The following is a 115,343-nucleotide window of genomic DNA, read 5'->3' as shown; positions in this document are numbered from 1 at the left end:
TTACCAAAGAAGTTTCTGAACAACTGAAAGAAGAGAACCTCAATTTCACGATCAAAGGACGGGCAAAAGCCATCAGCTCCATCTATCGTAAAATGCAGAAGCAGAACGTCACCTTTGAGGAAGTTTATGATAATTATGCGATCCGTATTATATATAAATCTGATCCACGAAATGAGAAATTTCTGGCTTGGAAAATCTATTCTATCGTAACAGATCTTTACCAAAGTAATCCTTCTCGAATGCGTGACTGGATCTCACAACCGAGATCTACAGGTTATGAAAGCCTTCACCTTACCGTGATGGGTCCTGATAAAAAATGGATAGAAGTGCAGATCCGTTCTGAAAGGATGAACGAGATCGCAGAAAAAGGCGTCGCAGCACATTACAAATACAAGGAAGGATACCGCAAAAACAACGATGACCAAAGATTTGAGAATTGGGTGTCAGAGATCCGAGATGTACTGGAACAACAGCAAAACCTGAGTACATCTGAGCTTCTTGACAATATCAAATTAAATCTTTACTCCAAAGAAGTCTTTGTCTTCACGCCAAAAGGTGAGATCAAGATTCTTCCTACAGGCGCAACTGCCCTGGACTTTGCCTTCTCCGTCCATTCAGACCTTGGGACCAAATGTCTTGGTGCGAAGATCAACGGAAAACTGGTTCCCATCAGCTACATACTTCAAAATGGAGATCAGATCGATATTCTGTCTTCCCAGAATCAGAAACCTAAGCCAGATTGGCTGGATTTTGTGGTAACTTCCAAAGCCAAATCAAAGATTAAGAATATCCTTAATTCTGAAAAAAACATAAACACAGCCGAGGGAAAAGAAATTCTTCAGAGAAAAATGCGCCACGCAAAACTGAATTTCTCAGACGAGGAGATCAATGGTTTACAGAAATCACTCAATCTAAAAACCTCTCAGGATCTTTTTCTTGGTTTCCAGAACGGGACTTTCGACATTGGCGACATTAAACGATATGCAGACGGCAAAAGCATTCTCAGCAATTTGTTCCAACGCTTCAGAAAAACCTCTAATAAAGAAGATTTCATAGACAAAGCAGACTCCAATCTGGATATGATTGTCTTCGGGAAAGATGAGGAAAAACTGAATTACTCTTTTGCAAAATGCTGCACGGTCATTCCGGGAGATAAAATCTTTGGATTCATTACCATTTCTGACGGGATCAAAATCCACAGCGAAAGCTGTCCCAACGCTATCAACCTGAGAGCCAATTATGACTACCGGGTTTTGCAGGCCAAATGGGTCAATGCCGAGAGCTTTAAAAACAGGGTGAAAATAGAGATCGAAGGCCTGGACAGAATCGGGATGATCAATGACATTACGGCGGTCATCAGCGGATCTATGAATATGGATATGAAGAGTATGAGCATCTCCTCCAACGATGGTATCTTCACCGGCAATATCAATCTTGAAGTGAAGAACAAAAGCCAGCTGGAAGAGACCTTCAAACAGCTGAAAAGCATCAATGGTGTCTCCAAAGTAAAACGTTTATAAGAATTGAATATCTACTCCCGTGAAACGTAAAAACCCCCTTCTAAAACTATGGAGAGGGGGCTTTTTTTAATCTCTTTTGGTGGCGTTTTTCTTTTCTCTTTTAGCTTCTTTTTTTTCCTTTGGAGTTTTAAGAGCTTCTTTTTTCGTCGTTTTTTTTGCGTCCTGACTTTTTGCCATGATTTTATATTTTGGTGTTAATTGCTTTTAAGTATTGTAAATATAATAATTCTCGCTTAGTATCACACCAAAAATCCTTTAATTAATTTCGTTCAGCGTTCTCATCTCATCCCGCACGATCTTTTCCAGCTTCACTTTTTTGATCGCGAGGTTGAGCTCATTCCCCATTAGAACCAAGAAAACATTCACATTAACCCAAACCATGACCAGAATAATAGAGCCGATGGAACCGTACAAGACATTGTATCTCGCAATATTAGCGACATAGATTGCAAAAAGGTAAGTAAGGATCACGAATAATGCAGTCGTCAAGATGGCACCTGGAAACGCTTCTCTTATCCTTGTAATCTTGAGGCAACCCACCCAATAGAATAAGGCTAACAATACAAAATAAAACAAAGGAAAGGACACAAAACTGATAATCTTCGTCAGGTTCTTGGTAAACCAGCCAATATCGTAAGTAGGCGTGTACAGTTTCAATACGACCTCACTGTAATAGATACCAAATATAGAAAGACAGACAAGCGTCAGGAAACAGATTGTCACCAGCATTGCCAGAAGATATTCTTTCACAAAGGTTCTCGAAAGTTCGGTATTCCTATTAAATCCGTTGATCAAAGTAAAACAACCATTGGTAGCGAAAACGAAGGATAACAGGATGGTCAGATTACTGATTGATTTCATATTCGGGATGATGCTTTCCTGGATGTATGTCGTCACATCACTTTGCATATGTGAAGGAAAAACCCTTGGCATCAATACTTCGAAAATATAAAACTGAAGCTTATCGTAATGCGGCATAAACGGCAAAACTGATAAAAAGAAAAGAATCATCGGGAAAAGACTCAGGAAAAAGTTCCAGGAAATACTGGCTGCCTGCCTCCCCAAAGGGTTTTTAAAAATCGCATCAGAATAGATAGAGAACATCCTCCACAGAGAAATTCCCAAAACAGGAATATGAATCCCGTCGAAAAAGTTTTTGATATTAAGGAAAAAACGCTGTATTTTTTTTGCCATTCATTTATCTTTGCCGTACAAATATAGTAAATGCGTATTAATTTGATCTGCATTGGGAAAACAGATGACAAGGAAATCATCTCTCTCATCAAATATTATCTCCCCCGGATCCCGAAACACTGGAATTTTGAACTGATCGAAATACCTGATATCAAGAATGCTAAAAACCTGACACCGGATCAAGTGAAGAAGGAAGAGGCGAAATTATTCCTGAATCTAATGGAGTCCAATGAACTCGCCATTCTTCTGGACGAAAAGGGAAAACAGTTCACGAGCCGCGAATTCTCTGAAAAAATAGATTTCTGGATGGGAAGCTCTGTGAAGAAAATTAATTTTCTGGTAGGCGGAGCCTATGGTTTTTCTGAGGAGATCTACCAGAGATCCAATGAGAAGATATCTTTGTCCAAAATGACCTTTACACACCAGATGATCCGCTTATTCTTCGTAGAACAGATCTACCGCGCCGCTACGATATTACAAGGAAAACCTTACCACAACGACTGATTTTACAAATGAGGACTGATAAGAGACCAATGGTTCTTTTCCTTATTCGACAATGAGTGGTCTGTAAAAAGGGAAAAAGTAATTGGGTGGCCAAAACCCGTAGCCCCGATAGAAACGGCATCCTTTTTTGTCTTGACAGATGTCTAATAATAACCTTTCATCTTTGACAAAAAAGATACAGTGTATAGCGGGAATTGCTTCTAAAAAAAAATAAAAATTTAGCAATCGATGAAGTCAAATAGCTTCTTAAAAAAACTGAATTAAATGGCCGGCTGTTGACGTACAGATCGCTTGGCAAGATTCGCAATGACACCACCCAGCAAAAATCCTACCGCTGCCCCAAAGGCAATATCAAAAGGAAAATGAACGCCGAGATAAATCCTGCTGTAAGAAACTATACTGGCCCAGACGAACAAGATGTAAGGCAGATATCTGTACTTTTTCCCAATCATAATGGTGAGAAAACTGAAAAGGAAAAAGGAATTTGAAGCGTGTGATGAATAAAATCCGTAGTTCCCGCCGCAGATCACCATCCGCATATGAGAAATCAAGGCATCTGTATGGCAAGGCCTGAACCGCTCTATACCATGTTTGAAGATGCCTGCCAACTGATCGGAAATTGTGATACCGATGGTGATGAAAATGAGGACAAACAGTAATTTTTTCAGCGGATAACTTTTGTAGAGCAGATACAGTAAGATGGCATAAAACGGAATCCAGAACCATTTTCCGGTCACTGTGAGCCAAAAAGGATCAAAGGCAGCATTGCCCAATCCATTGAGGAAAAGAAGAAGCTGCTGGTCTTTTTCTATGAATCCGTTCATCGGTTATCGGCTTACAGGTCCTTCGTGGGATTCGTCTTCGGAAAGATCTACTTTGGGGGTTTCCTGGGCAGCAGGAACAGATTGTTTGTCGGCCAAAGGATTATAGTCCTGGGCCGACTTTTTCACATTATCGATCTCTTTTTTGATTTCGGAAAGCGGGTGATCTGCTTCCTTCATAATTTCGGTTTTGATATCGTCCACCGCGCCACGCATCTTACGCACGCCTTCGCCAAGACCTCTTGCGATCTCGGGCAATTTATCTGGTCCGAACAAAACAACAATTGCCAACGCAATCATCAGCATTTCTCCAATACTCAATTCCATTTGACAAAATTAAGCAAAGTTTATAAATCTAACAGACATTTGTTTGTCATAATTTTATCACAAAAAGATTTTTTATCAACGCTCTTTCTTCCCCTTAAAACTGATATAAACGAAATAGATACTTGCTGCAAACAAAAGAAAAGCGAGGAAAAACGGTGCTCCCGGAAACAGAAAAGGCGCCTCTTTGTGTGTGAAATAATAGAACAGATTGGTCATCAGCGGAGGTCCAATGATAGAAGTTGCACTCATCAAACTTGTGAGCGCCCCTTGCAGTTCACCTTGCTCATTGGACGGCATATTTTTGGTAATGATCGATTGCAATGCCGGACCACAAATCCCACCCAAACAATAAGGAATCGTGAACACCAACATCATCCAACCCTCAGTCGCAAAAGCATACAGCAGCATTCCTATGGCGTAGAGCATCAATCCATAAAAGATACTTTTCTGATCACCAATTTTTGGGTTTATCCATCTTATCAAAACACCTTGCACTAGTCCAACCAGCAAACCAACCACGCCGAGGGAAATCCCCACCATACGCTCGTCCCAACTGAATCTGTACATCGTGTAGAAACTCCAATTGCTTTGGACCGCATGTCCGCCAATATAGATCAGGATTAGAGCCGTGGTAAGCGCTGAGATCTCGGGATGTTTTTTCAGGAATTTGAAGGATCCGACTGGGTTTGCTCTTTTCCAGCTGAACTCCCGTCGGTTTTCTTTGGTGAGACTTTCCGGCAACACGAAGTAGCCATATATAAAATTGATCATACATAAAACCGCCGCGGCATAGAAAGGCACTCTGGAACCATAATGACCCAAAACGCCGCCCAATACAGGCCCGATGATAAACCCAATACCAAAGGCAGCGCCAATCATTCCGAAGTTCTTCGCACGGTCTTCGTCATTTGAGATATCCGCAATGTAAGCACTCGCAGTTGTGATGCTGGCGCCGGTAATTCCGGCAATGATGCGCCCAATAAAAAGCCACCAGATACTGGGTGCCAAAGCCAGAAAAATATAATCTACAGAGAATCCAAAGAGCGACAGCAAGATCACTGGCCGGCGTCCATATTTGTCACTCAGGTTTCCTATGAATGGTGAGAAAACAAACTGGATGAAGGCGTAAGCAAAACTTAGCCAGCCACCATACTTGGCTGCCTCGCTGATGTCCGCGTGGATCAGTTCTTCTATCAGTTTCGGAACTACAGGAATGATGATTCCCCAGCCTGTAATATCTATCAGCAGTGTGATAAAAATGAAACCAATGGCAGCAGATTTTTGATTTGTTTTCACAAGTAAGGTTTTATTAATTTTTTAAAGGTCTTGTGCAATCGCCAATTTCAGTGACGTTTCGCATTTTGAATCACGGCCATTTCATGCTTGCGAAGATAGTATTTTTTTGAATTTTCTTAATCTTAATCCAAATTCTTGAGACAATATTGGTATACAATTTTTATACATTTGAAAAACTAATCAACTACCAATGAAAACCAAAACCCTCCTCTCACTTTTTGTCGCATTCTATACTTTGATCTCCTGTGATCAGATCACGGATAACTATTATGAACATCAGGCACAGGAAAACCATACTTCACCTTTTATAGGCAAATGGGTAGGCAACTATTCTGGTAATGCAGGAGGTTCTCTCACCATAAGTGTTTCAAAAGCTGGAACTATCACTGGAACTTACGGACAGAATAATGAGGGCATGGCAAGCTACGTTTATGACGATGGTACTTTACAGCCGGCCATTTCAGACAGCTACACATTCATTCTTTATGGCAATTTAAAAGATAAAAAAGGAACCTGGAAAAACGGTAACCTTACAGGCAACTGGACGCTTACAAAACAGTAAGAAATTCAGAACAAATTAGAAAATTCAAAAAGTCGTTAATCGACAACTCATCATCAAGAGTATGTCAGACCTTATAATTAAAAGAATTTTTAGAATTTCAACTATAATGCTGCTCATCATATCAGAAATGCAAATTATGGAATTTCCTGGAGGAATGTTTTTTCCAGGCTATTATTTTGGAATCATCTTGCTTCTTGGAATTTTGATCGCTTGTTGAATTTTAGCTTAAACTTTAAATCTGAGCTTCAAAAAATATGCTCTATCATCTCACCTGTTGTTTTTTTTTAGCTTGAGTCTGCTTTATTTTAATATCTATTTTTATTCTCCAACTTTAAAAATAACAGTTCCTAATAAGTATAACGTAGAGATTAATTTAGTTCTCGCAAACATCGATGAAAACAGATTAAACATTGACGAAAACGGAAGTGGTTACATTAATAAAAAGACATTTAATAAGACTTATACAAAACCGTTTGTTAGATATAGAAGCGGAAACGATTTATCCAAACAATTAAAAGGCTGCAATAATTTAATATTCTGGACAAATCCTGAAAATTGTTGTATTCAGCTCGACGCCATAAAAAGTTTAAATTTTGAAATTTCACCTAAAGATAAATCCGAAAATCCATTTACGTTTTTTGAATTGACAAAACACATCGATAGGAAAATCACAAAACTGTTTCCCCTAAAAAGGAAAAAGAAAAAATAATTTCCCAGATGTGACAGGCACTCTGCGCATAAAAAAACAGACACCACAAATGTCTTTTTTTTTATTAAAATGAACATTCCTAAAAGGATATGACTGTTTTACCTAGGTATGCAACTCTGACCAATTAATTTCTAAAATTTTTCAATCAAAGCTTGCTGCTTTTCTATTGTCTAAAACAGATATAATATCCTGACAAGATATCTTGCTACATATTTCTGCATGATTTTAAGATGTTTTAACTTCCAAAAACTTCAAAATAAGTGACTAAAACAGCCTGACAAAAACACCTTATCATAAAACACAGCATTACACCATACACCATTTTACAATGATTTATCAGCAACACAAATGTATAATATTAATTTTTATCACAAATAAAATTCATTTTTTTTTGTGATTTGATAAAAAAAAGTACATTTGTTATTAATAAAAACAACAAATTATGTGGAAAAATTATTTTGAAAAAATTCTAATTTTCGGTGCCTTATCATCTGTAGCATCTTTCTCTTATGCACAAGACGTCAAAGACTCTATAAAATCTAAAGAAATAGAAGAAGTTAAAATCACAGTAGGTTCCAGAAACAAAAGCAGAATCGTAACAGATTCACCTGTCGCTATTGATGTATTGAGTATGAAGGATCTTGCAACTTCTGCACCTCAAACAGATTTAACACAAATCCTCAACTATGTTGCGCCCTCTTTTACCTCCAATACCACTACGGTAGCCGACGGAACAGACCATATAGATCCCGCTCAACTGAGAGGACTAGGCCCGGATCAAACCTTAATGTTGCTGAACGGAAAAAGAAGACACACCTCATCATTGGTGAATGTCAACGGTTCACCAGGCCGAGGATCCGTAGGAACAGATCTGAATGCGATTCCTGCATTTGCGATTGAGCGGATAGAGGTGTTACGGGATGGTGCTGCCGCTCAGTACGGATCTGATGCTATTGCAGGCGTGATCAATGTAGTGATGAAAAAAGATACTGGAAAATTAGACCTTTCTTTAACAGGCGGAGGATTTGCTTCCAGAGGTGCTAACGATCACAGAGGTGGCTGGGATGGCACCAAGACGCAGTTGGATGCCAATTATGGCTTTAAAATAGCAAAAAAAGGCTTCGTTAATATCACTGGAAATTTTGGATGGAGAGATGACACCAGCAGAGCAACAGACTATAATGGGACTGTTTTCAATGCCTATAATTCCATAGAAAGAGTGGCACTGGCCAATGGCAAGAATCTTAGCGCTATGTTTTCCAATATCAATGCCCTATCTGCTACTGAGCAGGCCAATATGTTGAGTATTATGAAATCCAGTGCCTCGCAAATAGGATTTTTCTCAGCTGCACAACAGTCAGCCATCCAAGGAGCGAACAGCATTGCAGCGATGCAGGCTGCCTTGAAAACAAATGGTTCGCCGACCGATACTTCCGCAAACGAATTGGCAGCCAGAGGACTGGAAAGAAGGAACTTTAATATGAGAGTGGGACAATCAAAATTGACCAATACCCAATTCTTTGTAAACTCTGAGTATCCCATTAATGAAAATCATAAGTTCTACGTTTTTGGTGGCTACAGTAAACGAGATGGTAATTCGGCAGGATTTTTCAGAAGGCCAGATCAGGCAAGGTCTACCACCTCCATTTATCCTGATGGATTTTTACCAGAAATTGGCTCCACCGTCGTAGATTACTCTGCTTCAGGAGGGCTGAAAGGAAAAATATGGGGCTTAGATTACGATCTGAGCAATACCTGGGGAACCAATTTTTTTGAATACAACATAGAAAACACAGCCAACGTGACAATGGGAGTCAACTCTCCCACGTCTTTTTATGCCGGTAAATTGAAATTCCACCAAAACACCACCAATTTGGATTTTGTGAAAAAAGTAGATGTTCTGGGTGGTCTCAATGTTGCGTTTGGAGGTGAAATGCGTTTGGAAAGATACCTCATCAAAGCAGGAGAAGAAGCATCTTATGCGACATACAATAGCGATGGGAGCATTTACAGAGGAACCGCGTCAGAATCTACAAACAATTTAAGACCCACCGATTTTTTTGGAAATTTCAGGCCTGGTGGCGCACAGGTTTTCCCAGGATTCAGGCCTACAAATCAAGTCAATGAAGGCAGAAAGTCTTATGCAGCTTATCTGGATACCGAATTGGATATTACCGATTGGCTTTTGGTGAGTGGTGCTCTGCGTTATGAAAACTACTCGGATTTTGGTTCTACTTTCAATTATAAATTTGCAACCCGAGTCAAAGCAACTAAAAACCTGAATATCAGAGGCGCCATTTCCTCAGGATTCAGAGCGCCTTCTTTGGCTCAAATCTATTACAGCTCTACTGCCACTCAGTTTATTGGAGGTAACCCTTTTGAAGTAGGAACATTCACCAATGTCTCGAATGTTGCCAATCTGCTTGGTATACCCAAATTAAAACAAGAGGAATCTAACAACTACAGTTTGGGAGCAACCTACAAATTCCCCAACACCAATTTAACTTTGGCAGTAGATGGGTACTACATCAAAATAAAAGACAGAGTCGTTTTAACCGATGGTTTCACCCCTTCCACACCACAACTCACCACTTTATTCAATGAAGCCAATGCCAATACTGCGACGTTTTTCAGTAATGCTGTAGATACACAGTCGCGTGGATTGGATGTGGTATTGAGCAACAAATTTAAGTTTGAAGAATTTACATTAAGCACGAGTATCGCGGGAACTTTCTCCAAAACCAGTAGAGTGGGTGATATACACGGCTCTCAAATATTAGCTGATGGCGGACAGATCAACAAGTACTATTCCGAAGCTACCCGAATCTATATGGAGGAAGCGGTGCCAAGAGTGAAGGCAAACCTCATGAACACTTTAAGTTTTAAAAAGTGGGATATTTTTATGAGACAAAGCTATTTTGGTAAAGTAACAGATCCTAACCTTGCTGATGTGAATGGAGATGGTTATGTTGCAGGAAATTGGATCAATGGCGCCTTTGTTCAAACAGAACATCCGACCTGGTCTGCAAGAACCATCACAGACTTGTCCGTTTCTTACACTGTCAATACCCATTTAAAATTCACAATAGGTTCTAATAATATTTTTGATATCTACCCAGATAAAAACCTGAAAACACAACAGGCATTTACACCTAGCACAGATGGTAAATATCGCTACTTCAAAACAGGTGATACAGGCGCCTCCGGTCCTACAGGAATTTTGCCAGGACCAGGTAACGTCATTCCATTGCTGGGTAACTTGCCATCCGATTATGTAAGAGGTATTTCAACCATTGACTTGTCCAACAACAATCAATTTGAATATTCTAGAAATACTTCTCAGTTTGGACAAAATGGTCGATATGTATTTGTGAGGGTTAATTACAGCTTTTAGGAAGTGAGATAAAGTCTCAATCGATTTTAACTAAGAATCCGTCTCACAACCAGTGATGACGGATTTTTTATTGGAATTATCTTGGCTTTCTTTTTGAGATTAATTTTAACTTAAAAATGATTGTCCGCAATTTGTCATCAATGAAAACTGATTGTGAAATTTTATGCTCATTTTTCACCACTAGGAGTAAAAAGGTTTTTCACAACGTTGACAACGCCTTGTGTTCTTTCTGAAAAATATTTGTTTGACCCTTGCATTAAATTAAACAAGATGAAAAATAACAGATATTCATAAAAAAAATAAAGCACTGTTAACTATTGATTGATGAAAAAGATCTTAAAGTCCGAGGATGAAAATCCCAGACAATGAACCGTGATCCAAGGTGATTCTCTATGGACATTCTAACCAAAAAAAAGCCCTCAATCACTTGAGGGCTTCATTATATATTTGAATGAAATTACTTCACTATTTCAGCATTGCTGATGGAAGATTTCCCTGTTACTTTGTCTTCTTTTTTCTTTCCTCTAAGGAAGTCATATGCCGTAGCCGATGCGATGAAGATGGATGAATAGGTCCCGAATCCGATACCAATCAAGAGACAGAACATAAATCCTCTCAGGTTATCACCACCGAAGATGAAGATCGCAAGGATCACCAAAATCGTTGTGAATGATGTGTTGAACGTTCTACCAATGGTACTTGAGATAGAATCATCAAATAATCCTGCAAGCGTCAATGCTTTTTTCTCACGTAAATATTCTCTAATTCTGTCGAAGATAATCACCGTATCATTGATGGAATATCCAATCACGGTAAGGACTGCCGCAATGAAATCCTGGTTGATTTCCATATTGAATGGCATTACTTTATAGAATAATGAGTAAACCCCAAGGATCACCACCGTATCATGGAATAGACCGGCAACCGCTCCCAGAGAAAACTGCCATTTGTCAAATCTCACAAGGATATAGATAAAGATACCTATCAGTGATACAACAACTGCCAATATACCGTGAGTGGTGATATCATCCGCAACTGTAGGTCCTACTTTTGTAGAAGAAACAATTCCTGCGTGACCTTTATCAGCCGCTTTGAAATCTGCCAAACTCATCCCAGCAGGCAATTCTGATTTCACACCTTCGAATATTTTTTGTTCCACAGTCTGATCCGCTGCAAGAGACTCATCATCTATCAAGAAATCTGTACTGATTTTTAACTGAGAAGAATTCCCGAAAGTCTTCGCCTCGATAGAGTTGTTCTTGCCATCATTTGTCTTCATGAGTTTGGCAATATTTTCTTCAACCTGCGTAGCATCCACTGGCTTTTCGAATCTTACCACATAATTACGTCCGCCTGTAAAATCGATCCCATATTTAAAACCGTTCATCGCAATCGAGGCAATTGAGATCACCATCAAAATACCAGAGAAGTAATAAGCATATTTTCTTTTCCCGATAAAATCGATCCAGGTATTTCTGAAAAGATTCTTGGTAGGCGCCGTCCAAACAGAAAGAGATTTTCCTTTCTCCAGTCTGCTGAAGATCATCACTCTTGATAATAGAACTGATGTGAATAATGTCATCACCAATCCGATCATCAATGTTACTGCAAAACCTTTGATAGGTCCTGTCCCGAAAACGTAAAGAATCAATGCTGTGATAAAAGTCGTCACGTGACCATCTATAATCGCAGAGATAGCGTGTTTGAAACCATCTTTGTACGCCTCAAGAATATTTTTCCCACGGAAGAGTTCCTCTTTGGTTCTTTCATAGATGATAACATTCGCATCCACTGCTAATGCCATAGACAGTACGATACCTGCGATACCGGGAAGTGTCAACGTCGCACTAAGGGAATCCATAATACCGAAAATGTAGAACAAGTTGATCACCATTGCAATCACGGCATAGATCCCAGCGCCTCCGTAATAGAAAACGATATAAACAATAATTACTGCAAATGCAATAAGGAAAGACATAATCCCATCATTGATAGATTCTGCTCCTAGTGATGGACCAACAACATCTGCCTGTACAATTTTTGCACCTGCAGGCAATTTGCCCGCGCCCAGAACGTCTACCAATTCTTTTGCCTCTTCCTGAGTAAAGTTTCCGGAGATCTGCGTTCTTCCGTTAGGAATCACATCATTTACAGAAGGCGCAGTATAAACTCTGTTATCCAAAGTCACAGCTACTACTTTTCCTTTGTTTTTCTCTGTCATCGTCTTCCAGTCGCGGGCACCTTGAGAATCCATCTGCATATCTACAACAACACGGCCTAACTGATCATAGTTGATCTGTGCAGATTCTACAGCACCGTCTACTGGCGCTTTCTGAGTAATATTCCCACGGATCGCGTAAAGAACAAGACTGTTGGAAGTATTAGATTCCGGTTTGTAACCCCACATAAACTGGGTATATTTCAAATTAACAGGTCTCGCTTTAGTAGCTACGGCGCTGTTTAGCACTTTATTTACCACTGCTGTATCAGACAATTTCACATTGGCAACAGCATTTCCAGGTGTAGCATTCAACTGAATCATGTTCATCAGATTCGTTGTTTTTGCGATACCGATAGAGTCTCCTTTTGTTTTCACCAACTGGTCTAGCTGAGAAAAATAAGGAACCACTTCCTGCGCCAATTGTACTTCCCAGAACTGAAGTTTCGCAGAGGTCTGAAGCATTTTCTTTACTTTGTCGATATCTTTTGTACCAGGCATTTCCACCAAGATTCTTCCAGTTCCGGGAACTCTCTGAACGTTGGGCTGCGTCACACCCATTTTATCGATACGTGTTCTGAGCACCTCATAAGCTGTACCTACAGATGCCTCGATTTTTCTTCTGACAATGTTTTTCACCTGATCATCCGGTGTATTGAATTTGATCTCAGAAAGATTGGTATTTCCAAAGATTTCAGGATCTGCAAGTTTCAGGTTCGTACCTTTTTCTTTGTTAACAGCTTCAAACTGTGTGAAGAAATCCTCGATGTATTGCTTGCTCGAGCTTTTCTGTGCTACGTCTGTTCTGTTAAGTGCTTCTATTAAAGTAGCATTTGTAGAGTAATTACTAAGATCATTTACCAAATCTCTTTGGTTGATCTCCAATAATACGTTGATACCACCTTTAAGATCCAATCCGAGTTTCATCTCTCTATCTTTTGCAGACGTGTAATCCAGTTTTGTAAAACCTAGATTAAGCGTGTCTTTAGAAAGTCTTGCGAGCTCAGCCTGGTATTTCACTGGATTTTCCCCTGCAATAGCTTTTGCTTCTTTTTCTATCTTGTTGGCATAGAAAGAAGGCAGAAGCTCATTGAGACAAATTAATCCAAGAACGATGGCAACTAATGTAACGAGTCCTTTTCCTTGCATTTTCTTACGATATATATAAATTAAGTCGGCAAATATAATGATTTATAGCGGAAATAAGAATTTGAAAATGAGAAATCTGCATTATACTTTTTATATTGAAATTAATTCCTACTTTTCTTTGAAAAAACAAGTAAATAATGGCGTTTTGTTAGTAATTGAATAATTCTGAGATGATAAGGCATATAAATTGGTAACTTTATTAATAATCTAAAAAATAATCAGTTATGACATCGTAAACTATCATTCTGTAATCACAGAAGCAAAGAAAATAGCGATGATTAAAGGCTTACAAGACACCAATAAAAATATGACTTATGAAACAACTACTACTCATTCTTTCCTGCTTTTTTGCAACGGAAGTTTATTCGCAACAGATCATTTTGGAGGCGTTTGCGACGGCTTCCAATCCTGTAGAAATTACAGCATCGCCGGCCAATGACAATCGACTATTCGTTGTTCAGCAGTCCGGAACCATCAGAATCCTGAATACCAACGGAAGTTTTGAAACCGCCAATTTTCTAAATATCACAGACAGAGTCAACTTCAGCGGAGAAATGGGATTATTGGGACTGGCTTTCCATCCGCAATTTGCGAGCAATCGTTATTTTTACGTTTATTACAACAAGGCTGGCAGAACTATTACGGTTTCCAGATTTACTGCCAATGCTACCAATCCGAATACGGCTGATGCGGCCATAGAGAAAGTACTACTGTCTATTCCCAAAACATTTGACAATCACAATGGTGGCAGTATTCACTTTGGCGCTGACGGTTATCTTTGGATCTCTACCGGAGATGGCGGAAGTGGTGGCGACCCAGATGATACCGGACAAAATAAAAATTCCCTTTTGGGAAAAATCCTTAGGATTGATGTTGATTCTGATAATGCTTACAATATCCCTCCCACTAATCCTTTTGTAGGCGTTGATGGCGCCGATGAAATCTGGTCTTACGGACTCAGAAATGGCTGGAAATATTCTTTTGACAGAACCACCAATCAGATCTGGATAGCAGATGTTGGACAGAATTTGATTGAAGAAATCAACAAAGTCTCGGCAACCATACCTGCGGTCAATTACGGCTGGAGGTGCTACGAAGGAAATAACGCATACAATCCTGCGGGCTGCGCCAATGCTTCTACCATGACTTTTCCAGTGGTAGCTTATGACCATTCTGGCGGGAAATGCTCCATTACCGGCGGCTACGTTTACAGAGGAAATCTTTATCCTGATTTGGTTGAGAAGTATATCTTCGCGGACTACTGTTCTGCACAGATCGGGATCCTGAACAATGCGACTATCACATGGACTTCCGCTTTTCCTGGAAATAATTTCACCACATTGGGGGAAGACAACAGCAAACAACTTTATGTTGCAGCAGCCAATGGTAAAATCTTCAAAATTAAATCTACTGTTTTGGCTGTTTCTGATAGCAACACAGATCAAATCCAAATCATTCCTAATCCTGCAAAAGGTATCATTTATATCAAAAATATGAATGAGAAAAAGCTGACTGCAGAAATACTAGATCCAACAGGAAGGTTAATAATGACCACATCTGTCGCTGAATCTGATAAAAGCATTGATATTGTTGGCTTGAAGTCGGGAAATTATATGATGGTTATTAAAAAAGACAATATCAAAATCCTTTCGACGAAAATCATTAAGGAATAATCATCCAGAGTCTTGCACTGACAATTTATAAAAAAGCCTTTCAGAATGATTACTGAAAGGCTTTTTGTATTGATTAAACGTAAAGTCTTATTTACTCCAAGTCACCCTTGTTGTTTTCACGTCATGGGAATTGGTTCCGATCATAATATCGAAATCACCTGCCTCCCAGTCATATTTCAATTGGTTGTTGTAGAATTTCAGATCTTCGGGAGAAATTTTGAAAGTCACTTTTTTGCTTTCACCTGCTTTCAAATATACTTTTTGGAAACCTTTCAGTTCTTTAATGGGTCTTGTGATGCTTCCTACCAGATCTCTGATGTAAAGCTGAACCACTTCCGCGCCGTCATATTTTCCACTATTAGTCAATGTTACAGTTGCTTCAATTGGTGTGTTGCCTGCCGGTTTTGCATTGCTCACAGACACATCAGAATAAGCGAACGTCGTGTAACTCAACCCAAATCCGAAGGGATAAAGCGGCGTTGTACATTCATCCAGATAATTGGAACGGAATTTTTCAAACGTACACTTCTCTGTATTTTCTACGCTTAATGGGCGTCCCGTATTTTTGGCATTGTAATAAAGTGGCACCTGCCCAACGCTTCTTGGGAAAGTCATTGGTAGCTTAGCTGAAGGATTTACTTTTCCGTAAAGCACATCAGAAACGGCGTATCCGGCCATACTTCCTGGGAACCAGACATTCAGGATTGCATCTGCTAACTGAGACTCTTCCGTCAATACCAAAGGACGACCTGTGAATAACACCAAAACAATTGGCTTGCCTGTTTTCTTAAGTTCTCTCAATAATTCTTTCTGAGTTTCCGGAATGCCGATATCTGTTCTGGAACTGGATTCTCCGCTCATCTCCGCACTTTCTCCGATTGCAAGAACAATGACATCTGCTTTGTTGGCAATACCGATAGCTTCTTTTCTGATTTCATCTGCAGGACGGTTATCTCTGTCTGTCGTTTTGTTGAACATTGCCGCTTTTTCTTCCATTGCTGCAGACTCATAAACATTGCTTCCTTTTGCAAAAACAAAATTGACATCCTTACCAACAGTTTCTTTCAAACCTCTCAGCAATGAGATAGAGTTGGCATGTTTTGCAGCAACACTCCACGTTCCCGGCATATTGACTGCGTTATCTCCCAACGGCCCGATCACAGCAACAGTTCCTGATTTTTTGAGCGGGAGAACCTGCTTGTCATTTTTTAGAAGAACCATAGATTGAGACGAAATTGTTTTAGCTGCTTCCAAATTTTTTGGACTGAAAACTTCTTTCTGTGCTCTTTTAGAATCTGTATATTGATAAGGATCATCAAAAAGACCCAGGTCATATTTGGCTTCCAGGATTCTTCTGGCCGCATCTGTTACGGTTTGTTCTGTCACTTTCCCTTGCGTAATCGATTGTTTTAAAGTTTTCAGAAAACCTTCGCCCACCATATCCATATCCACACCGGCGTTCATGGCCAAAGCAGAAACCTGTTGCAGATCTCCCATTCCGTGGTCTATCATTTCATTGATCCCGGTGTAATCTGTTACCACAAAACCTTTGAAATCCCACTGTTTTCTTAGAACATCTGTCATCAGCCATTTGTTTCCTGTTGCAGGAATCCCATCCACTTCGTTGAAAGAAGCCATCACAGAACCAGCGCCTGCTTCTACAGCTGCTTTGTAGGGCGGAAAATAAGTGTTATACATCTGTACGTGGCTCATATCAACCGTATTGTAATCCCTACCACCTTCTGCTGCGCCATAAAGTGCAAAGTGTTTTACACAAGCAAGCATTGTATTTTTCCTGGAAAGATCATCACCTTGGTAACCGTAAACCATCGCTTTGGCGATCTCGCTTCCCAAGTACGGATCTTCTCCAGAACCTTCGGAAACCCTTCCCCATCTTGGATCCCTGGAAACATCCACCATTGGCGAAAAGGTCCAGTTGATCCCATCAGCCGTAGATTCCTGAGCGGCAATCTGCGCAGATCTCTGGATCAGATCCATATCCCAAGAAGATGCTAATCCTAATGGAATTGGGAAAGAAGTTTCGTAACCGTGGATCACGTCCATCCCGAAGATCATCGGAATTTTCAAACGGCTTTTTTCCACTGCAACTCTCTGGACTTCGCGGATCTTGTCAACACCTTTGATATTGAACAATCCACCAACCAGGCCTTGCTCTACTTTTTTGCCGATGTCTGAACTCTGAGCCTGACCCGTTGTAAAATCACCTGAAGAAGGCAAATTGAGCTGACCAATCTTCTCATCCAAAGTCATCTTGGAAATCAAATCATCAACAAAAGCTTTTTTCTTGGATTGGTACTGGACCGATTGGTAAGATTGGACAGGTTTCGTGACGATATTTTGTGCCAAAAAATAGGGCGACAATGCCAAGGCAGCCAGGATGACAAACTTTTTCATTTTATAATTTTTTTAATTTTTTTAATTTTTATTTTTCTTCAAAGATAACATCCAATCCCATAATTGGGGGTCAGAATAAGTGGAATCCCAAGCATTGTGGTTATCATCTGGGAAGATCGTCAGCTCTGCTTTCGGATTGATGGGATGCAACTTCTGGTAGAAATTAAACGCATTTTCCGGAAGTACAATATCGTCCATCCCGCCGTGGAATAATTTGATATTAAGATCTTTGTAATTCTGAATGTTGGCCCACATCACACGGTCTGTTGGTGCGCAAACCGCTACTACGGCTGCAAACATGTCTGGGTGCTCACCTGCCAGTTTCAGAGTTCCCCAGCCGCCCATTGATAAGCCCGTGAGGTAGATCCTATCTGTATCGATTTTATATTTTTCCGAAATTTCTTTGATGAGGAAATAGATCGCATCTGTGTCCCACCAGGTATTTTCTGGACATTGCGGTGCTAAAACAGCAACGGGTTCTTTTATGAGATTCTGATATGTAAAGGGACTGTGGTTCTTTACAATTTCCAGGTTATTCCCTCTTTCCCCGGAACCGTGCAGAAATACGATCATCGGAATTTTGGATTTGGCCTCTTTTGGAATATCCAGAATGTACGATAGTTTTTTTTGAATTTTGACTTCTTTACTGAATTCGGATCTGATCTCCTGAGCTGTTGCAAAAGATGAACATGCCAATAACAATAAAGCAATATTTCTTACTTTCATATTTTACATTTTCAAAAACATTATATGAGGATGTGAGATCCTCAATCGATGTTGAATTTTTATTCTATGTCCAAATCCCTAGCCCCGATGGCAGCGGCATCCTTTTTTGTTTTTGTCCTTAATTCATAATCTAAACGGCAAAGGTTCTAAAACAAAAAAGATATAGCGGACAGCGGGATTAAGCTCCTTAAAATTATTTAATGTCTCAAAAAGGTACAATAAAATTTGGTGTTTAAAGATACTACTTTTTGCTTATTTGATCTTATGTTCTGTGGACTTAAATCCGATTTTTTTGAGTCCGTTTCTGATCTCTGGTGCATTCATAAAGAGGTTCCACAACAATCCTGAGCGGTAATTCTCGATCATTGGCGCGATAGTTCCCTGATCGATAGCAAGATAGCGTGGTGTGGTCCAATCATCAAAATTGATAGAAGTGGCGTCATAAGGACCAGCCTGTCCTATGAAATTTGGTTTCTCTTCGTATAAAAATCTCAGAAAAGCGGTTGATTCTTTGGGCGTATAGGGCATAGAGCTTAGCGCTGCCGTTGGCGTAATCACTCCCAAATCTTCTTTCATGGGCTGATGCGCGGCGTAACCTACAGAGCCGTCTTTGTTTCTTGTGTAGCCTGCTGTAAGTCCCCAATATTTTTCTGAATAACCTTTGTATTTATATGGATTTTCCAGGCCATATTTGTAATCTATAAGAACATGATTGCGGTTGAGATCCCAATAGCTTTTCACATATTGATCCGATAATCCGCGTGGATCTAACCCTAAATAGGAATATTGTGACCAGAATAATGGCCCTCCGTACTCTTCTGCATAATTGTGTTTTACGTAAAGTGGTAATCCGTATTTTGTTTTGTCTGTGGTGTAAGTTCCGTTGCGCGTCCAGCCTTTGCTGTAGGTTTCCGAATCTATGGAATAATTGGGAGATGACGCTGCTAAAACGTAGGTTATCAGACATTCATTATAACCTTCCAGTGGGAAATTCATTTCCCAACCGTAAGTTGGTGACCAGTGCCAATACAGTACTTTTTCGCCGCCTTTTGTAAACCAGTTCCACTCTACGCCTTTCCAGAGTTTGTCCATTTTTGCAGCGAGCGCTTTTTCTTCCGGATTACCGTTTTTGAAATATTCTCTGACGCAGATGATACCTTGCGTAAGAAAGGCTGTTTCCACAAGATCTCCGCCGTTATCTTTTTTACCAAAAGGAACCACCTTACCCGTTTCTCCGTTGATCCAATGTGGCCAAGCGCCGTGGAAGCGGTCTGCTTTTTCGAGAAAATCGGCGATGTTGGTGAGCCTTTTTACCGCTTCTTGACGTGTTATAAATTTCCTATCAACGCCAACTAAAATAGTCATCAGTCCGAAACCTGAGCCTCCTGTGGTAATGACGTGTTTGTCATTGTCTGGATAGATATCATCCTCGTGGTAACGCTCTCTTGCTAACATAGAATTTGGTTCTGCAAAATCCACAAAGTATTTGAGAGCATCGCTCTGAACCCTGTCCATCAGCTGGGCATCGGTTAACTGAACACGGCCTGTTGGGCTTGCACTCGTTGGGCTTGTTTTACAGGAAATCAATCCTAAAGATGTCAAAAGCAGCCCTGCTATCACATTTTTCATAAACACATTATTTTTAAAATTAAACCTAAAAAAAGAGGAGGATAAAATCCTCCCCTTTCATATGATTCATTACAATACCTATTAATTGTAACCTGGGTTTTGAGTTAAAACACCTTTACTGTCTGTAATTGCTCTCAAAGGAATTGGGAACAATTCGTTTTTTCCAGCTTTGAAACCCAGAGGTCCCAGAACCGTTGCTGCTTGACCTGTTCTTACAAGATCTGGGAATCTGTCCATTTCCATTGCCAATTCTACTCTTCTTTCTTGCCAGATCGCATTTCTAAGTGCTGATTGACCGGATGCAGGCGTATCGCCAAGCATAGCTCTGTGTCTAACTAAATTGATATTTTTGATTGCAGCAGCCGTATTTCCTAATTCATTTGCCGCTTCTGCATTGATTAAAAGAATATCTGCAAATCTTAGAATTCTTAAATTCTGAATAGATCCGTACCCGCAAGCATTGTTGTTAAGTGATGTTGGAACATATGTTTTCTGATTCCACATGTTACCTGCCTGAGGATCACCTTTTTTGATGACATCACCTTCCAGCGTAGTTTCACCTTCTCTAAGAATGGTTAACTCTTTTCTGATATCACCTGGCTCGAACGCATTTTCCAAGGCTTGAGTTGGCGTGAAGAAGCCCCATCCAAACTGATTTCTAACGCCTTGAACTTCGGCATACTGACTACCCCCAAATTCGGCAGAACAGCCACAGTTCACCTCGAAAACAGATTCTGTCCCGAATTCTCCATCTGGTCTGAATAAGTGGTTAAAATTATCATCTAATTTATAACCCATTCCAATTACCATATTTGAAGTATCATAAGCTTTCTGGTAATCTTTCATATACAGATACACTTTTGAAAGTAGCCCCAAAGCTCCTCCTTTTGTGACTCTACCTTGCTGACCTGCAGGATACGTCTGAGGTAAAATGGCTGAAGCTTCTGTCAGATCTTTCACGATGAACGCATAAACCTCTGCAGCTGTATTCCTTGGTTGTACATAATTGCTCTGCAATCCATCAAAGATAGGAACACCTCCATAAATTCTTACCAAATTAAAATAGAAATAGGCTCTTAGCATTTTTGCTTCGGCAACCAATCTGTTTTTCAGCGTAGCATCCATATCAATATTTGGAACATTGGTAATCACCTGATTGGTTCTTTGAACAGCTTGCCATTGCCCTGTCCAATATCCATGAACGCCATCATCACTAATGGTATATGTAAATTTATCATAAGCATTGATGAAAGATGCATCTCCAGGATTGGATCCTTTTTCTACATCATCACCCGTTACGCCAAGTACATACTGTGCTGGGAAACCGGTATTTTCCCAACTTCTCAAGAAACTGTAAATAGCATTGGTTGCACGATTTGCATCTTCTGCCGTTTTGAAGAAATCCTCTACCAATGTTTCACCTTCTGGTTTTATATCCACAAAATCATCGCTACAACTTACAAATAAAGAAAATAGAGAGAGTGTTAAAAATATTTTTTTCATGATTTTTCTAATTAAAATGTTAAATTCATACCCATTGTGTAGATAGCTGAGATAGGATAGATATTCTGATCAATCCCCATCTGAACCCTATCAGAATTTAAGATCTCTGGAGAGAAGCCGTTGTATTTGAAGCTTGTCCAAGGATTTTGTGCGCTTAGATAAATTCTAAGTTTTTTAACTGATAATGAATCGGCAATAGCTTTTGAGAAGTTGTAACCTACCTGAATATTTCTGATTCTGAAGTAGCTTCCGTCCTCTACGTAAAAACTATTTGGTAAAATAATAGATTGATTAGAGGTAATCATAGAATTGGTGTTGGAACTACCAGCGCCCGTCCATCTGTTATTGTACATATCAAGATCCCAGCTTTCATTACCATAACGTTGTTCACGGTTGTAATTGTATATTTTGTTCCCAAATACACCTTGGAAATCAATACCAAAATCTATGGAATGAACATTCAGATTAACACCAAATCCGTAAGTACCCTTTGGAATTGGGCTTCCTAAGAATGTTTTATCTCTGGTATCAACCACACCATTCCCATCCATATCTGCAAATTTGAACCAACCTGCTTTAGCTCCCGTTTGGCCAGATGCCGCAGCTTCTGCATCAGTTTGGAATACGCCATCTACCTGATATCCATAATAAGACCCAACAGCTTGACCGGCTTGCAGTCTAACGATAGAATTACCAAATAAACTAGCACCAGTTTCTAAGAATGATCCACCGTAAACATCAGTAATTTCATTTTTAAGTGAGGTGAAGTTACCGTAAACACCCAGTTTTACACTCTCGCTCAAATTGGCGTTATAGTTTGCAGCTACTTCGAACCCTTTGTTCTTAAATGAATATGCATTAGTCACAAAATTATTTGGATTACTGGCTCCGGAAATAGTTCCTTGAGAAACGCCGTAAACGATGTCTTTCGATTCTTTATTATAATAAGTTCCTTCAATTTTTAATTTGTTATTCAACAAAGCCATTTCAACTCCAAAATCCGACCCAACTGTAGTTTCCCAACCTATACTCGGATCCACGACTAAGTCGATAGTAGAAGCAGGATACCCATTATTACCATAATATGCGCCACCTCCAATTACTGTCACTACTTGATTAAATTTTCTCTGTACCGTAGGATTGCCTAATTCACCGTAACTCGCCCTGAATTTCAATAAATTGAAAACATTTTGCTCACTCATAAATCCTTCTTTCGACACCACCCAGCCAACACTTACTGCTGGGAAAACTTTGGTTCTATCTGTAGACACTTGTGAAGTTGCATCTCTACGCACCGACGCGTTCAATAGATATTTACCGGCATAGTCATAATTAATCCTTCCAAAGAAAGACTCTATTCTAACCTGGCTTTGAGTTGCCGCTGGTCTTGCTCCAGTAGCTGGCGCAGTATCTTGATAGTTGAAAATATCTGTACCATTAAAAACATTCAGAGAGCCATTTGTGCCATCATAGTTCACGTTTTTGGCAATCCATACATCTTCTGATTGGGAATCTCTAACTCTTGAAAAACCGGCCAATAACTCTAGATTATGATTTCCGAAGCTTTTCTTCCAATTAATTGTATTATCCCATACATAATTCCTGTTACGGGCATTTCTTGTAAGAAGATTTGAAATACTTGCCTGCGGTGTATAAGTAATTGCAGGTGTATATTCGTATTGACTAGGGCTATAGTTATCCGTTGTAAAACTACTTCTGAAAGTAAAATCTTTCAGGAACTTGATGTCAATAAACACATTATTAAGCATTCTCTCCTGTCTTACTTGAGACCTGTAAAGGTCCAATTGAGCTCTTGGATTTGCGATGGAATAACCATTAAAGAACTGGTAACTTCCCGTCGCTGAATTCATTGCTGGGAACAAAGGCGGTGCATTACGGGCATTCAGTAATGGGTTTTGCGCTACATCAGTACGCATTTTGGAAAATGAGAAATTGTCTCCAATCGTAATATTGTCCGTGATTTTATAACTAAGATTCAATTTAGTATTAAATCTATTAAAGCCACTTCCAGAGTTGATGCCTTGTCCGGCAGCCAAATTACCTTCATCCTGAAGATAGCCTACACTCCCATAATAATTCAACTTCCCTAAACTTCCCGAAGCAGAGAAATCGTTGGAATTAATGAGGCTTGTTCTGAAAATCTCTTTGAACCAATCTGTATCTGCAGGAAAATCTGCTCTTGAAATTGAACCTGCGGAAGACCCATTATCATTGCGTAGTTTCTCATTATATAATTCTATATACTGATCACTATTGACCATCTTAGGAACATTGGTCACCGTTTTAACTCCCAAATAAGAATTAACATTGAAAACAGGTTTCCCCTTTCCACTTTTCGTTTTAATAATCACGGCACCGTTTGCGGCCTTAGCTCCGAAGATCGCTAACGATGAAGGATCTTTCAAAACACTCATAGACTCAATATCCTGAGGATTAAGGAAAGAAATATTTTCTGTCAACATCCCGTCTACGATAAAAACCGTATTTCCTGATAAAGATCCAACGCCTCTGATATCAACCCTTGGAGATCCTCCTGGTGTACCAGACGTAACAACATTCACCCCAGCCAATTTTCCCTGCACAGAATTTAATGGATTTGCATTAGGTTTGTCAGCCAAATCTTTTGCAGTTACAATCCCGATACTTCCTGTTACATTCTCCTTTTTCTGAGTACCATATCCTATCACAACCACCTCCTCAATTTTGTTTTCTTTTGAAATGGTGTCTTGTGTAGATTGGGCATGCAAATTGCCTCCAAAATAGAGTGCAGCAATAAGCAATGGTAATTTCACATCAATTTTTCTCATAATGTTCTTATGTATTATTTTCTTACACCGAATATAAATAAATTTTTAACAATAAGTTAATATATCTTAACAGGCTTACAACTCACTCACCGTCATCTATTTACAATCAAAAAAAAAGCTTTTACAGGCTCATTTTTTTTTAAAAACTTCCCCGTTTTTTGGCGCAGTATTTGTTTATTTGACAACCTCACACTTTTAATACCTCAAAATGAGTTAATAAAAGCTCCTTATTTAATTCCTTAAAAGAAATAAAAAAAAAAAAAAATAGATATGAACACGAACAGACTGTCAAATCAGATGCAGGAAGCATTAATAAAACAAATGACAAAGGAAGCGCACGCGTCACAAATTTTTCTTTCATACGGATGCTGGGCAGACACCAAAGGCTATGGAGGAATCGCCAATTTCCTTTACAGACACTCGCAAGAAGAACGAAATCACATGATCAAGGTTATGCGATATATCCTTGACAGAGGTGGTGAAGCAAGAGTAGAAGCCATACCTGCACCACCCGAAAACCCCCAAAATCTAACAGAGGCATTCCACAAGGTTTTTGAGCACGAAGTTGAAAATACAACCGCTATTTATGAGATCGTCAATTTATCTTTTGAAGAAAAAGACTGGGCAACCTGGAATTTTATGCAATGGTTTGTCAAAGAACAGATCGAAGAAGAAAAACTAGCACTAGAGCTGATTGACAAATTAAAAATAGCTGGTGGAGACAGCGCCTCAGACGAATCATTATTTACATTAGATAAAGCTTTGGAAGCTGCTCCGGATGGCGTTTCTCTGCCACAGGACGCCACGGCTGAAAATCCTTCTTAATCACAAATTAAATATCACTAACTTTGATCTCCGTTTTTTTTGACGGAGATTTTTTTTAGTAACTCAATATTCAAAAAATAAAATGGCAGATATCGTAGAAACCAACCACACTAATCCAGAAGAATTTTACAAATCTTTAAAGGAAAAACTAGAAAGTCAACACAATTTTCCGGAAGAATACCTTTTCAAATTCATCGTTCCGGGAGATTCCGAAAAAATCACTGAAATCTTAAGAGTTTTTGACGGGCTGAAATACACTTTATCAAACAGAGAAAGTTCCAAAGGAAAATACACTTCCGTTTCTTTACAATGTTTTGTGATGGACGCAGATCAGGTGATTGACATTTATCAAAAAGTCGCGAAGATAGAAAACGTGATGATGCTGTAATTATAAATGATGAATGATAAGTGATCAATGATGGTCGCAGTGGCTTAAAACTTGTACTTTAACCATTCGTATTTTAAAATTTCAAGTGATGAAAAAAGCAATTTTCAGAGTTCTGAACAACATCAACAAAGCCATTCTACCAAAATACAGCAAAAGAGATTTCACAAAATTGAACAGGTTTCAGAAACTGATTTTTGGTTATCGATATAAAGTCTTGCTCAATTCATTAGATTAAATTATCAAACATCAATACATAAAAAAAAAGCGTTCAAAACTAATTTGAACGCTTTCTTTTTTATATAGTTAATTCCTTTAAGAATTCTCCAGAATATAACTGAACATCAATGGTGCACAGATTGTTGCATCACTTTCCACGATGAATTTCGGCGTGGTAATATCCAATTTACCCCAAGTGATCTTCTCATTCGGTACCGCTCCGGAATAAGATCCGTAAGATGTTGTAGAATCTGAGATCTGACAGAAATAACTCCAGAAAGGAATATCATGCATTTCCATATCCTGATACAACATCGGCACCACACAGATTGGGAAATCGCCGGCAATTCCACCACCAATTTGGAAGAAGCCCACCCCTTTTCCACCAGAATTTTTCGGGTACCAATCCGCCAAGTAGGCCATATATTCGATTCCGGATTTCATGGTTGAGAATTTCAAATCACCTTTAATACAATAAGATGTAAAAATATTTCCCATTGTAGAATCTTCCCAGCCTGGCACCACGATTGGCAGGTTTTTCTCCGCCGCCGCAATCATCCAAGAATTCTCTCTCGGGATCTCGTAATACTGCTCAAGAACACCAGACAAGATCATTTTGTACATATATTCGTGCGGGAAATATCTTTCTCCTTTTTCGTCTGCATCTTTCCAGATTTCGTAGATATGTTTCTGCAATCTTCGGAACGCTTCTTCTTCGGGGATACAAGTGTCTGTCACCCTATTCAAGCCTCTTTCCAAAAGTCCCCATTCTTCCTGAGGCGTCAGATCTCTATAATTCGGCACTCTTTCGTAATGCGTGTGTGCTACAAGATTCATCAGATCTTCTTCAAGGTTTGCGCCTGTGCAAGAGATAAAATCCACTTTCCCCTGACGGATCATCTCAGCCAAGATTTTCCCTAATTCCGCCGTTGACATCGCGCCAGCCAGCGTGATCATCATTTTTCCGCCATCTTTCAGATGTGCTACATAAGCCTTAGAAGCATCAACCAACGCCGCAGCATTGAAATGCAGATAATATTTTTCGATGAACTCAGTAATCGGTTTGCTCATTTTGTTTAGATTTTTGCAAAGATAAGGATTTGTTTGGATGTCGGAAGTTGGATATTGAAAGCTGGACGATGTAAGTGGTAGAACTGTCAGTCTGAGGCTCTCGAAGACAAATAAAAAACCAAAAATCGCCAGATTTTTTTCCTTATAAAACTTATTGATCAGAAAGCCTTTAATTAATTTGGGCAGCTTTATCCGCCTTCTGTTCCCAATCTTTTTTGCTCGAACATTTCAGTTTAAATAGAACTTAAGTCAAAGCAAAAAAGGATTTCCACCCAAACCTAACGAAGTGGTTCCTCGATTCAAATTAAAAAAATAAGAAATTGAGATAAGTCGGGCTGCAAGTTTCAGTATAAATTCAACTTTTGTCATTAAATAAAAGTTTGTCATAATCAATCAACAACTGTCAGGCTGAGGCTCTCGAAGCCAACTACTCGTTCAATAACACCTTAATTATTAAGTAAATATAAACTTCGCACATCCAGCTTCCATCTTCCACCATATTTCACTACTTTTGCAAATTCAAATAAAATATAGAATACAATGCTTTCGGTTCAGGGATTAGGCTTACATCACGCAGGAAATTATCTTTTCAAAGACACCAATTTCACCATCAAAAAAGGAGACAAAATCGGTTTAGTCGGGAAAAACGGAGCCGGAAAATCTACGCTCTTAAAAATACTTTCCGGAGAAATCAATTACTACGAAGGTAATGTGGTTACTGAGGGTAAAATCACGATCGGTTTCCTGAAACAGGACCTTGACTTCGTAAAAGGAAGAACCGTTTGGGACGAGACAATGCAGGCTTTTGAACAGATCAATGCTTTGAAAGACGAATTGGAAGAAGTCAATCACCAATTGGCGACAAGAACAGATTACGAAAGTGATGCGTACACCGATCTCATCAACAGAATGACGGATCTGAATGATATGCTGATGAATTTCGATGCGTATAATTTGGAGGGCGATGTGGAAAAAATTCTATTTGGTTTAGGCTTCAAAGCGGATGATTTTCAAAAAATAACCGACGAATTTTCCGGCGGTTGGAGAATGAGAATAGAATTGGCAAAATTGCTTCTTCAACAAAACGATTTGATGCTACTCGATGAGCCTACCAACCACCTGGATATGGAATCTATCATCTGGCTGGAGGATTTTTTGACAAATTATCAGGGATCGATGTTGCTGGTAAGTCACGACAAGCAGTTTATGACTTCCACTTGTAACCGAACTTTTGATGTGAATAACAGAAAGGTTGACGATTACAAAGCCAATTATTCCAAATATCTGGAACTAAGAAAAGACAGAAAAGAAAAACTCATCCAAGCGAAGAAAAACCAGGATGCAGAAGTAAAACATACCGAGGAATTGATCAACAAATTCCGTGCGAGTGCTTCCAAAGCCTCTTTTGCGCAGTCATTGATCAAGAAACTGGACAAACTGGAACGCATCGAAGTTGAGAATGATGACGTTTCCAAATTCAATATCCGTTTCCAACCGAGTGTACAACCGGGGAAAGTGATCTTCGAAGCTCAGAATCTGGGGAAAGCCTATGGCAAAAAACAGATTTTCGACAAAGTAGATTTCATCGTAGAAAGAGGCGCAAGAATCGCTTTGCTTGGACAAAATGGACAAGGAAAAACAACGTTGGCAAAAATTCTTGCCGGCGACATCACAGATTTTTCCGGAGAATGGAATCTTGGACACAATGTGAACATCGGTTATTTTGCTCAGAATCAAGAAGAGGTTTTGACGCCGGATAAAACGGTTCTTCAAGAAGCGGAAGACTCTGCAACCGAGGAAACCAGACCAAGAGTGCGTGACCTTTTGGGATCTTTCCTGTTCCAGGGTGAAGATGTGACCAAGAAAACGAAAGTTCTTTCTGGAGGTGAGAGAAACCGTCTGGCACTGTGTAAACTGTTGCTTCGTCCTTTCAACACGTTGATTATGGATGAGCCTACGAATCACCTGGATATCCAGTCCAAGGAGATTATCAAATTGGCACTTCAGAAATTTGAGGGCACTTTGATCGTGATTTCTCACGACCGTGAATTTCTACAAGGATTGTCCGACAAGATCTTCGAATTCCGTGACGGAAGTATGAAGGAATTCCTTGGTGACATCAATGAATATTTGGAATACAGACAAAAGGAAAGCATCATCGAAGTTTCTGCCGAGAAAGCCAAACTTCATCAGGAAGCAATTCCAGAACCTGTGGTTAAAGTTCCGGATCCGGTGAAAGAATCTAATATGATCGTTAGCAAGGAACAAAAGAATATCCAGAATAAAATTAAAAAAGTTGAAGAAAAAATCTCTGAACTGGAGTTGAAGATCGAGGAATTTGAAAGTTCTTTTACTAAAGAAAATCCATCCGAAGAGACTTTGGAAACTTATAATAAAATCAAAGAAGAATTAGATTTGACTTTGCAGGAATGGGAATTCTTGGGAACTCAACTGGAAAGTTAGGATTTGAACTTTAAAGTAAAATATAAACTGCATTGGATATTCTGATGCAGTTTTTTGTTTCCAAGATTCACATTATTTTTGTAAATTCACTTCATTATAAAATTTAAAAACACAACAATGAAGAAAAAGTTCTTACTCTCTGCTTTGCTTTTGAGCGGATTGGTTTACGCACAAACTTGCGAAAACATAAAAATCCCAGAACGCAAACTTAAAATCTGAAAATCAAACCATTAAAACTGAAAACGATTATTTAAAAAAAGTTCTTGAAATCAATACACCTATTCTGGAATCTGAAAAAGACAACAATAATTTCAGAACTACAAAAGTCACTGGTAATAAAGCAGCTAAAACAATCACTATCACTTTTCTTACAGAAACAAAAGATTCAAATATAAAAATGGATATTAGCAATTTATCTTTGATAGATTTAGAAGGAAATGAATACAATGTTGACTATTTTAAATCAAGTTCGCCAACTCACAAATTACCAGCTAATGTTCCTTTAAAAATTTATTTTACATTTAAAGAGATTGCAGAACAACCACTATCAATTAAACTTTTTAGATTCAACACAAGGAACGAGCCGGATGGACATCCTTTAAAATGGACGTACTCAAAATTAGAGTTCAGAGATTTAAAAGTAAATTGGAATTAATCTTACTTAAATAAAAAGCAAAATGTAAATCAATATTTTGCTTTTTTTATTTAATTTAAATGATACTGGATGAACGTCAAAGATATTCAAGATGTTTTCGTAATTTCACATTAGACAAAACTTAAATCTTCAAACCAATGATAAACGACATAAAGAAATTCCTGAACGAAGACCAAGACCCAAAAGCCGTAGAAAAGATCGCTGAAAAAATAAACGATCTTTTAACCAATGGCGAAACTCTGGAATACATCGCTGTACAAAATAAACCAGCCATCAACATTTCTCCAGATTCTATTGTGCTTACGAATAAAAGAATCATCTTTTTCCGATCCAAATCATTTGGGTTGGTAACAGATTTTCAGGATTATCCTTGGAAAGATGTTGGTGAAAGTCACATCAGCGAAGCTATTTTAGGTTCCACTTTCAAAATGACTGCTGTCAGTGGATTTGTGGAAACCATAGATTATATTCCAAAATCTCAGGCAAGAAAACTTTATCAATACGCACAAGCCAAAGAGGAAGAAATGATAGAATTCCGCCGGCACAAAGAACTGGAAGACAAGCGCGCCACTTCTGGCGGCATCACGGTCAATACCCAGGCCGAGCAAAAAGAGGAAGCTAAGCAAGAGACTCCAAAACCGAGCGAGGATCCAATGGAAACACTAATGAAATTAAAGGCATATCTCGACAATGATTTAATATCTGCCGAAGATTATGAAACCAAGAAAAAGGAGATATTAGCAAGAATGTAAAGCTGAAAGTGACCAATCTTAATCGATTTTTCGGCTTTGTGATCAATCGATTAAAAAAAACTTGATTACCGCTGCAAACTTGCAGAACGTCATTTCCCAATCACCATCGAGATCTGAAAATCAAAAAATCCCGATCAAACACTGATCGGGATTTTGGGTAAAATAAATCGAAAAATAAAAATTTCAACACAACAACAATTTTAGCTGTTATTCAGGAATCTCAAAGAAAAGGATGATCGCGTTTTCACTCAATGCCTCGAATGTCAGTTCCTCTAAATCCCAGATCAGGATCGCATCCCGATTCTCTACCAAGCTATTTTGGAACTCAAACACCCCATTGATTACCATCCCGAAGATCCCATTGTTCTGGTCTTTCAGGATATAACGTCCCTGTTTTCTCGCATCGAACACGCCTATGAATCCCGGAAAATTGAAGCCGGTGTCCACAAAATTCAGTTTGTTTCTAATCTCTAAATCCAACTGATTGATGCGGTAAGAGTTTTCTGTAATCTTTTTGTTGAATGTTATGACAAGAACGTCCGCATCTGCATCAGCCAGCACGTTTAGGACAGCCACTTCCTGATCTTCTGAAGAATCGAAAACCACCACTTCACCGGCCGCTATCACTTTGCCGAAGCCGTTGATCCTGACTTTACCGTTCAGCGGAAGAAAGATCACTTTTTGATCCGCTCTCAGAGTGACAAGGTTTTGAGCATCTTTTCCAATCACAAGCTCCAAAACTTCTAGCAATCCATTGCCCGTGCTGCTTACCGATCTATCATCTTTGTAAACTTCTGCTACTGCAGCACCGGGAGCAAGATCCCAAAACCTGTCATCTGATTTTAATGTTTTTGAAAGACTTTGAACCAGCATATTTATTTTAAAAACTTAATTAATAATCATTTTAAAAAAATCCGGAACCCATTGCCAACAACCTATGAAAATCTGACAAATAACAGGTTCCGGAAAAAATAAACTTATGAAAATTTCATTGTCAACTTTATTTACGACATATCCAGCACCAGAGATGTTAATTTTTAAATTTTAATAGAAAATTTTTGTCATTAAGCAATTACGCATTGACTTTGACTGTATGCTCCAGCTTAAATCCCGTACTTGCGGCTCCACTTACCGTTCCCATCTCATAGGCTTCAGACCATGCCGGAAAAGCGATCAATCACTTTTGTATCCTGCGACAGACTTTTGTAGAAATCCAATCCGTTTTTATTCGGCATCTGGATATCCATACAAATAAGATCCACAGGAAACTTACGCAGGTACTTCTCAGCATCACTCTGTTTATGAAAAGTGGTTTCCAGACTGATATCATCTATCTTTGAGGCAAAGGTTTCGATAATCTTCAGCGTTAATATTTCGTCGTCTACGGCAATGGCTTTTATCATAATGATGAGCTAAGATCAAGATTAAGTTCAACTGAATAAGTTCCGGACTTTTCCGTAACATTCAACGTCTATTTTCCGGGATACCGTTTTTCTAAACGTTCGGTCTTGTTTTTCATTCCTACTTTAGTAGATTCATCAGCTGCAGAATGATTGACAATATGAGTAAAGACTTTGAAAGTCAGTTGGTCATTTTTCACATCAATACCAATCGATATCTTCGATGCTTCTTCCGCTTTGATCCCATATTTGAAAGCATTTTCGATCTAATTGAGGAGGATCATCGGAGCAATCCGTTCACCTTCTGTATTACCGGTTTCATGATGGTAAAAATCAAGACTATCAGCTGTCCGCATCAACTGTAAGGCCATATAACCTTTGATGTAAAACAATGCTTTGGAAAGCAGGACAACATTATTCTCACTGTCTTCTACGATGTAGCAGATCACGTTGGACAACTTCAGAATACTTTCCGCAGCGTCATCTGATTTTGTCAATATTAATGCATCAATAGAATTGATGGTATTGAACAGAAAATGAGGCTGAAGCTGGTATCTTAGATTAAGAAGATCTGCCTTTGCCTTTGCCCGCTCCAATGCTTTCTTCTTGATGGACTGGTGCAGAAGAACGAACTGAAAAAGGAGGAATGAAATGGCAGAAGCCCGGCAACGTGAATCATCACAAAAGAATTACATGTTTTTCAAGAATTCATTTTTCTAAATTTTAAAAGAAGTTAAATAAAATTGTTTTGATACTACTTTAATAGTAGTGGCGGTGGTGGTTTTAAAATAAACTGTATTTTCAAAATTAAGCGCTTTATTTGTTTTCTTAAGTTTTAGCTTTCTCTTGACATCAACTATCCAATAAGCTAAAGAATCCAATTCTTTTGGAGAATTATTACTGTGAACGTAAATCTTCTTTCTAATTTTTTTATTTGTAAAATAAATCCTGTATTTAGACTGACTAATACAATTTGCAATTTAATATTCATTACAACTCATTCTTAAAAATTAAAGTTAATCAAAAGTATCTCAGAATTTAAAACAAAAAACGCTTCCAAAACTGGAAACGTTTTCTTATTTATTTTTGAAATTTTATTTGATAAAACCTCTGCTTCTTAAAAGTGGTTTGATGTCTGCTTTGTGACCGGTAAAACCTTCGAAAGCTTTATTCAAGTCAACACTGTTACCCACGGAAAGAATGTATTTTCTGAAACGGTCTCCATTTTCTCTGGTGATTCCGCCATTGGCTTTGATCCATTCCCAGGCATCAGAATCCAAAGTTTCTGACCACAGATAAGCATAATATCCCGCCGAATAACCGCCGCCCCAGATGTGGGCAAAATACGGTGTGTGGTACCTTGGCGGAACCTGCTGAACCAATAATCCATATTTGGACAAAGCTTGCTTTTCAAAATCCAAAACCGGGATCAATTGGCTGTCTGCCGTTACAGTGTGCCAACTCATATCCAGAGTCGCAGCTGCTACCAACTCTGTTGTTGCATAACCTTGGTTAAAGTTGGATGCTTTTTTGATCTTATCAATCAATGTTTGTGGCATTGGTTGTTTGGTCTGATAATGCAAAGCATAATTTTTCAGGATCTCTGGTTCCAACGCGAAATGCTCATTGATCTGAGAAGGGAATTCTACAAAATCTCTTGGCGTGTTTGCTCCGGATATAGAGGCATATTTCTGATCTGCAAACAGGCCGTGTAAAGTATGGCCAAACTCGTGGAACAAAGTTTCTACATCATCATAAGAGATCAGAGATGGTTTCCCCGGTGCTGGTTTCTGAAAATTATACACATTTACGATTACCGGTTTCTGCCCCAATGAATGAGACTGCTGAACGAAGTTGTTCATCCACGCGCCACCGCTCTTATTGCTTCTGGTGTAGAAATCCAAATAATAAAGTGCCAAAGATTTTCCGTCTCTGTCAAAGACTTCATAAGCCACGACATCCGGATGGTACACCGGAAGGTCTTTTCTCACTTTGAAAGTGATGCCGTAGAATTTCTCCGCAGCATAGAAAACACCTTTTTCTAAAGCCGTCGTCACTTCGAAATAAGGTTTGATCTCGTTATCATCCAGATCATATTTCGCTTTTCTCACTTGTTCGGAATAGAAATTCCAGTCCCAAGGTTCCACTTTGAAACCACCTTTCTGCGCATCGATCACTTCCTGGATTTCTTTAGCTTCACGGTTTGCAGTTTCTACCGCGGGTTTTGCCAATTGTGCCAAAAGTCCCATTGCCGCTTCCGGCGTTTTTGCCATCTGATCCTGAAGACTCCATTCAGCAAAGTTTTTCTTGCCGAAGAGTTGCGCTTTTTGCAATCTTAGCTTGGCTAATTTCTCGACCGTTTCTCTGGTGTCATTGGCGTCGCCTTTTTCGGCTCTTGTCCAAGATGCTTTGTAGAGTTTTTCTCTTGTTGCTCTGTTTTTAAGATTTTGAAGAAGTGGCTGTTGCGTTGTATTTTGTAAAGCCAAAAGATATTTTCCTTTTTGTCCCGCTTTTTCTGCGTCTTCCGAAGCTGCTGCAATGTCATCGGCAGAAAGCCCGTCTAGTTCCTTCACGTCTGAGATTAAAACGGCGCCGTTTTTTCTGGCTTCCAGTAATTTATTACTGAATTGCGTTGCCAAAGTGGCCTGTTGCTGGTTGATCTCTTTTAATTTTTCTTTGTTCTCTGCAGAAAGGTTGGCGCCTGCCAATTCGAAATTGGTAAGGTAAAACTCTGTCAGTCTTTTGCTTTCCGCATCGAGCTTATCGGTTTTTACGGCTTTTAATTTTTGATATAATTTTTCATTCAATGAGATCTTGTCCGCGTGCGAAGCAAAGATCGGAGCGAATTCTTCTTCTAATTTCTGAAGTGCATCATTGGTATTGGAACTCGTCAAATTATAAAAAATAATGGTTGCTCTTCCCAAAGTGGGTCCGCTGTTTTCCAATGCCAGAACGGTGTTCTCAAAGGTTGGATAAGCTTTATCATTGACGATCTTATTGATGTTTGCCAATTGTTCCTTCAAACCGAATTCGAAAGCGGGTTTGAAATGGCCATCTTTGATCTTGTCAAATTCCGGTGCCTGATATTGTAGGGTGCTTTTTTTAAGAAATGGATTGTTGTTCATAGCTGTTTCTGTGGTGGCAGTGGTCTTTTTCTGCTGGGCATGGATCAGTACATTTCCTGTATTGAGCGCCATAAATGCGACAAGTAAAGATGTTTTTATTTTCTTCATAGAATAAAAATGATTTGGGGAATAAAAGTAATGAAAAATAAAAGAAATCTATAATTTTTTGGAGATACATCTCGCAATTAATGTACTCTTTCTCTTTCAATGAAAAAAAAATTGTCGTGAATTTGGAGACTCGTGTTCTTGATGTGCTGAATCTGCAGCCCGGCTTGAACGGAGCTCATTTTTTGTGGCTGGAAAAGCAAAGGCAAAAATAGCGGGAGTGGAAGACGGAATAGCTGCCCAAATCATCTCTATTTGTCCTCATCATCGTCTCCGCTCCAATGGTTTTCTTCAAATGAAATACTGTCCAGAGCCAATAATTGAGCCTCACGTTCCAGCCTTTCCCGGAGTGTGAAGGTGATGAGACCCAGATCTTTTTCTTTTGCCAACTGCCTAGTCATCGCTTTATCGATGATCATAAACCGTTTGCCCATTCTTCTGGCGGTGTATTTTCGCATGCCGTTTTCCTTCAGGATATCCACGGCCATATCAACAGCTGTCCCCAAGGTTTCGCGGTAGATATTATCTACTTTTTTATTGAGAAATTCATAGGCATCCAGACGGTTTTTTGCCCGCACAAATATTTTGATGTTGGGATAATTTTCTTTGACATAATCGACCAGGAATTTATTTTTTTCCGGATCATCCAGACAGATTACCAGCAATTCTGCCTCCTCTATCCCGGCAGAACGCAACAATGCGGGTTTTGTAGCATCGCCATAATACACGTTGAAACCATTGGATCTCAGTAGCGCCACACGATCTGGATCATTGTCCAAAACCGTGGATCTGATCCCGTTGGCTTTCAGTAATCTTCCCACTGTACTTCCGAAATAGCCGAATCCTACGATGATAATTTTACGTTGTTTGATGATGCCCAGTTCTATATTTTCGTCAGATTTTTCTTTGATGAAATGTTTGTCTAGTATTTTTTCCTTAAAGATCATCAGCAATGGCGAGATGCACATTGTAATGGCAACAATCGCCATGAGTTCTGAGTTGGCCTGATAATCTATTAAAAATAATCCGGCAGAGAAATTAATCAAAACAAAAGCGAACTCACCCACTTGTGACAGTGCAAAAGCGAGGAAAAAACTCTGCTCATTGTTCATTCTGTAGTACTTACCGATTCCGAACAGAACCGTCGCTTTGATGGCCAGTACAATAAAGGCTGCGGTAAAAATAAAAACAGGTTTGGACGCAATGATGTTAAAGTTAATCGTTGCACCCACACTTACAAAAAAGACTGCGAGGAGCAAACCTTTGAAGGGATCGATATTACTTTCGAGCTCGTGGCGGAACTCACTGTTTGCCAACATCACGCCGGCAATGAATGCGCCTAAAGCAGGACTCAGACCAATGGAGATCATCAATTCTGAAACACCGATGACCAGGAATAATGATGCTGCAGTCAAGAGCTCGTTAAGTCCGGATCTTGAAACGAATCTGAGAAACGGAATGAAGAGGTAACGGCCTAATAATATTAAAGCGATGACGGCACCGATCACCGTAAAAGGCTGCAGCCATTCTGGAATGAGGTGCAATAATACTTTGTCGTGATCTGCTTGTGCAAGGGCTTTTTGCGACTTCGAAAGAAACGGCAAAAGGGCCAAAATTGGGATCACGGCAATATCCTGAAACAGTAAAATGGAAAATGAAGATTCTCCGCTAACGGTCCGGAAAAGATTCTTCTCCTTCAGTGTCTGCAAGACAATTGCCGTGGATGACATGGCAAAACACAATGAAATGATCAGCGATTTTTGAAGTCCAAATCCGGCTATATAAAATACGATAAAGATCCCGACAATACTGAATAACATTTGACTCAGCCCCAGTCCTAATATTCTTTTCCTGATCTGCCAGAGTTTCTGCGGTTCCAGTTCCAATCCCACCAAAAAGAGCAACATAATCACGCCCAATTCTGATGCGTGCATAATATCTTCTGCATCTCTCCCTGTGAGTTGTAGGCAAAAAGGCCCAATCAAAATCCCACCCAACAGATATCCAATGACGGAACTCAAACCCAGTTTTTTTCCCAGCGGCACCATAATAATGGCCACGCCTAAGAAGATAAGGATTGTCATTGCAATTGAATTTTCTGTCATTTTATTTTCAATATTTCTGCAAATTCTTGGCAGGAAACGTCCAGCTGTTTTTCGTCCAGATTATCTGCATTGTAGATGATATGTGTTTTTTTCAGTTCTATATGATTGATATCCAGTGATACCTGCAAACCGATAAGCAGACTTTCCGCAGTGGTTTTATATTTGCCATCTTTGGAATAATTGCCCTCGCTTCCGCCAACACTGGTGATGATGAGCGCATCTTTTCCAGATAAAATATTGCGTTGGCCTTCTGAGATCCAGCGCATATCAAAAACCTCGTCGATCCAAAGTTTCAGCAATGGAGGCAATCCAAACCAAATGATTGGGAAATGAAAAATGATCCTGTCAAAATCCACAATCCGCTTCCGTTCCCGAAAGGGCTGAATATGAAAATCCGGATAATCCTCGTACAAATCGCGGAAAGTAACATTGGGCAAATTATCATAACATTCCAACAACCTAATGTTTGTCGTAGAATGTTCGAAATAAGGATGCGCAAAAAGTACCAATGTTTTTTTCAAAAGAAACTGCGATTTCCGTAAATATAATGAAATTTGGTTTCAAAATCAAGCCGTATGTATTACGAATTAGTCAATAATTTGGGGTTTTGGATTTATTTTGGGATATTTGACCAAATAAGATCAATGAAAAAAAAAATCACAGTATTACTGAGTTTGATTATTTTCCTTTTAACTAATGCTCAAAAACGTTTTCAAATCACTGGAAACCTCTCGGGTTTCGAAGAAAATTCATTCGCGAAAATCACGAAAAACAATATGACTTTGGATAGTTGTATTATCAAAAACGGAGAATTTGCTCTAAATGGAACATTACAAAATGAACCCTCCTCAGTTGTGCTATTGATCAGCAACGGGACCAGTTACAGATATTCTGAATTATTCATTGGTAATGAGTCAATTAGAATCAATGCGAAAAAAGAGGATTTTAAATGGAATGTGAAAACGGAAGGGTCTAAATATGATAATTTGCGTTTTAAGTATTTTAAACTTATCAAAGCTTTAAATGAAGAAAGAAGCCAATATGAATCGCAGGTTGCTAGTATAAGGGATAATAGCAAATGGAATGACAGCCTACAAATTACTTATTGGAGCCAAAAACAACCATTTGGGAAAATAATTTTGGTCGACAAAAAATTAGAGGAAATCAATAAAAAATTCATTACAGACAACATCAATCAACCATATGGATTATATCTGCTGGACAGTAATAAATCTGTATTATCAAAAAGCTTTGTATCAAATTCAGTCAAAAACTTAAATCCTAAACTTAAAAATAACCTACTTGTAAAATCAATCAATTCATACCTGTACAATCCTGATTTAAAAATTGGTGATAGCTTCTATAACTTTTCAGCGATTGATCAAAATGGAAGAAAAGTAAAATTTTCTGACTATTTTATGCAAAAATTCGTGTTGTTAGATTTCTCTACACTATACTGTGGTTTTTGCATTCAGTCTATTCCTACGCTTAATCAATTAAAAAAAGAGAAGGGCAACAAATTAGAAATTGTCACCTTCTATGTAGATCAGGATTTGAAAGGATTTGAAAAACTACATAAGAAACACCATTCGGAATGGATCATTCTTCGGGATAAAGATGGTAGATCTAGCGAAACGTATTCAAAATATAAAGTTGATGGAACGCGTGTTTTTTATCTTTTCGGTCCTGATGGAACATTGATAAAGAAAATAGATGGGTTTGATGAAGAAATGGAAGAATTAATAAAGAAAAATATTGGATCATAAGTATAAAAAAATCAGAATCTAAATTAGGTTCTGATTTTTTTTATATTAATTAAGGATAATTTACCATCCACCAGAAGCACCGCCGCCACCGAAACTTCCGCCGCCACCAAAGCCGCCGAAACCTCCGCCTCCACTGCTTCCACCTCCAAATCCACCACCGCCGAAACTTCCTGGGAATGGGAAGAATCCGCCACCGTATCTACGGCTTCCTTTACGGGAAAGCGTGTAATCATCATCATCGTTATTGCCTCCGTTATTTTTGTTGATTATACTAAGCAGAATGATGATAACAATGGCAATCAAAATGAGCGAGCCAATATTGATCCCGCCGTCTTTGTTCTGCTTCTTGACAATCGGTTTGAATTTCCCCTGAACCGCTTCCATAATAGCAGATGTTCCCCGGTCTATCCCGTTGTACCATTCTCCTTTTTTGAAACTCGGTGTCACAAGATAATCCAAAATCTGACCCGCTACCGAAGCCGTCAAATACTGCTCCACCGCACGGCCCTGCTGGATAGCCATCGTATGGTCTTCTGTGGCGATCAGGAAAACAATGCCGTTATCAACACCTTTTTGACCAATGCCCCATTTCTGACCATACATCGTTGCCAGGTAATTGACATCTTCGCCACCCGTTGTGGGCAGGATGATGACCTCGATCTCTGTAGAAGTAGAATCGGAAAATTTGATCAGTTTTTGATTCAGCGCATCCTTTTCACTTTCCGAAAGCAGGTTGGCCTTATCATAAACCGGATAAAGTACGGCTGGTTTTTCTGGCACCAGCTGAGCTTTGGAAAACAATCCAAAAATCAGGAATAGTGCGAAGACAAAACGTTTAAGAGAAGCTGATATCATTGGGTAATTCATTGATATTTTCCCCAACTACGGGGAAATATTTTTTCAATTCGTGTCCTGTTTTCAGGACGGCATCTTTCAGGCCTTGATAGTAATTTTCTTTTACAAACTGCGCTGTCATCTCATCGTGGATCGTGTCCCAAAAAGATTGTTTTACTTTTTTGTGAATGCCTTCATCACCAATGATTGTGAGGTAATGCTGCTCAAAATTAACGTAAAACAAAACCGCATTTCTCTCTTTCGTTTGATGCATTTCCAAAGATTTGAATATCCCAAAGGCTTTCTTTGCAAAATCAGCTTCTGCCGTCGCATCTATATGCACACGGATTTCACCTGAGGAGTGGTCTTCAGCTATTTTGATGGCCTCCACAAGGGAAGCCATCTCTGTATTGGTAAGAAAGTGATTCATTATTCTTTAAAAGTATCAGGTGCTTTTTCTGCGCCCGCTTCAGCTTTGAAATATGGTTTTTCTTTGAAGTTTGTAAAATTAGCCAGGATATTTCCCGGAAATTGCTTGATACTGGTATTGTAGTTTTTCGCAGCATCATTGTAATAAACAGTTTCTGCACGGATGCTGTTTTCTATCGCGGTGTACTCTCTCTGGAAATTGATATACTGCTGATCTGCTTTTAGATTTGGATAACTTTCCACAACTGCCATCAATCGGCTAAGTGATCCGCTCAACTCACCTTGTGCAGCCTGGTATTTCGCCATATCCGCTTCCGTCATATTGGTAGGATCTATATTGATAGAAGTTGCTTTTGACCTGGCCTCAACCACTTTCGTGAGTGTTTCAGTCTCAAATTTCGCATACGATTTTACGGTTCTTTCGAGATTCGGGATCAGATTTGCTCTCTTCTGATACACTGTTTCTACGTTTGACCATTTGGAAGTTACTTCCTGCTCACTTGCTGTGAAACTATTGTAACCATTTTTACCCCAAAAGAATACCATCGCTGCTAGTACCAATAAAACGACACCAACAACCAGACAACCTTTACCTCTCATATTTTTATGTTTTTATAAATGTTAATGAACCAAATATACAAATTAAATACATCTTAATGATTTATTTTTCAAAAGTCTTGGCCTCTTCCCAAAGCGCATCCATTTTTTCTAAATTAAGCGCTGACAAAATCAAATGTCTTGACCTCGCAATCTCCTCCATTTTTTGGAATCTGGAAATGAATTTCGAGTTCGTTCTCTCCAAAGCAGTGTCCGCATTCAAACCAGAAATCCTAGCATAATTAATCAAAGAAAAAAACACATCGCCCAACTCCTGCTCTTTTTTGTCAGCCTCCGTTTCCGCGTGAAATTCCTCCAGCTCCTCTTCCACTTTTGCCCAGGCATCGTCTGCAGAATCAAATTCAAAACCAATTCCTTTCACTTTATCCTGAATTCTGTAAGCTTTGATAATGGGCGGCAAACTCTTCGGAACACCTTCCAGAACCGACTTATTCCCTTCCTTCAGCTTCAGTTTTTCCCAGTTTTGCTTCACCGTTTCTTCATCTTCAGCCACAGCATCGCCATAAATATGTGGATGACGGAAAATCAATTTTTCATTCAAAGAATTGATGACATCAGCCATATCAAAACTCTCTTTTTCAGATCCTATTTTCGCATAGAAAACCAAATGCAGCAGGACATCACCAATTTCCTTTTTGATTTCCTGAAGATCGTCTTTCAGGATCGCATCAGACAATTCGTACGTTTCCTCAAGCGTCAGATGACGCAAACTTTCCAAAGTCTGCTTCCTGTCCCACGGGCATTTTTCCCGCAAATCATCCATAATGTCCAGAAGCCTCCCAAAGGCCTCCATTTTTTCCTCTCGTGTGTTCATAAATGATGAATGATATTTGATAAATGATTATTAATTCTATTTTATTTGGGCAGCTTTTCCGCCTTCCGCTCCCAATCTTTTTGCCCTTGCTTTTCCAGCCACAAAAAAGGATTTCCGCTCAAGTCGGGCTGCAGCTTCGCAAGGTTTAACGTTTGTTTTTTAATTGTCAGTTTCCAACAAATTTCAAGCGATAACTATTTCCTCACATCTTCAATGATAATATGACGATTGATTTTCAACAATTCCTCCAAAAATTCATCTTGATTTTCCGGTGTGATATAAAGGTCATTTCTATTTTTAGAAAAGACAATCAGTCCGCCTGTCGCAGTTCCACATTTATGAAAACCGCTCCACATTGTCTCGCCAATTCTGACTTTTGTAATTTTGAAAATATTGATCTTGAACACATTATAGACGACGCTAACAATCAGTTCTTCATCTTTGATTTTAGTCTTAATAAAGAAAAAGTTGATTAATATGATCAAATCGATTCCAACTAAAATAAAAACCATCAACATCCAATTCCGAAAGTCGCTGTCAAAATAAGACGAAACCAGAATGATAGCAAGAAGCAAAGTGATTCCTAAAAACATAGAAGCATAGATCCAGTCTCTCCTGCTTTTATAAACTTTCATCAGTGTGATTTATTTTGCAACATCGGGACAAATTTGTAAACCCCAAATTCCTCCTTCTCAAACTGAGTATCCGAAATCTTTGTAAATCGGTAAAGAATCTGTTCATCGGTTTTTCCGAGCGGAATGACCATTTTTCCTCCGACTTTCAATTGTTTCAATAATTCGGTGGGAAGCACTTCTGCACCACAAGTCACTAACACTTTGTCGAAAGGCGCAAACGTCGGCAAACCCGCAAATCCGTCGCCAAAACTCTGGAACTTCGGCCGCAGATCCAATTCTTTGAAAATCTTATGGGAAAAATCAAAGAGATCTTTTTGGCGTTCAACGGTATAAACCAATGCGTTCATTTTGATGAGAACTGCAGTCTGATAACCGCAACCCGTTCCTATTTCCAGGATTTTTTCGCCTTCTTGGACTTCCAGCAATTCGCTTTGCTCTGCAACAGTTGAAGGATGAGAGATGGTCTGCTTTGCCGCAATCGGGAAAGCGCGGTCTTCATAAGCATAATCCTCGAAAACACTTTCTATGAAAAGATGCCTTGGAACCTCGTTCATCGCAGACAAAACAAAGCCGTCAGTGATTCCAATCTTCTGATGAAGATAATCCATTAATTGTTTTCTTTTCCCTTTGTGAACGTAAGTATCTCTCATTCTAAATTTAAATTTTCAACCACAAAAAAAAGTGACATTGGGAAGTCATCATTTTCGCTGTTCCCAAAGAAAAAAAATACAAATACTTTGATCAACTTTTTTTACATTTTGATCTCAAATGATGATTAAAGATACAAATCAAATCATGCAGTAAACGCTTTTGTTCCTTTTGTGGTTTATCAGAAATTAATATAGACTGCAATTTCCGAAGGATAAATTTAAAATCCAAACAAGAATCATAATTTTCAATATTTATTAAAAACATGCACCCCAATCAGAATAAACTTTATAAATTTGATTGTTTTTTTACCAAATATTTAAATAAACTTTTAATTAATTGAATGAACGAATGGATGTTATGCAGACAATAAGAGCTTACATTAAAGGAACTGGATCTTACGTTCCTCCAAAAATTTTAAAAAATGATTTTTTCGAAAAAGTTGGTTCGTCCGACGAATGGATCTTTAAAAACCTCGGAATCAGAGAAAGAAGAATTGCCGAGGGCGAAGTGACCAGCGATTTGGCCTACAAAGCCGGACTCAAAGCGTTGGAAAACACGGATGTAAAACCAGAAAATATCGACTTAATTATTGTCGCCACTTCAACGCCTGACCGTCAAGCGCCATCTACGGCTTGTTTCGTTCAGGAAAAAATGAACGCGCCGCAAGCCGTTGCATTTGACATTTCGGCAGTTTGTTCCGGCGGACTTTACGGAATTACCATTGGTTGCCAGTTCATAGAGACAGGAATGTACAAAAATGTTTTGGTCATAGGAGCTGACACATTTTCTACGATAACCGATTGGGAAAGAAAAGACTCTGTATTTTTCGGAGATGGTGCTGGCGCAATCCTCTTGTCTGCTACAACAGAAGACAAAGGTTTTTTTGATTTTAAATTGCACGCAGACGGAACAGGGAAATACCATTTCAACATCCCGGCTGGTGGTTCAGAAATACCAGCCTCAGAAGAGACTTTGAAACAGAAACTTCATTATTTCCAGATGAACGGAAAGGAAGTTTATGAAACTGCCACAAGAGTTTTACCAGAAACAATCGACGAAATATTGGAAGCCAACAAAATGACTTCTGATAATGTCGATTGGGTAATACCGCATCAGCCAAGCATCAGAATCCTTCAGGAAACGGCCAGAAAAACCAATATTCCTTTTGAAAAAGTGATGACGAATATGGACAAATACGCCAACACATCCGGCGGAACCATCCCGATTGTCTTGGATGAAACCTACAAAAGCGGACGTGTAAAACCAGGGAACATCCTGCTTTTTGCAGCCGTTGGTTCGGGTTGGACCTGGGGAACTGCGCTTTACAAGGCATAATTGATCAATGATGATTGATGAATGATTAAATCTTTCATATCAACGTGTTTCAAATCTATAAATCTATAATCTCTTAGTCTAAAAAAACTATGTTAGAAAATCAAACTTTCCTCATTACAGGAATTGCAGATGAGAATTCTTTAGCGATGAAAACCGCTGAGAAAATATTAGAAAACAACGGAAAAGTCGTTTGCACCGGTTTGGGAGTGACGCCTTTTCACAACAATCTTTCCGAAAAAGCAGCAGGATTTCTTAATAAAAACTATGAAGATTTTGAAGCGGCTTGTAAAAAAGTATTAGGAAACGATGTTTACACCGCTCCTTTGGATGTGACGCTTCCTGACAGTTTAAAATTCCTAGCCGAGGATTTAAAAAATAAAGATATTCAGTTGAATGGATTTCTTCACGCGATTGCGATGGACAAAACCATCCGAAACAAATCTGTGAAACCAATGCTGGAAGTGACGGCAGAGGAATTCAATGATACCATGAATGTTTCGGCGTTTTCATTGATTTCGTTGTGTCACGCTTTGCTTTCAAATGGCGTTTTGCAAAGAGGTTCATCAATTGTTTCGTTGAGTTATATTGCGGCGGAAAAAGTATCTTTTTTTCCTTACATCAATATGAGTATTGCAAAAGCGGCGCTGGAGAGGCTGACGATTGAAATGGCTTACGAATTGGGAAAAGAATACGGAATCCGCGCCAATGCCATCAGATTTTCGCCTTATATGGGAAGCAAAGCGGGAAATGCGACTTTAAAAGTAGAAGATGTGGAACGCGCAGACAGAATCAGTCCATTGGGGAATGCATTGCCGGAAGATTTGGCGCACGAGATCGTTCATCTTTTCAGAAAAGAGACCAGAATTACAGGGGAAATCCGTCACGTGGATGGTGGTTTTCATATTATGGGATAATTTTTGTTGCTTAGTTTTATCGCAAAGGCACTACGTTTTTAATAATAACCTTTTTTAAGTCGCAAAGAAAAATAGTTCAATTTTGTTTTTGCGACTTTTATGTTTTCATTTAACTAAATTTATTGCGACTTTGCGTAATAGAAAAACGACTTAAATTTTATGAGAAAAATAAAAACAGCTTTGTTGGCTTACGGCGGTTCCGGAAAATTATTTCACGCCCCGTTTTTTGAAGTTCACGAAGGTTATGAATTATTGGGCGCTTACGAGCGAAGTAAGAAATTAATCCAGCAAGATTATCCGGAAGTCCGAAGCTTCGATTCTTTGGAAGCTGTTTTGCAAAGTGATGCGGAACTCATCGTGGTGAATACGCCCATCGACACCCATTTTGAGTTCACCAAGAAAGCGTTGGAAGCAGGAAAAAATGTTTTGGTAGAAAAAGCGTTCACCACAACTTCTCAAGAAGCTGAAGAACTACATAAATTAGCTAAAGAAAAAAAGCTAAAACTCTGCGTTTACCAAAACCGACGGTATGACAGCGATTTTAAGACCGTGAAAAAGGTTTTGGAAGAGGATTATCTTGGCGACATCGTGGAAGCCGAAATCCGTTTCGAAAGATACAATCCTGAATTGAGCCCGAAAGCGTGGAAAGAAAACGGAAATCCCGGCGCCAGTATTTTGATGGATCTGGGTTCGCATATTATCGACCAGGCTTTGACTTTGTTTGGTTATCCTGAGAAAGTTTTTGCTGACATCAGAAGAACGAGAGCGACTACGCAGATTGATGATTACTTTGACATTCTGCTTTATTATTCCGATAAACGCGTGAGATTGAAAGCCAGCTTTTTCGTAAAAGAATCAACGCCAGCGTATGTTTTTCACGGCAAGAAAGGCAGTTTTCTAAAACAGAGAGGCGACATCCAAGAAGACGAATTGAAATTGGGGAAAGTTCCGAATCGTGAAAATTGGGGAACCGAACCGGAAGAGAAAACCGGACTTTTGGTTTACAATGATAGAGTTGTCCGCTTCCCTACTTTCCAGGGGAATTATCTCAACTTTTGTGATGCACTATATCATGCAATTGTACACGATAAGAAAGTTCCCGTGACAGCGAAACAGGCGTTTCACACCATGACGGTGATTGAAGCAGCGCAGGAAAGTTCTAAGAAGGGGAAAGTCGTAAAATTACAAACAATCGGCGATTAAAAGCACCATCCCTATTCATTAGATACTTATTGCGATTACTTAAGGAGCAAGACGCTGTACTATGACAAAATCTTGCATTACACTGAAACCGGCAAACCAACTTACGAAGACATCCTTTCTGGCGTAGTATTCCGTTATTGTTCCAGCTGAAATTGCCTGCAAAAAAGATGAGCATTGAAAGACGAATAGAACGCCAAATCTAAAGCATAAAAAAAGACCCACACAGTGACTGGTGTTGAGTCTTTTTTGATATGATTTAGATTTTTTTAATTTAAAATTATTAATATTTAACCATTAATACACCGCTTCCTTTGATTCTGTACAAACTACCCTCAGGCAATGACTTATCATTCTGCGCTATTGATTCTTTTTCGTAAACAGGACACGCCCTGACAATGGCAGGTGTAATATCTGACGCCATCTTTATCATAGGAATATTGGACTCAGCGTCTTTTTTGTTTGCTGAATGTTTCGCTAGTAATATAGATCTGTCAATAGTTTTCAGAACACCATTTGCATCTACGACAACGACTCTGTCATTAGGATCAGTACTGATGTAATTTGGACGCTGAGCCGACTGCAAAGTTTGCCAAGCCGCGAGTGTACCGTATCCTAAAGCATCAATACGGACCCCGCCTAATATCAGGTCTAATCTCTGGGTAGGATTTCTGTAAAACACATCACCATTTGGATCCGCTCCCAATGACCAGTTTCCTCTTTCATCCATAACAGCACGGTAGCTGCTGCCGGCAGATGATGCTGCGCTACCATCACTATTGGCTCCTGAAGTCCCTAACCATATTTCGCCTCCTACGGAAGTATACTTTCCTGTTCTTAAAACAATTCCCGCCCGCTGCTGAGTAACTGCAGAAGTTAAGCCATAATTATTACTGGAAGTAGTGGTATGTCCTTCAAATGCTGTAATAGAAGATCCGTTTGGCCTTGCTGTTCTTGCTCCAATTGTTCCTCCAGAAATGATGTTCCTATGCACAATAGCCTGCGCATTGCTGGCGGTTGCAAGACTGTAATTAATATCCAGATCTGTGTTGGCCTGCAAAGTCATTTTATCGTCAAACTGGAAAGTACCAATTACAGTATCAGAAGGCGAATAGCCAATTCCTATTCTTCCTTTTGGGCTTACAATCAAATCATCCAAAACCTGTGTTGCCGTGGGAATGGCAGTTGGGGAATTATCTTTTGCCGCATCAATATGGAAAGCCCCGATACCTTGTTTGGTTCCTATCGCTACATTTCCTTTTTGATAAATATCTTGGGTATTAATCGTTGCTTCTGTATCTGTAGCTCGTAGTCTCCAAGGTTCTGTTCCGCTACCCGAGGAAGATCCTCCCGTAAACTTCTGCCAAAGAACACCATCAAAATAATAATAACCAGGAGAATCAACGAATGTTCTTGGGATATTTGTATCTCCACCGGCAACATCTGTCACGTAAACCAGTGCAGCAGTCTGATCTGTACCGTATGACGCTGTATTACTGGTAAGCTCTGCTCTTGTAAGGCGAGGAGACTGTAATCCTATATACTGTGTATTATCAGAAATACTTCCAGAAGCATCTCTTTTAGCACTGACATCCAATGTAGTCTTAGGATTGGCGGTATTGACGCCAACTTGTCCGAAGGATAATCCAAATGCAAATATTGCAATGGAAAGATAATTTTTTTTCATATGTATTTGTGTTTTTATAAATTTTAATTCTACCGCGCCAGTGATCTTACACTCTTTTCACAATTAAATATTTGGGTCAAAAAATGCTTGCCTCTAAAGTTTAAACTGGTATAAATTAAATAAATAATCACAAAAATAAATAATATTACTTAAGCGAAAAACGACAAATCAAGTAATAAATTCATCTATAAATAAATATTTTGAAATAAAACACAAGCATAACATTCATATATGTAAAACTGACATTTTAAAAAAGATTATGATTGAATTATCTTTCAAAAAAAAAAAAAAAAAATCGTCTCATCTGCAACCATTGAAGTCAATTATGATTCTTCACCATTGGTAATCGGTTGCGAAGAGTTGATGTAACCTAGTTAAGTTGACGCTTTGGCCTATTTTAAAACAGTTTGCCAGTAAAATTCTCAATTATTCAAAATGATAAGATTCAGAAATTTTAAAAATTCTCGGCCTTTTTTTATGTTGGTTGGTGATAATTCTTAAATTTACGTCTTTAAGAAAATTAAGCTATGATAAAAGCCGGACTTGTGGGCGCGGGACATTTGGGGAAAATCCATTTGCGATTGTTGAATCAATCTGAGAAGTACGAACTCGTTGGTTTCCACGATAAAGACGCAGAAAACGGCCGAAAACTGGAAGCGGAATTCGGTTATCAATATTTTGAAAATTTAGAGGAACTTCTAAACGAAATCGAAATGTTGGATATTGTGACACCCACGCTTTACCATTACGATTACGCCATAAAAGCGATTGAAAAAAGCATTCATTTTTTCATTGAAAAACCGGTGACGCAAACGCTGGAACAAGCGGAAGAAATTCTTAAAAAATGCAACGAATTCGGGATCAAAGCGCAAGTGGGGCACGTGGAACGATACAATCCCGCTTTCATTGGTGCGAAAGATTATATTAAAAACCCAATGTTTATCGAGATTCACAGACTAGCGGAATTCAATCCGCGAGGGACGGATGTTTCTGTGGTTTTGGATTTGATGATTCACGATTTGGATATTTTATTGAGTTTGGTGAAGTCGAAGGTGAAGTTGATTCACGCAAGTGGTGTTTCTGTCGTGAGCAAAACCCCGGATATTTGCAACGCCAGAATTGAATTTGAAAATGGTTGTGTGGCGAATCTGACGACTTCCAGAATATCAATGAAAGCCATGCGAAAATCTAGATTTTTCCAGCAGGATGCTTATGTTTCTGTAGATTTCCTAGAAAAAAAATCCGAAGTTATCCGTATGAAACCGGCGCCGGAAAATCCGTCTGATTTTGATATGATCATAGAAAATGCAGAAGGCGAGAAAAACCAAATCCTTTTTGAATATCCTGATATCCAGCCGAATAACGCCATCCTGGATGAACTGGAAAGTTTTGCTGATGCAATAGAAAATAATCTGCCAGTTCAGGTTTCTTTGGAAGATGGAACGGAGGCGCTGAAAGTGGCGTTGGAGATTATGAGGTTGATTCAGAAGTAGTTGATAATTGATTAAAATTAAATCCTGACCATAATGAAAACTATTATATTATTTTCAATTCTATTTTCTTACATGATGTTTGGTCAAGAAAAAAATGAGTTTGCGGACATTTATTTCTCAAGCAAATGTTGCGGAACTCCTTCTGAAGAAAAATTAGTTAGTTTTCTGAAAAATTTCAAAACCCAACACAAAATCAAAAACATTTTTGTTTATAATATTTGTTGCCTTGGAGAAGAAGGCGAATATTCTATTATTATTGATATGAGAAATTTTTCTTCAAATGAAAAAATAAAGTTAAAAGAAGGTTTAAAAAAAACACAATTAGCTTACAATGAAGTGTATAAAAAATCTGCAGAAGGCTCAATTATAATAACTTATATAGATGATTTAGAAGCTGTATCCCACCAGAAAAAAATTGGAAAAAGACAAATTCTGGAGCTCTAATTACATTTCAAATGACTCTCAAATCCTTAGAATCAGAACTCAAAAAACGCCGTGATTTTCCTTACAATTGGGGAAGAAAGCAGTCTGATGATTGGGATTTCAAGACGAAATTCATTTATCACACTCGGGATTTTGAAGGTCTGGAAAATCAATGTCAAGATTTTGAGGAAGGTTTGAGGAATTACGCTTTTAACCGTTGGCTGAATTTCTGGTCTGCAAAGGCTGTTGAGGCTATTTTCGCATCAAATCAATTAGTTAAAAAAGAGGAAAATCAGTTTTCTAAGACGGTGGATTTTTATATTTCCGGAATTCCGTTTGATCACAAGAGCAGTGTTTTTCCGAGGCAGTTTGGGAAGAGTTTTGACTATGCGCTTCAGCACAAAAAAGAATTGATAGAATGGCTTTACAACAACCAAAGTCAGCAAGGAAGGAAACACCACGCCAACCGTTTATTCATTATTTTCTATGATGGGCAAAATGGTGACCATTGGAAATTGAAAACCGAACTCACTTTAATCAAAGAAAAAATTACAGATTATCTTGGCAATTTTTCCAGAGCCAATTTAGTTTCCTTACATTTGGAATCTCACGAGATTTTGTCTGATGTAATTTGGATTAAAAATTAAAATTCTCGCTGATCAGGCAGATTAAGCAGATTAAGCAGATTAAAAAATCTGCAAAATCAATAAAATCTGCGAGAAAGATTACTGAATATATTTTAAATAAGTAGAAGTTTATCGTATTAAATGAATTACATCGGTTCCAAAAACAAACTTTCGGATTTTATCAGGCAAACAGTTTACGACGTTGTTGACAAAGATTTATCTAACAAAATATTTTGCGATCTCTTTGCAGGAACCGGAATTGTCGGACGAAACTTCAAAGCGGAAACCAGGAAAGTGATCAGCAATGATTTTGAATTTTACAGCTACGCTCTCAACCGAAATTACATCGGAAATCATCAGAGGTTTGACTACGAAAATCTGATTGAAGAACTTAATTCGATTGATGGAAAATCTGGTTTTATCTCCGAAGAATATTCGGAAAACGGGAGATCAGAAAGGCTTTATTTCTCTGAAGAAAACGGAAAGAAAATAGATGCGATTCGACAGAAAATTGAAGACTGGAAAATCGCTAAAAAAATCAACGAAGATCAATATTATCTCCTTCTTTGTTCACTTTTGGAAGCTGCTGATAAAATTGCAAATACAGCTTCTGTTTACGGCGCATTCCTGAAACAAATCAAAAAATCTGCTCAGAAAAAACTGGAAATAGTTCCTGCACTTTTTGAATTGACCGAAAACGCACACGAGGTCTATAATGAAGATAGCAACTCCTTAATCCAGAAAATCGAAGGCGATATTCTGTATCTCGATCCGCCTTACAATGCCCGGCAATACGGCGCCAATTATCATCTTCTGAATACGATTGCGAAATACGACCACTTTTCTCCGAAAGGAAAAACGGGACTTAGGGATTATCAAAAATCAAAATATTGCAGCAAAGTTGAAGTTGCAAAAAGCTTCGAAGATCTCATCAAAAATGCAAAATTCCAGCATATTTTACTCAGTTATAACAATGAAGGACTGATGGCTGAAAGTGAAATTAGAAATATACTTTCAAAATTCGGGAAATATGATATATTTACAACCGAGTATCAACGTTTCCGTGCGGATAAAGAAGAGAATAGAAATCATAAAGCTTCGGGAACGACAGAATATCTTTATTATCTTCAAAAAGACTAAGAGATAATAGACTTTCAGAATATTGACTAAAATAAATTTCGAAAACCGAAAGGTTTGTAATTGATAAAACAATTAAAATATGAAAAACATTGTTGTAATAGGTGCAGGAACCATGGGAAATGGGATTGCCCATACTTTTGCTCAAAGTGGATGCCAAGTGAGTTTGGTGGATGTGAAACAAGAAAATCTTGATAAAGCTTTAAAAACCATCACTACTAATCTGGACAGAATCATCGCCAAAGGAAACCTGACTGAGGAAGAAAAGACAACTACCCTTGGAAACATTACAACATTTACAGATCTGAAAGATGCAGCTCCAAAAGCTGACTTAATAGTAGAAGCAGCAACAGAAAACTTAGATCTTAAACTAAGAATATTTGCGCAGATGGATGAACTTTCTCCAGCCAATTGTATTCTTGCAACTAATACCTCATCAATCTCAATTACTCAAATTGCTGCTGCAACAAAACGTCCGGAAAAAGTCATCGGAATGCACTTTATGAATCCGGTTCCGATGATGAAACTGGTGGAAATTATCAAAGGTTATTCAACTTCGAAAGAAACATTTAATGAGATTTTTGAATTGAGTAAAACTTTAGGAAAAGTTCCGACCGAAGTGAACGATTACCCTGGATTTGTGGCCAACAGAATTTTGATGCCAATGATCAACGAAGCGATTGAAACGCTTTACAATGGCGTTGCAGGCGTGGAAGAAATCGATACCGTGATGAAGCTGGGAATGGCGCATCCCATGGGACCTTTGCAGTTGGCAGATTTTATAGGTCTGGATGTTTGCCTAGCGATCCTGAATGTGATGTACGACGGTTTCAAAAACCCCAAATATGCACCGAATCCGCTATTGGTCAATATGGTCATGGCTGGTAAAAAAGGGGTGAAATCCGGTGAAGGTTTCTACGATTATTCTGAAACGAAAAAGGCAGAAAAAGTGTCGAAAATGTTTTTGAAATAAAGTAAGATGTTCGCAGAAAAGTTCCTCTTCCTTCTGTTATTTCCAAGTTTGATCTGCGCACAGGAGAAAATTCTTTCTGCAGATTTCGACGGTGATCATCATCTTGACAAGGTTTATCTTGATCAAAAAAGCGGAGCGGCGGTTTATGAACTGTCTTCGCAGAAATTCAAAAAAGTAGTTTCGGATCATTTTGAAGATTCCGGGGAAATATTTTTTGATAAGACTAAAAACGGATTCAAGGTGAAAATGAATCAAATGAGGTCAGGAAATTCCTATCAATTTCGATACGAAAAAGAAACTGGAAAAATGCGTTTGATAGGGATGGAACGTTATGAATTAGGGCCTGCAAACAACGATGGCAGCGGAGAATCCAGCGTGAATCTTCTTACAGATACTTACATCGGCGAATGGAATTACTTTGATAATAAAAGAGTAAAACTGATCAAGATGCCAACCATCAAAAAGAAAATGGTTTTCCCGAAAACTTATTTCGATCATTTGACGAGTGAATTCTCAACTTATATGGACAAAGACTACATTTATTATATGGCAGAGAAAAAAAAACTTTATAAAGAATGATCTCCATCAAACTAAATCCAAGCTGCGAGAAAATTACTCAGTTTTTTTTGATCATCGTTACCTATGCGATGATCATTCTGAGATTTCTCCTGAATGAGAAAGGCCGTACAAGTCCGGATTCTATCAGATAGCTGCGTCAATCCGAGATTTTTCCGATGATTGACAATACGAGTGCGCCTCTTGGATATCCGTTGTTTATCAAATTTTTTACAATGTTTGGTATTGATGATTTTTGGAGCAGTAAGCTTGTCGGGATTCTGGCATACACTTTTATAGTCCTCTTTACTTAGCAAAAAAAATTTTTCTATAAGGAAGTACTGATTTCCTCGGCACTTTTCAGTTATGTGAGTGTCTTTTCCTATACGATGAGTGAGGGTCTTGCACTGCCATTTATCATTTTACTTTTCTATATGGCTTCTCAGATTATAAGAAATGAAATATCTGTTGTAAAAGGGATTTTTTTCTCAGCCTGGTATTAATAATTTTGATCAATATCCGTTATAGCGCGTTGTTTCTTTGTGTCGGATGTTTGGTGTTTGGGATGATCTGTTTCAGGAAAAATTTTTTGGAAAAGCTTTATTATCTCGGGCATTGCGGGCATCGGCTATTACGGTTTGTACAAAATCTTCTTTATTGATTATTTTAACAAAGATTGTATCAATACTTTCCTAGAAATAGGTTTGAAACCAACCTCACTTCTTTTGGTAGAACTATTCAAAGGCTTGGCAACGACATTTGACCCATTTGTTCACATTGCAGATCCAAACGGCGGCATAATCAATTACGGCATCTACGGAGTTGGTGTGTTGACCATCATAGCTATGGCTTTTCTTTTCATTAAAACCAAGCTTTCTGAGACAGAAAAATTAATTCTGACAACATCCCTAATTGGCATTATTTGTTCTTATTCTATCCAGTATGTTTACTCAGTCAATCCACTGGATTACAGATTACTAGCGCCGTTTTCTATTGGATTATGGATTGTTTTTTTTCGGAAATTATTTCAGATCTTTGAGAGTTTGACTTATTCTATCGCATTTCTGAGTCTTGTCACGGGATTTGCATTCAGCTGGTTATCAAAGGGTAACTATCTAGAAAACAGACAAAAGATCACCGCATTTCTTGAAAAAGAACAAATATCCCATGAGACGATCAAATTTTTATATAAAAGAGAACAGCAGCGATGACATCCAAACGGTGGAATTAATCAGCACGGTAAACCCGAAAATTGATGTGACTTCGCAAGCAAAAGACACTTTGCAGCAGAGGGTTCTCACGAGGTATAAAGTGGAAAGCAAAATGACTATCAAAAAAAATAATTATCAATAATTAATTTGGGGAATTTTTCTATCTTTGAACCATAGAGTGACAGTCACGATTGCTCTGATTTATTTTAAAATTTTATATTATGAAATTACCTAAGTTTTTATTAGCCGACAATTCTGAATTTCCAGAAGATCTTTTTGTAGTTCACACAGAGTATCCGCGTTTTATCCTTAACGTAGAAGAAGAGGATGTAGAATGGTTGGATGACTTGGAAGGAGATGACGAAGAAACTGTAGCAAACGAGGCTACGAAAGTTGTCGAAGAAGCCTTCAAATGGTGTGATGAAGAACTTGCAAAATACGACGACGAGGAAGAAGACGAAGAATAATAGAAAAGGAACTCAGATTTGAGTTCCTTTTTTTATGTTTGAATTTTGTGATGGTCCGTTATTAGTGCTAATGCCGATTTTTAACACGAGGTTCACCCAGTTTTTTTTTAAACTACCAACCGTTTTAAGGCTCACAAAGGCGTAAACTTAGCGAAGAATTATAGGGATTTCAATGATGACGGATTGCGGACAATCGTTTAATTTTATTAATTACTGTTGCTTGTTGAACTTCAGCAGTAAAAGATTGTCTTTGTACAGTTCCAAGGTGTTTTCTGTCACGACATACTTGTTCACTTCCTGAAGCACACTGATGTAGCTGGTCTCAGCTGTCATATTGTTGCACATTTTTCTTGTAGAACCAATGTTTTTTGCAGAAAAATTACCCGCAGAAGTATCGATCATGGCATCGGAAAAATAGTTGTTGCAGCCTGCATTTCCGGAGATTCTGTTTTGTTCTATCAATAAGGTGGGCTTGTTTGTCATATCGTCTGCCAAAACCCATTGTGTGCCAGTAACCGGCGCTTGGGATTTTCCCACTTTTGAAGCGTTCCCTACTCTGCTGGTACAAGATGCCAATGAGAGAACCAATATCGTGGTATAAAAAATATTTTTCATAAGATATAAATTATGATCCAAAGATAGGATTTTCTTTTTAACATAATATTTCAAACATAAAAAAAGGTGATAACAAAAACAATAATCCTACTACTTTTACAAGTCCATAAAATTTTAGAATTATTTTTTCTATATCGACAATCTCAAAATCGCAATACAAAATAAACATATTTTCCTCTATAAGACATCAAAAACAAAGGTCAAAAGTTATCATAAAGTTTCAAATAAATTAATACTGAATAAGTTATGATTTTTTAAATTTAAAAGCCTAATTTTGCACCCCGAAAACAGGGATTGAATACGGCCTTACTAAATCAATAAAAATCTACTTATGAAAAGAATCGGTGAACACAGAAAACTTCTTGGCGTTGATAAGACAGCAACCCTAAAAGATCTTAAAACCATTTATAGGAATACAATGAAGGATACGCATCCTGATAAATTTGTGAATGACGAAGAAGGGAAACTGGCAGCAGAAGAAAAAAGCAAATCTGTGATTGAAGCCTATCACTTTTTGGTAAGCATCAATCCGGAAACACAAGAAAAATACAAAGAAGAATATACGGAGACGATTACAAAATCTAATATTCAGGATTTTTATCTTGAAAAATCGATTTTGAAAGTTCAGCACCTGAACGGAAAAATGTTTGAATACATTGGAGTTCCAAGAAATACGTATATCAAAATGGTGAATGCTGATTCTCCTAGCCGTTTTGCAAGAAGACATATCTATGGAAATTTTATTTTCAGAAAGTCTGGTGAAGTAATGGCAGATTAATTTCTTGTTTTAAAATATATTAAAGGCTTTCAGAATTTTTTCTGGAAGTCTTTTTTTTGTTTTTATGATGCTAATGAAACTAAAAAAAGCGCACCAATAGAATTGATGCGCTTTTAGGTTAATTAAGGTTGTTATATTAATCTACGTGTTTTGGCGTATAGCCATCTTCACTTAGCTCTTTGTGGTCATAATCGGCGACCATCTCAGCCTCGTAATCTATTGGTTCACCTTTGCCCATTCTTCTGAGTAAGGAATCAAATAGTGAATAAACAACTGGCACGATAATCAAGGTCAGGAACAATGATGATGTCAAACCACCGATTACTACCCAAGCCAATCCGTTGTTCATCTCGGCTCCCGCTCCTTTTGCCAACGCAATTGGTAGCATCCCGAAGATCATGGCAATAGTCGTCATCAGGATCGGACGAAGACGTGCGTGGTTGGCCTGGATCAAGGCATCGTGCGTACTTGCACCTGCTGCTTTTCTCATATTGGCAAAATCGACAATCATAATCGCGTTCTTGGCTACCAGACCAATCAACATAATCATCCCCAACATCGTAAAGATATTAAGTGAGTTTCCTGTCAAAGCAAGAATCACCATTACTCCAATCAATGCCAATGGAATGGAGAACAGTACTACGAATGGATACACAAACGAGTCATACAATGAAACCATTACCAGATAAACCAATACAATAGCCGCTAATAAAGCGATACCTAAGGTACCGAAACCTTCTGTCTGGTTTTCCATATCACCGCTCCAAATGTAGGTGACCCCAGCTGGTTTTGTTTTCTCATTTTCCATAAACATGGCTGACCATTCATTGGCAACGTCTCCTACCGGACGACCTACCACCTTGGAAAGCACTTTTACAGAAGGCGATTTGTCTCTACGTTGCAGCAAACTCGGACCCGAACTCATATCTACATTGGCGAACTGACTCAGTCTGATCTGTTCTCCGGAAGCATTTGTAAACATCAGGTTTCTTACATCATCAATCGATTTTCTATTATTGTCTGCAAAACGGATATTGATATCATATTCATACTCTCCCGCTCTGTATTTCCCGTCTGTATTTCCATTGAATGCAGTCTGCATCGCCTGTCCTACACTTGAAAGATTAAGACCCAAAGCTGCCATTTTATCTCTGTCGATATTCACTCTTACCTCAGGGCTTCCTGTGTCGGTGGACAATTCTGCATCTACAGAACCCGGAACTTTTTTCAATAATTCTAAGATTCTGTTGGCTTCTTTGTTTGCGGTTTCGTTATCCGCAGCGGTTACCACCATTTCGATTGGTGCATTATCTGCTCCCATCAATCCGATTGGCGCCGTTTTGAACTCAACACCGGTGAATTTTTCCTCAAGATCTCTCTTGAATTTCGCAGCAAGGATATCTGTACTTTCTGCTCTTTCAGATTTATCAACAAGATTGACCTGAACTTCTGCTTGATACACAGTTGCCTGTGAAGCACCCATTCCGGACGATTGCTGGCCAACTGTTGTAATCAGATCTACTACATCTTTGTTATCTCTGAGGTATTTTTCTACTGCTAAAGTGACTTGATTGGTTTTTTCAACGGTTGCATCTTTTGATAATTCAATTTGAACCAGAAACTGTCCACGGTCCATCTTAGGGAAGAATTCCCCACCAATGAATCCGAAAACGACAAGCATACAAGAAGCTATTAATATTAAAAAGGTAACAACAACAGTCATTATTCTTCTGAAACCTGATTTAAGTGCCCATTCAAGAATTCCTGAAATCCAGTGCGTGAATTTGTCCAATTGCTTTTCAAACCAAAGAATGAATTTTTCAAAAGGATTTTTACCCGTCAAATGAACCAACTTTCCGAATCTTGAAGACAACCAAGGAATAATCGTAAATGAAGCCAATAAAGAGAATAAGGTTGCAATAACTACCGTGACGCAGAACTGCGCCAGGATATCTGCCACCAAACCGGAACTCATCGCAATTGGTAAGAATACCACGACAATTACCATCGTAATCGCTGTTACTGTAAATCCAATTTCCGAAGCACCGTCATAAGCTGCACGGATTCTGCTTTTACCCATCTCCATATGGCGGTAAACGTTTTCTAAAACCACAATTGCATCATCCACAAGGATCCCTACAACCAGTGAAAGTCCCAGTAAACTCATCAGATTCAATGTATATCCCATCAGGTACATTCCAATGAATGTCGCAATCAATGAGATTGGAATAGAAACCATGACGATGAATGCATTTCTGATATTATGAAGGAAAAGCAACATTACAATGGCTACCAAAATAATCGCTAATACCAAATCGAAAATCACGTGATTGGCCGACTCTAAGGTGAAGTCTGTACTGTCATCCACGATTTTTACTTTCACACCTTGTACAGCGTAATTTTTCATGACCTGATCCACAGTTGTTTTGATACTTTCAGAAACCGAAACCGCATTGGCATCAGACTGTTTCTTCACCTGCATCAGGATCGTAGCATTCTGGTTGAATCTCGCTATTTTCTCTACATCTTCCTGAGCATCAAATACTGTTGCAACATCCGAAAGTCTTATCTGAGCACCATTTTTATTAGAAATAATAAGATTGCTCATCTCCTCAATAGACTTATATTTTCCAGATAATCTGATCGTAGACTTAGTTGTTCTCGATTTCAAACTTCCTGTTGGAAAATCAAGGTTTGAAGACAAAATCGCCTGCTGCACATCTCCGATAGAAAGACCATAACCCTGCAGTTTTTTATCATCAATACTTACCTGAATCTGTCTCTCCTGTCCGCCAACCATATCAACCTGAGCCACACCGTTTACACGGGAAAATATCGGTTCAATTTTTTTATCTAATAAGTCATAAAGCTCTTTATTATTAAGCTTATCACTTGAGATACTCATCGTAATGATTGGCAGATCGTCCAATGAGAACTTGTTAAGGGAAGGCGCATCTGCATCATCCGGAAGTTCGGAAAGGATGGCGTTTACTTTTCTCTGCGCATCATTCAGGGCATAATTGACATCAGCGCCTGTATTCAGCTGAACCATTATTACGGAAAGACTCTCGTAAGAAGATGATTCTACTTTTTTCACGTTTTCCAGAGAACCTACGGCATCTTCAATCTTTCTGGTCACAGAAGTTTCTACCTCACTCGGCGAAGCTCCAGGATACACTGTAGAAATCGTCACCATATTGGTTTCAAACTTCGGAATCAATTCGTACCCCATCATAGAGTAACTCAAGAGACCACCCAGCGTCAGTATCGTAAACAGTACGATAACCAGTGATGGTCTTTTAATGGATATTTCTGCTAACTTCATCTTTCTACTTTACAATATTGATTTTAGAACCATTCTCCAGATTGATCTGGCCGCTGGTGATGACTTGCTCACCACCGTTTAGACCGCTGATGATCTGAACTTTGTTACCATAAACTTTTCCTGTTTTCACATTGGTCATTTTAGCTTTTCCGTCCTGAACGATGAACAATTGTCCTGAACTAACGCCGTTTACGAAAGCTTCTGCAGGCACAGTCAACATATTCTGAGTTTCAGCACCGTGATTGGTCTTGAAAACAGCCGTTGCATACATACCCGCTTTTAAATTGCCTTTGTTTTGAACTTCTATCTCAACCGGGAAGTTAAGAGAAGCATCACTTTTTGGAGCGATGAAGCTGATTCTACCAGCAATTGGTTCTTCAGATAAAGCATTCACATTGATGTTTACAGTCTGTCCAATTTGGATTCTTCCAACCTGACTTTCGTCCACCAAAACAGATAATTTCAGTGTATTGATATTGACGATTTCGAACAATGCTGTTCCTGTGGTAACCACCGCACCCGGTTCTACCATTTTTTTGTTGATTGTTCCGCTAATTCCTGCACGGACACTGGTATCATTCACTCGTACGCCTTGCGCTCTTAATGAAGACTGCGCATTTTTAAGCTGCAATCTGGAGTTATCCAACTGTTGTTTTGTAACACCTCCTGTTTTGAAGGCATTCTCGTAACGCTGGTTATCGATGATAGCATTCTGCAAATTGTTTTGAGCCTGGGTCACATCTACTTCTATCGCATCTCTTTTGATCGTAGCCAAAACCTGTCCCGCAGATACTCTGGAACCTTCTTTTACGAAGACGCTTACCACGCGGCCAGCAATATCAGCGGATTGGTTGGTTTCCTGCTTCGGGATAAAAGTTCCGTTTGCAGAATAATCCGTATCCACATCTGATCTGGAAACAGTTACAACATTCACATTGATTTTATCAACCTGTTTTGCCACTTCTTTTACCTGCTGCTCCTGCTCCTTCTTGTTACTGGCTATTTTGTATGCACCCAAACCGATAAGTACAGCTGCAACAATGATATATATTAAAGTCTTTTTCATAGTTTTTATGGATTTTGTAATGTATTAAGTTCGCCTTTAGCTTTGATAAATTTAATTTCGGCCTGTTTGTAATCTAATAGTGAGGTTGTGTAATTCTGTTTTGCATCTGTAAGCGCATTTTCAGAATCCAGCACTTCTGTCAAAGTTGCCAAACCATATTGGTAGTTTGACTGTGTATTTTTCTGTACTTTTTCGGCCAGCTCCACATTACCTTTCATACTTTCGATATTGATAATAGAGTTTTCCATATTGGTGATGGCATTTTTATAATCCAAACTCAAACTCAGCTGAGTTGCCTGAATATCCTGATCTAAAGACTGGATATCAATTTCTGCCTGTTGGATCTTAGATTTTGTAGCACCACCAGTAAAGATTGGAATATTAACATTTAAACCGATCGCTGAATAGTCGCTCCAAAGAACATCATTTTTCAGTCCATTAGTCAAAGGAAATTTCGAACCTTGTCCTCCCCAGCCGTAGTTTGCCTGCAATCCTACGGTTGGATACAAGTAAGCCTCGGTTGCTTTTAGATTATACTGAAGAAGTTCTCTGTTTTTATTCAAAACCTTAATATCTGTTCTCTCGTCCAGATTTACATTTCCGGCGATCAATTCTGGTCTTGGCTCGATGGATTTTTCTTCGAGCTCAATTGGTTGATCAATCGGAACACCCATATAAAACTTCAAAGAGTTTTTGGAAAGCTCCACTGCATTTACCAATTGTTGTCTGCTGGCGCTAATGTTGGTTAACTGTACATTAGTTCTATCAAGATCAATTCCTTTCGCTAATCCATTGTCCACCAAACTTTTGATTACATTTCTTACTTTCTCAGTATTGGCGTAACTTACGTTTAAAGTTTTAAGATTTTCTTCTTGTACAAAAACCTGATAATAGGCTGTTGCAACATTTTCGATAATCTGCTCATTGGAAAGCTGAGCATTCAGCACATAAAACTCTCTGGTAGATTTTGCCGCTTTAAGACCTATAAAAACCCTTTGGTCAAAAATAGCCTGATTCAAAGTGACAGTTGCACTAGAAACCCACGGTTGTCCCAATTGTGCTCTTGTACTTTGTCCACCAAATTTAAGCAACGACTCCTGAATGATCGGGTTATAAGTTAAACCAGCAGTGGCACTGATCTGTGGTAACGCTGCGGCTTTGGCTTCAGTTATTTTCAGTTCTGCTCTTTTGACTTCAAGCGCCGCTTTTTTAGCTTCTGCTTTATTTTGCAAAGCCTGTTTAATGGCTTCCTGCAAAGACACCTGCTGTTGTGCAAAAACAGATGAAGAGCCGAAAATCATACATACTGCAGCTATACTGATTTTTAGCTTTTGTGCAATTATAAGTTTTCTATTCATAATTTAATTACTTCTTTTATTTTTTTACTTTCTCACACGTCCTCCAATCATTGATGACGATCCAATTTTATAAATACTTTAACATTTTTTAATTATTCTTAATTAATTCTTAAAAAGCATTTTTAGGATAATTTCTTTTCTGTCTGCAATTAGTCTGTCGAACTCTTTATCATCAAGCATCATATTCTCCATAAAAAGCGGCCTCACTGCACTCGGAAATATAAGCAGAGAAACCATATTGAATATGAACTGGATCGGTTCCATCTCTTCGATGGTGCCTAATTCCATTTCTCTTTTGATGTCTTTTAAAAATAATTTTAGATCCTCCTCTTCAACATCTTTTTTGTGACAATTTCCTCTAATGATTTGAGAAACGATGTAAGTTTCCAGATACGGATATTGCAAACTTGTGGATAAACTGCCATCTATGAAATGAGTAATCTTGTCTTTGAATGAAAGATCAGATCTCATCACGATTTCCGATTTTTCCTTCTCCACTTTATGCGCCTCATCAAATACGATCTGTACCAGATTATCTCTGGATCTGAAATAATAATTGATAAGCGTCCTGTTGACGCCTGCTTCATCTGCAATCTCCTGCGTTGTGGCATCAAACTTTCCCTGAACAAAGAATAGATTCTTCGTAGTTTCTTTGATCAATTCCTGCGTTTGGTCTTTCTTTTCTTGTTTTGACATTTTTGTTAAACAATTTTGTGCAAATTTAGACCAAAGTTTTTATTTGACAAAATTGTTAAACAATGATATTAAACATATTTGATAAATTTATTAATTAAAATATGCCTCAAAATGCATTACTATTGGTATGACAAGAAATTCAATTTCCAATTAATTTAAAAATGAGTAACTTTGCAGATACTGAATATCAAAAAATTCTAATAACTACTCAATAAATACATAGAATCAACATTATTTTATACCTAATTAAAACTGCATAAAAAAAATGAGGACTCTTGAAGATTGGAAAGTTTACAAATTCGGAAAAGGTTTTGATGATGATTATCAACTGCTGTTTTCCAATTTCGGCGAAGTTAAATCTTGTACAAAAAGTAATCCGGAAGGCAACATTATCAATGGAAGTCTGAGGGACGGCTATCCCATTATCAGTTTTACCCAATACAAACCGATAAGCGAAGAAACTCAGTCAATTTTTGAACGACAAGAAGACAACATCAAACTATTACGTGAGGAAAACAAAAACCTCAAAAAAATAGCGAGACGCAAAACCACTCCCAAAAAAGATCTTATCAAAATCCAAAAGGAAATTGCCAAGATCGAAAAAACAATAAAAAAGAACTTAAACCAACTGTCCAAAAAGCGTAAAGAAGAAAAGAAGACCAGAGCTATTCACATTCATCTTTTGGCACATAAAGCAGTTGCAGAATTGTTTATTCCCAATGATGATCCGGAAAACAAAAAATTTGTTATCCACAAAAACTACGACAAAAAGGACAACCGTGTACAAAATCTTAGCTGGGCAACCCAACAAGAGGTCATAGAAAGAAGTCAAAAGAGTCCCAATTACATCCGATACACGATCAACAAACCGAAAAGAGATCCCAACATTGTTGCAAAACTCACACGAAATGAAGTGGTTCTCATCAAACGAAAATTGGAAAAAGGCGAACCAATGTCGAAATTAGCCAAGAGATTTGGCGTGTCTGATATGCAAATTTATAGAATAAAAACAGGCGAAAACTGGGCTGATGTCAAAATGAGCCTATTGGAATAATTAATAAAAAACTTTATCATAATTAATGGAACTTATACACCGCAACCTTTTAATCGGAATTCACGATTGTCTTCAGGAAACCTTCTTCGAAGACAGAAAGTATGCTGACAAAGTCATAGAAAGACTATTGAAATCCCATAGAAAATGGGGAAGCGAAGACCGAAGAGTAGTTTCCGAAATCTTTTACAACATCATCCGTTGGAAAAAACGCCTAGAATATTATATGGGTGAAAGTGTAAAACCTACCAATGTTTATAAAATGATCATTGCGTACCTGCTTTGGAGCAAAACGCATTACAAAAAGTTTGAGGAATTTGATGGTGTAAAAGTCGCTGACATCCTTACCAAATTGAAAAAAGGAACTGTTCCTACAAAAGCAATAGAACATTCTATCCCGGACTGGTTGGCAGAAACGCTTGAAAAAGAACTGGGAAAAAACTGGGAAAAAGAAATGGTAGCTCTCAACGAGCAGGCACCCACGGTCTTACGTACCAATACTTTAAAAACTACACCGAGAGAACTGATTGCCGATCTTAATGATGAAAATGTGGAAGCTTTCACGATCAAGAATTATCCAGATGCTATCCAATTGGCGGAAAAGAAAAACGTATTCCTGACCTCCGCTTTCAAAGACGGATTTTTCGAAGTTCAGGATGCCAGCTCCCAAAAAATCGGAGAATTGCTGGATGTGCAGGAAGGAATGCGTGTTGTAGATGCTTGCGCTGGTGCAGGCGGAAAAACACTACACCTTGCAGCACTGATGAAAAACAAAGGTCAGATCATCGCATTGGACATCTACGGCTGGAAACTGACGGAACTGAAAAGACGTGCCAAAAGAGCCGGCGCTCATAATATAGAAGCCAGATTAATATCTGACAACAAAGTCATCAAAAGACTTCACGGGACTGCAGACAGACTATTGATAGATTCGCCGTGCTCCGGGCTGGGTGTTTTAAAAAGAAATCCAGATTCCAAATGGAAGATCGATCAGGCTTTCATCGATAGAATCAAAGGAGAGCAGCAAACGATCCTTCAGGATTATTCTAAAATTTTGAAAAAAGGAGGACAGATGATCTACGCAACTTGCTCTATTTTGCCTTCTGAAAATGATGAGCAAGTCAAAACTTTTCTTGAAAATAATCCTGATTACACTCTCATCAAAGACCAAAAAATAATGCCTAGCGAAGGCTATGACGGCTTCTATATGGCGCTTATCAAACGTAATGCATAAAAAAAATCCTGAACAATTGCAATAACTGTCCAGGATTTAAAAAACACAAATGATGAAGGCACAAAAGTAAAGCAAATCATTTGTACTTATCTTATCATTTGGTAAGTTTTTACAAAAAATATTTTTTTATGAAATAGAAAAGCGATTCCTCATTTGAGATCGCTTTTCTATTTTATGGTTTTAAATCCTTGATTATTAATCAATACGATATTGATATACAGCCTAATTATCAGATCCAGATCCCTGCAGAACAGAGATTTTCGCAGTCATCATTTATTTTTTTTTTAAAATACCTGTGATGGTCTGCAATTAGTAATCCACTACACAATCTTAGTATCTCTTGATTAAGTTGATGCCATTGCAGATAAAAAAACGGCTAACAAATAAAATCTTTGTTTGATCTTGCATTAAATTAAAACAAGAGCAAGAATCGTGGACATTCATAAAAAAACGAAACAGCAAATTAATATCATACTTTAGAACCATTCTAAAATCAGATTTAATCATTAAATTTGCATTTCAAAATTTTTCCAAATGTTTGAAACAGATATCATTATAATAGGTGCTGGTCCAACCGGGCTTTTTACCGTTTTTGAAGCCGGATTACTGAAACTCAGATGCCACCTGATTGACGCATTGCCACAACCTGGCGGACAATTGACAGAACTGTATCCTAAAAAACCAATCTTCGACATTCCTGGCTTCCCGAGTGTGGACGCAGGGGTTTTGGTAGATAATCTGATGGAACAGATCAAGCAGTTCGAACCTCAGTTTTCGCTGGCTCAAAAAGCATTAAGCTACGAAAAAACAGAAGACGACCAATTCATTGTTACAACCAGCCGCGGCGTTCAGGTGAAAGGTAAAGCCATTGCCATTGCCGGAGGACTGGGAAGTTTTGATCCAAGAAAACCAGAATTGGAAAACATCGGAAAATTCGAGGAAAATGGCGTTGAATATTTTGTAAGAGATCCTGAGATGTTCCGTGACAAAAAGATCGTCATTGCCGGAGGCGGCGATTCTGCCCTCGACTGGTCTGTTTTCCTGGCCGATGTGGCCTCTGATGTCACATTGATCCACAGAAGAAACGAGTTCCGCGGTGCTTTGGATTCTGTAGAGAAAGTAACAGAACTGAAACAGCAGGGAAGAATCAATCTTGTGACACCAGCAGAAGTGACAGGCTTGATCGGTGGTGATAAACTAACGGCTATCGAAATCCAAAAAGACGGCGAAAAATCAATCGTAGAGACAGATTACCTGATTCCGTTATTTGGACTGACGCCTAAGCTGGGACCTTTGTCTGATTGGGGACTGGAAATCGAGAAAAACGCAATCAAGGTCAACAACGCACTTGATTATCAAACCAATATCGAAGGTATCTACGCCATAGGTGATATCAACACCTATCCCGGAAAGCTAAAACTCATCCTATGTGGTTTCCACGAAGCAACATTGATGGTTCAAAGTGTTTACAACAGAATGAATCCAGGTAAAAAATTCGTTTTAAAATATACCACCGTCAGCGGTGTGGATGGTTTCGACGGCACCAGAAAAGAAGCTGAAAAAGCAGTGGTGAAATCTATTGATTAGATAAAAAGATAATAAACGGATAGATAGTAGAAATAATTCTTTTGTCTAATATCTGTCATCTAAAAATCTATTTTCTATCTTTGCAAAATGTCAGACGTTAATATTACAATCATAGACAGAGACGGCGTTTCTCACACCATTCCCGCACCTACAGATATGGCGATGAGCCTTATGGAAATCGTACGCGCCTACGAATTGGCACCAGAAGGAACTATCGGCATTTGCGGCGGAATGGCGATGTGCGCATCCTGCCAGTGTTACGTTCTAAGCGAGAATGTTCCACTTCCGGAGATGTTGCCAGATGAGGAAGCCATGCTAGATGAAGCCTACAATGTAAAGCCCAACAGCCGCTTGGGTTGCCAAATTCCTGTAACTGATGGATTGGAAGGCCTTATCGTAGAACTGGCGCCAGAATCTTAAAAAACCAGTTTTACTCTAAAAAATAAAAGAAAAGCGAGAGCACCCCTTGATGTTCTCGCTTTTTTTGATATCTATAGCTTGTTTAACTGTCATCAAAATTAGTTCCGCTAAACTAAAACGAGTTATTTCCACCAAATTTTCAATTAGTTGAAAGAGACTCTTAAGATTGATTTAATTATTCTAAAATAAATTTCTTCGTCATCACTTTTCCGGATCTGGTCTTGAAAACGGCCAAGTAAAATCCATTCTTCAATGGGCTAAGATCAATTTTACCGATGGATAACAGATTTTTTGACGCCATCAACTGTCTTCCGCTGGGATCAATGATCGACAGATTTTCGACAGATTCGTTCCCCAATTGATAATTCAGGGACTTGTCTTTCACATAGATTTCTACCGAATGGCCTGACGTTTCAGACGTCGCCAAAACTGAACCCTTTGCCGTTTCTATAATAAACTCTAATCCCAACTTCGCAAATTTTGCAGCGTGTGTTGCACTGCCTTGCATATTGGACAGTCTATCGCTGGTCGTGTGAATATTTGGATTGTATTGGGTGAAAGAAGCCTCGAAAGGGAAAGCAGCATCATAACCGTTATCTGCCCAACTGAAATGGTCTGAACAGCCGTAGTTACAAATCGTATTGCCATAAGTGAAAGCGTGCGTTCCCGTTTTGTTGTAATGCTCCATCAATTCTATCAAAAACAGATTCAGATCATTGCTGTTGTAAGAATCCGTCGTGAGGTAAACATCTTTTGATGAACCTTTGTAGTTTGTCATATCGAACTGAACAAATGAAACCACATTTTTATTGTTAAGGGCATAATTCTGTGCAATTTCAGATGAGCCAACCAAGCCTATTTCTTCTGCTGCAAAGGCCATAAACTCTACTGTTTTGGCAGGTTTGTAATTGACATTTAAAAGAATTCTTATCATTTCCGTGATGGTTGCAATGCCCGAAGCGTCATCATCTGCGCCGGGTGCATTGTTGACATTATTGGTAATAGAATCCATATGCGCACCAACGATGATAAAATCTGCGGGAGCTGCGTTGCCATTCATTGTAAAAACCAAAGAAGGCATTGGCGTTCCAACGTGATTCACGATCCGCACAGAAACGTCTGTCCTTCCGGAAGCTGCAATCAAATTTTGCCATTTTGTTCTCAGATCCTGAACCGCAGTCTGCGCTTTTGCAGTGGTATGATGACGCGTCCCATAATTTTCCAAAATCTGAATATGTGATTTGATATTATCTGCGCTCACTTTTGCAATCGCAGAATTGACAGCTGCATTTTGGTCTATTGTAAAAGCTAAGACTTTATTAGACCTTTTCGCTTTATTGATGGCCAACAAAGCTTCTTCACCGGAAGACTTGTACACATAACCCGGACCGTGCGTAATGACATTGTGGTGAAGAAACTCTGCTGCTTTTTGTGAAAGGAAAATAGCGGAGTGATTGCCAGAAGTACCAATAATATCGATTTCTTCAGGAAACTTAGCTTTCAGTTCCTTCGCATTTTCTGAATCTGTGGTTGCATAGAACTTGTCCAACTGTGCAAAAGCCTGGTGGAACATGACCAGAGATAATATAGAAAGTAATTTTAGTTTCATAAAATTTATTGCATTGTCTAATTAATATATCGTAAAAATAATCAAATATTTTAATAATAAACAACGAAACGCATCATTCATTGATCATAACAAATACGGACGGTTATGGAACTATTTTTGAACTCAATCTATCAATCAAAAAAAACAATGAAAAATACATTATTAAAAATAGCAGTACCCGTTTCGTTAGGCTTTGTAGGGCTCTTTTTGTTAAATTCTTGTTCTGCCGGAATCCCCGCGGGTGCCAATGCCATCCAGAATTTTGATTCAGAAAAATATCTGGGCCAATGGTATGAGATCGCCAGATATGATTATCGGTTTGAAAAAAATATGGATCAGGTGACCGCAACCTATTCCAAAAATCAGGATGGAACCATCAAAGTAGAAAACAGAGGTTATGATTATGTGAAAAAAGAATGGAAGCAAAGTACAGGCGAAGCCAAATTTGTGAACGCTGAGCAGGAAGCCCGGTTGAAAGTCTCTTTCTTCAAACCATTTTGGGCAAGCTACAACGTGATAGACCTAGACGAGGACTATCAATACGCCTTGGTCGCTGGTAAGAACCTGGACTATATTTGGATCCTTTCGCGGAAAAAAAGCATTCCTGAAAATATCAAAACCCGTTTTCTGGACAAAGCAAAATCGGTTGGGTATGACACCACTAAGTTGATTTGGGTGGATCAGAAGTGAAAAAATCTGACAAAAGGAACAAGAGCCAATTGAAAGAATGTATAAATCCACAACATAGCCCCATTGCAGCAACATCTATTTTTACTTGTTGACTGGGCGGAGCCGGAGTTAATAGGTAAAAAAGATTCAGCAGAAAGCGTCGGGAAAAAGTAAACCAACACGAAATCCTGATGCACCTAAAAATCATACTTTAAAATATCCTGTTGGCCTCAAAAATCAGTAACTTGTATTGGCAAATCTGAGCACAAAACCAACTGATCATATGGCATTTATAGACTATTATAAAACGCTTGAAGTAAGCAAAAGTGCGTCTGCGGACGAGATCAAAAAAGCTTACCGGAAACTCGCCAGAAAATACCATCCGGATATGAATCCGAATGATAAAGAGGCAGAAAGAAAATTCAAAGAACTGAATGAGGCGAATGAAGTTCTTAGTAATCTGGAAAACCGTGCGAAATACGACAAATACGGAGAAAACTGGAAGAACGGCGAGGCATACGAACGGGCGCAACAACAGCAAAGTCAGCAGAATCACGCTTATCCCGGTGGTGGATTTTCTGCAACAGACCCTGGCGGTGGTGAAGGGTTTTCTGACTTTTTTCAATCCATGTTCGGCGGTTCTGGCAGCGGTTTCGGCAGAAATTCCCAAGGAGGTGCAAACGGAAAATTCAAAGGTCAGGATGTTTCTGCAGAATTAAATCTCGAATTGACAGAGGCTGCAAAAACGCATCAGCAGACCTTTGATATCAATGGAAAAAAAGTAAGAATTACGATCCCAGCCGGTGCACAAGACGGTCAAAAAATAAAACTGAAAGGCCACGGAAATCCTGGGATCAACGGTGGCCCGAATGGTGATCTTTATATCAGCTTCCATATTGCGGAAGACCGAGATTTTAAACGTGATGGTGACCACCTGAGAACCTCGGCAGACATCGATCTCTACACAGCAGTTTTGGGGGGCGACACCAATATCCAGACACTGGAGGGCTCTGTAAAACTGAAAGTGAAACCTGGAACACAAAACGGGACAACGGTAAGGCTGAAAGGCAAAGGCTTTCCCTTGTACAAAAAAGAAGGCGAAGCAGGTGATCTGTACGTGACTTATCAGGTGAAGATCCCGACTAATCTTACCGATGCGCAAAAAGAACTATTCCAACAACTTCAAAATTCTTAATGATGAGCGAAAGAATATCCGTAAAAGAAGTCATTCAAATTTACAAAATTGAGGACCATTTTCTGAACGAACTGATCAGTTCTGACTTGTTGCATCCCGAAACGGAAAACAGCACTACTTATATCGTTTATGAGGAACTGCATCATCTGGAACGCTTCGCAAACTGGCATTACGATCTGGAAATCAACCTGCCCGGAATCGAGATCATCCACAAACTTCTGAATCAACTGGAAGATCTGCGCCACGAAAACCGAAGACTATCAGAAATCGCCGGAAAATTAAGCAGTTGGGAAGACGCAGAATTCTAAATCTTCAGAAGGCTGTTTTCAATCCCAACTAACAAAATCCTGATCATCTGTCTTTATCGAAGATCAATATCAAAGCATTCCAATCCATAGATAAACATCCTAAGCAGCCAAGTACTTTTCCACCGTGACTGAGTTGGGTATTTGCTCTTGGATATTTGTTAAGACGAATTACCTTGCCTTGAAGTGACCGGTGATGACTTGTTGTTTTGGCCACATCTCTTATGGATAGAAAAGCCCCAGTTAACCTTAAAAAATAAGATGGGGAAAAATCTATAATTAATTTTCTTCATTATCCTAAAAACTTCGGAAAATATCACCCCCAAAATTATTGATCGCATATTATTTTACATTAATCATAACTTTTTATTAAATTAGGTTATAATTAAAGCTGGAAATATGAAACGGTTGATCTTGTTGATTGTATTGATTTATACTCAATTTTTCTATTCACAAAGTTGTTCCAATATTACCGCAACTGATATTTTTGGAAATACTTCTGCACAGTTGAGTTGCGGAAATGGTGCTTGCATAGAACTCGTGACCAATGTCCCTAAGACATTCTTGACCAATTCATATCAGGTATCGGCTCAGAATTATGCCACAGTCATACCATTTGATCAGGGAACACCACTCAATGCAAAAACCGACGACAGTTTTTCGGATATTATTCCGCTGCCTTTTAATTTTTGCTTTTACGGAAACACTTACAAAAACCTGGTAATCAGCACCAATGGATTTATCACTTTTGACACCACTCAGGCCGGACTTGCCAGTAATCCGAATATCCTTGCCAACAATCCCAATGCACTGTTGCCAAAAAACGCCATTTTTGGTGTGATGCAAGATTTGATATTTTCTGACATTGATGATTCTGAAATCTATTACACCGTCTCAGGAAGTGCACCGTGCAGGAAATTTGTGATCAATTATTACAAAGCAAGATTGACTGGTTGCACAGAGACTTCTACTTTTCAAATTGTACTGTCCGAATTTTCTAACGAAATAGAAGTGAATATTGAGAATAAACCTTGGCCTTGCACGACAGCACGTTTCAAAGAATCTCTTATTGGAACAATGAATTCTACTGCCACAAACGGACTATCGCCTCCCGGAAGAAATACCAGCATCTGGCAATCCGGTAATGAAAGTTGGAAATTCAGTCCCACAGGAGCACAGATAAAACCAAACATCATCTGGAAGAACTCATCTAATCAATCCATTGGAAACACAGCAACTGTTAATGCCTGTCCTACGAAAACAGAAAAATATACTGTAACCATGGATTATTTGGTTTGCGAAACAAACTTCACACTGACTGATGATATTGATGTGACCTATACCCAAAACGGAAGTGCACCCGTTATCAATAGTCCTGTCAACTTTAGCTACACGTTGTGCGATAACAATGCTGATAACACCGAAGTCTTTGATTGGAACACATTGGTGACGCCGCTCATCACAACGGATCCTGCGATGAATGTACGCTATTTCTTAAGTATGCCTGCCGCAGAAGCAGGAGGCGTAGGGATCTCCAGTATAAAAGGTGGAAAGTACACGGTCTATGCGAGAGTTACTGGCCCAACTGGATGTTACTCAGTCGGAATTGTCCATATGAACATTAACTTCCTGGATAAAATTGAAGCCTTTGATGTCAAAAAAATTTACTGTTTTGATGGCAAAGAAGATGTTGCTGTTGATTTGAACACCATCTATCCGGACATGTTCCTTACAACTCTACCGAAAATTACAAAAGTCAGCTTCTACAAAACTCAGAACGATGCCTCGGTGCCTAACGTATCAGAAGTAATTGCTGCCAATCAAATTCTGACAGACGATGGTGACCTGGTGAGCTACACTTTTTTTGTGCGCTTCGAAAATGCGGATGCTTGTTTTACAGTTAAAAAAATAACCATCGAACTTAGAAATCCGATTGCCAACCAAAATCAGGATATTTGTGATTTTAAAAACGACGGCACAGAAATGATCACGTTGAGTAGTCTGAATGCAGCTATTGCAGGAGGACAACCCGTTACTGTAAGTTACTTTCGGGATCCTGCTACCGCCAACAACAACCTGGGCGCCATTACAACATACCAACTTACGGGCACCAACACACCAGCTATCATCTATGTTCGTTTGGACCTGGTGGCAGACAATGGGGATTGTTTTAGGATTTATCCGGTCGTGCTCAATCTGATCGCCAGTCCAACCCTCACCAAAGATCTACTAATCATCAACCTCGGGCGCATCTGCGATAACAACAACAACGACTCCGAAGCGTATGACCTGACACAGCATCAATCGCAGCTTTACTCCGGAGCAGAACAGTTATCATACAGTTATTATGAAACGTACAATACAACCAACGGAACATTTGGCAATGCCATCTACGATCCTACTTCTTTTCTGATCACCAAAAGTACCGCAGTCTTCGTAAAAGTTTCTAAAGGTAATTGTTTTGCGGTGGCCAAGATTGCTATTAATTTTGATTTTCTTCCCACTGTGATCATTAAACCGGGAATCATCTCAAAATGTGACAAAGGCTACAACTACGGTGAAACCTATGATCTGAATGATGCCAAAGCACAAATGTTCATTGCAGCACAGAACACAGACACCATAGCTGATATGGATGTCACTTATTATGAAACTGAAGAGAATGCAAATTTGGGCGTATTAGAAAAAAGCAATCTGCAAACAACATCTTACAACACTGTTACATTCTGGGCTAGATTCGAGTCCAAAAATACGCATTGCTTTTCTGTGGCCTCTATTGTTTTAAAAACATATTTCCCGCCAAAAGCTGTTCCATCTGTCATCCAGGTCTGTGATAGCAATCTGGACGGTCATCCGGAAGTCAATCTGCTCTTACCACAATATACCGCCAATATGGTAAGCGAAACAGATCCGGAAAATCATTTTAGGTTCTTTTTGACCCAAGCGGATATTACCAATAACAAACCGATTCTAGATCCGGAAAATTTTTCACCGGTTCCCTTCCCTACTAGAATTTATGTTCTAGTAGAAAATCTTGCAGGCTGTTTTACTTTGCCTTCTGCGATTGATTTTACGCTGGGATCTGTCACGCCTGTTAATCAAGAAACTATCTTATTGGAAGAATGTGATGAAGCCAATGACGGAAAAGAAATACTAAACCTTAGCCAGTTTGAAAATCAAATTTACACTTCTGCAACCAATTATTCTTATTATCCAACGCTGGAAGATTTGAATAATAACCAAAATAAGATTACAACGCCTTCTGCCTATCAGTATGATGTCCAGCTTCATCCACCTGTCATTTTCCTTAAAGTTGAAGGTACCAATTTTTGTCCTGCATTGGTGAAAATCAATATTAATCTCAAAAACACACCCTTATTTGATTTACCATCATACTATTTTTGTCCTGGTGGTGTGATAAAAATAGAGCCAGACCTATCCTATCTTAGCCCAAAAGAATACACATGGAGAGATCCTTCCGGCACTACTATTACACAAGGTCCCAATGCGACATCCATCAATGTGAAAACACAAGGCAAATATAGTCTTACTATTGGCAGTAGTAATGGTTGCACTTTCACAGAAATTTTCGATGTGTTTGCGTATGAAGTGCCAATCATTACCCAATTAATAGGCCTTTCTGCAACATCATATCAGGTCCTTGCCACAGGAAGTAGAAAAATAATCTATTCCATTGATAACATCCAGTGGCAAAACTCCAATATTTTTGAACATATAGCCCCCGGGCCTATTAGGTTTTATGTGAGGTTCGAAGATTCTGAATGTCTAGGTGTTACCAGAGATGGACTATCCGCAAAAGTCATCAACGCAATAACACCTAATGATGATGGGATCAATGACAGATGGACATTCAGCGATCTAGACGTTTACCAAGACGTTCCTTCCAACGTGAAAATATACGATCGAAATGGCATCATGGTTTACGAGCAATCCAGCACAGAGAGCTTCAGCTGGGATGGCAAATTTAATGGACGAAGCTTGCCTACCGCGAGTTATTGGTACGTCATCACTTTTCCTGATAAAATAATTAATGGTTGGATTCTTTTAAAAAATAGAAATTGATCCAGAAAATCGTTAAATTTGAAGTATGGAATTATACGATATTCTTATTGTTGGTGGAGGTCCTATTGGATTAGCCTGCGCTTTGGAAGCGAAGAAAAATAATTTAAAATACATCATCATAGAGAAAGGAACTGTAGCGAATAGTCTCTATCATTATCCTTTGTACATGACCTTTTTTTCGACAGCCGACCGTCTGGAGATTGATGAAATCCCCTTCATCACAACCAAACCAAAACCTGGCAGGCAGGACGCTTTGGAATATTATCAAGGAATAGCCCGACAGAAGGATATCCAAATCAATCTCTACGAAAAGGTACTGCATATCAAAAAATCTAACTTTTTCGAAGTCGAAACCAGCAAGCAAGTTTACTTTGCTAAAAATGTAATTGTTGCTACCGGTTTCTATGATATCCCCAATCTGATGGAAATCCCAGGCGAAGACCTTCCCAAAGTAAAACATTATTATACAGAACCTTATCCTTACGCTTTTCAAAATGTGGTCGTCATTGGTTCCAGCAATTCTTCCGTAGATGCTGCTTTGGAAATCTACAGAAAAGGCGGTAACGTAACAATGATTATCCGCCACCACGAGATCTCAAAAAATGTAAAATACTGGGTGAGACCAGATATAGAAAACAGAATCAAAGAAGGCAGCATCAAAGCTTTTTTCGGTGCAGAACTGCTGGAAGTGAAACCAAACACAGTGATCTTCAAAACCAATGAAAACGAGATCAAAGAAATAGAAAATGACTTTGTAATGGCAATGACAGGTTATCTACCTGACTTCAACTTTCTGCAAAACTTGGGAATCGAGTTGAAAGGTGAATGCCTCAATCCGTTCTACAACCCACAAACTATGGAAACCAACATCAGCGGAATATACCTCGCAGGCGTTGTTTGTGGCGGAAAAGACACACATCTTTGGTTTATAGAAAATTCGCGGATCCACGCAAAACAGATCATCACAAACATTATAGATAAACATTAGATCGTTATTGACAACGGTCATTGCCATATTTCCATAGGATGGATCCTATTTCGATTTTAGATTTGCGAATGGTATTCTTTTTGTTATCTTAGGGTGACAAAAAAACACTATGAATACTATCAAATTAAGAACTTTACTTTCACTGTTGATCGCCTCATCGCTATTTTTAATCCAATGTAAAAAAGATGAAAATCTCCCTTCTGATAAAAACAACAATCCCATAACAGATATCTTGGATTCCGATGACAAAAAAGAGGAAGAGAAAAAAGAATCAGAAGAAGAAGAAAAGCCAAGCGTACCAGATGTGGTTATCCCAAGAAAAGACTTCGGATTTTTTCCTTGGGTCTATAAAAACACAGACTCTGTTTCGCAAAAAAACAAAAAAGAATTTACCGGCAAAGCACTTTACACCATCCTCGCGCTTAACCGTCTGGACAGAGCCAACATAGGCGCTGCAGACACCTTGGTTGTTCCAGCAAAGATTGAAGAAGATTTCCTGATCTATTCGCCATTTCCTGGCCACGTGACCAGTCTGGAAAAGGTTAAAAAATTCGTGTTTTTCTCCTACCCTATTCAGGCTTACGCTGTTTATGAATACGGCAATATCGTGAAATGGGGACCAACCAGTATGGGTAAAAAAGCAACGCCGACCAAAAAAGGATTGATGTTCGCAAACTGGAAAAAAGAAGTGTCTATCTCCACCGTAAGTGACGAGTGGAAACTGAGATGGAACGTGAATATCGCTAACTTTGACGGTATTGGATGGCATCAGTACAGTATGCCCGGTTATCCCGCATCGCATTCCTGTCTCAGACTGCTGGAAGAAGACGCAAAATGGATGTACAATTGGGTAGATAACTGGGTCCTGAGCAAGGGCGGAAAAACCGAAAGAGCAAAAGGAACGCCCGTGATCGTCTTTGGCGATTATCCCTGGGGGAAAAGACGTCCCTGGAAAAAACTTTTGGATTCACCAGAGGCCAACAATATTCAGGTGGATGAGATGAACCAAATTATAGAACCTCATCTTGCCACAATAATGAAAGAACAGGAAAACCGCGAAATCGTCATCAAACAGGTTGAAGAGCAGAAAAAAGCAAAAGCCGATTCTTTGGCGACGGTCAAAAACCAACTCTCTGCGCATATCCGATAGATGGTTTAGGAGCTGTTTCCCGCTATCCGCTCTATCTTTTTTGTTTTTCCACCTGCTGTCATCAGAAAGACAATGATCGCCAAAACAAAAAAGGATGCCGCTACTATCGGGGCTATGGCTTTCCACATAAAATTAGATCTGTCAAAACAAAACAAACCTATCAAAAACGAAAATCCCTTCAGACCTCTAATTCTGAAGGGATTTGTCTATTATAAAAAGCGACTTAAACATAGTCAGCTTAAAAAAAGCTCTGGAAACTTTAATCTTAAAAATACAGTTCACCACGCTGCAAAACATCATCAAAGATGACCAACCACGGTTTTTATTTGTGTAAACTCTTTAATAGCGTGCAATGACAGTTCCACACCGTAACCAGAAGATTTTGCACCACCAAAAGGCAGCCGGGCATCAGAACTGGTGGATTTATTAATAGAAACCGTTCCAGATTCCAAATTTTCTATGAAGAACTGCGCCCGTTTTTTATCTTTTGTCCAGACAGAATTTCCCAATCCAAATGGAATATCATTGGCCAGCTTCAGTATATCTTCGTCGTCCTTTCCAACCATCAGGATAGCCAGAGGTCCAAACAACTCTTCCTGCAAAATCGGGTTGCCTGCCTGTACAGAAATAATTCCGGGACGAAACGCGCTTTCAGAGATACGTTCTAGCGCCAGAACTACCTCTGCCCCATACTTCAGTGCTTTTTTATATTGATTTTCCAATTCATCTGCCAAATCTGGTCTTGCCATTTTGCTCAGCTTGGTATCCAAGTGGAAAGGGTCAGCCGGCTGGTAAGAATTATAAACCTCTACAAATTTCGGAACAAACTCCTTCTCCACTTTCTGATGCACTATGAAACGTTTTGCAGCGTTACAAACCTGACCAGTATTCTGAAGTTTTCCGCCAGGACCTTCTATGGCCGCTTTTTCTACATCGGCGTCGTCCAAAACAATGTACGCATCACTTCCGCCCAGTTCCAAGACAGATTTTTTGATGTTTTTTCCGGCAATCGCAGCGACATTCGCGCCAGCCTTTTCACTTCCTGTGAGACTTACACCTCGTACAAAAGGATTCTCCAGGATTTCGTTGATCTCTTCGTGACCAATTCTCAAATTCTTAAAGATGTAATCAGGGAAACCGGCATCACGGAAAACTTTTTCTATGGCATCACCACTTTCGAAACAGATAGAAGCGTGCTTCAACAAAATGACATTTCCTGCTAAAATGGCCGGAACAGCAAATCTCAGAACCTGCCAAAATGGGAAGTTCCAAGGCATAACACCCAGGATAATTCCCAAAGCGTCATAGTGCACTTCGCTGATACTGAATTCTGTTTTGATCTCTTCCGGTTTCAGTACATTGTCTGCTACAGCATAGTACCTGATCATTCCTGCACTTTTTTCTATTTCCGCAATGGATTGCGAAATTGGCTTGTGCATTTCTGTCGTGATGAGATTTGCAAATTGGTCCTTGTCTTTTTCCAGAACATCTGCTAATTTCAAGAGTAACTTCTGCCGTTCTGTGAAAGGCACTTTTCTCCATTCTAGAAAAGCTTTTTGCGCTGCATTTATGTTATTTGATAGATTCATTTTGACTTTTTTTTACTGATAGGGTTACACTTATTGTACCATTTTAGGAATTGCTAAATGTACAAAGTTGCCATTTAAACAAAAACTTATTTTTATACTTTTTATAAATTTAAGCGTTAAATTTTATAAATAATGAAATTGGGAGTTTTAAATACACATCAACTATGCGCAGCAAGACATTAATTAAAATGCAATATTTTCGCTGTCGCGTCTTTGAATAGCAGAAACGACCTTGAAACACAGGATCTTTGCAGCCCAACTTGAGTGGAAATCCTTTTTTGTGGCTGGAGCAGCGCTGGAAAAAAGATTGGGAACGGAAGGCGGAAAAACTGCCTTAATTATTGAGACGGTTGGTTTGGTGAAGCGAAAATAATTCTACTTTTTTTTGTTGCTTCTGAAGAGCAAAACCGCATTGAGAAAAATCAACAACAGATCCAAAGTGACCCAAATGCTGAGCTTGATATTCTCATACTTCAGGTTTTCTACCTTTTCGGAGGCAATGGCAGAAAGTTTTAAACTGTGGTTGATATAGTTACGAACTTCTATGATCTTGTCTTCATTTTTGTTGGGAACAGCTATCTGTGAAAAGTAAACCAACTTACCCTTTCCGATGTAACCTACAACCCAAAACTCACTGGATTTTTGCATATTAAGATACTCGATACGGAAATATTCTGGGCGAATCTGACCAAGGTGTTTGGAACTGAACTTCTGATTATCAGGAGCCTCATCCTGGATCCTGATGATGTAAAAATCAATAGGCTGAGGTAAATAATTGATCACCTGTATGGCCAAAGAATTTTCCAAAAACTGAGAAACACTCTTCTCTATAAACCAAAATGAAAAGTAAGCCGCCGCAGAAATGGTAATCATAGTGCGGACAAGTTTGTTCCAAAAGTTCCATTTTTCTCTGCGAACGGCGGAGAGAAATAGTGCAATGATGAGAAAAATTAATAGGAGAATGATCAACATTGAAACAAAGATAATGGTTTATCTTTAATTAAAAAATCACATTCCATTCTTTGTAGAATTCTTCCAGGAATTGCAGCATCAATTGATGTCTGTGTCCGGCGATCTCTTTGGCCGTTTTTGTATGGAGCAAATCTTTCAAAAGCAAGAGTTTTTCGTAGAAATGGTTGATGGTCGTTCCGTTTGATTTCTTATAATCTTCTTTGGACTGATTGAGTTTTGGTTCTATATCCGGATGATACATCAGGTTGTTTTTGTAGCCTCCAAAATTAAAAGTTCTTGCAATTCCAATGGCGCCAATGGCATCCAACCGATCAGCATCCTGAACGATTTTTAGTTCCAGAGGCAGATTTTCCGGCGCCTCATTTCGGTTTTTAAAAGACATATTTTCTATGATAAAAACAACCTTTGCGATGGTTTCCTGGTCTACTTTCTGCTCTGTAAGAAATTGGTTTACAATTTTTGAGGCCACCGTTTCGTCACCGTTATGGAATTTTGGATCGGCAATATCGTGCAATAATGCCGCCAATTCTATTACCAGTTTTTCACCACCTTCTTTTTCCTGAATTCGCAAACTAATTTTCCAGACGCGTTCTATGTGAAACCAGTCGTGACCAGATTCTGTTCCTTGGAGTTTTTGTTTTACGAATTCTATTGTGTTGTTGATCAATTTCATTACTTAAGTTCTTTTAGAATAATATGCCATAGTGTCCTGTTATAACTTCGGAAAAAATTGATATGCCCAATTTCATTTTTTTCGGATTCGGAGGTTTTTATTAATCTATAGCTTGGTTTCATATTCGGGTAAGTGTTTTGCAAAAGAGATTTTACGCCTTTCTCCGTCAGCCAATCATCGTCTTCTGCTCTGATCACAAAGACCTTTTGAGTGAGGTCTTTTGAGAAATCTGTCACTTTATCCAGCAATTGGTTTGTTGATCTTTTATGGAGGATCAAGGTGCGCCAGTCGTAGGCACTTCCTGCCGGCAGACTTTCTCCCAATCCGAACCAATTTCCGGGAAAATAACCCAAAACACTGGTTGTCAATGGCTGCGCGATTCCAAAGCCAAGATAGGCTTCAATTTTTGTTTTGAATTTCAAATTGCCTACAAAAGCGTTTTGAGTTCCCACAAAGACCAATTCGTCAAACATTTTTGAATCTTCATTCATTCCTAATATCAAAGCACCCAGAGAATGGCCGAGACAGAATTTCTGATACTCCGGAAAATTGGTTTTAATAAAATGCGTGACGGCTTTATAATCTACCGTTCCCCAGATCCTCATAGACGCTGGGAAGCCTTTCATTTTCTGCGGTTTTGAAAGACCGATGCCTCGGTAATCATAGGTAATAACCGTAAAACCATGCGCTGTGAAAAATTGGGCAAAAGAGAAATAGATCTGTTGTTTGACACCTGTTGCAGAATTGATCAGCAATAATTTATGAGTTGGAGATTCTGGTTCAAAAAGATGCACAGACAGCGTATAATTGTCCTCGGTTAAAACATCGATACTTTTCATGAAAAGCGATTAGATTCCGGTAAAAGTAGAAAATTGTGCCCGGGTATTCTCAGGTATTAATATGCGTGGGATATCAATTCCTTCATCTCATCAAGATAGGGTAAACCTTTCTGAGAGCCTCTGTAATCTGCCGCTTTCAAAGCTACTTCGTTGCCAAATTTCACGCAGTCCTCTGTAGAATTACCGTGAAGAAGTGCAATAGAAAACCCTGAAGTAAAAGCATCTCCCAATCCCATACTGTGTGCTTCTGTACTTGGATTTTTACGGAAATATTTCATTTCTGAGCCATCAAAATAACTGGTGCTGTTGGCGCCGTCTCTTACAAATAATTTATTCGGAAGGTGTTTGATAATATCTTCGTGATTGCCCTCACCAAAGATGATTTCCAGGTCTGTACTTTTGGCTACGATAAAGGTTGCATAATCTATGATTTCTTCAGAAAGTCTGCTTGCGGGTGCTGCATAAATTCCGATTTTCTTATTCAGCTTTTTAGCTTTCTGGAAAAGATATTCTACCGTTTTAGCAGGAATCTCCATTTGCGTGAGGATCAGATCTGCGGTAGCGAGATATTTTTCGGCCTCGTCTATATTTTTTGGGAAAATATTATAATTGGCCGCTGGAATTACCACGATGGCATTACCCTCATCTGATGCAGTGACATATGCTGTTCCGGTGTCTTGGTCTTCATCTTCAGAGACATAGGTGACATTGACCTTCTCATCATCCAAATTCCTCAAAACCTGCTGTCCGTAAGGATCCATCCCCACACAGCTTACAAGCGAAGTATGAGCGCCCAAGCGGGAAGTGGCAATGGCTTGATTGGCACCTTTTCCTCCCAGAAAACTGGATAGATTTCTGGCAAGAACAGTCTTATTGGCTGTTGGGATTGTAGAAGTTTTCAGGATCAGATCTATGGAAGAACTTCCTACAACTACTATCTGCGGTTTTGTATTACTCAGTTTCATTGGTTAACATTCGATGTTATAAAGGTCAAATAGAATCGCCCATTGCGATTTCGGTAAAGGCTAAAGTAACAATTTAATCCATACCAATTTCTATAAATTCAGAAATTAATTTAACAACCTGATTATCTTTTGAATAACCTATATAAGACGCATAAAACCCTTCACCATATCCGGTTTCAAAAGCGACCATATTTTCGCTTTTTTGCTCATAAGGTTTGAGCACTGCAAATTGATCAATTGCACCATTTTCATCAAAAAAATGCGAATGAAAAAAGGCCTCGTAGATGCCCATAAAATCATCACCTTTTTGATCAAACAGTTCTTTTTCCAACTGATTCAAAGACTTCTGAGCGTCTTTGTCCATAAAGCTTCCCATTCCGGACTCTACAAGATAACCGTAGATTTCTTCGTTCTTGAGATCTTTGAGGTTCTGTCCTTCGCACAAAGCCAGTTTCCAGTTTTCCGCCAATTGATTTTTATCAAATACAATTTCGCAATAGGCAACACAATTGGAGTCGGTCTCTTTATAGATATGAACCGGAAAATGACCTTTGGGAAACTCTTGCTGGAAAGCCGAATGATCTGGCGAGATCAGCGGATCACTGGCGACGATGAAACCGGAAGAAATATAAATTTCTCCCGCTTCATACGTTTCCAGAAGTGGGTTTTCTACAAAATTTTTGGAGAATAGTTTTTTTATGTTTTCTATGTGTGTCATTATAAACTTTTCAGTTTTTCTTCTAACAAAACAATTTTATCCTGAGCGTCTTTCTGTTTTTTACGTTCGATTTCTACAACTTCCGGTTTTGCGTTGGCCACAAACTTGTCGTTGGAAAGCTTTTTATCAACAGAGATCAGGAAACCTTTCAGATATTTGATTTCCTCTTCGGTTTTAATTTTTTCTTCACCAAGGTCAAGATTTTCGCTTAGCGGTATGGAGAATTCATTGGAACCAACCAAGAAAGTGAAACTCGGTTTATCCGTTTTCTGCCCAAAATTAATATCAGAAATATTGGAAAGTTTCGTAATCACCTCAGCGTCTTTCAGTTCTGTCGCATTGGTAAAAACTTCTACAGATTCTCTTGGCGAAATTCCTTTTGACTGACGGTAGTTTCTAACGCCGGAAATCACTTCTTTAGCAAAATCAAAATCTTTGATCGTTTGCTCATTGTAACTTTCAGATTTTTTCTGTTGGGTAATGATCAAAGCTTCCTCCATTTTTCTGTCCGAAATCGATTGCCAAAGTTCCTCTGACAAGAATGGCATAAATGGATGCAGAAGTTTCATCAATTCCTCAAAGTAAGCAATGGTTTTCTGGTAAACTTCTTCGCTGATTGCCTCGCCGAAATTCGGTTTCACCGCTTCCAGATACCAAGAACAGAAATCGTCCCAAATGAGTTTATACACCAAGTGCAATCCATCAGAAATCCTAAATTTTGAGAACTGATCTTCGATTTCGCCAACCGTTTTATTCAGTTGTTCGCCGAACCATTCGATGATTTGCAGATCGTGGTTTTGCGCTTTGATAGATCCATCACGTTTCCAACCCTGGATCAGTTTGTAAGCGTTCCAGATTTTGGTCGCAAAATTTCTTCCCTGCAACATCAGATCTTCATCAAACAAAAGATCATTACCGGCGGCAGAACTTAATAAACTACCTACACGAACGCCGTCTGCGCCATATTTTTCAATGAGTTCTATTGGATCCGGTGAGTTTCCTAATTGCTTGGACATTTTTCGCCTTTGCTTATCTCTTACAATGCCTGTAAAATAAACATTCTTGAAAGGTACTTCTTTGCGGTACTCCAGACCAGACATAATCATTCTGGCTACCCAGAAGAAGATAATATCCGGACCAGTAACCAGATCCGCTGTTGGATAATAATAATTGATGTCTTTATTATCCGGATCCAAAATCCCTTCGAAAACAGACATTGGCCATAACCAAGATGAGAACCAGGTATCCAGCGCATCTTCGTCTTGTTTTAAGTCTGCAGTTGTAAGTTCTGAGTTGTGGGTTTTATCTTTTGCTAAAACTAAAGCATCTTCAATATTTTCTGCTACGACAAATTCATTTTCGCCCGTTCCGTAATAGAAGGCGGGAATCTGCTGTCCCCACCAAAGCTGACGTGAAATGTTCCAATCGTGAACATTCTCCATCCAGTGGCGGTAGGTATTTTTGAATTTTTCCGGATGGAATTTGATCTTATCATCCATCACCACATCCAAAGCAGGCTTTGCCATTTCTGACATTTTCAGAAACCATTGTACAGAAATTTTCGGCTCGATTACGGCACCAGTTCTTTCGGAGGTTCCTACTTTGTTCACGTAATCTTCGGCTTTTAATAAAAGATCTTTAAGCTGTAATTCTCTTGCAATATCTTTTCTTACCGTAAATCTTCCCTGGCCTTGGTAATGCATGCCGTGCTCATTAAGAACCGCATCATTATCCATAGAATCTATGATTGGCAAGCCGTGTCTTTGTCCGATTTCATAATCATTGATATCGTGAGCTGGCGTAATTTTCAACGCGCCGGTGCCGAATTCGATATCCACATAATCGTCCTCAATAATAGGAACGACCCTATCAACGATTGGAACGATCACATTTTTACCTTTTAGATGTTGGTATCTTTCGTCATTTGGATTTACACAAACGGCAACATCGCCGAAGATGGTTTCCGGGCGCGTGGTCGCAACAGTCAAGAATTCCTCTGTTCCTTCGATTTTATATTTTAAATAGTATAATTTGCCGTTTTGCTCTTTGAAGATGACCTCTTCGTCAGAAATATTGGTTTGAGCTTCCGGATCCCAGTTCACCACTTTGTACCCTCTGTAGATAAGTCCTTTGTTATAAAGATCTACAAAAACCTTGATCACCGACTTGGAAAGATTGTCTTCCAGTGTAAATCTCGTCCTGTCCCAATCGCAAGAACATCCCAATTTTTTAAGTTGCTCTAGGATTGTTCCACCGTATTTATCGGTCCATTCCCAAGCGTGTTTTAGAAACGCCTCTCTTGTCAAATCTTTTTTACTGATGCCTTCTGCTTTCAGTTTTGCAACCACTTTTGCTTCTGTTGCAATAGAGGCATGATCCGTCCCCGGAACCCAACAAGCATTGAAGCCCTGCATTCTCGCTCTTCTCACCAAAACATCCTGAATGGTATTGTTCAACATATGTCCCATGTGAAGAATCCCCGTCACGTTAGGAGGAGGAATTACAATCGTATAAGGCGGTCTGTCATCCGGTTCTGAATGGAAAAATTTGTTTTCCAACCAGAAGTCGTACCATTTTTGTTCGGTTTCTTGTGGATTATATTTATCAGCGATCTGCATGTCGTAAATTATTTTTGGCTTATAAGTTGCAAAAATAAGATAATGTGAAAAAATTAACATCACATATTCAAATTATTTATAACTTTGTTATTCAAAAATTTAATTAAAACAAAAAAAATATGAAAAAGATTCTTGCAGGATTATTGATGACAGGCGCCATTGCTTTTGCGTCTGCTCAAACAATCTCATTTGATAAAACCACTTTCGATTACGGAAATGTAAAAGCTGGAGCAGATGGCCACAGATTCTTTACAGTAAAAAATACGGGTGACAAACCTCTTATCATCAGCGAAGTAAAACCTTCTTGCGGATGTACTACTCCAGAGTGGAGCAAAGATCCCATCTTACCTGGGAAAACGACTCAGATCAAAGTGGGATACAACACAGGAATCAAAGGGGCTTTTAACAAATTGATCGAAGTTTATTCTAATGACCCTACAAACAACAGATCTGTACTCTACATCAAAGGAAATGTCGAGGATGTAGCAGGAGCCGCTACAGCGCAGCAAGCTAATTTAACAGTTGCATCTCCAGCTGCTACAGCGAAAGCAGTTCCTGTTAATGCTAAAAAATCAGCTAAGAAGGAGGCTAAAAAAATACAAGCTTCTGCTAAATAGTAGAACAGGCAAAAATATTTATAAACCGTTCCTTTGTTGGAGCGGTTTTTTTTTACTTTTACATTAAAGCAATTACTATGAATTATAACTTCTCCGATGATTTTCTGATCAAAGAAAATTCGAAATTCGACATCAAAAAACACGAAACAAAATACAGCGGCACAATCAACAAAGATGAGGCAAAACAGCTTCTGGAAATCGAAAAAGAAAAGCTCCGCCTGCTTCAGGAAAAATTATATGCGGATGGCAGCCAGTCGTTACTGATCGTTCTCCAGGCAATGGACGCTGCGGGGAAGGACAGTTTGATAGAACACGTTTTCGGCGGCGTCAATCCACAAGGCTGCGAGGTGACCAGTTTCAAAAGTCCGAGCACGAAAGAATATGCCCACGATTTTATCTGGCGACATTATATTGCGCTTCCTGCAAAAGGCAAAATCGGGATATTCAACCGGTCGCACTACGAAAGTGTTTTGGTCTGCAAAGTGCATCCAGAATATAACCTCAGTGAAAACACGTGGAAAGACGTCAAGCAATTTGATGATAAGTTTTGGGAGAACAGGTATGATAGCATTCGCAACTTCGAGAAACACCTTGCGAACAATGGCACGAAAATCATTAAAATTTTCTTGAATGTTTCCAAAGAAGAGCAGAAAGAAAGATTTCTTGACAGGATTGCAGAAGATGATAAAAACTGGAAATTCTCTGCTGCCGACATTACAGAAAGAGGATTTTGGGAAGATTACCAGATGGCTTATCAGCAGGCTATCAGAGAGACATCTACAGATTCTGCACCTTGGTTTGTGATTCCTGCTGACCAAAAATGGTTTTCTAGGGTGGCAGCGATTCAGATTATTATTGATCAACTCGAAGCCATGGATTTACAATTTCCAGAACTTTCCGGAAAAGAGAAAAAGGCTTTGCTAGATTCAAAAAACAAGCTGGAAAACGAGAAGTAATGGCAGTATTATATGTGGCTTTAGGATTTGCAATGGGTGGGATTTTGATTTTTCTCATGATGAAAGTAAATTCCGTAAGCAAAAAGACCTTCGATGTTACGAATGAAAAACTGATCCGTGCGCAGGAGAATGAACTTAATGATCAGCAGAAAATTGAGGAACTCAAACGACACAACCTTGAATTGATGAAGGAAAATTCTTCTATACAAAAAAGTAAAGAAGAACTGCTTTTCACAAACGCAGAACTGAACGCGCATTACAAAAATCTGCAGCAAAATATAGAATATCAAAAAGAAAATTTTGTAAAACTTCAGGAAACAAACCGGCTTCAGTTTGAGAAAACAGCCAATCAAATTCTGGAAGTAAAATCAGAAAAATTCACGCAACTGAATCAAAATCAGCTAAAACTAATCCTTGAGCCGTTTCAGGAAAAGATCAATGAACTGAAAAACACGGTGAATGAAACTTATGAAAAGGAATCCAAAGAACGTTTTTCTTTGGGCGAAAAGGTGCGTGAACTGAAAGACCTGAACCAGCAGATTTCGGAGGATGCCAAAAAACTAACCCGCGCGCTGAAAGGCGAAAGCAAAACCCAAGGCAACTGGGGCGAAATGATCCTGGAAAGTATTCTGGAAAAATCTGGCCTTCGGAAGAATCAGGAATATTTTATGGAGCACGAACTCCGGGACGAAAATAACAAAGCTGTTTTCTCCGAATTTTCCGGCAAGAAAATGCGTCCAGATGCTGTTGTGAAATATCCGGACAACCGCAATGTCATTATTGACAGCAAGGTTTCTCTCACCGCTTTTGTGGAAATGACAGATGAAACAGATCCTGAGGTTTTCGCGATGAGACAGAATCGGCATCTGCAGTCTGTGAAGAATCACATCTTGCAGCTGAGCCAGAAAGCTTATGATGATTTTGACAAATCTTTGGACTTTGTGATGATGTTTGTTCCAAGCGAAGCGGCGTATATGACGGCTTTGCAAACCGACCCCAATCTTTGGAATTTTGCCTATGACAAAAGGATTTTGTTATTAAGTCCCACCAATCTCATCACTTCTCTCAAACTGGTGCAGGATCTTTGGAAACGCGAACACCAGAACCGCAATGCCATGGAAATCGCTGATAGAGGTGCGAAATTGTACGATAAATTTGTAGGTTTTGTTGATAATCTGGAGCGCATCGGGAAGAATATCGATCAGGCCAAGAATTCTTATAATGACGCTTTCAAACAGCTGAGTTCCGGGAATGACAATCTGATGATCCAAACTCAGAAGTTGAAAAGTCTTGGGATAAAGAACAAAAAAAATCTTCCTCAGGGTTTGGTAGAGGAAGATTTGTAATTTTATGTTTTGGTTCAAGTTCTTTTGTCCTGAAACAAAAGAACCAAAAATCCAAGAGTGGGAAACTCAGCTAAAATTTTGAGTAATTTTCTAAAATTTCTAAACTTGCCGCCAGCGCTTTGCCAGCGTCGGCTTCAAACAGTAGCATTTTCTTAACCTAAATTTTTCAAAATTTCTTGACGCTTCCTTTTCCAAATGTCGAGTTGCAATCTTTGCAAAGCACCTTTGGATAACGTAACCCATAGCCCCGATTGCAGCGGCATCCTTTTTTTGTTTGACTGCCGATCTGTTTTTGATGACAAAACGTGATCAAACAAAAAAAGATACAGCGGAAAGCGGGATGAAGCTCCAAAAAAAACTATCTATTCAGAAGTTTGGCTACTTCTGGAGCGGCGTAGGTGAAAATCATATCTGCGCCGGCACGTTTGAAACTGGTTAAGCTTTCTATGAGGACTTTATCATTGTCTATCCAGCCATTTTGGGCAGCGGCTTTCAGCATGGCATACTCACCACTGACCTGATACACTGCGATAGGCTGGGTGATGAGTTCACGAATTTTTGAAACGATGTCTAGATAAGGCATTCCGGGTTTTATCATAATGATATCGGCACCTTCTTCCACGTCTCTCAGGACTTCGTCTATTGCTTCGCGGGAATTGTGAAAATCCATCTGGTAGGTTTTTTTATCTGCAGGTATGTCCTCATCGTCGACTGGCGCACTGTCCAAAGCACTTCTGAATGGGCCGTAGAAGGCACTGGCATATTTGGCGGCGTAGGATAAAATGCCAACATCTGTGAATCCGTTTTCCTCCAAACCTTCTCGCATCGCCAGAACGCGGCCGTCCATCATATCGCTTGGCGCTAAGATGTCTGCTCCGGCTTCTGCGTGAGAGATTCCCATTTTCACGAGGGCTTCTACTGTGGAATCGTTGTCTATTTTTCCGTTCTTGATGATGCCGTCGTGACCGTAAACAGAGTATGGGTCTAGGGCGACATCCGGCATTATGATGATTCCCGGCACGGCATCTTTGATGGCTTTTATGGTGTTCTGCATCAATCCGTTGGGATTCCAGGCTTCTTTTCCGGTGTTGTCTTTCAGGCTCTCGGAAACTTTCATATAAAGATTGATGGCTTTGATACCCAGATCATAATTTTCTTTAACGGTCTTGACCGTAAGATCTAAACTTTGGCGGAAAACGCCAGGCATTGCAGAAATGGCTTCTTTTTTGTTATCACCTTCTGTGACAAACATTGGTAATACCAGATCGTTTGTTGTGAGGCTGGTTTCACGGATAAGACTTCTGATAGAATCGTTGGTTCTGAGTCTTCTATTTCTTGAGATCATCTTAATTAGAATTATTTATGCAAATTTAATTATACTTTTACGGATAGACTATTGCATAATCAATTTATTTAAAATATATTTGTTGTAATTGTTTAAATACAGACTAAAGCGAATGAAAAAACTTTTATTCTTTATTATATTTACGGTAGTTTCAGCAGGATTTTCGGGAGAAATGAAAGCACAGACTGCGCGTATCCCCAACCAAAGGACGGATGATGGTGTTCTGGTTGCTTATCCTAATCCGACTAAGGATGTTTTGATGCTGAGATCAAAAGATAATACGGTTAAAATAAAAACAGTGACTTTCTTTTCGATTTTGGGAGCACAAGTTGCTGAATATAACATTAACAGTAATAATACAGAACTGAGATTAGACAGACTGCGTCCGGGAAAATATCTCATGAGATATACTTTGGATGATAACACTCAGAAAATCACTCAGATTATCAAACAGTAACTATTTGTTTTCACTATACGATGCCGGTTTTTAACCGGCATTTTTTTGTCTATTAATTTCTGTAAATTTGTAACAACCAAGAAAGCTAAAAAAATGAGAAAACCTTTACTTCTTTTCTTCCTAATAACTGTTCATTTTTATCATTCTCAATTTAGAAACTCTCTTTTTGATGATCACCAGGTTAATGTTGCCCTGAAAGGCGGTTTAGATCTACCTTCGTATGACAATCAGACCAAATATATTGATTATAAGCCAAACCTGAATCTCGGTCTATCTGCAGATTATTATTTCAGTTGGATCGGTTTGGGAGTGGGTGCAGATTATTTGTCCAATAATCCAAAGAGTACTTATCCGACCGGAAATCTATATCTGGGAAACGCAAAACTATCTGATCCGACATTCACAGACCACAAAATCCAACGTTCTTTCTTCGGCATCGGTCCAAATTTCCGTTGGATCCTTACAGATGATCTGGGATTGACTTTCAAACTAAAAGGTGGAATCTCTACTATCAAAGGTGGAGAAACATCATTAGTTTCAAGTAATAATGCCACAGTTTATCATCTTAATTTTCATAAAGGTTACGACGATAAAAGCATTTTCTCTGGAAAAGCTGAACTGGAGTTCAACTGGTTTTTCTCGGAGAATGTGGGTTTGAATGTGGGCGGTTATTATTTACAACATTTCAAAACGAAAGCTCTTATCACCAGCGGAACGGCATCGGGCTACATTCCCTTTGCAGAAAATGACAATGAAAATATAATTTCCCCAACTAATGCGGACATAAAATCAACAGCTTTGGATCACGAGATCCATTCGGTTGGCATTTTTGCGGGACTTACTTTCCGATTTTATGCCCGAAAAGCAAAGCCCGAATACAGCCTGAATGTTGTAGCAAAAGACAAAGAAACAGGATTACTGCTACCTGATGCTTTTGTAGAACTTTATAAAGGCAGCAAGCGCGCTTATATTGCCAGAACGAATGCACAGGGTGTGGCCTTCTTCAAAAACATCAAACCCGAAAATTACGAGATCAGGGGGAAACTGAATACGATCGAACTTGTCGCATCAAAGGCCAACAAAATTGAGTTTGTTAAAAACGCCACTCTGAAAAAGGAACTTTCCACAGACAGCGAAAAGTTTTTTGTCAAAGGACAGGTCCATATCTGTCATTCTAAAAATCCTTTGCGCGATGTAACGGTGGTTATTAAAAATAATGAAACTGAAATCCTCCACGAAATAAAAAGCAATATGGAGGGTAAATTCTATTTCAAAGCAGACAAGAACACGACGTATCATATCTATGGAAAGAAGGGCAACTATTTCTCGCAAACAGAAGTTATCACTTCAAAAAACACAGATAGGACGCATACTCTCTTTTTAAATTTAGAAGTATGTATGGAAGAAACGAGCTGTGGAAAACCAATCAATCTGAAGAATATCCATTACGATCTTGATCAATTTTTCATCCGGGAAGATGCCAAGGCTGAACTTAATAAAATGGTTCAGTTTATGAATGATAATCCAAATGTCAAAGTAGAACTGGCCTCTCATACAGACTCTCGCGCATCTGATGATTACAACAAAACGCTTTCACAAAACCGCGCAAATGCTGCTGTAGATTATCTGGCCTCAAAAGGAATTGACAAAGCTAGATTAAGACCAATAGGCTATGGTGAAACACAGCTTCTGAATAAATGCAGTAATGACATGGCCTGTACTGAGGAACAACACCAAGTCAACCGGAGAACGGAAATGAAAGTTATCTGTCCTTGATATAGAACAATGTCCTGTAAATAAAGTAGCCAACCAAAGCACCTGTTGTATTAAGAATCACATCATCAACATCAGCAAAACCTCTTTTGAAATAAAACTGAGAAAACTCTACGATATTAATAATCACAAAAAAAGTAAGAATAAACCAGCCAACTTTCTTAAGCTTGGGATAGAGAATACCCAGAAAACCATAAGGTGAAAAAAGAAATATATTTCCAATGATATTTTTGAAAAAATCAATTTTTGAATAGGTGATAACGATAAAATATTCATCAATTGTATCAAACGGAATAGGTTTGATTGAAAAATGGGAAGAATCTGAATTTCTAAATGAAATAAAAAAAAGCAAATATAATAGCCAAACGGTATAAACATTGATAAAAGGAGGATAATACTTGTACAGTAGTTTTTTCATGAGCAGAAACAATTAGCTTATTAGTAGTAATTTAAGTAAAAATATTTAAAATAATGCACACACACAAAGTAAAAGCGTTCGGAACAGAAGCAGCAGATAACGATTTGGAACTTTTGACCATCGAAAGACGAGAAGTCCAGCCAAAGGATGTAGAAATAGACATCCTGTACTGTGGCGTTTGCCATTCGGATCTTCACACGGCAAGAAATGATTGGGGCGGATCTGTATACCCAGTCGTTCCTGGTCATGAGATCGTTGGGAGAATCACCAAAGTTGGCGCCGACGTTACTAAATTCAAAGTTGGAGATTTGGCAGCAGTTGGCTGTATGGTAGATTCTTGCAAGACTTGCAGCAGCTGTGCTCAGGATCTTGAGCAATTCTGTGAAAATGGTTTTACAGGAACCTACAACGGAAAAGACAAATACATAGATAATCAAAGAACTTACGGTGGTTATTCAGAATCTGTAGTGGTGGACGAGCATTTCGTTTTGCATGTGCCTGCTAATTTGGATCTGGCTGCAGTTGCACCACTTCTCTGTGCTGGGATCACGACTTGGTCACCGCTGAAACATTGGAATGTGAACGAAAATTCTAAAGTGGCCGTGGTTGGGTTGGGTGGACTTGGACATATGGCCATCAAATTGGCAAAAGGTCTAGGCGCAGAAGTTTCTCTTTTCTCCAGAAGTGCCGGAAAAACAGACGATGCTAAAAAATTAGGCGCAGATCAAGTGATCATTTCGACGGATGAAGATGAAATGAAAGCGGCCTTTAATAAATTTGATTTGATCATCGATACTGTTCCTTACGAGCACGATATCAATCCTTACATGAATACACTGACCGTGAATGGAACTTTGGTCCTAGTAGGATTCATTGGTGAGTTTGAAAATGAAGCCGTAAGTACAAAACCGATGATCTACAAAAGACGTTCTGTTGCTGGATCATTGATTGGCGGCATCAAAGAAACACAGGAGATGCTTGACTTCTGCGGTGAAAAGAACATTGTATCTGATATCGAGATCATCAAAATGCATGACATCAATGAAGCTTATGAAAGAATGCTGAAAAGCGATGTGAAATACAGATTCGTGATCGATATGAAAAGCCTGAAAGATTAAATTAAGATCTGATCAAAAATCACAAACAATCCGTCTCGCAACCAAAAAGTGAGGCGGTTTTTTTTGCTTGATCATGAGATCACCGATCATTCGTTTTTCATCTTTGCATAGGGCTCCGCATTTGTTTGATTATTGGCCGTTTTGATGATAGACGATCCATTACTCTATTTCTTATCAAAAAAAGCAGCTTTCGCGGTGATTTCTACGGCCAGCTCTAATTAGGTTACACCTATGGATAGCAGGTGACATAGAAACTATCTGATGAGAAAAAAATAACGAAATTATTTTTTCGTCATTAAAATCTGTTTTAAAACTTTTAGTTTTCCATCTATCTTGTTTTCTGTTTTTAAACCTAGCAACTTGGCAACCAACGGATAAACATTCACATTAGAGAATTCATCAATGACGAAATTATTTTTAAATTCAGGGCCCCAAGCAAAAAATGTGGCTTTCATTTCAGGAACCAACATCGGATCATAACCGTGTTTTCCTACAGAAGTTTTCTGATTTTTTTCTAAAAATACTTTTGGAGCTTTCGGTATCAAAAGAATCTGTCCTATCCTGTTGTATCTATCATCTCTGCTAGAAAAGTGTAGATATCTAGGTAATTTTTTATCCAAATAAACTTCGTAATCATCCGTTTTATTAATTTTTAAATTTTTATAGACCTTTTTTACCTCTTCCGGATTTTTCACATAAACCCTTAATAAAGTTTGGGAATTATAAAAATCAAATCTTTTCTTATCAAAAAGCATCATTGGGATTTCTAGAGGATTTCCACCATCAACCTGGATCATTCCGTGGTCTGAAACGAAGATAAAATTGACATTTTCTAAACCTAAATCATTAACTTTCTGAACCAAACTTCCAATCGCAGCATCTACCAACTGAACTGCGGTTTCCGTTTCCCTAGCTTCAGGACCAAAATGATGCCCTGCTGCATCTACTTCAGGAAAATACATTGCGATAAAATGTGGCCTTTGACTTTCTGGAAGCTTCAGCCAATTGATAACTTTATCTACTTTCTCCGTTGGTTTGAATTTTTCGTGGTAATGGTAATAATAAGTTGGTCTCATCCCTCCAGCATCACTTGCAGAGCCAACCCACTGCATAGAAGCCGATACCATTCCCTGTTTTTCTGCCAATGCCCAAAGAGGAGTTCCACCATACCAGCTTCCATCTTCGGCATTCTCCTTTTTGCTCATCGCATACTTTTCTTTCCTTCCATAATCGTAGAAATAATTATCGATTAAACCGTGATGAGAAGGATATAATCCGGTAATCAAACTCCAGTGATTGGGGAAAGTAATACTAGGATAACTCGGAATCATTGCTTTTGTCTGAACGCCCTCGTTTGAAAATTTCAAAAGATTCTGAGCATTGTATTTTTTAGCATAATCATACCTGAAACCATCAGTAGAAATCATAATAACGTAAGGCTTCGTCTTCGCATCTGCATTATTGAACCGGTTGGGAATAACAACTTGCGCTGTATCCGAAATTACCTGTTGACCAGTAATGATGATAGATAACGTGAGGAGGAAAATTGCAAAAGTTTTCTTCATTAGTAAGATTTTGGCAAAGATAAACACTGCAACTTGTAACTGAAAGAATGACGGATTAATTTAATAACAATCCAAATTTACTGTGCTTTTTTTCAGACTTTAAAACAAAAAAAACCGTCTCGTAATAAAACGAAGTTGGATTATGTGTGTGTTAAGAAAAATCTTACGCCAGCAAGTTGATATCTCCAACTACCAAAGGCTCCAATTCTTTTGAAAACTCAATTAAATAATTATGATAATAGCAGAAATAAGTTTCACCAATCAAGATCTTTAATTTGGAAAAACATTCTATTTTTTGGTCTAGCTGAGCCGAATGAAAATAGACAGAATAGTACAGCAATGAGTAATATTTTTTCCAACCTGTTCCCAAATTCTTTAGATTAATTTGGTTCAAAAAACGCTCTGTATTCTTCTTGTCTCCCATTTTTTGATAAGCTACAGCACAAAGAATTTTCCAAACCTCATCGTGTGTTTCTTTTCTTTTTGAAGGAATGTAATCTTCATCATTATTTACTTGAAAGGTATTATTTTCGATCAAAAATTTCATCTCTTGGGAACGATTGGTAAAAATAAGGGATTCCAGAACCGTAGATTCAAAACTGCAAACCGATTTCTCTGACGCTGTCCGATAACGAAGCCTTGCTTTTTTCATTTCGGCGAAATACCTTTTAAAAAGATTTTCGTTGCCGGTAAAATCGGCATAAAGAAGCTGCACGCCGAATTTCAACCCTGCAGGAATTACGTGGACATTCTCCGTAAGTTCGGTTTCTTTCACTTTGTTGTAATACAAATCCATCGACTCTGTATTTTGAAGAAGAAAACTACTTTGAAAAAGGAAACCGTAGGCAAAGATTTTAGCTTCATTGCTTGTGTTGTATTTTAGATAAGCCGAAAAATACTGGGCGTAAACCGAACCTAATAAATCACGAAGCGGATGATTTTCCATAAAATATTTTCTGGCCATCGGAAAAGACATCAAACGGTGATGTGTGCTTACCAAAAGGTCTGGCGACTTGATAATCTGCTGGCACAACTGCTCACTTCTGTCCCAATAATTATGATTTGTATTGTCTGAGTTTCCAAAAAACAATTCGAGTTCCTGATTGTTGCACGCATTTCTAAAATCTTTAAAATTGCTATATCCACAAAATTGACTAAGCAAATCTAAAGTAAAATGACTGTATCCAGACGTAGTTTTTATCAAGCCAAAAAACCGACGAAGTGTTTGAGAACTGATGTTTGTTTTACAATCCCGGGTGATGAGACTTACCAGATTATCACAATCTGTAGCTGTTTGTATATCTTTCCCAAATTGTTTTTCGATGTTCTTCCGCAATTGGTTCACAACACTTATTTCCCGGTTCATAGTTTTAAAAATGGAATCCAAATATAGTTATAACCACAGTATTCTTGTACAGAATTGTACAAAAAATCGACAAAAAATTAACATAAATTGTGACTTGAAAAACAAATAATAAAAAAATTATTCTCAAGAAGCAAAAGGACACGGTTTGGAGGTTTGAGGTTTTAAGTTTGCTGAAAATTAAGTAAGTGCTTAAAAAAAACTTCTTTTACGGAAAACCGTAAAATGCTTGCAAAGTTTTGGTTTAGCTTAGCAGAAAATTGAGAATTGCTTTTTTGCTTGGATGTGGTTTGTCTGGGTGAGGGAGTAGATTTGTAGTAAATAAAAAGGGTCGCGGAAAACTTGTTAGAGTACGTAAAAAAAAAATTAATTAATATGAACTCAGAAATTAATGATGTCTTAGAAAAGTTAAAAGAAGATCTTGAAAAATTTCACAATGCAAAAGTTAAATGTGGTATTATCGGACGTAGTGGCACAGGAAAATCTTCACTAATGAATGCAATTGCAGGAGAAATAATTTCTGCCGTTGGAGAAGTAGAAACTACGATGGATATCAGCAAACCATTTGAACATAAAGGCTTGTTATTTTATGACTTACCTGGTAGTTCCACTCAGAATTTCCCAAAAGAAACTTATATTGAGAAAACTGGAATTAAAGATTTTGACTGCGTTATACTAGTAACTTCAGATAGATTTTATGAAGATGATTTATATTTAATAAAAGAGGTTTCTAAAATAGGGATTCCAGTATTTGCCGTACGGAATAAAGTCGATCAATCAATTATTAGTGCTGAAAAACGTGGAGTTTCCGAAGCAGAAACATTGAAAAACATTTTTGATGATTTAAATAAAAACCTACTGGATGTAAAATCAAGTGGAATTTATTTAGTTTCTGCAGATAATCAATTCAAATATGATTTTAACAAATTGATTGAAGATATTGCAAAAAGTTTAAACAAGATCAAAAAAGAAAGGTTTATTGCAGATGTCACAGCCTCATCTACCAAAATGATTAACGAAAAAAGACTTGTTGCAGAAAAGCTTGTATCTAGATATGCTGCACTATCAGCTGCAAATGGGCTTAATCCAATACCAGGATTAGATATTTCGGTCGATGTGGGATTACTTATAAAAATGTCAAACGACATCACTAGTATTTATGGCTTAACTAAGAGTAGTCAAAAATATTACGAATCATTTTTAGATTTATCGAATTCTGCACAACTCAAAACTGTTTTAGCAAAAATTGCGCAATACGCTGCCAAGTATGTAGGAAAAGAAGCAATAATGATAATATTAAAAAGATTTGTAGCAAGTACACCAACTAAAACAGTTTCCAAATGGATACCTTTTGTAGGTCAAGCTATTGCGGCAGGAATTGGCTTTCAGATGACTTCTTCTTTAGGAAATGAAATGGTTGATGATGCAGAAGCTTTAGCTTTGGAAATATTTAATAGTTTAAAACAATAACTATACACAATAAAACTATAAAATGCTCTCCACCCAAAAAGACCACCTCCTCACCACAATCCCCAACCTCTCCCGCCTCCCGTGGGTAGGTTCTGAATTTAATTATGCAGAAAGAAGATTGCTTATTGCTGAAATAATATTTTTCATTAAAAAAACACAGAAAACAGTTTGAAAAACCTCATCTACAAACCTCATATCGGCAAAAACTACGGCACTACTGAGCTTGGGAAATTATTAATCATTGGAGATTCTCATTATTTCAATAATGGTTTACCTAATCATTTGTCGGAGTTTACGGTTGAAAAAATAAAAGAACTGAGAATCATCTCAGCCAATTTTTATGATAAAGTTGATGCCGTCCTAAACCAAGGTGGTAAGCACGACATTTGGGATAACATTGCATTTGCCAATGCGATACAAACACCATTTTCATCGTCTGACCAAAAGCCAACTAAAAATGATCTGGATATTGCAAAACTCGCTTTTCGGGAGTATTTGGATATGACAAAGCCAGAAAAAGTGATTGTATTTTCTAGCCGTATTTGGGAACATTGTTTTAATGACGAGATTAATCTTTGGGGAAGACATCTTAATAAGATAGATGACCGATGGAATATCCGAGAATTAGACTATGATGGCGGAACTTGCAAAGCAATTGGACTACATCATCCGTCAACTCCAGGTTTTGATAAGTCAAAATTTCAAAAGGTTGTTTTCGAATTTCTTAATGATTATTAATTTTTAAATTATTGCGATAAAGTTGTCGCTCCTACGAAGCTCTTTTCCCCTATATGCTTGGTTTTGCTACCAACATTTTACTCCTACGGAGCAATGTGATGATTCTATTTTTAATAGATTTCGTTTTTATTAAATCTAAAACAAAAAAAAATCCCGATTCAACTCAATGAATCGGGAATTAGTTTTGTTAAGAAAAAAATCTTAAGCTTGTACGTTGTTACCTCCAACTACGAAAGGCTCCAATTCTTTGATCTCTCCGAATTGCTGCTCATAGTTTGTGATGTTTTGCTGAAGCGCTGCAAGCACTCTCTTCGCGTGAAGTGGCGCAAGAATGACTCTTGAACGCACGTTAGCCTGCTGTACGCCTGGCATCAATTGGATAAAATCCACTACGAATTCTGATGGTGAGTGATTTACCAATGCAAGGTTGCAATATACGCCAGAAGCGATCATCTCGTTCAATTGGATGTTGATGTTGTTTGGATCTTGGTTTTGATTATTGTCCATTTTTTTTAAATGTTTTTTATGTTTAAAGTTTATATTTTTTGATAACAGATGATAGACTAATAGATAATAGAATTGCTGTGTAAAGTACAGTGAAATCTATTATCTATCCGTCTATTATCTAACGTCTTTTTTAATTGATGTCTTCGAATTCTTTTCTGGAACCTACGATGACATTTTGGTAATCTTTAAGACCTGTACCTGCAGGGATTCTGTGTCCTACAATAACATTTTCTTTCAGACCTGTCAAGAAGTCGATCTTACCAGACACTGCTGCTTCGTTTAGAACCTTAGTTGTTTCCTGGAACGATGCTGCAGACATAAATGATTTGGTCTGGAGTGCTGCTCTTGTAATACCTTGCAGTACAGAAGTGGCAGTTGCAGGAAGTGCTTCTCTTACTTCTACCAAAGCCTGATCTTCACGTCTTAGTTTCGAGTTCTCATCTCTAAGTTCTCTGGCTGTGATCATCTGTCCTGGTTTGAATTCTTTAGAATCTCCCGCTTCCATCACTACTTTAAGACCAAATACTCTGTTGTTCTCTTGCAAGAAATCGTATTTGTGTTCCAAAGCACCTTCTAGGAATTGCGTATCTCCGCCATCCACAATCGATACCTTTGTCATCATCTGACGAACAATAATTTCGAAGTGTTTGTCGTCGATTTTTACCCCTTGTAGACGGTAAACTTCTTGAATTTCATTTACCAAGTATTCCTGAACCGCAGTTGGTCCTTTGATTTTCAAGATATCGTCTGGTGTTACAGAACCGTCAGAAAGTGCACCTCCTGCGTACACGAAGTCATTTTCCTGAACCAGGATCTGGTTGGATAATTTAACCAAATATTTCTTGATCTCTCCAGTTTTAGCTTCCACGATAAGTTCACGGTTACCTCTTTTGATTTTACCGTAAGAAACTACACCGTCAATCTCTGTAACAACCGCTGGGTTGGAAGGATTTCTAGCTTCGAATAGCTCGGTAACTCTTGGTAGACCTCCGGTGATATCCCCTGCTTTCGCAGATTTTCTTGGGATCTTGATTAAGACTTTACCAGCCTTGATTTTCTCACCATCGTTTACCATAATGTGGGCTCCAACCGGTAAGTTGTAACCTTTTTGCTCTACACCTTTGGAGTCAATCACTTTCAGGGTAGGAACGGCTTTTTTATTTCTGGACTCGGAGATTACTTTCTCTTCGAAACCTGTTTGCTCATCTATTTCCAATTGGAAAGAAATACCCTGGATGATATCTTCATACTCTACTTTACCAGAGTTCTCTGCAATGATTACCGCATTATACGCATCCCATTTCGCAATAAGATCTCCTTTTTTCACTTTATCACCTGGTTGTACAAACAATTCGGATCCATAAGGAACGTTAGCAATCATAATTGGTGTTCTGGCTTCGTTGTCTGCTACCAAACGGAATTCTGTTGAACGGGAAACAACGATATCTGCTGATTCTCCATTTTCTCCTTCCGATTTAATAGTTCTAACCTCATCCATCTCCACGATACCATCACGTTTTGCAACGATGCTTGGATTCTCAGAAATGTTTGTAGATACACCCCCTTGGTGGAAAGTTCTCAATGTTAACTGAGTTCCCGGCTCACCAATAGACTGTGCAGCGATTACACCAACAGCTTCTCCCATGTGGATGCCTTTACCTGTTGCAAGGTTACGACCGTAACATTTTGCACAGATACCTTTTTTGGCCTCACAAGTTAATGGAGAACGAACTTCAACCGCTTCTATCCCAGCTTGCTCGATCGATTTAGCAACAGCTTCTACGATCAACTCGTCCGCCTCTGCCAAAACTTCATCCGTTTCCGGGTGATAGATATTGTGAAGAGAAACTCTACCAAGAATTCTCTCAGCGATTTTTTCTACGATATCATCGTTTTTCTTAAGTGCAGTGATTTCTGTACCTCTTAGTGTTCCACAGTCTTGTTCTGTAATAATAACATCCTGTGCAACATCTACCAATCTTCTAGTCAGGTAACCAGCATCGGCAGTTTTAAGCGCGGTATCCGCAAGACCTTTACGAGCACCGTGGGTAGAGATAAAGTATTCCAAAATCGACAAACCTTCTTTAAAGTTTGCAAGAATCGGGTTTTCAATAATCTCGGCGCCAACAGAACCCGCTTTTTGTGGTTTTGCCATCAATCCTCTCATCCCTGATAACTGACGGATCTGTTCCTTAGAACCCCTCGCACCAGAATCAAGCATCATATATACGGAGTTGAATCCACCTTGATCCACTTTCATTCTGCTCATAATCATTTCGGTAAGGCTGGCGTTGGTATTAGTCCAAACGTCAATGACCTGATTATAACGCTCCGTATCTGTGATAAGACCCATGTTATAGTTGGCCTTGATCTCATCTACAGTTTCGATAGAAGTAGCGATCATTTTCTTTTTCTCAACCGGGATCACGATATCTCCTAATGAGAATGAAAGTCCACCTTTGAATGCGTTGGCATATCCAAGATCTTTCATATCATCCAGGAACTTCACCGTAGTTGGGAAATCTGTGTCTGCCAATACCTGACCAATAACGTTTCTAAGCGATTTCTTAGTCAATAACTCATCGATGTAACCAGAAGCTTTCGGTACGATTTGGTTGAATAAAATTCTACCAACTGTCGTAGGGAATAACTTCGTCGTGATCACACCATTTTCTTTGATAGGAAGACGACATCTTACTTTTGCATTAAGAGAAACTTGTCCCTCAGCATAAGCGATCTCTACCTCTTCCGGAGAATAGAAAGCAAGACCTTCGCCTTTTACTTTCATATCATCTGTAGAATCCAGTTGTTTGGTCATAAAATACAGACCCAAAACCATATCCTGAGATGGTACCGTAATAGGAGAACCATTGGCAGGGTTAAGGATGTTCTGAGAACCCAACATCAATAATTGTGCTTCCAAAATAGCTTCTGGACCTAGTGGTAAGTGAACCGCCATCTGATCCCCATCAAAATCGGCGTTGAAAGCCGTCGTTACCAATGGGTGTAGTTGGATTGCCTTACCTTCGATCATCTTCGGCTGGAATGCCTGGATCCCCAATCTGTGTAAAGTAGGTGCTCTGTTCAATAGTACAGGGTGACCCTTCATTACACCTTCCAGGATATCATAAACTACAGGCTCTTTTCTGTCGATGATTCTTTTAGCTGATTTTACAGTTTTTACAATTCCTCTCTCGATCAGTTTTCTGATGATGAATGGTTTGTAAAGCTCTGCAGCCATATCTTTCGGGATACCACACTCGTGAAGTTGAAGACTAGGTCCTACAACAATTACCGAACGCGCGGAGTAATCTACCCTTTTCCCAAGTAAGTTTTGACGGAAACGACCTTGCTTCCCTTTCAATGAATCTGAAAGGGATTTCAATGGTCTGTTTGATTCAGATTTTACAGCAGAAGATTTTCTTGTATTATCGAATAGTGAATCTACAGACTCCTGAAGCATACGCTTCTCGTTTCTTAAAATTACTTCTGGAGCTTTGATCTCCAATAATCTCTTCAAACGGTTGTTTCTGATGATTACTCTTCTGTAAAGGTCATTTAAATCTGAAGTTGCGAAACGTCCTCCATCCAACGGAACTAATGGCCTTAATTCTGGTGGTATTACAGGAAGCACACGCATAATCATCCACTCCGGTCTGTTGATCATTCTTGTATTGGCACCTCTAAGGGCTTCTACAACATTTAATCTTTTAAGAGCCTCCGTTCTTCTTTGCTTAGAAGATTCGTTGTGCGCTTTGTGTCTTAGATCGAATGATAAAGAATCAAGGTCGATTCTTCTCAACAGTTCTTCAACCGCTTCTGCTCCCATTTTCGCAAGGAATTTGTTCGGATCAGAATCATCAAGATATTGATTTTCTACAGGAAGAGTCTCCAGAACATCCAGATATTCTTCTTCTGTAAGGAATTCTTTCTCATCAAAGTCAGAACCGTCCGCTTTCTTAGCAATACCTTGCTGGATCACGACATATCTTTCGTAATAGATGATCATATCCAATTTCTTGGAAGGAATACCTAATAAATAACCGATTTTGTTTGGTAAAGAACGGAAATACCAGATGTGCGCTACAGGAACAACCAGACCAATGTGTCCGATTCTTTCTCTACGTACTTTTTTCTCTGTTACTTCTACCCCACATCTATCACAAACGATCCCTTTGTAACGGATACGTTTGTATTTTCCACAAGCACACTCGTAATCCTTTACAGGACCAAAGATCTTCTCGCAGAACAATCCATCTCTTTCCGGCTTGTGTGTACGATAGTTAATCGTTTCTGGTTTTAGAACTTCTCCTCTCGATTCCTGAAGAATGGATTCCGGTGAAGCTAAACCAATAGTGATTTTAGTAAATCTACTTGTTTTATTTTTATTTGACATTTGTTTTATGTATTTGATTAAAAGATTGAAACATTAAATGATTAAAAAATTACTTTTAGAAATCATTTTTTTCAACCATTGGTTAATAATTTAACTTTAAATTTTTTGATAATTTAATTTAAATTACTCTTCCAATCTTACATCAAGTCCAAGACCCTGTAACTCGTGAAGTAATACGTTGAAAGATTCCGGAATACCTGGTTCAGGCATTGCTTCTCCTTTCGCAATAGCTTCGTAAGTTTTTGCTCTACCAATCACGTCATCTGACTTCACAGTCAGGATCTCTCTCAAGATATTGGATGCTCCAAATGCTTCAAGAGCCCAAACCTCCATCTCTCCGAATCTCTGACCTCCAAATTGCGCTTTACCACCTAACGGCTGCTGCGTAATTAATGAGTATGGTCCGATAGAACGTGCGTGCATTTTGTCATCTACCATGTGTCCTAGTTTCAACATATAGATCACACCTACCGTTGCAGGCTGCGTAAATCTCTCTCCGGTTCCACCATCATAAAGATAAGTGCTACCATATTTAGGAACGCCAGCTTGTTCTGTATATTCTGTAATTTGTTCTAGAGTTGCACCATCAAAAATCGGTGTTGCGAATTTAAGTCCTAGTTTGGTACCAGCCCATCCAAGAACAGTTTCGTAGATCTGACCAATGTTCATACGAGAAGGTACTCCAAGTGGATTCAATACGATATCTACTGGTGTTCCGTCTTCTAGGAACGGCATATCCTCTTCACGAACGATTCTTGAAACGATACCTTTGTTACCGTGACGACCAGCCATTTTATCTCCAACATTCAATTTACGTTTCTTAGCGATGTAAACTTTAGCTAGTTTGATAATACCTGCAGGTAGCTCATCTCCGATAGACAATGCAAATTTCTCACGGTTTTTAACACCTGCAAGATCGTTGTATTTGATCTTATAGTTGTGAACCAATTGTTTGATCAATTCATTCTTATCAGAATCAACTGTCCAATCTGCACCACTGATATTGTTATAATCTTCAACATTTTGAAGTAATCTCAATGTGAATTTAGTTCCTTTGCTGATCACTTCTTCTTCCAGGTCATTTTGTACACCTTGAGATGTTTTCCCGGAAACTAATGTATTTAATTTGTCGATCAAAGTATTTCTCAGACCGTCGAACTTAGCTTTGTAAGTATTTTCGATCTCTTCCAATTTGATTTTTTCTTCGCTTCTTTTCTTTTTGTCCTTGATATTTCTTGAGAACAATTTTTTGTTGATTACAACCCCTCTTAGAGAAGAATCTGCTTTCAATGAAGCATCTTTCACGTCACCAGCTTTATCTCCGAAGATTGCTCTAAGAAGTTTTTCTTCCGGTGTTGGATCAGATTCACCTTTTGGTGTGATTTTTCCGATAAGGATATCACCAGGCTTCACTTCAGCACCGATTCTGATCATCCCATTCTCATCAAGATCTTTGGTAGCTTCTTCAGAAACGTTAGGAATATCTGCTGTCAATTCTTCCATACCTAGTTTGGTATCACGAACTTCAAGAGAATATTCATCTACGTGAATGGATGTAAACCAGTCCTCACGAACTACTTTTTCATTGATCACGATCGCATCCTCAAAGTTGTATCCTTTCCAAGGCATGAAGGCTACCACTAGGTTTCTACCTAGTGCTAACTCTCCGTTTTCAGTAGCATAACCGTCGCAAAGCACTTGTCCCTTTTCCACTGTCTGACCTACTCTTACGTTTGGTCTTAGTGTAATAGTTGTACTCTGGTTGGTTTTTCTGAACTTGGTCAGTTTATAAGTTTTAGTCGCAGAATCGAAGTTTACTAAGTCGTCTTCTTCGCTTCTTTCGTACTTAATGATAATTTTCTCAGCATCCACGTATTCTACAATTCCAGTTCCTTCTGCATTGATTAAAATTCTGGAATCTTTTGCTACTTGTTTTTCCAAACCTGTACCTACAACTGGTGCTTGAGGATTCAACAATGGAACGGCCTGACGCATCATATTTGATCCCATCAATGCTCTATTCGCATCATCGTGCTCCAAGAACGGAATCAATGAAGCAGAAATACCAGAGATCTGGTTTGGCGCCACATCGATCAAATCAACTTGTTGAGGTTCAACTACCGGATAATCACCATCCAGACGGGCAATAATCCTGTCTGTCAAGAAAACTCCGTTATCATCCAAGTCAACGTTTGCCTGAGCAATTACTTTGTATTCCTCATCCTCCGCATTAAGATAAGTTGGAGCGGCTTGTAAATCAACTTTACCATCTTCTACCGTTCTATAAGGCGTTTCGATGAAACCTAAAGTATTAATTTTGGCATACATACCCAAAGAAGAAATCAAACCAATGTTTGGTCCCTCAGGAGTTTCGATTGGACAAATTCTTCCATAGTGCGTATGGTGAACGTCACGAACCTCGAAACCTGCTCTTTCTCTTGATAAACCACCAGGTCCTAGGGCAGAAAGTCTACGCTTGTGCGTGATCTCTGATAGAGGATTGGTCTGGTCCATAAACTGAGAAAGCTGGTTGGTACCAAAGAATGAATTTATAACAGACGTCAAAGTCTTAGCATTTACCAAGTCAACCGGTGTAAAGATCTCGTTATCTCTAACGTTCATTCTTTCTTTGATCGTTCTGGCAATTCTAGAAAGACCTACGCCGAATTGTCCAGACAATTGCTCTCCAACAGTCTTGATCCTTCTGTTTGACAAGTGATCGATATCATCTACCTCAGCTTTTGAGTTAACTAGCTCGATCAAGTGTTTTACGATTGAGATAATATCTTCTCTCGTCAATACTTGATTTTCTTGAGAGATATTAAGCCCTAATTTTTTATTAAGTCTGTAACGACCTACTTCACCTAATGAATATCTCTGCTCGGAGAAGAATAATTTTTCGATAATTCCTCTTGCAGTTTCCTCATCCGGTGCATCAGCATTTCTCAACTGACGGTAGATATATTCAACCGCTTCTTTTTCTGAGTTGGTTGGATCTTTTTGTAAAGTATTTTGGATGATAGAGAACTCGCTGCTATTTTCTTTGTGGATTAAAATCGACTTAACACCAGAATCCAAAATAACATCAAGGTGTTCTTTTTCAAGAATCGTTTCTCTATCCAAGATGATCTCGTTTCTTTCGATAGAAACTACCTCACCTGTATCCTCGTCTACGAAATCTTCGAACCAAGTGTTCAAAACTCTCGCAGCCAATGTTCTTCCTTCTACTTTTTTAAGGGCAGCTTTGGAAACTTTCACTTCCTCAGCAAGGTCGAAGATCTGAAGAATCTCTTTATCAGATTCGAAACCGATTGCTCTCAACAATGTAGTTAAAGGTAATTTTTTCTTACGGTCGATATACGCATACATCACGTTATTGATATCCGTAGTAAACTCCATCCAAGATCCTTTGAAAGGGATAATTCTTGAATAATAAAGTTTGGTACCATTTGCGTGGTAAGTCTGTCCGAAGAATACACCCGGAGACCTGTGTAACTGAGTTACGATAACACGTTCTGCACCATTGATGATGAATGAACCAGAAGGTGTCATATAAGGAACCGGACCTAAATATACATCCTGCACAACTGTTTGGAAATCTTCATGTTCCGGGTCGGTACAGTACAATTTCAGACGGGCTTTTAAAGGAACTGAATAGGTCAGTCCTCTTTCCACACACTCGTCGATCGAGTAACGTGGTGAATCAACCAGATAATCTAGAAATTCTAAAACGAAATTGTTTCTAGAATCTGTAATTGGGAAATTTTCTTCAAAGGTTTTGTACAGGGATTCGTTTAATCTCTGCTCCGGAAGGGTATCCAACTGGAAAAAACCTTTGAAAGATTGGATCTGAATGTCCAAAAAGTCAGGCGTTTCAATTTTTCCTTTTGCTACGGAAAAGTTGATTCTTTCGTTTCCCTGAGTTTTAGCGACTGCTTTAGATTTACTCATAAAAATTTTAAAGAATGAGGGTTAAAAAATATTTTGTTTAAAAAATATCAGAAAAAACCTTTTAAGAGTAAGAGAAGCAAGAAGATAGGCGCTAACAAATAGACTTGGCTCTTATCAAAATTGGGCTTATTCTAACTGCAACGCCGGTATATCTTTTCACGGAGTAGTGCAAAATACTTTTTGATCTTTCAACGCTAAACAATAGTGAAATCTGTAAATAGAGAAAAGCTGCTTTCAGAAACTGAAAGAGCTGATTTACAATATTTTAGTGATTTATGTACAATGGTTAGCGCCAAAAGGAGTGCAAATTTAGGTAAATTAATTCGCTTTCACAAGTAAAAAACCATCTCCGAAGAGATGGTCTATTATAAAATTTTGTTAAAATTTATTTAAACTCCGCCGCTTACGGTTTCCAGAAGCTCCATTTGCTTCCGTTAAATACAGCAAGACGTTTATAAAAAGTAGGCGAAACACCTGCCACATAAACCATCATGCCCGGTGAGGGACTTGGAATATTTTGTACATCGGCAACGGTTGGTAAGACCATTGCTTTGGAGTTTGATTCTAAAACCAAAACCCCGTCTGCAGTTGAACTTGTGGCTCCAATAATTGCTTTTGCATTAGTTTCTGTTATTCCTGTTGGTTGCTTTGCCAAAGCTGTAGTTACATCAGCATTTTGACCGCTCAAGTCTACCCAAGCTGTTTCATTATAAAACTTCATTCTTGCGGTCGTTGCAGTGGTAGCGTCTAAGATAATGGCACCACCAACCAACGCATTTCCGGTAGGTAAGGTTCTAACATAAGGAACGATAATGCCCTTGTTTTGGTTTGCCGCAAAATCTAGGAGAACTGAAGTTTTGTTTGTTGCAGTACCTACTGCATCACCTAGGATGACCTGCGCATTTGCGAAAGAAAAACTTGCTATAAATAGGGTGAATATTATTTTTTTCATTTTATTTTAAATTTAAATTATAAAAATCCGGATCGGTTAAGAAAAATATTTTTTGATCAACCGACCGGCTTTTTGTTTCGATTAAGGACAGGTTGGAGTATTGAAACAGCTCCACGCAGCCCCGTCAAATAATTTTAAACATTTTAAATTGGTATCGTAAACCATCATTCCACTTTGACCGGTCAGTGCATTGATCTCTGCGGTAGTCATTCTGGTAATCACAAAGCCTTTCGTATTGGATTCCAAGGCAGTGAAAGCAGATTTTCTCACCATTGGCCAGTTATCAGGTTGAGGAGTTGCACCTGCTCTTTTCAGTAGCGTGATTCCGTGTTTCGTATCTGCACCTACAGTGCCTGTGCTGGGATTGTTGTAGCAAATACAAGCATTTATTGCGGCATTGGTAGATGCACCCACTCCTTGGCCAATGTCTGCTGTAGTAGGTCCCGGTACATCTGTGTTATCTGCAAAACCAGCTAAATTTGAAGGGTTAGTAACAGAATGTAAGTTATTCCCTGCATTATTTACCAATTGTGGAACACCTAATGCTGCTGCTGATTGGCTCACTGTATTTGGTTGTGTATTTGTTGTTAATCCATTATAAATAACTTTTATTCGTCCTCTATTAAGATAGTTGGGATCCGTATTTGGTAAGTTTAAAGGCCACACCTGCTCTATCGAAACATTTTCTGAGCCTTCTACCGCATCTGGGCAACCATCATTATCAGAATCTAAATCTAAAGTATTTAGGATACCATCGCCATCTGTATCGACACATGAGGCAAACTTAAAATTATCCAGAAACATACCCCAAAATGGTAAACCCGTATTAGTACTTACACTTGCAAATCTAATTGTAACTGAATTTCCCGTAGAAATTCCACTATATGTAAAAGTTTGCCAAGATATTTGTAGGGGCTGATTTGAATTTGGTGCTGGACTATTATCTACAAGTGTTGCAACAATATTTCCGCCTACAATTACATTTGCACTTGCTCCGCTGTTCACAGCTCCGTAATCAATTGTAAATGTATAGGGTATGCCTGGTGCACCAACATTAAATACTTGTTGAATTACCCCTGGAGGATTACCTTCACTCGTTTGAAGATCTATACATTGGTTTCCATCAGAAGCATTGTTTGTTCCAACCGTGTGTAAGTCAAAGCTTCCAGAGACTGTTGTCCATCCGTTTACACTTCCTATATTTTCAATATAAGGAGTACCACTTAATGGTATAACAGGAGATTCAAAAGACCCGTTAACTACTGGCCATGCACATTCCACAGTATCCAAAATCCCATCATTGTCATCATCCAAATCACAATCATCAAATACACCATCTCCGTCTGAATCAGTTGTATTTATTAAAACAGTAACCGCATTAGAAACTGGGCTATAACAATTATTTACACTATCATAATAAAAAGCAAAATAAGTCCCTGCTCCTGCCTGTGTTATTTGTGTTCCAGATAAAGCAGTACCTGTGTGGGTATTGTTGTTAAACCAAACTAAAGAAGATCCTGCAGGAATGGTTCCGGTATGTGCGGTATTAAGATCTACATATGTTGCAGGACAGATATTTGTTAAATTTTGTATAGAAGGAGCAGTAGTGCCTGCAGAACAAGAATTAGCAGAACAAATTTCTCCAACTAAAGCATTTAAATCCACTGGCGAAAGAGTAAAATCTGTAGTATAGAAGTATGCTCTTGGCGTAGTTTTGCTACCTTGTGGATCGCTAGGATTAGCATCAATATTTGTTGCATCAGTAAAACTACCTCCTACAGAAGCTATTGCCGCAGCGGCTCTGTTTGCCGTTATAGTATTTATTTCATTTGGACCTCCTTTTAGCACAACAAAATGCGCACCTCTATTGGCTTTGAAATTATTGTAGTTTAGAAAAACATCTCCTGAACTGGGATTTACTAAAGATGAACCTGGGAAATAATTTCTTTCCGCATCAGTAAAGAAGAATACTACCAATCTGTTTCCAGGTGTTCGGGTTAATGTTTTCTGTGTACTTACTATTCCTGTATTGTTTATTCCATCTAGTGCATCGCCAATTAAGCCTAAAGCGCTATGAGCTTCATCATTAAAACCTACCTCATTTGCAGGAGTAGGATTTGCACCCGAACCTCTTCTTTGAAAATTTTTTGCTGTAGCTGCATTATTGGTAAAATCGGACTCAATAAATATTCTTTTGGGTCTTGATCCATTTGAAAGTTGAGCTTGACCATATTCTACTACTGCAACTCTATTTTTAAAAGGATTACAAGTAAGTGTAGCATCGATAATATTTCTAGTAGTAGTTGCCATTGCTTCATACTCTGTAGCATTTACAGAACCACTATTATCCATCCATACAATAACATCTACGCCTTGCGCTTGAAAAGTTGTGGAAAAACACATCAGAAAAAGTAAAGACATACATATAATCTTTACGTTTTTAGTGATGTAATTAATTTTTTGTTTTAATTTAATCATTTGTTTTAATTTAATCATTTGTTTTAATTTAATCATTTTTTTTTTTTATTTTTCATCGGTTATCTATCTTACATATGAAAAAAGAATTTCCATAAATATTTCTCACAAATTAAACTTGAACCGGCGGTGGCCTTACAGAAAATTGCTCAGAAAAATTGAGCTTAGAAAGCTGATGTTTATAGAAATAGTTTTTTCGGATATACAATACGTCCAATTTTTTGCGGAGTGATTGGTAAACGTAAATAGCAGGTGAAAAATTCTGTGATAAGCTAAAAACTGTACCGACTGCATTCGCATTGAGATTGCCTCGATTTGCCATACCTGAACTCGAAAAAGGATTAGTATATTCTATCTTTTGAAGATTTTTTTTAATTTTTTCCTCAATATTTTTATATTTCTTGGCATTATCTTTTTTAGTTTGTGCCAAGGAATTCTTTAAAGGTTTTTCCTTGACGAAAACTTTAGCCTTATCCTTTAAAGAGGTTTGATTGCTTACTTCCTTAGAAATATTTTCTGTGTAGGATTCTTTTAAAGAGGTATTTTCACGAGTGATGATTTTCGCATCACCCATAATGATAATTCCACTACCTTCATTTTGCTGAGCATCAAAATCTTGAGAATAAGTACTTATTGGGAACAATAAAAACAACAATGCTCCCCCAAGTAATTTAAGGAGCAATACAGAAACAGAATCTTCCCTTTTAAGGAAGCTATAAAGTATTTTTTTTATCAATTTGTGTGTTTTGAACAAATAAATTTGCATTCAAATATTCTGCTTGCAAATATACAGTAAAAAAAAATAATATACGTTTGTTAGTTAAAGAATTCATAAAAAAAAGCTGCCTCATTACTGAGACAGCCCTATCAATTTTATGAATTAAAAATTATTTTAATTCTACTTCAGCACCAGCTTCTTCTAATTGTTTTTTCAAAGCTTCAGCTTCGTCTTTAGAGATACCTTCTTTAATAGCAGTTGGAGCACCATCTACCATATCTTTAGCTTCTTTAAGACCAGCACCAGTTAAATCTTTTACCAATTTAACAACAGCTAATTTAGAAGCACCAGCTGATTTAAGAATTACGTCGAATTCTGTTTTTTCTTCAGCAGCTTCACCTGCACCACCTCCAGATACTACTACAGCAGCAGCAGCTGGCTCAATTCCGTACTCATCCTTAAGGATAGTAGCTAATTCGTTTACGTCTTTTACTGTTAAGTTTACTAGCGTTTCAGCTAAATTTTTTAAATCTGACATTGTTGTAATGTTTTTTGTTGATTATTGATTGATTTTTTTGAGTTCTAATTATTCAGCAGCTGGAGTTTCCTCAGTGCTTTCTGCAGTTGGAGCTTCCGGAGCTGCCTCAGCAGGAGTTTCTTCTACAGCAGGAGCAGCAACTTCTTCAGCGCTAGCTTCTACAGTTTCAGATTTGTTTTGAAGAGCAGAAACAACTCTTTGGATTGGAGACTGAAGCAATCCGATGATTTCACCGATCATTTCTTCTCTAGACTTGATGCTTACTAATGCGTCTAGATTCTCATCACCAACATAGAAAGTTTCTTGAACGAAAGCAGATTTAAGAGCTGGTTTCTCTTCTTTCTTTCTGAAATCTTTGATCAATTTTGCTGGAGCGTTAGCCGTTTCAGCAATCATCAATGCAGAGTTTCCTTTGAAAGTTTCGAACATCTCAGCGTAATCTACACCTTCGATTTGTTCCATTGCTTTTTGAAGCAATGTGTTCTTCACAACTTTAATTTTGATATTTTGTTTGAAAGCTTGTCTTCTGAAGTCAGAAGATTTTGCAGCGTTCAAACCTTGTAGATCTGCTACATAAACTACTTTTGCATCCTGAAGCAAGTCTTTGATCTCTTGTATTGCTACAACTTTTTGGTCTTTTGTCATTGTCTTAAGGATTATAATTAGTTAACAGATTTAGTATCAATTGCAATTCCAGGACTCATTGTAGAAGACAAATAGATGCTTTTTACATAAGTTCCTTTTGCAGCAGTTGGTTTCAACTTAATTAATGTCGAGATTAATTCCTGAGCATTTTCTTTAAGTTTAGCAGCATCGAAAGATACTTTACCAATACCTGCGTGGATAATACCATATTTATCTACTTTGAAATCGATTTTACCAGCTTTCACCTCAGCTACAGCTTTTCCGATTTCCATAGTTACAGTACCAGATTTTGGGTTTGGCATAAGACCTCTTGGTCCTAAGATTCTACCCAATGGTCCTAATTTACCCATAACTGCCGGCATAGTAACGATAACGTCAACATCTGTCCAACCGTTTTTGATTTGAGCCAAATAGTCATCAAGACCAACATAGTCTGCACCAGCTTCTTTAGCTTCTGCTTCTTTGTCAGGAGTTACCAAAGCCAAAACTTTGATATCTTTACCAGTACCGTGAGGAAGAGATACAACACCTCTTACCATTTGGTTTGCTTTTCTTGGATCTACACCCAATCTAACAGCGATATCTACAGATGCGTCAAATTTTGCAAAATTTACTTCTTTTACCAAAGCAGAAGCTTCGTCAAGATTGTAAATTTTGTTTTTTTCTACTTTACTTAAAGCTTCTTTTTGCTTTTTTGTCAATTTTGCCATTTCTTTAAGTTTTAAGCGTTAGTTGGTTTAGTTCCTGTTACTCTCAATCCCATAGATCTAGCAGTACCAGCTACCATAGAAAGTGCAGGTTCAACAGTGAAACAGTTTAAGTCTCCCATTTTGTCCTCAGCAATTTTCTGAACTTGAGCCCAAGATACAGCACCTACTTTGTTTCTGTTAGGTTCTCCAGAACCACTTTTCAACTTTGCAGCTTCCAATAATTGGATTGCAACTGGAGGTGTTTTGATGATGAATTCGAAAGATTTATCTTCGAAAACCGTGATAACTACCGGAAGAACTTGACCAGGTTTATCCTGAGTTCTACCGTTGAATTGTTTACAAAACTCCATGATGTTCACACCTGCAGAACCCAATGCTGGACCTACTGGTGGAGAAGGGTTGGCAGCGCCACCTTTCACCTGAAGTTTTACCATTTTAAAGACTTTTTTAGCCATTTTAATGTTTTGATTTGATTAATAAATAATTGAATGTGGAAGCATTAATTATTCAACATAAGTCACTTCGCATAAAAGAAGACCTATATTTCGGATTGCAAAAGTATAAAATATTTTTCAAGTAGCAAACACTTAAGTACTTAAATTTCAGAAAATAAATAAAATTTAATATCATACTACATTAGTAATAAATAGATTACTTTTAAATTTAAAAATAATACCAACATGAAACTTACAAAATCCGCCCTGATCCTATTTCCGTGCCTGCTCCTTAATTCCTGTTGGCACACAAATGAGCCGGAAGAAATCGAGACGCGTTATATTCCAATAACTGTAACCAGAGCAGAACTCAGCAAAATCACTCTTCACGATCCAAAATCAACGATTAAAAATGAGAAGATCTATCTCAAAGATCAATACATTTTTGTGAATGACAGACGAGATGGTTTTCACATCATCAACAATTCTGACCCTGCCAATCCAAAGAAACTAAAGTATTTAAAAGCTTTGGGCTCAACTGATGTTGCCATTAGAAATAACATTTTATACATCAATCAAGCTAGAGACCTTGTGGCTTTGAAGATAAACACTTCTACAAACAGCGTCCAATTGCTGAAGAGAATTGAAAATGTTTTTCCTCCCTTACGATCTCCTGATGGCTTCGAAGGTCCTGCTGACAACGATAAAATAGTCATTGACTGGAAAGAAAAATAACAGCTATGAAAAAATATTTTACTACCCGTAGTGCATTATAAAAAAGGTTACTCATAATACGAAAATTTCGTATATTGTATTGACTATCAATCTAATACGTTATGAATAACCTAGATGCAATTTACGATTTTATTTTAAAGGAATTAAGAAAATTAACCATCAAAGAAAATTTTTATTTCAAACCAATTAAACCAAAATTATCTGATTTAGAGCTCATTGCAATAAATATTTCTGCGGAATATTTATCGATAGATTCAGAATATCAGTTGTTT

General features: G+C 38.5%; 95 protein-coding genes and 1 pseudogene (1 of these 96 running past the window's edge). 45 read left to right on the top strand and 51 right to left on the bottom strand.

Going from position 1 to position 115,343, the window contains the following annotated elements:
• Nucleotides 1-1,520: the 3' portion of a RelA/SpoT family protein gene (locus tag F564_RS0103320; RefSeq protein ID WP_028121354.1), read on the top strand. The gene continues 682 nt to the left of window position 1, outside the view; 1,520 of the gene's 2,202 nt are visible here — the last part of the coding sequence; its start codon lies beyond the left edge, outside the window; its stop codon occupies nucleotides 1,518-1,520.
• 255 nt (nucleotides 1,521-1,775) lie between these two features.
• Here F564_RS0103320 and F564_RS0103310 read toward each other — a convergent pair whose 3' ends face one another.
• Nucleotides 1,776-2,714: a YihY/virulence factor BrkB family protein gene (locus F564_RS0103310; RefSeq protein WP_028121353.1), complete on the bottom strand. Its 939-nt coding sequence runs from the start codon at nucleotides 2,712-2,714 to the stop codon at nucleotides 1,776-1,778.
• A gap of 30 nt (nucleotides 2,715-2,744) precedes the next feature.
• Between F564_RS0103310 and F564_RS0103305 the strand changes: the two genes are divergently transcribed.
• On the top strand, nucleotides 2,745-3,218 hold the full coding sequence (locus F564_RS0103305; RefSeq protein WP_028121352.1) for a 23S rRNA (pseudouridine(1915)-N(3))-methyltransferase RlmH: 474 nt from the start codon (nucleotides 2,745-2,747) through the stop codon (nucleotides 3,216-3,218).
• Between the two features lie 260 nt (nucleotides 3,219-3,478).
• On the opposite strand, the gene F564_RS0103300 is transcribed toward F564_RS0103305, so the two are convergent.
• The 3 genes from F564_RS0103300 to F564_RS0103290 form a co-directional block, all read right to left on the bottom strand.
• The gene (locus F564_RS0103300) at nucleotides 3,479-4,042 is read right to left on the bottom strand and encodes a phosphatase PAP2 family protein (protein WP_028121351.1); all 564 of its coding nucleotides are present in this window, start codon (nucleotides 4,040-4,042) and stop codon (nucleotides 3,479-3,481) included.
• 3 nt (nucleotides 4,043-4,045) lie between these two features.
• A complete protein-coding gene (locus F564_RS0103295; RefSeq protein ID WP_028121350.1) occupies nucleotides 4,046-4,366 on the bottom strand; it encodes a Sec-independent protein translocase subunit TatA/TatB in 321 nt (106 codons plus the stop codon).
• A gap of 75 nt (nucleotides 4,367-4,441) precedes the next feature.
• Nucleotides 4,442-5,662 carry a TCR/Tet family MFS transporter gene (locus F564_RS0103290; RefSeq protein ID WP_028121349.1) on the bottom strand — a complete coding sequence of 407 codons (1,221 nt, stop codon included), beginning with the start codon at nucleotides 5,660-5,662 and terminating at the stop codon, nucleotides 4,442-4,444.
• A gap of 190 nt (nucleotides 5,663-5,852) precedes the next feature.
• Here F564_RS0103290 and F564_RS18635 point away from each other — a divergent pair, with 190 nt between their 5' ends.
• Nucleotides 5,853-6,224 carry a hypothetical protein gene (locus F564_RS18635; RefSeq protein WP_051259550.1) on the top strand — a complete coding sequence of 124 codons (372 nt, stop codon included), beginning with the start codon at nucleotides 5,853-5,855 and terminating at the stop codon, nucleotides 6,222-6,224.
• Nucleotides 6,225-7,375: 1,151 nt separating this feature from the next.
• A complete protein-coding gene (locus F564_RS0103270) occupies nucleotides 7,376-10,327 on the top strand; it encodes a TonB-dependent receptor plug domain-containing protein (protein ID WP_028121347.1) in 2,952 nt (983 codons plus the stop codon).
• A gap of 457 nt (nucleotides 10,328-10,784) precedes the next feature.
• On the opposite strand, the gene F564_RS0103260 is transcribed toward F564_RS0103270, so the two are convergent.
• Nucleotides 10,785-13,694: a protein translocase subunit SecDF gene (locus F564_RS0103260; RefSeq protein ID WP_028121346.1), complete on the bottom strand. Its 2,910-nt coding sequence runs from the start codon at nucleotides 13,692-13,694 to the stop codon at nucleotides 10,785-10,787.
• A gap of 314 nt (nucleotides 13,695-14,008) precedes the next feature.
• Here F564_RS0103260 and F564_RS0103250 point away from each other — a divergent pair, with 314 nt between their 5' ends.
• Nucleotides 14,009-15,367, top strand: a complete 1,359-nt coding sequence (locus F564_RS0103250) for a PQQ-dependent sugar dehydrogenase (RefSeq protein ID WP_028121345.1) — start codon at nucleotides 14,009-14,011, stop codon at nucleotides 15,365-15,367.
• An 87-nt stretch (nucleotides 15,368-15,454) separates the two neighbouring features.
• Here the strand turns inward: F564_RS0103250 and bglX are convergent, their stop codons facing one another.
• The 5 genes from bglX to F564_RS0103225 form a co-directional block, all read right to left on the bottom strand.
• Nucleotides 15,455-17,782: a beta-glucosidase BglX gene (bglX, locus tag F564_RS0103245; RefSeq protein WP_028121344.1), complete on the bottom strand. Its 2,328-nt coding sequence runs from the start codon at nucleotides 17,780-17,782 to the stop codon at nucleotides 15,455-15,457.
• Nucleotides 17,783-17,803: 21 nt separating this feature from the next.
• Nucleotides 17,804-18,508 carry a carboxylesterase family protein gene (locus F564_RS0103240; RefSeq protein ID WP_028121343.1) on the bottom strand — a complete coding sequence of 235 codons (705 nt, stop codon included), beginning with the start codon at nucleotides 18,506-18,508 and terminating at the stop codon, nucleotides 17,804-17,806.
• A 252-nt stretch (nucleotides 18,509-18,760) separates the two neighbouring features.
• Nucleotides 18,761-20,137 carry a glucoamylase family protein gene (locus tag F564_RS0103235; protein WP_028121342.1) on the bottom strand — a complete coding sequence of 459 codons (1,377 nt, stop codon included), beginning with the start codon at nucleotides 20,135-20,137 and terminating at the stop codon, nucleotides 18,761-18,763.
• Nucleotides 20,138-20,218: 81 nt separating this feature from the next.
• Nucleotides 20,219-21,640, bottom strand: coding sequence for a RagB/SusD family nutrient uptake outer membrane protein (locus tag F564_RS0103230; protein WP_028121341.1), 1,422 nt, complete (start codon nucleotides 21,638-21,640; stop codon nucleotides 20,219-20,221).
• 11 nt (nucleotides 21,641-21,651) lie between these two features.
• Nucleotides 21,652-24,468: a SusC/RagA family TonB-linked outer membrane protein gene (locus F564_RS0103225; RefSeq protein WP_028121340.1), complete on the bottom strand. Its 2,817-nt coding sequence runs from the start codon at nucleotides 24,466-24,468 to the stop codon at nucleotides 21,652-21,654.
• A 270-nt stretch (nucleotides 24,469-24,738) separates the two neighbouring features.
• Between F564_RS0103225 and F564_RS0103220 the strand changes: the two genes are divergently transcribed.
• The 3 genes from F564_RS0103220 to F564_RS20830 all read left to right on the top strand — a co-directional run bounded on the left by F564_RS0103220 (nucleotide 24,739) and on the right by F564_RS20830 (nucleotide 25,916).
• Entirely contained in the window at nucleotides 24,739-25,293 is a 555-nt protein-coding gene (locus tag F564_RS0103220; protein WP_028121339.1) for a ferritin, read from the top strand.
• A gap of 82 nt (nucleotides 25,294-25,375) precedes the next feature.
• Nucleotides 25,376-25,681, top strand: coding sequence for a DUF493 domain-containing protein (locus tag F564_RS0103215; RefSeq protein WP_028121338.1), 306 nt, complete (start codon nucleotides 25,376-25,378; stop codon nucleotides 25,679-25,681).
• Between the two features lie 88 nt (nucleotides 25,682-25,769).
• Complete coding sequence (locus F564_RS20830; RefSeq protein ID WP_169816748.1) at nucleotides 25,770-25,916, top strand: hypothetical protein; 147 nt, start codon at nucleotides 25,770-25,772, stop codon at nucleotides 25,914-25,916.
• Between the two features lie 77 nt (nucleotides 25,917-25,993).
• Here the strand turns inward: F564_RS20830 and F564_RS0103205 are convergent, their stop codons facing one another.
• The gene (locus F564_RS0103205; protein WP_028121337.1) at nucleotides 25,994-26,968 is read right to left on the bottom strand and encodes a deoxyhypusine synthase family protein; all 975 of its coding nucleotides are present in this window, start codon (nucleotides 26,966-26,968) and stop codon (nucleotides 25,994-25,996) included.
• A 540-nt stretch (nucleotides 26,969-27,508) separates the two neighbouring features.
• Here F564_RS0103205 and F564_RS0103195 point away from each other — a divergent pair.
• The 3 genes from F564_RS0103195 (at nucleotide 27,509) to F564_RS0103185 (ending at nucleotide 30,838) form a co-directional block, all read left to right on the top strand.
• The gene (locus F564_RS0103195) at nucleotides 27,509-29,431 is read left to right on the top strand and encodes an ABC-F family ATP-binding cassette domain-containing protein (RefSeq protein WP_028121336.1); all 1,923 of its coding nucleotides are present in this window, start codon (nucleotides 27,509-27,511) and stop codon (nucleotides 29,429-29,431) included.
• Between the two features lie 397 nt (nucleotides 29,432-29,828).
• On the top strand, nucleotides 29,829-30,086 hold the full coding sequence (locus tag F564_RS20900; protein ID WP_228373844.1) for a hypothetical protein: 258 nt from the start codon (nucleotides 29,829-29,831) through the stop codon (nucleotides 30,084-30,086).
• A 137-nt stretch (nucleotides 30,087-30,223) separates the two neighbouring features.
• On the top strand, nucleotides 30,224-30,838 hold the full coding sequence (locus F564_RS0103185; RefSeq protein ID WP_051259549.1) for a PH domain-containing protein: 615 nt from the start codon (nucleotides 30,224-30,226) through the stop codon (nucleotides 30,836-30,838).
• A 207-nt stretch (nucleotides 30,839-31,045) separates the two neighbouring features.
• Here F564_RS0103185 and F564_RS0103180 read toward each other — a convergent pair whose 3' ends face one another.
• The 6 genes from F564_RS0103180 to F564_RS0103150 all read right to left on the bottom strand — a co-directional run bounded on the left by F564_RS0103180 (nucleotide 31,046) and on the right by F564_RS0103150 (nucleotide 38,094).
• A complete protein-coding gene (locus tag F564_RS0103180) occupies nucleotides 31,046-31,711 on the bottom strand; it encodes a pirin family protein (protein ID WP_028121334.1) in 666 nt (221 codons plus the stop codon).
• Between the two features lie 278 nt (nucleotides 31,712-31,989).
• Entirely contained in the window at nucleotides 31,990-32,241 is a 252-nt protein-coding gene (locus tag F564_RS0103175; RefSeq protein ID WP_028121333.1) for a LytR/AlgR family response regulator transcription factor, read from the bottom strand.
• A gap of 263 nt (nucleotides 32,242-32,504) precedes the next feature.
• Nucleotides 32,505-32,834, bottom strand: coding sequence for a histidine kinase (locus tag F564_RS0103170; RefSeq protein ID WP_028121332.1), 330 nt, complete (start codon nucleotides 32,832-32,834; stop codon nucleotides 32,505-32,507).
• Nucleotides 32,835-33,332: 498 nt separating this feature from the next.
• Nucleotides 33,333-35,363 carry a M3 family metallopeptidase gene (locus tag F564_RS0103165; protein ID WP_228373851.1) on the bottom strand — a complete coding sequence of 677 codons (2,031 nt, stop codon included), beginning with the start codon at nucleotides 35,361-35,363 and terminating at the stop codon, nucleotides 33,333-33,335.
• 356 nt (nucleotides 35,364-35,719) lie between these two features.
• Nucleotides 35,720-37,573 carry a monovalent cation:proton antiporter-2 (CPA2) family protein gene (locus tag F564_RS0103155; protein ID WP_028121330.1) on the bottom strand — a complete coding sequence of 618 codons (1,854 nt, stop codon included), beginning with the start codon at nucleotides 37,571-37,573 and terminating at the stop codon, nucleotides 35,720-35,722.
• Nucleotides 37,570-38,094, bottom strand: a complete 525-nt coding sequence (locus F564_RS0103150; protein WP_028121329.1) for an NAD(P)H-dependent oxidoreductase — start codon at nucleotides 38,092-38,094, stop codon at nucleotides 37,570-37,572. The genes F564_RS0103155 and F564_RS0103150 overlap by 4 nt, the downstream gene beginning before the upstream one ends.
• Nucleotides 38,095-38,127: 33 nt before the next feature.
• Between F564_RS0103150 and F564_RS0103145 the strand changes: the two genes are divergently transcribed.
• Complete coding sequence (locus F564_RS0103145) at nucleotides 38,128-39,339, top strand: TlpA disulfide reductase family protein (RefSeq protein WP_228373842.1); 1,212 nt, start codon at nucleotides 38,128-38,130, stop codon at nucleotides 39,337-39,339.
• 60 nt (nucleotides 39,340-39,399) lie between these two features.
• Here F564_RS0103145 and F564_RS0103140 read toward each other — a convergent pair whose 3' ends face one another.
• From F564_RS0103140 to F564_RS0103115, 6 genes are all read right to left on the bottom strand, one after another.
• Nucleotides 39,400-40,194, bottom strand: coding sequence for a TPM domain-containing protein (locus F564_RS0103140; protein WP_028121327.1), 795 nt, complete (start codon nucleotides 40,192-40,194; stop codon nucleotides 39,400-39,402).
• Entirely contained in the window at nucleotides 40,175-40,606 is a 432-nt protein-coding gene (locus F564_RS0103135) for a TPM domain-containing protein (protein ID WP_028121326.1), read from the bottom strand. Before F564_RS0103135 ends, F564_RS0103140 begins: the two co-directional genes overlap by 20 nt.
• A complete protein-coding gene (locus tag F564_RS0103130) occupies nucleotides 40,603-41,202 on the bottom strand; it encodes a LemA family protein (RefSeq protein ID WP_028121325.1) in 600 nt (199 codons plus the stop codon). Before F564_RS0103130 ends, F564_RS0103135 begins: the two co-directional genes overlap by 4 nt.
• Before the next feature lie 61 nt (nucleotides 41,203-41,263).
• Nucleotides 41,264-42,034, bottom strand: a complete 771-nt coding sequence (mazG, locus tag F564_RS0103125; RefSeq protein ID WP_028121324.1) for a nucleoside triphosphate pyrophosphohydrolase — start codon at nucleotides 42,032-42,034, stop codon at nucleotides 41,264-41,266.
• 194 nt (nucleotides 42,035-42,228) lie between these two features.
• A complete protein-coding gene (locus tag F564_RS0103120) occupies nucleotides 42,229-42,669 on the bottom strand; it encodes a PH domain-containing protein (protein ID WP_028121323.1) in 441 nt (146 codons plus the stop codon).
• A complete protein-coding gene (locus F564_RS0103115; RefSeq protein ID WP_028121322.1) occupies nucleotides 42,669-43,319 on the bottom strand; it encodes a protein-L-isoaspartate(D-aspartate) O-methyltransferase in 651 nt (216 codons plus the stop codon). Before F564_RS0103115 ends, F564_RS0103120 begins: the two co-directional genes overlap by 1 nt.
• Nucleotides 43,320-43,677: 358 nt before the next feature.
• Here F564_RS0103115 and F564_RS0103105 point away from each other — a divergent pair, with 358 nt between their 5' ends.
• The 3 genes from F564_RS0103105 (at nucleotide 43,678) to F564_RS0103095 (ending at nucleotide 46,772) form a co-directional block, all read left to right on the top strand.
• Nucleotides 43,678-44,655 (top strand): 3-oxoacyl-ACP synthase III family protein, encoded by a 978-nt coding sequence (locus tag F564_RS0103105; RefSeq protein ID WP_028121321.1) that lies wholly within the window; start codon nucleotides 43,678-43,680, stop codon nucleotides 44,653-44,655.
• Between the two features lie 89 nt (nucleotides 44,656-44,744).
• Nucleotides 44,745-45,569, top strand: coding sequence for an SDR family oxidoreductase (locus F564_RS0103100; protein ID WP_028121320.1), 825 nt, complete (start codon nucleotides 44,745-44,747; stop codon nucleotides 45,567-45,569).
• 159 nt (nucleotides 45,570-45,728) lie between these two features.
• Nucleotides 45,729-46,772 (top strand): Gfo/Idh/MocA family oxidoreductase, encoded by a 1,044-nt coding sequence (locus F564_RS0103095; RefSeq protein WP_028121319.1) that lies wholly within the window; start codon nucleotides 45,729-45,731, stop codon nucleotides 46,770-46,772.
• A 280-nt stretch (nucleotides 46,773-47,052) separates the two neighbouring features.
• Here the strand turns inward: F564_RS0103095 and F564_RS0103090 are convergent, their stop codons facing one another.
• Nucleotides 47,053-48,456 carry a hypothetical protein gene (locus F564_RS0103090; RefSeq protein WP_028121318.1) on the bottom strand — a complete coding sequence of 468 codons (1,404 nt, stop codon included), beginning with the start codon at nucleotides 48,454-48,456 and terminating at the stop codon, nucleotides 47,053-47,055.
• 527 nt (nucleotides 48,457-48,983) lie between these two features.
• Between F564_RS0103090 and F564_RS0103085 the strand changes: the two genes are divergently transcribed.
• The 9 genes from F564_RS0103085 (at nucleotide 48,984) to F564_RS0103030 (ending at nucleotide 55,341) form a co-directional block, all read left to right on the top strand.
• Nucleotides 48,984-49,949, top strand: a complete 966-nt coding sequence (locus tag F564_RS0103085; protein ID WP_028121317.1) for a Gfo/Idh/MocA family protein — start codon at nucleotides 48,984-48,986, stop codon at nucleotides 49,947-49,949.
• Nucleotides 49,950-49,982: 33 nt separating this feature from the next.
• Nucleotides 49,983-50,393, top strand: coding sequence for a hypothetical protein (locus tag F564_RS0103080; RefSeq protein WP_154656796.1), 411 nt, complete (start codon nucleotides 49,983-49,985; stop codon nucleotides 50,391-50,393).
• Nucleotides 50,394-50,404: 11 nt separating this feature from the next.
• A complete protein-coding gene (locus F564_RS0103075) occupies nucleotides 50,405-51,019 on the top strand; it encodes a hypothetical protein (protein WP_034980587.1) in 615 nt (204 codons plus the stop codon).
• Nucleotides 51,020-51,139: 120 nt separating this feature from the next.
• A complete protein-coding gene (locus F564_RS0103070) occupies nucleotides 51,140-52,138 on the top strand; it encodes a DNA adenine methylase (RefSeq protein ID WP_028121314.1) in 999 nt (332 codons plus the stop codon).
• A 79-nt stretch (nucleotides 52,139-52,217) separates the two neighbouring features.
• Nucleotides 52,218-53,108: a 3-hydroxybutyryl-CoA dehydrogenase gene (locus F564_RS0103065; RefSeq protein ID WP_028121313.1), complete on the top strand. Its 891-nt coding sequence runs from the start codon at nucleotides 52,218-52,220 to the stop codon at nucleotides 53,106-53,108.
• A gap of 6 nt (nucleotides 53,109-53,114) precedes the next feature.
• Entirely contained in the window at nucleotides 53,115-53,687 is a 573-nt protein-coding gene (locus tag F564_RS0103060) for a hypothetical protein (RefSeq protein WP_028121312.1), read from the top strand.
• Entirely contained in the window at nucleotides 53,684-53,818 is a 135-nt protein-coding gene (locus F564_RS21080; RefSeq protein WP_262493657.1) for a hypothetical protein, read from the top strand. The genes F564_RS0103060 and F564_RS21080 overlap by 4 nt, the downstream gene beginning before the upstream one ends.
• Nucleotides 53,819-54,301: 483 nt before the next feature.
• On the top strand, nucleotides 54,302-54,874 hold the full coding sequence (locus F564_RS0103035) for a hypothetical protein (RefSeq protein WP_028121311.1): 573 nt from the start codon (nucleotides 54,302-54,304) through the stop codon (nucleotides 54,872-54,874).
• Between the two features lie 221 nt (nucleotides 54,875-55,095).
• Nucleotides 55,096-55,341, top strand: coding sequence for a hypothetical protein (locus tag F564_RS0103030; protein WP_028121310.1), 246 nt, complete (start codon nucleotides 55,096-55,098; stop codon nucleotides 55,339-55,341).
• Between the two features lie 210 nt (nucleotides 55,342-55,551).
• Here F564_RS0103030 and F564_RS0103025 read toward each other — a convergent pair whose 3' ends face one another.
• A complete protein-coding gene (locus F564_RS0103025; RefSeq protein WP_028121309.1) occupies nucleotides 55,552-55,956 on the bottom strand; it encodes an META domain-containing protein in 405 nt (134 codons plus the stop codon).
• Between the two features lie 331 nt (nucleotides 55,957-56,287).
• On the opposite strand from F564_RS0103025, the gene F564_RS0103015 reads away from it, so the two are divergent.
• The gene (locus F564_RS0103015) at nucleotides 56,288-56,734 is read left to right on the top strand and encodes a KTSC domain-containing protein (protein WP_028121308.1); all 447 of its coding nucleotides are present in this window, start codon (nucleotides 56,288-56,290) and stop codon (nucleotides 56,732-56,734) included.
• Nucleotides 56,735-56,870: 136 nt separating this feature from the next.
• Here the strand turns inward: F564_RS0103015 and F564_RS0103010 are convergent, their stop codons facing one another.
• The 4 genes from F564_RS0103010 to F564_RS0102995 all read right to left on the bottom strand — a co-directional run bounded on the left by F564_RS0103010 (nucleotide 56,871) and on the right by F564_RS0102995 (nucleotide 63,179).
• The gene (locus F564_RS0103010) at nucleotides 56,871-60,059 is read right to left on the bottom strand and encodes an efflux RND transporter permease subunit (protein WP_028121307.1); all 3,189 of its coding nucleotides are present in this window, start codon (nucleotides 60,057-60,059) and stop codon (nucleotides 56,871-56,873) included.
• A 4-nt stretch (nucleotides 60,060-60,063) separates the two neighbouring features.
• Entirely contained in the window at nucleotides 60,064-61,125 is a 1,062-nt protein-coding gene (locus tag F564_RS0103005; RefSeq protein WP_028121306.1) for an efflux RND transporter periplasmic adaptor subunit, read from the bottom strand.
• 5 nt (nucleotides 61,126-61,130) lie between these two features.
• Entirely contained in the window at nucleotides 61,131-62,483 is a 1,353-nt protein-coding gene (locus F564_RS0103000) for a TolC family protein (protein ID WP_084406763.1), read from the bottom strand.
• A gap of 102 nt (nucleotides 62,484-62,585) precedes the next feature.
• Nucleotides 62,586-63,179: a TetR/AcrR family transcriptional regulator gene (locus F564_RS0102995; protein WP_028121304.1), complete on the bottom strand. Its 594-nt coding sequence runs from the start codon at nucleotides 63,177-63,179 to the stop codon at nucleotides 62,586-62,588.
• A 265-nt stretch (nucleotides 63,180-63,444) separates the two neighbouring features.
• Here F564_RS0102995 and F564_RS19815 point away from each other — a divergent pair, with 265 nt between their 5' ends.
• The 4 genes from F564_RS19815 (at nucleotide 63,445) to F564_RS0102975 (ending at nucleotide 67,471) form a co-directional block, all read left to right on the top strand.
• Nucleotides 63,445-64,233 carry a helix-turn-helix domain-containing protein gene (locus tag F564_RS19815; protein ID WP_051259548.1) on the top strand — a complete coding sequence of 263 codons (789 nt, stop codon included), beginning with the start codon at nucleotides 63,445-63,447 and terminating at the stop codon, nucleotides 64,231-64,233.
• 25 nt (nucleotides 64,234-64,258) lie between these two features.
• Nucleotides 64,259-65,464, top strand: a complete 1,206-nt coding sequence (locus F564_RS0102985) for an RsmB/NOP family class I SAM-dependent RNA methyltransferase (protein WP_028121303.1) — start codon at nucleotides 64,259-64,261, stop codon at nucleotides 65,462-65,464.
• 534 nt (nucleotides 65,465-65,998) lie between these two features.
• Nucleotides 65,999-67,051, top strand: a complete 1,053-nt coding sequence (locus tag F564_RS0102980; RefSeq protein ID WP_028121302.1) for an NAD(P)/FAD-dependent oxidoreductase — start codon at nucleotides 65,999-66,001, stop codon at nucleotides 67,049-67,051.
• Nucleotides 67,052-67,138: 87 nt separating this feature from the next.
• On the top strand, nucleotides 67,139-67,471 hold the full coding sequence (locus tag F564_RS0102975; protein ID WP_028121301.1) for a 2Fe-2S iron-sulfur cluster-binding protein: 333 nt from the start codon (nucleotides 67,139-67,141) through the stop codon (nucleotides 67,469-67,471).
• 175 nt (nucleotides 67,472-67,646) lie between these two features.
• Here the strand turns inward: F564_RS0102975 and F564_RS18620 are convergent, their stop codons facing one another.
• A complete protein-coding gene (locus F564_RS18620) occupies nucleotides 67,647-69,080 on the bottom strand; it encodes a M20/M25/M40 family metallo-hydrolase (RefSeq protein WP_051259547.1) in 1,434 nt (477 codons plus the stop codon).
• Nucleotides 69,081-69,227: 147 nt separating this feature from the next.
• On the opposite strand from F564_RS18620, the gene F564_RS0102965 reads away from it, so the two are divergent.
• From F564_RS0102965 to F564_RS18615, 6 genes are all read left to right on the top strand, one after another.
• Entirely contained in the window at nucleotides 69,228-69,770 is a 543-nt protein-coding gene (locus F564_RS0102965; RefSeq protein WP_028121300.1) for a lipocalin family protein, read from the top strand.
• A gap of 262 nt (nucleotides 69,771-70,032) precedes the next feature.
• Entirely contained in the window at nucleotides 70,033-70,944 is a 912-nt protein-coding gene (locus F564_RS0102960; RefSeq protein WP_028121299.1) for a DnaJ C-terminal domain-containing protein, read from the top strand.
• Between the two features lie 2 nt (nucleotides 70,945-70,946).
• Nucleotides 70,947-71,252 carry a chaperone modulator CbpM gene (locus tag F564_RS0102955; protein ID WP_028121298.1) on the top strand — a complete coding sequence of 102 codons (306 nt, stop codon included), beginning with the start codon at nucleotides 70,947-70,949 and terminating at the stop codon, nucleotides 71,250-71,252.
• A 396-nt stretch (nucleotides 71,253-71,648) separates the two neighbouring features.
• The gene (locus F564_RS0102950) at nucleotides 71,649-75,332 is read left to right on the top strand and encodes a T9SS type B sorting domain-containing protein (protein WP_028121297.1); all 3,684 of its coding nucleotides are present in this window, start codon (nucleotides 71,649-71,651) and stop codon (nucleotides 75,330-75,332) included.
• A 25-nt stretch (nucleotides 75,333-75,357) separates the two neighbouring features.
• Complete coding sequence (locus F564_RS0102945; RefSeq protein ID WP_028121296.1) at nucleotides 75,358-76,320, top strand: YpdA family putative bacillithiol disulfide reductase; 963 nt, start codon at nucleotides 75,358-75,360, stop codon at nucleotides 76,318-76,320.
• Between the two features lie 109 nt (nucleotides 76,321-76,429).
• A complete protein-coding gene (locus tag F564_RS18615) occupies nucleotides 76,430-77,470 on the top strand; it encodes a L,D-transpeptidase (RefSeq protein ID WP_051259546.1) in 1,041 nt (346 codons plus the stop codon).
• A 299-nt stretch (nucleotides 77,471-77,769) separates the two neighbouring features.
• On the opposite strand, the gene F564_RS0102930 is transcribed toward F564_RS18615, so the two are convergent.
• From F564_RS0102930 to F564_RS0102895, 7 genes are all read right to left on the bottom strand, one after another.
• Entirely contained in the window at nucleotides 77,770-79,059 is a 1,290-nt protein-coding gene (locus F564_RS0102930) for an aldehyde dehydrogenase family protein (RefSeq protein ID WP_028121294.1), read from the bottom strand.
• Nucleotides 79,060-79,434: 375 nt separating this feature from the next.
• The gene (locus F564_RS0102920; protein ID WP_034980611.1) at nucleotides 79,435-79,932 is read right to left on the bottom strand and encodes a hypothetical protein; all 498 of its coding nucleotides are present in this window, start codon (nucleotides 79,930-79,932) and stop codon (nucleotides 79,435-79,437) included.
• A 127-nt stretch (nucleotides 79,933-80,059) separates the two neighbouring features.
• Entirely contained in the window at nucleotides 80,060-80,704 is a 645-nt protein-coding gene (locus tag F564_RS0102915) for an HD domain-containing protein (protein ID WP_028121292.1), read from the bottom strand.
• Complete coding sequence (locus F564_RS0102910) at nucleotides 80,704-81,543, bottom strand: alpha/beta hydrolase family protein (protein WP_028121291.1); 840 nt, start codon at nucleotides 81,541-81,543, stop codon at nucleotides 80,704-80,706. The genes F564_RS0102915 and F564_RS0102910 overlap by 1 nt, the downstream gene beginning before the upstream one ends.
• A 56-nt stretch (nucleotides 81,544-81,599) precedes the next feature.
• Nucleotides 81,600-82,508: a ribokinase gene (locus F564_RS0102905; protein WP_028121290.1), complete on the bottom strand. Its 909-nt coding sequence runs from the start codon at nucleotides 82,506-82,508 to the stop codon at nucleotides 81,600-81,602.
• Between the two features lie 73 nt (nucleotides 82,509-82,581).
• Nucleotides 82,582-83,226 carry a DUF4241 domain-containing protein gene (locus F564_RS0102900; protein WP_028121289.1) on the bottom strand — a complete coding sequence of 215 codons (645 nt, stop codon included), beginning with the start codon at nucleotides 83,224-83,226 and terminating at the stop codon, nucleotides 82,582-82,584.
• Nucleotides 83,226-85,844 (bottom strand): valine--tRNA ligase, encoded by a 2,619-nt coding sequence (locus tag F564_RS0102895; protein WP_028121288.1) that lies wholly within the window; start codon nucleotides 85,842-85,844, stop codon nucleotides 83,226-83,228. The genes F564_RS0102900 and F564_RS0102895 overlap by 1 nt, the downstream gene beginning before the upstream one ends.
• Nucleotides 85,845-85,963: 119 nt before the next feature.
• Here F564_RS0102895 and F564_RS0102890 point away from each other — a divergent pair, with 119 nt between their 5' ends.
• The 3 genes from F564_RS0102890 to F564_RS0102880 all read left to right on the top strand — a co-directional run bounded on the left by F564_RS0102890 (nucleotide 85,964) and on the right by F564_RS0102880 (nucleotide 88,763).
• Nucleotides 85,964-86,461 carry a DUF1573 domain-containing protein gene (locus tag F564_RS0102890; protein ID WP_028121287.1) on the top strand — a complete coding sequence of 166 codons (498 nt, stop codon included), beginning with the start codon at nucleotides 85,964-85,966 and terminating at the stop codon, nucleotides 86,459-86,461.
• A 77-nt stretch (nucleotides 86,462-86,538) separates the two neighbouring features.
• On the top strand, nucleotides 86,539-87,417 hold the full coding sequence (locus F564_RS0102885; RefSeq protein WP_028121286.1) for a polyphosphate kinase 2 family protein: 879 nt from the start codon (nucleotides 86,539-86,541) through the stop codon (nucleotides 87,415-87,417).
• Entirely contained in the window at nucleotides 87,417-88,763 is a 1,347-nt protein-coding gene (locus F564_RS0102880; protein ID WP_028121285.1) for a DNA recombination protein RmuC, read from the top strand. The genes F564_RS0102885 and F564_RS0102880 overlap by 1 nt, the downstream gene beginning before the upstream one ends.
• A gap of 358 nt (nucleotides 88,764-89,121) precedes the next feature.
• Here the strand turns inward: F564_RS0102880 and hemB are convergent, their stop codons facing one another.
• Nucleotides 89,122-90,114, bottom strand: a complete 993-nt coding sequence (hemB, locus tag F564_RS0102875) for a porphobilinogen synthase (RefSeq protein WP_028121284.1) — start codon at nucleotides 90,112-90,114, stop codon at nucleotides 89,122-89,124.
• Between the two features lie 106 nt (nucleotides 90,115-90,220).
• Here hemB and F564_RS0102870 point away from each other — a divergent pair, with 106 nt between their 5' ends.
• Both F564_RS0102870 and F564_RS0102865 read left to right on the top strand, forming a co-directional pair.
• Complete coding sequence (locus F564_RS0102870; protein ID WP_028121283.1) at nucleotides 90,221-90,565, top strand: T9SS type A sorting domain-containing protein; 345 nt, start codon at nucleotides 90,221-90,223, stop codon at nucleotides 90,563-90,565.
• A 93-nt stretch (nucleotides 90,566-90,658) separates the two neighbouring features.
• A complete protein-coding gene (locus F564_RS0102865) occupies nucleotides 90,659-92,341 on the top strand; it encodes an OmpA family protein (RefSeq protein ID WP_028121282.1) in 1,683 nt (560 codons plus the stop codon).
• On the opposite strand, the gene F564_RS0102860 is transcribed toward F564_RS0102865, so the two are convergent.
• Nucleotides 92,328-92,756 carry a VanZ family protein gene (locus F564_RS0102860; protein WP_051259545.1) on the bottom strand — a complete coding sequence of 143 codons (429 nt, stop codon included), beginning with the start codon at nucleotides 92,754-92,756 and terminating at the stop codon, nucleotides 92,328-92,330. The genes F564_RS0102865 and F564_RS0102860 overlap by 14 nt on opposite strands.
• A 53-nt stretch (nucleotides 92,757-92,809) precedes the next feature.
• Between F564_RS0102860 and F564_RS0102855 the strand changes: the two genes are divergently transcribed.
• Complete coding sequence (locus tag F564_RS0102855; RefSeq protein WP_028121280.1) at nucleotides 92,810-93,874, top strand: NAD(P)-dependent alcohol dehydrogenase; 1,065 nt, start codon at nucleotides 92,810-92,812, stop codon at nucleotides 93,872-93,874.
• A gap of 281 nt (nucleotides 93,875-94,155) precedes the next feature.
• Here the strand turns inward: F564_RS0102855 and F564_RS0102850 are convergent, their stop codons facing one another.
• Both F564_RS0102850 and F564_RS0102845 read right to left on the bottom strand, forming a co-directional pair.
• Nucleotides 94,156-95,439, bottom strand: a complete 1,284-nt coding sequence (locus F564_RS0102850; protein ID WP_028121279.1) for an alkaline phosphatase family protein — start codon at nucleotides 95,437-95,439, stop codon at nucleotides 94,156-94,158.
• 163 nt (nucleotides 95,440-95,602) lie between these two features.
• On the bottom strand, nucleotides 95,603-96,805 hold the full coding sequence (locus F564_RS0102845; RefSeq protein ID WP_028121278.1) for a hypothetical protein: 1,203 nt from the start codon (nucleotides 96,803-96,805) through the stop codon (nucleotides 95,603-95,605).
• Between the two features lie 372 nt (nucleotides 96,806-97,177).
• On the opposite strand from F564_RS0102845, the gene F564_RS0102840 reads away from it, so the two are divergent.
• A complete protein-coding gene (locus F564_RS0102840; RefSeq protein WP_154656793.1) occupies nucleotides 97,178-98,272 on the top strand; it encodes a GTP-binding protein in 1,095 nt (364 codons plus the stop codon).
• A 168-nt stretch (nucleotides 98,273-98,440) separates the two neighbouring features.
• The gene (locus F564_RS0102830; protein WP_028121276.1) at nucleotides 98,441-99,010 is read left to right on the top strand and encodes a hypothetical protein; all 570 of its coding nucleotides are present in this window, start codon (nucleotides 98,441-98,443) and stop codon (nucleotides 99,008-99,010) included.
• 201 nt (nucleotides 99,011-99,211) lie between these two features.
• Here F564_RS0102830 and F564_RS0102825 read toward each other — a convergent pair whose 3' ends face one another.
• The 10 genes from F564_RS0102825 to rplK all read right to left on the bottom strand — a co-directional run bounded on the left by F564_RS0102825 (nucleotide 99,212) and on the right by rplK (nucleotide 114,357).
• Nucleotides 99,212-99,517 carry a DUF3467 domain-containing protein gene (locus F564_RS0102825; RefSeq protein ID WP_028121275.1) on the bottom strand — a complete coding sequence of 102 codons (306 nt, stop codon included), beginning with the start codon at nucleotides 99,515-99,517 and terminating at the stop codon, nucleotides 99,212-99,214.
• A 130-nt stretch (nucleotides 99,518-99,647) separates the two neighbouring features.
• Nucleotides 99,648-103,913, bottom strand: coding sequence for a DNA-directed RNA polymerase subunit beta' (gene rpoC / locus F564_RS0102820; protein ID WP_028121274.1), 4,266 nt, complete (start codon nucleotides 103,911-103,913; stop codon nucleotides 99,648-99,650).
• Between the two features lie 123 nt (nucleotides 103,914-104,036).
• Nucleotides 104,037-107,864 carry a DNA-directed RNA polymerase subunit beta gene (gene rpoB / locus F564_RS0102815; protein ID WP_028121273.1) on the bottom strand — a complete coding sequence of 1,276 codons (3,828 nt, stop codon included), beginning with the start codon at nucleotides 107,862-107,864 and terminating at the stop codon, nucleotides 104,037-104,039.
• Nucleotides 107,865-108,267: 403 nt separating this feature from the next.
• The gene (locus F564_RS0102810) at nucleotides 108,268-108,816 is read right to left on the bottom strand and encodes a hypothetical protein (RefSeq protein ID WP_028121272.1); all 549 of its coding nucleotides are present in this window, start codon (nucleotides 108,814-108,816) and stop codon (nucleotides 108,268-108,270) included.
• An 81-nt stretch (nucleotides 108,817-108,897) separates the two neighbouring features.
• Complete coding sequence (locus F564_RS20825) at nucleotides 108,898-111,330, bottom strand: hypothetical protein (protein ID WP_154656792.1); 2,433 nt, start codon at nucleotides 111,328-111,330, stop codon at nucleotides 108,898-108,900.
• Between the two features lie 73 nt (nucleotides 111,331-111,403).
• Nucleotides 111,404-112,027, bottom strand: a complete 624-nt coding sequence (locus F564_RS0102800) for a hypothetical protein (protein WP_154656791.1) — start codon at nucleotides 112,025-112,027, stop codon at nucleotides 111,404-111,406.
• A gap of 151 nt (nucleotides 112,028-112,178) precedes the next feature.
• Entirely contained in the window at nucleotides 112,179-112,547 is a 369-nt protein-coding gene (gene rplL, locus F564_RS0102795) for a 50S ribosomal protein L7/L12 (protein WP_028121269.1), read from the bottom strand.
• A 48-nt stretch (nucleotides 112,548-112,595) separates the two neighbouring features.
• Complete coding sequence (rplJ, locus tag F564_RS0102790) at nucleotides 112,596-113,192, bottom strand: 50S ribosomal protein L10 (RefSeq protein WP_028121268.1); 597 nt, start codon at nucleotides 113,190-113,192, stop codon at nucleotides 112,596-112,598.
• Between the two features lie 17 nt (nucleotides 113,193-113,209).
• Entirely contained in the window at nucleotides 113,210-113,902 is a 693-nt protein-coding gene (gene rplA / locus F564_RS0102785; RefSeq protein ID WP_028121267.1) for a 50S ribosomal protein L1, read from the bottom strand.
• Nucleotides 113,903-113,913: 11 nt separating this feature from the next.
• Nucleotides 113,914-114,357 carry a 50S ribosomal protein L11 gene (rplK, locus tag F564_RS0102780; protein WP_028121266.1) on the bottom strand — a complete coding sequence of 148 codons (444 nt, stop codon included), beginning with the start codon at nucleotides 114,355-114,357 and terminating at the stop codon, nucleotides 113,914-113,916.
• Nucleotides 114,358-114,582: 225 nt separating this feature from the next.
• Between rplK and F564_RS18610 the strand changes: the two genes are divergently transcribed.
• Together F564_RS18610 and F564_RS21275 are read left to right on the top strand one after the other, a co-directional pair.
• Nucleotides 114,583-115,071, top strand: coding sequence for a hypothetical protein (locus F564_RS18610; RefSeq protein WP_051259544.1), 489 nt, complete (start codon nucleotides 114,583-114,585; stop codon nucleotides 115,069-115,071).
• 101 nt (nucleotides 115,072-115,172) lie between these two features.
• Nucleotides 115,173-115,343, top strand: a pseudogene (locus F564_RS21275) (IS982 family transposase); the annotation flags it as partial.

The sequence above is a fragment of the Epilithonimonas tenax DSM 16811 genome, assembly GCF_000428485.1.
Taxonomy (GTDB): domain Bacteria; phylum Bacteroidota; class Bacteroidia; order Flavobacteriales; family Weeksellaceae; genus Epilithonimonas; species Epilithonimonas tenax.
The sequence above is the reverse complement of the archived record's forward strand: the minus strand, read 5'-3'. Positions and strand labels throughout refer to the sequence as shown.

Excerpts from the sequence above, each read along its gene's own strand:
- F564_RS0103310 (WP_028121353.1), bottom strand. The coding sequence starts at position 2,714 with ATGGCAAAAAAAATACAGCGTTTTTTCCTTAATATCAAAAACTTTTTC.
- F564_RS0103305 (WP_028121352.1), top strand. The coding sequence starts at position 2,745 with ATGCGTATTAATTTGATCTGCATTGGGAAAACAGATGACAAGGAAATC.
- F564_RS0103300 (WP_028121351.1), bottom strand. The coding sequence starts at position 4,042 with ATGAACGGATTCATAGAAAAAGACCAGCAGCTTCTTCTTTTCCTCAAT.
- F564_RS0103295 (WP_028121350.1), bottom strand. The coding sequence starts at position 4,366 with ATGGAATTGAGTATTGGAGAAATGCTGATGATTGCGTTGGCAATTGTT.
- F564_RS18635 (WP_051259550.1), top strand. The coding sequence starts at position 5,853 with ATGAAAACCAAAACCCTCCTCTCACTTTTTGTCGCATTCTATACTTTG.
- F564_RS0103270 (WP_028121347.1), top strand. The coding sequence starts at position 7,376 with ATGTGGAAAAATTATTTTGAAAAAATTCTAATTTTCGGTGCCTTATCA.
- F564_RS0103260 (WP_028121346.1), bottom strand. The coding sequence starts at position 13,694 with ATGCAAGGAAAAGGACTCGTTACATTAGTTGCCATCGTTCTTGGATTA.
- F564_RS0103250 (WP_028121345.1), top strand. The coding sequence starts at position 14,009 with ATGAAACAACTACTACTCATTCTTTCCTGCTTTTTTGCAACGGAAGTT.
- bglX (WP_028121344.1), bottom strand. The coding sequence starts at position 17,782 with ATGAAAAAGTTTGTCATCCTGGCTGCCTTGGCATTGTCGCCCTATTTT.
- F564_RS0103240 (WP_028121343.1), bottom strand. The coding sequence starts at position 18,508 with ATGAAAGTAAGAAATATTGCTTTATTGTTATTGGCATGTTCATCTTTT.
- F564_RS0103235 (WP_028121342.1), bottom strand. The coding sequence starts at position 20,137 with ATGAAAAATGTGATAGCAGGGCTGCTTTTGACATCTTTAGGATTGATT.
- F564_RS0103230 (WP_028121341.1), bottom strand. The coding sequence starts at position 21,640 with ATGAAAAAAATATTTTTAACACTCTCTCTATTTTCTTTATTTGTAAGT.
- F564_RS0103225 (WP_028121340.1), bottom strand. The coding sequence starts at position 24,468 with ATGAGAAAAATTGATGTGAAATTACCATTGCTTATTGCTGCACTCTAT.
- F564_RS0103220 (WP_028121339.1), top strand. The coding sequence starts at position 24,739 with ATGAACACGAACAGACTGTCAAATCAGATGCAGGAAGCATTAATAAAA.
- F564_RS0103215 (WP_028121338.1), top strand. The coding sequence starts at position 25,376 with ATGGCAGATATCGTAGAAACCAACCACACTAATCCAGAAGAATTTTAC.
- F564_RS20830 (WP_169816748.1), top strand. The coding sequence starts at position 25,770 with ATGAAAAAAGCAATTTTCAGAGTTCTGAACAACATCAACAAAGCCATT.
- F564_RS0103205 (WP_028121337.1), bottom strand. The coding sequence starts at position 26,968 with ATGAGCAAACCGATTACTGAGTTCATCGAAAAATATTATCTGCATTTC.
- F564_RS0103195 (WP_028121336.1), top strand. The coding sequence starts at position 27,509 with ATGCTTTCGGTTCAGGGATTAGGCTTACATCACGCAGGAAATTATCTT.
- F564_RS20900 (WP_228373844.1), top strand. The coding sequence starts at position 29,829 with ATGGATATTAGCAATTTATCTTTGATAGATTTAGAAGGAAATGAATAC.
- F564_RS0103185 (WP_051259549.1), top strand. The coding sequence starts at position 30,224 with ATGATAAACGACATAAAGAAATTCCTGAACGAAGACCAAGACCCAAAA.
- F564_RS0103180 (WP_028121334.1), bottom strand. The coding sequence starts at position 31,711 with ATGCTGGTTCAAAGTCTTTCAAAAACATTAAAATCAGATGACAGGTTT.
- F564_RS0103175 (WP_028121333.1), bottom strand. The coding sequence starts at position 32,241 with ATGATAAAAGCCATTGCCGTAGACGACGAAATATTAACGCTGAAGATT.
- F564_RS0103165 (WP_228373851.1), bottom strand. The coding sequence starts at position 35,363 with ATGAACAACAATCCATTTCTTAAAAAAAGCACCCTACAATATCAGGCA.
- F564_RS0103155 (WP_028121330.1), bottom strand. The coding sequence starts at position 37,573 with ATGACAGAAAATTCAATTGCAATGACAATCCTTATCTTCTTAGGCGTG.
- F564_RS0103140 (WP_028121327.1), bottom strand. The coding sequence starts at position 40,194 with ATGATATCAGCTTCTCTTAAACGTTTTGTCTTCGCACTATTCCTGATT.
- F564_RS0103130 (WP_028121325.1), bottom strand. The coding sequence starts at position 41,202 with ATGAGAGGTAAAGGTTGTCTGGTTGTTGGTGTCGTTTTATTGGTACTA.
- mazG (WP_028121324.1), bottom strand. The coding sequence starts at position 42,034 with ATGAACACACGAGAGGAAAAAATGGAGGCCTTTGGGAGGCTTCTGGAC.
- F564_RS0103120 (WP_028121323.1), bottom strand. The coding sequence starts at position 42,669 with ATGAAAGTTTATAAAAGCAGGAGAGACTGGATCTATGCTTCTATGTTT.
- F564_RS0103115 (WP_028121322.1), bottom strand. The coding sequence starts at position 43,319 with ATGAGAGATACTTACGTTCACAAAGGGAAAAGAAAACAATTAATGGAT.
- F564_RS0103105 (WP_028121321.1), top strand. The coding sequence starts at position 43,678 with ATGCAGACAATAAGAGCTTACATTAAAGGAACTGGATCTTACGTTCCT.
- F564_RS0103100 (WP_028121320.1), top strand. The coding sequence starts at position 44,745 with ATGTTAGAAAATCAAACTTTCCTCATTACAGGAATTGCAGATGAGAAT.
- F564_RS0103095 (WP_028121319.1), top strand. The coding sequence starts at position 45,729 with ATGAGAAAAATAAAAACAGCTTTGTTGGCTTACGGCGGTTCCGGAAAA.
- F564_RS0103090 (WP_028121318.1), bottom strand. The coding sequence starts at position 48,456 with ATGAAAAAAAATTATCTTTCCATTGCAATATTTGCATTTGGATTATCC.
- F564_RS0103085 (WP_028121317.1), top strand. The coding sequence starts at position 48,984 with ATGATAAAAGCCGGACTTGTGGGCGCGGGACATTTGGGGAAAATCCAT.
- F564_RS0103080 (WP_154656796.1), top strand. The coding sequence starts at position 49,983 with ATGAAAACTATTATATTATTTTCAATTCTATTTTCTTACATGATGTTT.
- F564_RS0103075 (WP_034980587.1), top strand. The coding sequence starts at position 50,405 with ATGACTCTCAAATCCTTAGAATCAGAACTCAAAAAACGCCGTGATTTT.
- F564_RS0103070 (WP_028121314.1), top strand. The coding sequence starts at position 51,140 with ATGAATTACATCGGTTCCAAAAACAAACTTTCGGATTTTATCAGGCAA.
- F564_RS0103065 (WP_028121313.1), top strand. The coding sequence starts at position 52,218 with ATGAAAAACATTGTTGTAATAGGTGCAGGAACCATGGGAAATGGGATT.
- F564_RS0103060 (WP_028121312.1), top strand. The coding sequence starts at position 53,115 with ATGTTCGCAGAAAAGTTCCTCTTCCTTCTGTTATTTCCAAGTTTGATC.
- F564_RS21080 (WP_262493657.1), top strand. The coding sequence starts at position 53,684 with ATGATCTCCATCAAACTAAATCCAAGCTGCGAGAAAATTACTCAGTTT.
- F564_RS0103030 (WP_028121310.1), top strand. The coding sequence starts at position 55,096 with ATGAAATTACCTAAGTTTTTATTAGCCGACAATTCTGAATTTCCAGAA.
- F564_RS0103025 (WP_028121309.1), bottom strand. The coding sequence starts at position 55,956 with ATGAAAAATATTTTTTATACCACGATATTGGTTCTCTCATTGGCATCT.
- F564_RS0103015 (WP_028121308.1), top strand. The coding sequence starts at position 56,288 with ATGAAAAGAATCGGTGAACACAGAAAACTTCTTGGCGTTGATAAGACA.
- F564_RS0103010 (WP_028121307.1), bottom strand. The coding sequence starts at position 60,059 with ATGAAGTTAGCAGAAATATCCATTAAAAGACCATCACTGGTTATCGTA.
- F564_RS0103005 (WP_028121306.1), bottom strand. The coding sequence starts at position 61,125 with ATGAAAAAGACTTTAATATATATCATTGTTGCAGCTGTACTTATCGGT.
- F564_RS0103000 (WP_084406763.1), bottom strand. The coding sequence starts at position 62,483 with ATGAATAGAAAACTTATAATTGCACAAAAGCTAAAAATCAGTATAGCT.
- F564_RS0102995 (WP_028121304.1), bottom strand. The coding sequence starts at position 63,179 with ATGTCAAAACAAGAAAAGAAAGACCAAACGCAGGAATTGATCAAAGAA.
- F564_RS19815 (WP_051259548.1), top strand. The coding sequence starts at position 63,445 with ATGAGGACTCTTGAAGATTGGAAAGTTTACAAATTCGGAAAAGGTTTT.
- F564_RS0102985 (WP_028121303.1), top strand. The coding sequence starts at position 64,259 with ATGGAACTTATACACCGCAACCTTTTAATCGGAATTCACGATTGTCTT.
- F564_RS0102980 (WP_028121302.1), top strand. The coding sequence starts at position 65,999 with ATGTTTGAAACAGATATCATTATAATAGGTGCTGGTCCAACCGGGCTT.
- F564_RS0102975 (WP_028121301.1), top strand. The coding sequence starts at position 67,139 with ATGTCAGACGTTAATATTACAATCATAGACAGAGACGGCGTTTCTCAC.
- F564_RS18620 (WP_051259547.1), bottom strand. The coding sequence starts at position 69,080 with ATGAAACTAAAATTACTTTCTATATTATCTCTGGTCATGTTCCACCAG.
- F564_RS0102965 (WP_028121300.1), top strand. The coding sequence starts at position 69,228 with ATGAAAAATACATTATTAAAAATAGCAGTACCCGTTTCGTTAGGCTTT.
- F564_RS0102960 (WP_028121299.1), top strand. The coding sequence starts at position 70,033 with ATGGCATTTATAGACTATTATAAAACGCTTGAAGTAAGCAAAAGTGCG.
- F564_RS0102955 (WP_028121298.1), top strand. The coding sequence starts at position 70,947 with ATGAGCGAAAGAATATCCGTAAAAGAAGTCATTCAAATTTACAAAATT.
- F564_RS0102950 (WP_028121297.1), top strand. The coding sequence starts at position 71,649 with ATGAAACGGTTGATCTTGTTGATTGTATTGATTTATACTCAATTTTTC.
- F564_RS0102945 (WP_028121296.1), top strand. The coding sequence starts at position 75,358 with ATGGAATTATACGATATTCTTATTGTTGGTGGAGGTCCTATTGGATTA.
- F564_RS18615 (WP_051259546.1), top strand. The coding sequence starts at position 76,430 with ATGAATACTATCAAATTAAGAACTTTACTTTCACTGTTGATCGCCTCA.
- F564_RS0102930 (WP_028121294.1), bottom strand. The coding sequence starts at position 79,059 with ATGAATCTATCAAATAACATAAATGCAGCGCAAAAAGCTTTTCTAGAA.
- F564_RS0102920 (WP_034980611.1), bottom strand. The coding sequence starts at position 79,932 with ATGATTACCATTTCTGCGGCGGCTTACTTTTCATTTTGGTTTATAGAG.
- F564_RS0102915 (WP_028121292.1), bottom strand. The coding sequence starts at position 80,704 with ATGAAATTGATCAACAACACAATAGAATTCGTAAAACAAAAACTCCAA.
- F564_RS0102910 (WP_028121291.1), bottom strand. The coding sequence starts at position 81,543 with ATGAAAAGTATCGATGTTTTAACCGAGGACAATTATACGCTGTCTGTG.
- F564_RS0102905 (WP_028121290.1), bottom strand. The coding sequence starts at position 82,508 with ATGAAACTGAGTAATACAAAACCGCAGATAGTAGTTGTAGGAAGTTCT.
- F564_RS0102900 (WP_028121289.1), bottom strand. The coding sequence starts at position 83,226 with ATGACACACATAGAAAACATAAAAAAACTATTCTCCAAAAATTTTGTA.
- F564_RS0102895 (WP_028121288.1), bottom strand. The coding sequence starts at position 85,844 with ATGCAGATCGCTGATAAATATAATCCACAAGAAACCGAACAAAAATGG.
- F564_RS0102890 (WP_028121287.1), top strand. The coding sequence starts at position 85,964 with ATGAAAAAGATTCTTGCAGGATTATTGATGACAGGCGCCATTGCTTTT.
- F564_RS0102885 (WP_028121286.1), top strand. The coding sequence starts at position 86,539 with ATGAATTATAACTTCTCCGATGATTTTCTGATCAAAGAAAATTCGAAA.
- F564_RS0102880 (WP_028121285.1), top strand. The coding sequence starts at position 87,417 with ATGGCAGTATTATATGTGGCTTTAGGATTTGCAATGGGTGGGATTTTG.
- F564_RS0102870 (WP_028121283.1), top strand. The coding sequence starts at position 90,221 with ATGAAAAAACTTTTATTCTTTATTATATTTACGGTAGTTTCAGCAGGA.
- F564_RS0102865 (WP_028121282.1), top strand. The coding sequence starts at position 90,659 with ATGAGAAAACCTTTACTTCTTTTCTTCCTAATAACTGTTCATTTTTAT.
- F564_RS0102860 (WP_051259545.1), bottom strand. The coding sequence starts at position 92,756 with ATGAAAAAACTACTGTACAAGTATTATCCTCCTTTTATCAATGTTTAT.
- F564_RS0102855 (WP_028121280.1), top strand. The coding sequence starts at position 92,810 with ATGCACACACACAAAGTAAAAGCGTTCGGAACAGAAGCAGCAGATAAC.
- F564_RS0102850 (WP_028121279.1), bottom strand. The coding sequence starts at position 95,439 with ATGAAGAAAACTTTTGCAATTTTCCTCCTCACGTTATCTATCATCATT.
- F564_RS0102845 (WP_028121278.1), bottom strand. The coding sequence starts at position 96,805 with ATGAACCGGGAAATAAGTGTTGTGAACCAATTGCGGAAGAACATCGAA.
- F564_RS0102840 (WP_154656793.1), top strand. The coding sequence starts at position 97,178 with ATGAACTCAGAAATTAATGATGTCTTAGAAAAGTTAAAAGAAGATCTT.
- F564_RS0102825 (WP_028121275.1), bottom strand. The coding sequence starts at position 99,517 with ATGGACAATAATCAAAACCAAGATCCAAACAACATCAACATCCAATTG.
- rpoC (WP_028121274.1), bottom strand. The coding sequence starts at position 103,913 with ATGTCAAATAAAAATAAAACAAGTAGATTTACTAAAATCACTATTGGT.
- rpoB (WP_028121273.1), bottom strand. The coding sequence starts at position 107,864 with ATGAGTAAATCTAAAGCAGTCGCTAAAACTCAGGGAAACGAAAGAATC.
- F564_RS0102810 (WP_028121272.1), bottom strand. The coding sequence starts at position 108,816 with ATGAAAAAAATAATATTCACCCTATTTATAGCAAGTTTTTCTTTCGCA.
- F564_RS20825 (WP_154656792.1), bottom strand. The coding sequence starts at position 111,330 with ATGATTAAATTAAAACAAATGATTAAATTAAAACAAATGATTAAATTA.
- rplL (WP_028121269.1), bottom strand. The coding sequence starts at position 112,547 with ATGTCAGATTTAAAAAATTTAGCTGAAACGCTAGTAAACTTAACAGTA.
- rplJ (WP_028121268.1), bottom strand. The coding sequence starts at position 113,192 with ATGACAAAAGACCAAAAAGTTGTAGCAATACAAGAGATCAAAGACTTG.
- rplA (WP_028121267.1), bottom strand. The coding sequence starts at position 113,902 with ATGGCAAAATTGACAAAAAAGCAAAAAGAAGCTTTAAGTAAAGTAGAA.
- rplK (WP_028121266.1), bottom strand. The coding sequence starts at position 114,357 with ATGGCTAAAAAAGTCTTTAAAATGGTAAAACTTCAGGTGAAAGGTGGC.
- F564_RS18610 (WP_051259544.1), top strand. The coding sequence starts at position 114,583 with ATGAAACTTACAAAATCCGCCCTGATCCTATTTCCGTGCCTGCTCCTT.